General features: G+C 31.5%; 89 protein-coding genes, 3 pseudogenes, 1 riboswitch and 1 other annotated feature. Of the genes and pseudogenes, 69 read left to right on the forward strand and 23 right to left on the reverse strand.

Annotated elements, in window-relative coordinates; all coding sequences use genetic code 11:
* The first annotated feature begins 354 nt into the window (after nucleotides 1-354).
* From B8978_RS13330 to B8978_RS13355, 6 genes and pseudogenes are all read left to right on the forward strand, one after another.
* Nucleotides 355-1602 carry a competence/damage-inducible protein A gene (locus B8978_RS13330; protein ID WP_084116540.1) on the forward strand — a complete coding sequence of 416 codons (1248 nt, stop codon included), beginning with the start codon at nucleotides 355-357 and terminating at the stop codon, nucleotides 1600-1602.
* 535 nt (nucleotides 1603-2137) lie between these two features.
* Nucleotides 2138-2623, forward strand: a complete 486-nt coding sequence (locus B8978_RS13335; protein WP_084116541.1) for a MarR family transcriptional regulator — start codon at nucleotides 2138-2140, stop codon at nucleotides 2621-2623.
* Nucleotides 2624-2803: 180 nt separating this feature from the next.
* Nucleotides 2804-3448 (forward strand): flavodoxin family protein, encoded by a 645-nt coding sequence (locus B8978_RS13340; protein WP_084116542.1) that lies wholly within the window; start codon nucleotides 2804-2806, stop codon nucleotides 3446-3448.
* Nucleotides 3449-3727: 279 nt separating this feature from the next.
* The gene (locus tag B8978_RS13345) at nucleotides 3728-4282 is read left to right on the forward strand and encodes a recombinase family protein (protein ID WP_084116543.1); all 555 of its coding nucleotides are present in this window, start codon (nucleotides 3728-3730) and stop codon (nucleotides 4280-4282) included.
* A gap of 32 nt (nucleotides 4283-4314) precedes the next feature.
* Nucleotides 4315-7280, forward strand: a pseudogene (locus tag B8978_RS20560) (Tn3 family transposase).
* Nucleotides 7281-7710: 430 nt separating this feature from the next.
* Nucleotides 7711-7911, forward strand: coding sequence for a hypothetical protein (locus B8978_RS13355; RefSeq protein WP_084116544.1), 201 nt, complete (start codon nucleotides 7711-7713; stop codon nucleotides 7909-7911).
* 36 nt (nucleotides 7912-7947) lie between these two features.
* Here the strand turns inward: B8978_RS13355 and B8978_RS13360 are convergent, their stop codons facing one another.
* The 3 genes from B8978_RS13360 to B8978_RS13370 are packed head-to-tail and all read right to left on the reverse strand — an operon-like array spanning nucleotide 7948 to nucleotide 11235.
* Nucleotides 7948-9144, reverse strand: coding sequence for an ABC transporter permease (locus B8978_RS13360; RefSeq protein WP_084116545.1), 1197 nt, complete (start codon nucleotides 9142-9144; stop codon nucleotides 7948-7950).
* Nucleotides 9110-9823: an ABC transporter ATP-binding protein gene (locus B8978_RS13365; RefSeq protein WP_084116546.1), complete on the reverse strand. Its 714-nt coding sequence runs from the start codon at nucleotides 9821-9823 to the stop codon at nucleotides 9110-9112. The genes B8978_RS13360 and B8978_RS13365 overlap by 35 nt, the downstream gene beginning before the upstream one ends.
* A 41-nt stretch (nucleotides 9824-9864) precedes the next feature.
* Nucleotides 9865-11235 (reverse strand): efflux RND transporter periplasmic adaptor subunit, encoded by a 1371-nt coding sequence (locus tag B8978_RS13370; protein ID WP_084116547.1) that lies wholly within the window; start codon nucleotides 11233-11235, stop codon nucleotides 9865-9867.
* 227 nt (nucleotides 11236-11462) lie between these two features.
* On the opposite strand from B8978_RS13370, the gene B8978_RS13375 reads away from it, so the two are divergent.
* The 14 genes from B8978_RS13375 (at nucleotide 11463) to B8978_RS13440 (ending at nucleotide 22957) form a co-directional block, all read left to right on the forward strand.
* A complete protein-coding gene (locus tag B8978_RS13375) occupies nucleotides 11463-11924 on the forward strand; it encodes a methylated-DNA--[protein]-cysteine S-methyltransferase (protein WP_084116548.1) in 462 nt (153 codons plus the stop codon).
* Nucleotides 11925-12040: 116 nt separating this feature from the next.
* Nucleotides 12041-13114, forward strand: a complete 1074-nt coding sequence (locus B8978_RS13380; RefSeq protein WP_084116549.1) for an NAD(P)H-dependent flavin oxidoreductase — start codon at nucleotides 12041-12043, stop codon at nucleotides 13112-13114.
* A gap of 44 nt (nucleotides 13115-13158) precedes the next feature.
* Nucleotides 13159-13626 carry a MarR family winged helix-turn-helix transcriptional regulator gene (locus tag B8978_RS13385; protein WP_139796054.1) on the forward strand — a complete coding sequence of 156 codons (468 nt, stop codon included), beginning with the start codon at nucleotides 13159-13161 and terminating at the stop codon, nucleotides 13624-13626.
* A gap of 4 nt (nucleotides 13627-13630) precedes the next feature.
* Nucleotides 13631-14602, forward strand: a complete 972-nt coding sequence (locus B8978_RS13390; protein ID WP_084116550.1) for a beta-ketoacyl-ACP synthase III — start codon at nucleotides 13631-13633, stop codon at nucleotides 14600-14602.
* 29 nt (nucleotides 14603-14631) lie between these two features.
* Nucleotides 14632-14862, forward strand: a complete 231-nt coding sequence (gene acpP / locus B8978_RS13395; protein ID WP_084116551.1) for an acyl carrier protein — start codon at nucleotides 14632-14634, stop codon at nucleotides 14860-14862.
* Between the two features lie 104 nt (nucleotides 14863-14966).
* Nucleotides 14967-15905, forward strand: coding sequence for an enoyl-[acyl-carrier-protein] reductase FabK (gene fabK / locus B8978_RS13400; RefSeq protein ID WP_084116552.1), 939 nt, complete (start codon nucleotides 14967-14969; stop codon nucleotides 15903-15905).
* 27 nt (nucleotides 15906-15932) lie between these two features.
* Nucleotides 15933-16865, forward strand: coding sequence for an ACP S-malonyltransferase (gene fabD, locus B8978_RS13405; protein ID WP_084116553.1), 933 nt, complete (start codon nucleotides 15933-15935; stop codon nucleotides 16863-16865).
* Between the two features lie 23 nt (nucleotides 16866-16888).
* Entirely contained in the window at nucleotides 16889-17638 is a 750-nt protein-coding gene (gene fabG / locus B8978_RS13410; protein WP_084116554.1) for a 3-oxoacyl-[acyl-carrier-protein] reductase, read from the forward strand.
* A gap of 35 nt (nucleotides 17639-17673) precedes the next feature.
* Nucleotides 17674-18915 carry a beta-ketoacyl-ACP synthase II gene (fabF, locus tag B8978_RS13415; RefSeq protein WP_084116555.1) on the forward strand — a complete coding sequence of 414 codons (1242 nt, stop codon included), beginning with the start codon at nucleotides 17674-17676 and terminating at the stop codon, nucleotides 18913-18915.
* A gap of 4 nt (nucleotides 18916-18919) precedes the next feature.
* Nucleotides 18920-19390: an acetyl-CoA carboxylase biotin carboxyl carrier protein gene (gene accB, locus B8978_RS13420; RefSeq protein ID WP_084116623.1), complete on the forward strand. Its 471-nt coding sequence runs from the start codon at nucleotides 18920-18922 to the stop codon at nucleotides 19388-19390.
* Between the two features lie 30 nt (nucleotides 19391-19420).
* Complete coding sequence (gene fabZ / locus B8978_RS13425) at nucleotides 19421-19852, forward strand: 3-hydroxyacyl-ACP dehydratase FabZ (protein WP_084116556.1); 432 nt, start codon at nucleotides 19421-19423, stop codon at nucleotides 19850-19852.
* A 34-nt stretch (nucleotides 19853-19886) separates the two neighbouring features.
* Nucleotides 19887-21230: an acetyl-CoA carboxylase biotin carboxylase subunit gene (locus B8978_RS13430; RefSeq protein ID WP_084116557.1), complete on the forward strand. Its 1344-nt coding sequence runs from the start codon at nucleotides 19887-19889 to the stop codon at nucleotides 21228-21230.
* Nucleotides 21231-21266: 36 nt separating this feature from the next.
* Nucleotides 21267-22121: an acetyl-CoA carboxylase, carboxyltransferase subunit beta gene (gene accD / locus B8978_RS13435; protein ID WP_084116558.1), complete on the forward strand. Its 855-nt coding sequence runs from the start codon at nucleotides 21267-21269 to the stop codon at nucleotides 22119-22121.
* Between the two features lie 23 nt (nucleotides 22122-22144).
* On the forward strand, nucleotides 22145-22957 hold the full coding sequence (locus B8978_RS13440; RefSeq protein WP_176212699.1) for an acetyl-CoA carboxylase carboxyltransferase subunit alpha: 813 nt from the start codon (nucleotides 22145-22147) through the stop codon (nucleotides 22955-22957).
* Nucleotides 22958-23057: 100 nt separating this feature from the next.
* On the opposite strand, the gene B8978_RS13445 is transcribed toward B8978_RS13440, so the two are convergent.
* A complete protein-coding gene (locus B8978_RS13445; RefSeq protein WP_084116560.1) occupies nucleotides 23058-24020 on the reverse strand; it encodes an L-lactate dehydrogenase in 963 nt (320 codons plus the stop codon).
* A gap of 185 nt (nucleotides 24021-24205) precedes the next feature.
* Between B8978_RS13445 and B8978_RS13450 the strand changes: the two genes are divergently transcribed.
* Nucleotides 24206-24463: an HPr family phosphocarrier protein gene (locus B8978_RS13450; protein ID WP_084116561.1), complete on the forward strand. Its 258-nt coding sequence runs from the start codon at nucleotides 24206-24208 to the stop codon at nucleotides 24461-24463.
* Nucleotides 24464-24625: 162 nt separating this feature from the next.
* Entirely contained in the window at nucleotides 24626-26788 is a 2163-nt protein-coding gene (locus tag B8978_RS13455; protein ID WP_084116562.1) for a type IA DNA topoisomerase, read from the forward strand.
* Between the two features lie 236 nt (nucleotides 26789-27024).
* Here the strand turns inward: B8978_RS13455 and B8978_RS13460 are convergent, their stop codons facing one another.
* Nucleotides 27025-27909, reverse strand: coding sequence for a metal ABC transporter solute-binding protein, Zn/Mn family (locus B8978_RS13460; RefSeq protein ID WP_084116563.1), 885 nt, complete (start codon nucleotides 27907-27909; stop codon nucleotides 27025-27027).
* A gap of 176 nt (nucleotides 27910-28085) precedes the next feature.
* Between B8978_RS13460 and B8978_RS13465 the strand changes: the two genes are divergently transcribed.
* From B8978_RS13465 to phnE (B8978_RS13495), 7 genes are all read left to right on the forward strand, one after another.
* Nucleotides 28086-29828, forward strand: a complete 1743-nt coding sequence (locus B8978_RS13465) for a MutS-related protein (protein WP_084116564.1) — start codon at nucleotides 28086-28088, stop codon at nucleotides 29826-29828.
* Nucleotides 29829-30095: 267 nt separating this feature from the next.
* A complete protein-coding gene (locus B8978_RS13470) occupies nucleotides 30096-32588 on the forward strand; it encodes an ABC transporter permease (RefSeq protein WP_084116565.1) in 2493 nt (830 codons plus the stop codon).
* A 17-nt stretch (nucleotides 32589-32605) separates the two neighbouring features.
* Entirely contained in the window at nucleotides 32606-33313 is a 708-nt protein-coding gene (locus tag B8978_RS13475; protein WP_084116566.1) for an ABC transporter ATP-binding protein, read from the forward strand.
* Nucleotides 33313-34122: an efflux RND transporter periplasmic adaptor subunit gene (locus B8978_RS13480; protein ID WP_084116567.1), complete on the forward strand. Its 810-nt coding sequence runs from the start codon at nucleotides 33313-33315 to the stop codon at nucleotides 34120-34122. The genes B8978_RS13475 and B8978_RS13480 overlap by 1 nt, the downstream gene beginning before the upstream one ends.
* Before the next feature lie 162 nt (nucleotides 34123-34284).
* A complete protein-coding gene (gene phnC, locus B8978_RS13485) occupies nucleotides 34285-35052 on the forward strand; it encodes a phosphonate ABC transporter ATP-binding protein (RefSeq protein WP_084116568.1) in 768 nt (255 codons plus the stop codon).
* A gap of 1 nt (nucleotide 35053) precedes the next feature.
* Nucleotides 35054-35839, forward strand: coding sequence for a phosphonate ABC transporter, permease protein PhnE (phnE, locus tag B8978_RS13490; RefSeq protein WP_084116569.1), 786 nt, complete (start codon nucleotides 35054-35056; stop codon nucleotides 35837-35839).
* Nucleotides 35836-36612, forward strand: a complete 777-nt coding sequence (gene phnE, locus B8978_RS13495) for a phosphonate ABC transporter, permease protein PhnE (RefSeq protein WP_084116570.1) — start codon at nucleotides 35836-35838, stop codon at nucleotides 36610-36612. The genes phnE (B8978_RS13490) and phnE (B8978_RS13495) overlap by 4 nt, the downstream gene beginning before the upstream one ends.
* Nucleotides 36613-36703: 91 nt before the next feature.
* Here phnE (B8978_RS13495) and B8978_RS13500 read toward each other — a convergent pair whose 3' ends face one another.
* Nucleotides 36704-37645: a phosphate/phosphite/phosphonate ABC transporter substrate-binding protein gene (locus tag B8978_RS13500; protein ID WP_084116571.1), complete on the reverse strand. Its 942-nt coding sequence runs from the start codon at nucleotides 37643-37645 to the stop codon at nucleotides 36704-36706.
* A 189-nt stretch (nucleotides 37646-37834) separates the two neighbouring features.
* Here B8978_RS13500 and B8978_RS13505 point away from each other — a divergent pair, with 189 nt between their 5' ends.
* A complete protein-coding gene (locus B8978_RS13505; protein ID WP_084116572.1) occupies nucleotides 37835-39418 on the forward strand; it encodes a bifunctional metallophosphatase/5'-nucleotidase in 1584 nt (527 codons plus the stop codon).
* A 130-nt stretch (nucleotides 39419-39548) separates the two neighbouring features.
* Here B8978_RS13505 and B8978_RS13510 read toward each other — a convergent pair whose 3' ends face one another.
* The gene (locus tag B8978_RS13510) at nucleotides 39549-40058 is read right to left on the reverse strand and encodes a ferritin (RefSeq protein ID WP_084116573.1); all 510 of its coding nucleotides are present in this window, start codon (nucleotides 40056-40058) and stop codon (nucleotides 39549-39551) included.
* Nucleotides 40059-40184: 126 nt separating this feature from the next.
* On the opposite strand from B8978_RS13510, the gene B8978_RS13515 reads away from it, so the two are divergent.
* The 5 genes from B8978_RS13515 (at nucleotide 40185) to B8978_RS13535 (ending at nucleotide 44533) form a co-directional block, all read left to right on the forward strand.
* A complete protein-coding gene (locus B8978_RS13515; RefSeq protein WP_084116574.1) occupies nucleotides 40185-41102 on the forward strand; it encodes a ribonuclease Z in 918 nt (305 codons plus the stop codon).
* Between the two features lie 193 nt (nucleotides 41103-41295).
* Nucleotides 41296-42132 carry a sulfite exporter TauE/SafE family protein gene (locus tag B8978_RS13520; RefSeq protein ID WP_084116575.1) on the forward strand — a complete coding sequence of 279 codons (837 nt, stop codon included), beginning with the start codon at nucleotides 41296-41298 and terminating at the stop codon, nucleotides 42130-42132.
* Complete coding sequence (locus B8978_RS13525; protein ID WP_084116576.1) at nucleotides 42129-42503, forward strand: DUF1634 domain-containing protein; 375 nt, start codon at nucleotides 42129-42131, stop codon at nucleotides 42501-42503. Before B8978_RS13520 ends, B8978_RS13525 begins: the two co-directional genes overlap by 4 nt.
* 25 nt (nucleotides 42504-42528) lie before the next feature.
* On the forward strand, nucleotides 42529-43362 hold the full coding sequence (locus B8978_RS13530) for a polysaccharide deacetylase family protein (RefSeq protein ID WP_084116577.1): 834 nt from the start codon (nucleotides 42529-42531) through the stop codon (nucleotides 43360-43362).
* 31 nt (nucleotides 43363-43393) lie between these two features.
* Nucleotides 43394-44533, forward strand: a complete 1140-nt coding sequence (locus B8978_RS13535) for a YibE/F family protein (protein ID WP_084116578.1) — start codon at nucleotides 43394-43396, stop codon at nucleotides 44531-44533.
* Nucleotides 44534-44594: 61 nt separating this feature from the next.
* Here B8978_RS13535 and B8978_RS13540 read toward each other — a convergent pair whose 3' ends face one another.
* The 6 genes from B8978_RS13540 to B8978_RS13565 all read right to left on the reverse strand — a co-directional run bounded on the left by B8978_RS13540 (nucleotide 44595) and on the right by B8978_RS13565 (nucleotide 50344).
* Nucleotides 44595-45797 carry a S8 family serine peptidase gene (locus B8978_RS13540; protein WP_084116579.1) on the reverse strand — a complete coding sequence of 401 codons (1203 nt, stop codon included), beginning with the start codon at nucleotides 45795-45797 and terminating at the stop codon, nucleotides 44595-44597.
* A gap of 78 nt (nucleotides 45798-45875) precedes the next feature.
* A complete protein-coding gene (locus B8978_RS13545; RefSeq protein ID WP_084116580.1) occupies nucleotides 45876-46307 on the reverse strand; it encodes a DMT family transporter in 432 nt (143 codons plus the stop codon).
* A 141-nt stretch (nucleotides 46308-46448) separates the two neighbouring features.
* Nucleotides 46449-46934 carry a dUTP diphosphatase gene (locus tag B8978_RS13550; protein ID WP_084116581.1) on the reverse strand — a complete coding sequence of 162 codons (486 nt, stop codon included), beginning with the start codon at nucleotides 46932-46934 and terminating at the stop codon, nucleotides 46449-46451.
* A gap of 280 nt (nucleotides 46935-47214) precedes the next feature.
* Nucleotides 47215-48510, reverse strand: coding sequence for a lactate racemase domain-containing protein (locus B8978_RS13555; protein ID WP_084116582.1), 1296 nt, complete (start codon nucleotides 48508-48510; stop codon nucleotides 47215-47217).
* A gap of 33 nt (nucleotides 48511-48543) precedes the next feature.
* Nucleotides 48544-49458: a branched-chain amino acid transaminase gene (locus B8978_RS13560; RefSeq protein WP_084116583.1), complete on the reverse strand. Its 915-nt coding sequence runs from the start codon at nucleotides 49456-49458 to the stop codon at nucleotides 48544-48546.
* A 73-nt stretch (nucleotides 49459-49531) separates the two neighbouring features.
* Nucleotides 49532-49727, reverse strand: a binding site (T-box leader).
* 68 nt (nucleotides 49728-49795) lie between these two features.
* Nucleotides 49796-50344, reverse strand: a complete 549-nt coding sequence (locus B8978_RS13565; protein ID WP_084116584.1) for a 2'-5' RNA ligase family protein — start codon at nucleotides 50342-50344, stop codon at nucleotides 49796-49798.
* Nucleotides 50345-50639: 295 nt separating this feature from the next.
* Between B8978_RS13565 and B8978_RS13570 the strand changes: the two genes are divergently transcribed.
* The 8 genes from B8978_RS13570 (at nucleotide 50640) to rlmH (ending at nucleotide 57477) form a co-directional block, all read left to right on the forward strand.
* A complete protein-coding gene (locus B8978_RS13570; RefSeq protein ID WP_084116585.1) occupies nucleotides 50640-51896 on the forward strand; it encodes a UDP-N-acetylglucosamine 1-carboxyvinyltransferase in 1257 nt (418 codons plus the stop codon).
* Nucleotides 51897-51926: 30 nt separating this feature from the next.
* Nucleotides 51927-52712: an MBL fold metallo-hydrolase gene (locus B8978_RS13575; protein ID WP_084116586.1), complete on the forward strand. Its 786-nt coding sequence runs from the start codon at nucleotides 51927-51929 to the stop codon at nucleotides 52710-52712.
* Nucleotides 52713-52736: 24 nt separating this feature from the next.
* Nucleotides 52737-53303, forward strand: coding sequence for a GerMN domain-containing protein (locus tag B8978_RS13580; RefSeq protein WP_084116587.1), 567 nt, complete (start codon nucleotides 52737-52739; stop codon nucleotides 53301-53303).
* Between the two features lie 28 nt (nucleotides 53304-53331).
* Entirely contained in the window at nucleotides 53332-53832 is a 501-nt protein-coding gene (locus tag B8978_RS13585) for an SEC-C metal-binding domain-containing protein (protein WP_084116588.1), read from the forward strand.
* 30 nt (nucleotides 53833-53862) lie between these two features.
* A riboswitch (SAM riboswitch) is annotated at nucleotides 53863-53967 on the forward strand.
* 62 nt (nucleotides 53968-54029) lie between these two features.
* Nucleotides 54030-55064: a methionine ABC transporter ATP-binding protein gene (locus B8978_RS13590; protein WP_084116589.1), complete on the forward strand. Its 1035-nt coding sequence runs from the start codon at nucleotides 54030-54032 to the stop codon at nucleotides 55062-55064.
* Entirely contained in the window at nucleotides 55057-55737 is a 681-nt protein-coding gene (locus B8978_RS13595; RefSeq protein ID WP_084116590.1) for a methionine ABC transporter permease, read from the forward strand. Before B8978_RS13590 ends, B8978_RS13595 begins: the two co-directional genes overlap by 8 nt.
* A 74-nt stretch (nucleotides 55738-55811) precedes the next feature.
* Nucleotides 55812-56996 carry a pyridoxal phosphate-dependent aminotransferase gene (locus B8978_RS13600; protein WP_084116591.1) on the forward strand — a complete coding sequence of 395 codons (1185 nt, stop codon included), beginning with the start codon at nucleotides 55812-55814 and terminating at the stop codon, nucleotides 56994-56996.
* Nucleotide 56997: 1 nt separating this feature from the next.
* A complete protein-coding gene (gene rlmH, locus B8978_RS13605; RefSeq protein WP_084116592.1) occupies nucleotides 56998-57477 on the forward strand; it encodes a 23S rRNA (pseudouridine(1915)-N(3))-methyltransferase RlmH in 480 nt (159 codons plus the stop codon).
* A 109-nt stretch (nucleotides 57478-57586) separates the two neighbouring features.
* Here the strand turns inward: rlmH and B8978_RS13610 are convergent, their stop codons facing one another.
* The 3 genes from B8978_RS13610 to B8978_RS13620 all read right to left on the reverse strand — a co-directional run bounded on the left by B8978_RS13610 (nucleotide 57587) and on the right by B8978_RS13620 (nucleotide 60946).
* The gene (locus B8978_RS13610) at nucleotides 57587-58750 is read right to left on the reverse strand and encodes a hypothetical protein (protein WP_084116593.1); all 1164 of its coding nucleotides are present in this window, start codon (nucleotides 58748-58750) and stop codon (nucleotides 57587-57589) included.
* 170 nt (nucleotides 58751-58920) lie between these two features.
* Nucleotides 58921-59190 (reverse strand): CD3324 family protein, encoded by a 270-nt coding sequence (locus B8978_RS13615; RefSeq protein WP_084116594.1) that lies wholly within the window; start codon nucleotides 59188-59190, stop codon nucleotides 58921-58923.
* Nucleotides 59191-59779: 589 nt separating this feature from the next.
* Entirely contained in the window at nucleotides 59780-60946 is a 1167-nt protein-coding gene (locus B8978_RS13620) for an alpha/beta hydrolase (protein ID WP_084116595.1), read from the reverse strand.
* Nucleotides 60947-61223: 277 nt separating this feature from the next.
* On the opposite strand from B8978_RS13620, the gene B8978_RS13625 reads away from it, so the two are divergent.
* On the forward strand, nucleotides 61224-61799 hold the full coding sequence (locus B8978_RS13625) for a TetR/AcrR family transcriptional regulator (protein WP_084116596.1): 576 nt from the start codon (nucleotides 61224-61226) through the stop codon (nucleotides 61797-61799).
* Between the two features lie 13 nt (nucleotides 61800-61812).
* Here B8978_RS13625 and B8978_RS13630 read toward each other — a convergent pair.
* Nucleotides 61813-61917, reverse strand: a pseudogene (locus tag B8978_RS13630) (winged helix-turn-helix transcriptional regulator); the annotation flags it as partial.
* Nucleotides 61918-62173: 256 nt separating this feature from the next.
* Here B8978_RS13630 and B8978_RS13635 point away from each other — a divergent pair.
* The 6 genes and pseudogenes from B8978_RS13635 to B8978_RS13660 form a co-directional block, all read left to right on the forward strand.
* Nucleotides 62174-62482, forward strand: a pseudogene (locus B8978_RS13635) (flavodoxin family protein); the annotation flags it as partial.
* A 50-nt stretch (nucleotides 62483-62532) separates the two neighbouring features.
* Nucleotides 62533-63372, forward strand: a complete 840-nt coding sequence (locus B8978_RS13640; protein WP_278326945.1) for an aldo/keto reductase — start codon at nucleotides 62533-62535, stop codon at nucleotides 63370-63372.
* Nucleotides 63373-63738: 366 nt separating this feature from the next.
* Nucleotides 63739-64077 (forward strand): ArsR/SmtB family transcription factor, encoded by a 339-nt coding sequence (locus B8978_RS13645; RefSeq protein ID WP_084116598.1) that lies wholly within the window; start codon nucleotides 63739-63741, stop codon nucleotides 64075-64077.
* Between the two features lie 89 nt (nucleotides 64078-64166).
* Entirely contained in the window at nucleotides 64167-64952 is a 786-nt protein-coding gene (locus B8978_RS13650; protein ID WP_084116599.1) for an EFR1 family ferrodoxin, read from the forward strand.
* A gap of 326 nt (nucleotides 64953-65278) precedes the next feature.
* Nucleotides 65279-65542 (forward strand): hypothetical protein, encoded by a 264-nt coding sequence (locus B8978_RS13655; protein WP_242950561.1) that lies wholly within the window; start codon nucleotides 65279-65281, stop codon nucleotides 65540-65542.
* Between the two features lie 94 nt (nucleotides 65543-65636).
* Complete coding sequence (locus B8978_RS13660; protein ID WP_242950562.1) at nucleotides 65637-66347, forward strand: helix-turn-helix domain-containing protein; 711 nt, start codon at nucleotides 65637-65639, stop codon at nucleotides 66345-66347.
* Between the two features lie 214 nt (nucleotides 66348-66561).
* Here B8978_RS13660 and B8978_RS13665 read toward each other — a convergent pair whose 3' ends face one another.
* A complete protein-coding gene (locus tag B8978_RS13665) occupies nucleotides 66562-67305 on the reverse strand; it encodes a DUF4304 domain-containing protein (RefSeq protein ID WP_084116601.1) in 744 nt (247 codons plus the stop codon).
* A 196-nt stretch (nucleotides 67306-67501) separates the two neighbouring features.
* Here B8978_RS13665 and B8978_RS13670 point away from each other — a divergent pair, with 196 nt between their 5' ends.
* Nucleotides 67502-68407 carry a hypothetical protein gene (locus B8978_RS13670; RefSeq protein WP_084116602.1) on the forward strand — a complete coding sequence of 302 codons (906 nt, stop codon included), beginning with the start codon at nucleotides 67502-67504 and terminating at the stop codon, nucleotides 68405-68407.
* Between the two features lie 259 nt (nucleotides 68408-68666).
* Here the strand turns inward: B8978_RS13670 and B8978_RS13675 are convergent, their stop codons facing one another.
* Nucleotides 68667-69200, reverse strand: coding sequence for an HXXEE domain-containing protein (locus tag B8978_RS13675; protein ID WP_084116603.1), 534 nt, complete (start codon nucleotides 69198-69200; stop codon nucleotides 68667-68669).
* Nucleotides 69201-69447: 247 nt separating this feature from the next.
* On the opposite strand from B8978_RS13675, the gene B8978_RS13680 reads away from it, so the two are divergent.
* The 6 genes from B8978_RS13680 (at nucleotide 69448) to B8978_RS13705 (ending at nucleotide 72940) form a co-directional block, all read left to right on the forward strand.
* On the forward strand, nucleotides 69448-70020 hold the full coding sequence (locus B8978_RS13680) for a TetR/AcrR family transcriptional regulator (protein ID WP_242950563.1): 573 nt from the start codon (nucleotides 69448-69450) through the stop codon (nucleotides 70018-70020).
* Nucleotides 70021-70110: 90 nt separating this feature from the next.
* A complete protein-coding gene (locus B8978_RS13685; RefSeq protein WP_084116604.1) occupies nucleotides 70111-70419 on the forward strand; it encodes an MGMT family protein in 309 nt (102 codons plus the stop codon).
* Nucleotides 70420-70568: 149 nt separating this feature from the next.
* Nucleotides 70569-71156 carry a TetR/AcrR family transcriptional regulator gene (locus B8978_RS13690; protein WP_242950565.1) on the forward strand — a complete coding sequence of 196 codons (588 nt, stop codon included), beginning with the start codon at nucleotides 70569-70571 and terminating at the stop codon, nucleotides 71154-71156.
* Between the two features lie 268 nt (nucleotides 71157-71424).
* On the forward strand, nucleotides 71425-72255 hold the full coding sequence (locus tag B8978_RS13695; RefSeq protein WP_084116605.1) for an SDR family oxidoreductase: 831 nt from the start codon (nucleotides 71425-71427) through the stop codon (nucleotides 72253-72255).
* 97 nt (nucleotides 72256-72352) lie between these two features.
* A complete protein-coding gene (locus B8978_RS13700; protein WP_084116606.1) occupies nucleotides 72353-72682 on the forward strand; it encodes a winged helix-turn-helix transcriptional regulator in 330 nt (109 codons plus the stop codon).
* 6 nt (nucleotides 72683-72688) lie between these two features.
* Complete coding sequence (locus B8978_RS13705; protein ID WP_084116607.1) at nucleotides 72689-72940, forward strand: kinase to dihydroxyacetone kinase; 252 nt, start codon at nucleotides 72689-72691, stop codon at nucleotides 72938-72940.
* 98 nt (nucleotides 72941-73038) lie between these two features.
* On the opposite strand, the gene B8978_RS13710 is transcribed toward B8978_RS13705, so the two are convergent.
* The gene (locus B8978_RS13710) at nucleotides 73039-73593 is read right to left on the reverse strand and encodes a helix-turn-helix domain-containing protein (RefSeq protein ID WP_084116608.1); all 555 of its coding nucleotides are present in this window, start codon (nucleotides 73591-73593) and stop codon (nucleotides 73039-73041) included.
* 168 nt (nucleotides 73594-73761) lie between these two features.
* On the opposite strand from B8978_RS13710, the gene B8978_RS13715 reads away from it, so the two are divergent.
* From B8978_RS13715 to B8978_RS13735, 5 genes are all read left to right on the forward strand, one after another.
* Entirely contained in the window at nucleotides 73762-74694 is a 933-nt protein-coding gene (locus B8978_RS13715; RefSeq protein ID WP_084116609.1) for a DMT family transporter, read from the forward strand.
* Between the two features lie 117 nt (nucleotides 74695-74811).
* Complete coding sequence (gene polC / locus B8978_RS13720; protein WP_084116610.1) at nucleotides 74812-79146, forward strand: DNA polymerase III subunit alpha; 4335 nt, start codon at nucleotides 74812-74814, stop codon at nucleotides 79144-79146.
* A gap of 132 nt (nucleotides 79147-79278) precedes the next feature.
* Nucleotides 79279-79842 (forward strand): DUF6143 family protein, encoded by a 564-nt coding sequence (locus B8978_RS13725; protein WP_084116611.1) that lies wholly within the window; start codon nucleotides 79279-79281, stop codon nucleotides 79840-79842.
* Between the two features lie 346 nt (nucleotides 79843-80188).
* Complete coding sequence (locus B8978_RS13730; RefSeq protein ID WP_084116612.1) at nucleotides 80189-80530, forward strand: cupin domain-containing protein; 342 nt, start codon at nucleotides 80189-80191, stop codon at nucleotides 80528-80530.
* 14 nt (nucleotides 80531-80544) lie between these two features.
* A complete protein-coding gene (locus B8978_RS13735; protein ID WP_242950564.1) occupies nucleotides 80545-80967 on the forward strand; it encodes a hemerythrin domain-containing protein in 423 nt (140 codons plus the stop codon).
* 75 nt (nucleotides 80968-81042) lie between these two features.
* On the opposite strand, the gene B8978_RS13740 is transcribed toward B8978_RS13735, so the two are convergent.
* Entirely contained in the window at nucleotides 81043-81384 is a 342-nt protein-coding gene (locus B8978_RS13740) for a winged helix-turn-helix transcriptional regulator (protein WP_084116613.1), read from the reverse strand.
* 27 nt (nucleotides 81385-81411) lie between these two features.
* The gene (locus B8978_RS13745; RefSeq protein WP_084116614.1) at nucleotides 81412-82101 is read right to left on the reverse strand and encodes a YjjG family noncanonical pyrimidine nucleotidase; all 690 of its coding nucleotides are present in this window, start codon (nucleotides 82099-82101) and stop codon (nucleotides 81412-81414) included.
* 155 nt (nucleotides 82102-82256) lie between these two features.
* Between B8978_RS13745 and B8978_RS13750 the strand changes: the two genes are divergently transcribed.
* The 4 genes from B8978_RS13750 to B8978_RS13765 all read left to right on the forward strand — a co-directional run bounded on the left by B8978_RS13750 (nucleotide 82257) and on the right by B8978_RS13765 (nucleotide 87446).
* Nucleotides 82257-82946 carry a Crp/Fnr family transcriptional regulator gene (locus tag B8978_RS13750; RefSeq protein ID WP_084116615.1) on the forward strand — a complete coding sequence of 230 codons (690 nt, stop codon included), beginning with the start codon at nucleotides 82257-82259 and terminating at the stop codon, nucleotides 82944-82946.
* Between the two features lie 32 nt (nucleotides 82947-82978).
* Entirely contained in the window at nucleotides 82979-83815 is an 837-nt protein-coding gene (gene nudC / locus B8978_RS13755) for an NAD(+) diphosphatase (protein WP_084116616.1), read from the forward strand.
* Between the two features lie 62 nt (nucleotides 83816-83877).
* Complete coding sequence (locus B8978_RS13760; protein WP_084116617.1) at nucleotides 83878-84477, forward strand: hypothetical protein; 600 nt, start codon at nucleotides 83878-83880, stop codon at nucleotides 84475-84477.
* Nucleotides 84478-84503: 26 nt separating this feature from the next.
* Nucleotides 84504-87446, forward strand: a complete 2943-nt coding sequence (locus B8978_RS13765) for an ATP-dependent DNA helicase (RefSeq protein ID WP_084116618.1) — start codon at nucleotides 84504-84506, stop codon at nucleotides 87444-87446.
* A 76-nt stretch (nucleotides 87447-87522) separates the two neighbouring features.
* On the opposite strand, the gene B8978_RS13770 is transcribed toward B8978_RS13765, so the two are convergent.
* Nucleotides 87523-88254, reverse strand: a complete 732-nt coding sequence (locus B8978_RS13770; RefSeq protein WP_084116619.1) for a YoaK family protein — start codon at nucleotides 88252-88254, stop codon at nucleotides 87523-87525.
* A gap of 102 nt (nucleotides 88255-88356) precedes the next feature.
* On the opposite strand from B8978_RS13770, the gene B8978_RS13775 reads away from it, so the two are divergent.
* The 3 genes from B8978_RS13775 (at nucleotide 88357) to B8978_RS13785 (ending at nucleotide 91985) form a co-directional block, all read left to right on the forward strand.
* A complete protein-coding gene (locus B8978_RS13775) occupies nucleotides 88357-89310 on the forward strand; it encodes a LysR family transcriptional regulator (protein ID WP_084116620.1) in 954 nt (317 codons plus the stop codon).
* A 24-nt stretch (nucleotides 89311-89334) separates the two neighbouring features.
* Nucleotides 89335-90477, forward strand: coding sequence for a glycerate kinase family protein (locus tag B8978_RS13780; RefSeq protein WP_084116621.1), 1143 nt, complete (start codon nucleotides 89335-89337; stop codon nucleotides 90475-90477).
* Nucleotides 90478-90564: 87 nt separating this feature from the next.
* Nucleotides 90565-91985 (forward strand): IS3 family transposase gene (locus B8978_RS13785; RefSeq protein ID WP_242950543.1). Its coding sequence is split into 2 segments (ribosomal slippage): nucleotides 90565-91051 and nucleotides 91051-91985, totalling 1422 coding nucleotides; the frame shifts between segments, so codons are not numbered across the junction.
* The last annotated feature ends 63 nt before the right edge of the window (nucleotides 91986-92048 follow it).

Here is a 92048-nt window from a genome sequence, read left to right on the forward strand (position 1 = left end):
AAACTATCATATTAACACCAAAGGCTACGCCTAAAAGTAAAACCTATGGTTAAAATACATATTATTGTTGTCTCTAAATATTAAGACACATAAATTCATTATTTTTCCGACCTAAGGAGCAAAAATTTCCTTAGACTTTATGGATCTATCCATAAACACTTCACCTTTTATCCGCGCTTAGCAGGGATAAAACCCTTCACCTTACGTCGCAATTTCTTTATATTTCGAACTAAAGAATATACAAGTATATCTTTTCCATTAGTTATAAAAAATACTCCTGTTTAGCAGTAATATGCATTATGGTATAATTTATTTAATAATGACACTAACAAATATAAAAATGGGGTGGAATAAATGAGAGCTGAAATTTTATCAGTAGGTACAGAACTGTTATTAGGAGATATACTTAATACTAATGCTCAATATATTGCTAGGGAACTTGCCAATATTGGAGTAAACGTATTTTATCAAACTGTGGTCGGAGACAATCCAGAAAGATTAAAAAATGCATATAATATCGCTGTTAACAGATCTGATATTGTTATAACAACTGGAGGACTAGGACCTACAAAAGATGATTTAACAAAAGAAATAGCAGCAGAATACTTTAATAAAAAATTACTATTAGATGAAAAATCATTAGAAGAGATGATGGGTTTTTTCAAAAAAATAAACAGAGTTCCTACTGAAAACAACAAAAAACAAGCATATTTTCCAGAAGGCTGCATTATTATTGAAAATCATAATGGAACTGCTCCGGGTTGTATTATAGAAGATGGAGGGAAGATTGCAGCTTTACTTCCTGGACCTCCAAAAGAAATGAAACCCATGTTTCAGGAAAGTATAATACCATATCTTAAAAAGTTTCAAGATGGAACACTTGTATCAAAGGTATTAAGGGTTAGTGGAATTGGAGAAAGCAGTGTGGATAAGGAAATTGGACATATAATAGATAGACAAAAGAATCCAACGGTTGCACCTTATGCTAAAGATAATGAGGTACATTTAAGAGTAACTGCAAAGGGTAAAAATGAAGAAGAAGCACGCAAGCTTATTATTCCAGTAGAAAAGGAGATAAGAGAAGTCCTTGGGGATATAAACGTGTATGGAGTAGATGAAGAGTCAATTGAGGAAGTAATAGCGAAAATGCTTATTGAAAACAATCTTACAATCGGAACTGCAGAATCTTGTACAGGTGGTTTTGTAGCAGGAAAACTTATAGATTATCCTGGTATTTCAAAGGTGTTTTTAGAAGGTGCTGTAACATATAGTAATGAGGCTAAAATGAAAAGGCTAGGTGTAAAAGAAAGCACATTAAATAAGTTTGGAGCAGTTAGTGGTGAGTGCGCAGCAGAGATGGCCCAAGGTATAGCAAGGACTGCTGGAACTAGCATTGGTATTTCTACAACAGGAATAGCAGGACCAGGTGGTGGAAGTGAAGAGAAACCTGTTGGACTTGTGTATGTGGGAATATACATGTTTGGAAAGGTGATTACAAGAAAATTAAACTTTGCAGGTAGCAGACAAAAAGTTAGAGATAGAGCTACATTTACAATATTAGATTTACTTAGAAGAGAACTTGTAAAATATTTAGAAAAATAGGTTTTGGGTTAACTTGGGGTCGCGCCAACATTTCTGACAAAAACCACGCTAAGGAATTAAATGGTAAAATATTGTACTTTTATCCAAGTTAAGGTGGTAATACGGAGTAGTGTATGTATCCAGTCGTGTACCAAGAAGTAACAATCATCTTGTATGATATTATCTTTAAGCTCTCTGGTGCACTTGACTTTATGTGAGCAAAGATAAATGTTAACATTACTTTGATACTGGAGCATTCCTGTAAAGAAAATGAATGAACTTTGAAAAAAATAGATGCCACACTGTAAAATTTGAAATTTGAGTTGCCTGGCTGTAACCACAAATCAAATAACACAGGAGGTTTCATCTTTATTTGTAACATCTTTTAAATTTTGTACAAATGATAAAGGGTATTGCTTATTGAATGGTTAGACTTTTTGGTTTCTATTTTTTTCAGATATAGCCCTTTCCTTAAAATAATTATTCTAATTTTGTTGAAATGACAACAAAAAGATATTATAATATTGTCAAAGTACCATAAAATTGGAGGACGGTCATGAACAAAGAAGAACAAGTCATAATGAGTTTAAGAAACATGTTGAGTAAGATGGATTTGCTAAATAATTTTAAAATGAAAGACAGTCTTAAAAGTTATAAGGCTTTTGAAGTACATTGCATTGAATATATTGGAAAAAACGCGGATTCTAACGTGACAAAACTTGCAGAATCTTTTTATGTCACTAGGGGTGCCATAAGCAGAATGGCTAAGAAGCTCATAAAAAAAGGTATCGTTGAAAGCTATCAGAAGCCGAATAATAAGAAAGAAATCTATTTTAGGCTTACTGAGCAAGGGAAAGCAATTAATAAAATTCATGAGGAAATACACAAAGAGTTTCATGAGCGGGATAAAGCCATATTTGAGCAGATGACTAAGGAACAATTTGACAGCATGCTTAGCTTTGCTGAGAAATATAGTAAGCATTTGGATGGAGAAATACAAGAAGTTGGGTTAGATATAGGAAATTGCAATAAATTTGAATAATGACAATAAAAAATGCAACCTGTTTTAATAGAATCGGCTGCATTTTTTATTGTCATGTTTTTGTTGACAGAACAACAAAATTACGATAAAATAAATTTGTTGACAGAACAACAAAAGAATAGAGGCAAAAATTTAATTAGTTATGTTTAATTTAAAATGATATAAAGAAGGAGATAATTTATGAAACTTATAGCTGTATGTGGTAGTGCAAGAAAACAAGGTAATACCTCAAAAATGTTACATCAAGTAATTGAAGGCGCAAAATCAATAGGAGCTGAAACTGAATTTGTAAATCTTTTTGATCTTAACTACAAAGGCTGTACCAGTTGTTATGCTTGTAAATTGAAAAACAGTAAATCTTATGGACATTGTATGCAAAATGATGAACTTAAGCCCTTATTGGAACGTATTGAACAATCAGATGTAATTGTTATTGGCTCGCCTATTTATTATGGCAATCTATCTGGTCAAATGCGTTCATTTACAGATAGATTGCTTTTCCAATATCTTGATTATGGGGCTAGAGGCACAGGTCCTAAACCCAAAAACTTTAAAACAGCCCTGATAACAACAATGAATGGGAGTGATGAAGATTGTATTGAAAGAGGGGTTAAGGATACTTTAAATATTTTAACAGAAATATTTAGTCATACATTGGGTAGTTGTGAATTACTAAATTTGACTAATACCGTTATGTTTGACGATTATTCAAAGTACGTTTATGAAATGCCGGATATAGAAGAAAAATCAAATCGCATGGAAAAAATTTCAACTGAAAATATGAAGAAGGCATTTGATCTGGGAGTCAGACTTATTAAATCTTAGTTGGACTTGTCAAGAAACGTTCAGTTTATATACTAGAGTACCAAAACGGTATATTTATTCAATAGAGAGGCTTAGTTTTGGAACGACAATAAAGAAAATTTTTATGATATTTTTTATTCATAATATATTCCCATTAACAGTCGTTTTAGGGACTAAAAGAGTTATATACTTTTTAGTCCTTATTTTTATACTTTTCGGCACCAAAACTATTACCAAAAACAAAGTTTCAAAATTGACTACCGCCCACCATTTTTGGTACTATTAAAGTGAGGTGATAGCTTGAATATAGGTTATGCTAGGGTAAGTACTGAAGAACAAAACTTAGATAGGCAAATAGATATACTAAACCGGGCTGGTTGCAATAGAATTTATGAAGAAAAAGTGGCTGGTATAAAAAAGGATCGGCCTGAGCTTAATAAAATGTTAGATCAAATTCGTAATGGAGATGTAATCATAATAGCAGACCTTACAAGATTGAGTAGAAGTGTTAAAGACCTTTTTAGTCTTGTGGAGCAGATTGAAGAAAAAGGAGCTAACATTAAATCAATTAAGGAATCTTGGGTTGATACTACAACAGCACAAGGAAAACTGATGTTTACTATATTTGCAGGTATTAGTCAGTTTGAACGAGATCTAATATCGCAAAGAACAATAGAAGGACTTAATGCAGCACGTGCAAGAGGAAAAAAGGGTGGGCGTCCAAAGACAAATGATAAAGATATTAAATTAGCAGTTAAGATGTATGCTAGCAAAAATCACAGCATTTCTGAAATTACGAAAGCAACTGGCGTCAGCAAAACTACTCTTTATCGATATATTAACAACAATAAATAGTTCTAGTAATTTAACCAAGGAGTTGATATGTAATGGCAGCACCAGAAATTTTACTGACAGAGGATCAAAGACTTGAATTTACTCAAATATCACAGAATATTAGTGAATATGAAATTGCAAAATATTATACTTTTTCTCCATATGATATTGGTATTATTAACAAACATAGAAGAGATTATAACCGTATTGGATTTGCTGTTCAATTAGCTTTACTACGTAATCCAGGGTGGTCTTTTATCAGTATAAATAATATTTCTGAAAGTGTTTTAAATTACATCTCAGAACAAATACAAGTTAGCTCAAAAGAGCTTGCATTATATGCTCAAAGAGAGAATACAAGACTAGAACATTTACAAGAGATTAGAGAAATATATGGATTCACAAATTATACTGACCAACACACTAAATCCCTAACACAAACTTTGTTACCTTATGCCATTGAAAATGATAATGTCATAAATCTGATGAAATTAGCAATCAACGAAATTAAAACACAAAAGATAATACTACCAGGTATCACTACCATTGAGAAGGTTGTGAGCGAAGTGATAGCAAAGGCTGATGAAGAGTTTATTGAAATTGTAAATAATAGCATTACAAGTGATCAAAAGTTTAAACTAGATATGCTTATAAATGCTCAAACTGAGGATACAAATACAAAACTTGGTTGGTTGAAAGAAGATCAAGGACATTCATCACCAAAAGCATTTGCAGAAGTAATAGAAAGACTAGAATTGATAAGAAGCTTAAAGCTTGAACTAAATATTGCAGGGCTGTATCCAAATAGAATTCGTCAATTATCCAGGTTAGGATCTAAATATGAACCATTTTCATTAAGAAGATTTGAAGAAAAAAAGAGATATGCAATATTAGCTTTATACCTATATGAATTAAGCCAAAACCTTATAGATAAAGCAATTGAAATACACGACAGACAGATAAATGTTCTATTGTCTAAAGGTCGTAAGAAACAAGAGGAATTACAAAAACAAAATGGTAAGTCATTGAATGAAAAGATTGTTCACTATATAGATATTGTGGCTGCTTTGATAAAGGCAAGGGATGAAAAATTAGACCCATTTAAAACATTAGAGTCTGTAATGACATGGAGTAAGTTTGTAGAATCTGTTGAGGAAGCTAAAAATTTAGCAAGGCCAGTAAGCTATGATTATCTTGACTTGTTGGACAGTCGATATAATCAACTCCCTAGATATACACCTGTTTTAGTTAAGTATCTGAAGTTTAATTCAACAAATAATGCTTCAAAACCATTAATTGATGCTATAAATATATTAAATGATATGAATGAGAATGGAAATCGAAAAGTTTCTGAAGATGCTCCAACGGATTTTATAGCTAACCGTTGGAACAAATGTTTATATTAAAAAGATGGTTCAATAAACCGCCACTATTATGAAATAGCAACACTTACTGAACTTAAAAATAGAATACGCTCTGGAGATGTTTCTGTTGAAGGAAGTAAGAATTTCAAAGACTTTGAAGAATATCTTATACCACGTGATGAATGGAACAATGTTAGAAAAACAGGTACAAGGCTTGCAGTTAATCTAGATGTGAGAGAATACCTACAAGAAAGAATTGAATCGTTAAATAGTAGATTAAAGTGGTTTTCAAAAAATATTGATACGTTAGATGGTGTAGTGGTTGAAAATTCTAAGATACATATTGATAAATTAGAAAAGGATACCCATCCTGAAGCTGTTTTATTAAGTCAAAAGTTATATAAAATGATGCCTAGAATTAAACTTCCTGATCTGCTTTTGGAAGTATCAAAGTGGACAGACTTTGATAGAAATTTTACTCATGCTTCAAGCGGACACGTTACTAAAAGTGAAGAAAAAACAATACTAATGGCAGCTCTTATGGCTATGGGAACTAATATAGGGTTGTCAAAAATGGCTGATTCAACTCCTGGCATATCTTATAGACAAATGGCTAATATAGCACAATGGAGATTATATGATGATGCCATGAAAAAAGCACAATCTACACTTGTTAATTATCATCATAAATTATTTTTAGCAGCCTTTTGGGGTGATGGCAGCACTTCATCCAGTGATGGTATGCGTGTTCAAATTGGGGTGTCTTCCTTACATGGTGACGTTAATCCACATTACGGAACTGGTAAAGGTGCTACCATGTATAGATTTGTAAGTGATCAATTTTCAACTTTTTACACTAAGGTTATAAATACTAATGCCAGGGATGCAGTGCATGTAATTGACGGACTTCTTTATCATGAGACGGACTTAAATATTGAAGAACATTATACAGATACAGCAGGTTACACTGATCAGGTATTTGGATTAAGCCATTTACTAGGATTTCGCTTTGCACCAAGGATTAGGGATATATCAGAGATTAAACTATATTGTACTGGAAAGGCTAGTGAGTATCCTAAAATTGAGAGTATTAAGAATGGCAGAATTAATACTAAAACAATTGAGGAAAACTTTGATGATGTATTAAGAATGGCACACTCTATAAGAGAAGGTAATGTAACAGGTTCACTTATAATGGGTAAAATAGGTTCTTGTGCAAGGCAAAACGCCTTAGCTACTGCCTTACGAGAAATTGGAAGAATTGAAAAAACTATTTTTATATTAGACTATATAACTAATGAATCACTTAGAAGGCTATCCAAAGAGGCCTTAATAAAGGAGAAGCTATGAACGCACTTGCTAGAGCTATATTTTTTGGTAGGCATGGAGAATTTAGAGAAAGAGAGTTGCAAGATCAGCTTCAAAGAGCCAGTGCTCTTAATATTATAATTAATGCTATGAGCATTTGGAATACTACTTACTTACAAAAGGCTATAGATCATTTAAAACAGACTTGTGATTTTGATGAAAGTTTACTTAAACATATATCCCCATTAGGATGGGAACATATCAATTTACTTGGTGAATATAATTTTGATGTTAAAAATGTTCTTGAATCCGATGAATTAAGACCCTTGAATATTAATAATCCATAAAATGGCTTAGAGTGGGTAAAAAGTCAACTTTTTATCAATTTAATTCCTTAGCGTGGATTTTGTCGGAAATGTTGGCGCGACCCCTTTTAGGCGTAGCCTTTGCTGCTCATACTGTGGTTAATATTGTAATAAATACTTATACATTGAATACCATGACCTTAGGTCAAAAAATCAGTATCAATATACTTTAGATCATAAACCTTTTGCTGAAAGCAAATTCTATCACCATTAATGGTATTACCGTTAATTCTTTAATCTTGCCACTCTGGCAATCTTTCACCTTTTTACTTACGTAGTAGAGTAAAATTCTTTAACCAGGTACTTCATAATTTCTTAATGTTACGTAAAAATCGTATTTATTAAAAAATAGTAATAAGTAATTTAAGACTATTCATATACTTATATAAAAATTTTATATAGGGAGAATTGTATGCAATGTCCTAATATTGAAGCATGTCCATATATTAATAGCAGAGATGGTGAAGATATTATTCAATATAAAAAACAATTTTGTTATGGAGGTTATTTAAGCTGCGCTAGATATAATGTGGGAAACATTGTAGGAAGTGTACCAGATGATTTGCGTCCAGATGATTATGAAGAACAGGCAAAACTAATTAATTCAAAGTAAAAAACTAGACATAAAGTCTAGTTTTTTAGATATATATCACTCTTGAGCTAAGGCGTCAATTGGACTAAGTTTTGAAGCTTTATTTGCAGGATATAGTCCAAATACAACTCCAACTGTTACGGAGAAGGCAAAAGAAGCTAATATTACGGAACCTGATAATGAAATTGCCGTATGGTTAAAGGTTTGTAATAACTCACTTCCACCAACACCAATAATTACACCTAAAATACCCCCAATACCACTTACAAAAATTGCTTCTATTAAGAATTGCATAAGTATGGCCTTCCTTTTAGCACCTAAGGCTTTTCTTATACCAATTTCTCTAGTACGCTCCATTACTGATACAAGCATTATATTCATTATGCCAATACCACCAACTAAAAGAGAAATACAAGCTATTCCAGCAAGTTCGTTTGTCATGGTTTGAGTTGTAGATGTTGCTGTTTGAAGCAAACTTGTTTGGTTAAATACTCTATAGTACTGATTTGTTACAGTACTTGAAGAACTTGTAGAAAGACCATATTTAGTATCTAAAAATAATTCTAGATATTCCATTGCAGTGTTTACCTTATCGGAACTAGACGCTTGAACATAGAAGGTCTTTATTTGTGTTGTCTTTAAAAGTCTTTGAGCGGTTGTAAGTGGAAGCATTATAGTATCATCTGCAGAACCATTAGAACTAGTTCCTTGTGATTTTAATACACCAACGATATCAAAGGACACACCAGATATAGTGATTTTCTGTCCAACAACATCTGTACTGTTAAAGAGCTCAGTTGCTACATCGGTACCTATTACTGCAGAATAGTATCTATTATCCAAATCATCTTGATTAATAAATCTACCACTTTCTACAGGTGTATTTTTAATTGTTTCATAGTTAGGTTCTACAGCCTGCACAGTTGTTGTTGCTGTTTGATCACCACTAGAGATATTAACGTTATTTGAACTAATAGTTGGTGATATATCTTTAATACCTGGCTTTGTTTTAAGTTCATTTAATTCTTGAGTTGAAACTTCCTTTGCCTGTCCAGCTGTAATACTTACGGTTATGAGATTAGTACCCATACTTTGTATTGAATTTTGAACTGATTTTGTACTTCCCTGTCCCATAGCAATTAAGATTATGACAGAGGCAATACCAATGATTATTCCAAGCATTGTGAGAAAAGACCGTATTTTATTAGTTATAATTGATTTAATGGCCATTTTGAGCAATTGATAAGTTTTCACTAGTGTCACCTCCATCATCAGAAATTATATGACCATCCTTAATTTGAATTCTTCTTTCAGCTTCTGCAGCGATTGATAAATCATGTGTTATTAGAACGATGGTCCTTCCTGATTTATGAAGTTTTTGCAAAAGAGCAAGGACTTCTTTTCCTGTTTTACTGTCCAAAGCTCCAGTAGGCTCATCTGCCATAATAACAGATGGGTTAGTTGCAAGTGCACGGGCTATGGCAACCCTTTGCTGCTGACCACCAGAGAGTTCTGTTGGTTTGTGATGAATATGGGAAGCTAAACCAACTTGTTCTAATGCTGTTTGAATTCTTTCTTTTCTTTCAGCATTTCCAAGTCCTAAATAAATCAAAGGAATTTCTACATTTTCATATACATTTAATTTTGTAAGTAGATTATATCTTTGAAATATAAAACCAATTTTTTCATTTCGTATTGATGCTAATTGATCGTCATTTAAACTTTCAACAGGTTTTCCATCGAGAAGATAACTACCTTCAGTAGGCGTATCAAGGCAACCTAAGATATTCATTAATGTGGATTTACCAGAACCTGAGGGACCAACAATAGCAGCAAATTCACCTTCTTCGATTCTCAGAGAAACCTTATCTAAAGCATAAAGTTTCTCTTTGCCTATTTCATATATTTTACTTAGATTTTTTATCTCTATCATGATTATATTCCTCCATAATTAATTTTTATGAGGCAAATAAATTAATTTCCACCTTTGGAACTTTTACCACTACCGTCGCCGAAGCTGCTGCCACCTCCAAAACCACTACCGCCGCCGAAGCCACTACCGCCACCGAAGCCGCCTCTTCCACTGCCAGAAGATGTGGAGGAAGAAACACTAGGTAATTTAACAAGTACCTTTTGACCGTCATCTAAACCGCTTGTAACTTCAACATAATTTTGATTTGAAATACCAGTTTGTATTTCTACAAGTTTTCCAGCTGATTGGGCATTCTTTCCGCCACCAGAATATGAGGAGCTTCTTTTACTGCTACCAGAATATGAACTGTTTGAACTTCCAGATCCATTTGATGAAGCTTCTAATACATATTTATTACCGTTTATAGTTTGAATTGCAGCAGAAGGTACCATTACAATGTTGTCCTTAGTTTGTACATTTATAGTAACATTTCCATTCATTCCAAGTTTTAAACCAGTGGAATCATCAATTGTAACAACTACATTATAAGTGGTTACATTATTTGAAGTAGTACCACTATCCGGTATACTTGCTACAGTTCCTGTATATGTTTTGCCGGCAACATCAGCAAATGTTATGTTAGCTTTTTGTCCAACTTTAACCTTACTAATATCAAGTTCATCTACAGCAACTTGAACTTGCAATTTTGTAAGATCTACAATTGTTCCAAGGGTTTTACCCGATTGAACTGTATCTCCATTTGCATTAGCTACATTTTCAAAAGTTCCACTTATTGGGGCAATTATATTATCTTTACTTAACGATGTATTATCATTGTTAAGTGTAGTTTGAGCCTGTTGAATTGTTAAATTTTGATTTGCTATATTATTGTTGTCTGTATTTGTGTCATTGGTCAATGCATTTTGAGCTGTTGTAATATCATTATTATCTTTAGCAATTGTTGCTTGGTCGATTCTTGGATTAGCTTGATCTTCAGCAAGTTGCTGATTAGCTTGGTTTATTTTAGCTTGATCAAGACTAGCATCATTAGCTTGTTTTTGCTGAAGTTGAGTGAGCTGCTGCTTAGCTTGACTAAGTTTTAATTGATCAGTTGCTACTTGACTGTTAAGGTTTGAGTCTACAACAGAACCTAAAGAGGTACCTTGCGTTATGATACTTCCTGTAGTAACTTTAAAATTGCTTAAAGTACCGTTACCTGGAATTATTACATCACTTGTTGCTTGAGAGGATACAGCCCCGGTTCCTGTAACTGTAACATTTATAGTGCCTGTTGTAGCCTGCTCTGTAATATATCTGCTTTGTGCAGTTGAGCTAGCTTTGAATTTTGTAGCATATAAGTAGTAACCTCCACCTGCAATTACTACTAAAATTAATGCAGAAATAATTAATTTTTTTAGTGAAGCTCTATTCATTTTAAATTCCTCCTAAGATTTAGTTTCTATTTTAAAAGCTAATTGATGATTTCCAATGTGTTAAGGTTTAGTTACATAATATAGGGACTTTGTTACAGTTTCATGGCAAGATTGTAAATAATAAAGTTAAGAGGTTAGAAAGTGTAACGATTTAATGTAATATGTTTAATTACAGTAAATTAAGTTATAATATTTATATATAATAATTTAAAAGGGGACTGGTGAATATGTATAGTGCATATTATAATTCTCCCATTGGGGTAATACAGATTAAAGGTTCAGATAAAGGAATTGAGGAATTAAACTTTTTAAATGAAAATGACAAAGTATATGAAACTGATAAGCTAGATGACAATATGCTTTTGTGTATAAAAGAACTTAATGAATATTTTACAAATAGAAGAAAGAATTTTACAGTTAAATTAAATATTAAAGGCACGGAATTCCAGAAAAAGGTTTGGAATGAGCTTCTAAAAATACCTTATGGTGAATGTAGATCGTACAAAGATATTGCAACTCAAGTTGGAAATTCAAAAGCAGCAAGGGCTGTAGGACTAGCAAATAATAAAAATAAGATAGCTATAATAATTCCATGCCATAGAGTAATAGGGGCATCAGGAAAACTTATAGGATATGCTGGTGGAGTTGATAAAAAAGAATATTTAATAAACCTTGAAAAATTAACATAAATGTAAATAAATAAGAAATTTCTTGACTAAAATAATAAATTTATATATACTTTGATTATCAAAATATTTGATTATGAATATAAAATTTAATATAAATAGAAAAGGAAGAGATAATTATGAGAATACCTCCGTTGGTAATAGGAGATTTAAAAGCAGAAATTCCCATAGTTCAAGGAGGTATGGGTGTAGGTATATCCCGCTCACGTCTTGCAGGTGCTGTTGCAAATTGTAAGGGAGTAGGGATTATTTCATCTGTACAAATTGGTTTTGATGAGCCTGATTTCGATACGAATACAGAAGAAGCAAATGAAAGGGCCCTAAGAAAACATATACGAAAAGCAAAAGAGATAAGTCCAAATGGAATAATTGGCTTAAACATTATGGTTGCAGTAAATAATTATAATACCACAGCTAAAATTGCGGTAGAAGAGGGCATAGATATTATAATTTCAGGCGCAGGTCTGCCAATGACATTGCCAGGACTTGTAGAAGGTTCTAAAACTAAGATTGCACCTATAGTATCATCAGGGAAAGCAGCAAAGGTTATATGTAAGATGTGGGATAAAAAGCATAATCGTATACCTGATTTAGTTGTGGTTGAGGGACCAGAGGCAGGGGGACATCTTGGATATTCACTTGACGAACTAAAGGATGGAAAATTGAAGTTACTTCAAATAGTTAAGGATGTTATTGAGGCAGTAAAACCTTTTGAAGAAAAACATAATAAAAAAATACCTGTTATTGCAGCAGGTGGAATATATACAGGTGAAGAAATTGCAGAATGTTTAAAAGTTGGTGCAGCAGGTGTTCAAATGGCAACTAGATTTATTGCCACTGAGGAATGTGATGCAAGCTTAGAATATAAAATGGAATACTTAAAGTGCAAAAAAGAAGATATAGAGATTGTTGTAAGTCCAGTAGGAATGCCAGGAAGAGCTATTAAAAACACATTTATCAATAGAATAAAGCAGAATAATGAAAAAATAGATAAATGTTACAACTGTTTGAAGCCATGTAATCCTAAGGATACTCCATATTGTATATCCAAAGCATTGATAAATTCAGTCAAAGGAAATGTTAATGATGGACTTCTTTTTACGGGTGCTAATGGATATAGGTTAGATAAAATTGTAAAAGTAAAAGAGCTTATTGATGAACTTGTAAGCGATTGTGAAAAGGCACTTGAATAGTTCAAGTAAATACAAGTATATCTTGTTTAAGAGCGGTGATATAAGTGGATAGGGCTTTAGCTGTAATGAATGAATTAATGGTAGATATCTTTAATGATATTTTGACAATAGAACAGTCTGCATTAAGAGCGGGTTCCTTTAATGACTTATCTGTAACTGAAATACATACTATTGAAGCTATCGGAATGTATGTTCCTAGAAATATGTCTGAAGTAGCTGGAGATCTTAATATTACAGTAGGAACACTCACAATAGCTATTGGAAATTTGGTTAAAAAAGGTTATGTCGAGAGAAAGAGATCAGATGAAGATAGAAGAGTTGTTAAGATTGCTTTAACTAAGAGAGGAAAGCTTGCATATAGGATTCATGCGAAATTTCATAGAGATATGATTAAAGAGACTACAAATGGTTTAAATGAAGAAGAAAAAAATATCTTAGTAAATTCTTTGGAAAAACTTAACATATTTCTCAAAGAAAAATATAAGCTTAAAACAAGGGCTAATAGGGAGTGATTATGTGAATAATGTTAAGATAATAGGGGTTGGAAGTTATGCACCAGAAAGAGTAGTGACTAATTTTGAACTTTCAGAAATAGTGGATACTAGTGATGAGTGGATTTCTTCAAGAACTGGTATAAAGGAAAGACGAATAACAGAAGGAGAGAACACCTCAAGTTTAGCAGCTAAGGCAGCATTAGGAGCCATAAAAGATGCAAAAATAGATCCTTTAGAATTAGACCTAATAATTCTTGCTACAACATCACCAGATTCATTTACACCATCTACTGCATGTTTAGTTCAAGCAATTATAGGTGCAGATAATGCTACATGTTTTGATATTGGAGCAGCCTGTTCAGGATTTATATATGGACTAAACGTAGCTACACAATTTATAAAAACTGGAGCAGCAAAAACAGTACTTGTTATTGGAGCAGAAGTTCTTTCAAAGATACTTGATTGGGAGGATAGATCAACTTGTGTGCTTTTTGGAGATGGTGCAGGTGCTGCCATATTAAAAAGAAGTGAAACTAACGGAATATTATCAATATTTACTGGATCAGACGGTAAAGGTGCAGAGTTTTTGGAGTGTCCTGCAGTAAGTGTTAAAAATCCATTTGTCACCAAAAATCATGAAAAAACAGAAGTAATATCTATGAATGGAAAAGAAGTATTTAGATTTGCGGTTAAAGCAATGCCTACAGGTATTGAAGAAGTATTAAAAGATAGTCCATATACCATAGATGATATTAAATATATTGTTCCACACCAAGCAAATATGAGAATTATAGAGCACGTGGCTAAAAAACTTAATATTGACAGTAGTAAGTTTTTTATAAACTTAGATAGATATGGCAATACATCTGCTGCAACCATACCCATTGCACTAGATGAAATGTCAAAGGCAGGCTTGCTAGAAAGCGGCGATAAAATTATAATTATTGGCTTTGGTGGAGGATTAACTTTTGGATCCGCACTTATTGAATGGTAATATATATAAAATTATAGGAGTATGTTGGTATGATATTTGAAACAGTAAAGCGCATTACAGCGGAACAGTTAAATGTTGATGAAAATACTATAAAAATGTACACAGCTTTTAACAGAGATTTGGAGGCAGATTCTTTAGATCTTTTTCAGATAATAATGGAAATTGAAGATGAGTTCAATATTCAAATTGAAGACACTGATGATATAATTACTGTTGAAGATGCAGTTAAATTTATAAAAGACAGAATTAAACAGGAATAATTAACTAGGGTCAGATTAAAGGAGTAAATGGATTTAAAATATACATTACTGATTGATCTGGCCTGTAGATATTTTAAGGATAAGAAAACTATTAGGAGGTTATTATGATTAAATCCATAATTTGCGAAATGACAGGAATAAAATACCCCATTATACAAGGTGGAATGGCTTGGATAGCTGATAGCTCACTTGCAGCAGCAGTGTCTAATGCAGGAGGTCTAGGAATAATAGCAGCTGCTAATGCACCTGTGGACTATATAAGAGATGAAATAAGAAAAACCCAAAAATTAACAGATAAACCTTTTGGAGTTAATATAATGTTATTAAGCGATAATGCTGAAGAGGTAGCAAAAATGGTCTGTGAAGAAGGCGTTAAAGTTGTTACAACAGGTGCCGGCAATCCAGGAAAATACATAGAAATGTGGAAAGAACATGATATTAAGGTTATTCCAGTAGTTGCATCAGTTGCCCTTGCAAAAAGAATGGAGAGAAGTGGTGTAGATGCAGTTATAGCAGAAGGCTGTGAATCAGGTGGCCATGTTGGGGAACTTACTACAATGACACTGGTACCTCAAGTTGTTGATGCAGTAAATATTCCAGTAATTGCAGCTGGTGGTGTAGGTGATGGAAGAGGAATAGCAGCGGCACTTATGCTTGGAGCAGTAGGAGTTCAAGTAGGAACTAGATTTTTAGTAGCAAATGAATGTACGGTTCATGAAAAATATAAAGAAAAAGTAATAAAAGCTAAAGATATTGATTCTGTGGTAACAGGAAGACCTACAGGCCATCCTGTTAGAGTGTTAAGAAATAAACTTACAAGAAAATTTCAGATTTTAGAAAAAGAGGGAGCAGCTGCTGAAAAGTTTGAGGAATTAGGCAGGGGGGCTCTTCCAAAAGCAGTAAAAGAAGGCGATACAGATAATGGATCAGTTATGGCCGGACAAATTGCAGGTCTTGTATGTAAAACTCAAAGTTGTGAAGAAATTATAAAGGAAATGTTCAGTGAAGCAGAAAACTTATTAAGTACTAAAATATTAGTATAATTTAAAGACTATGGAGTGAGAAACAGTATGGGAAAGATAGCATTTTTATTTTCTGGTCAAGGTGCCCAGTACGTTGGTATGGGAAAAGAATTATTTGAAAATTGTAAAGTGAGTAGAGAAACTTTTGAAGAGGCAGATGATGTACTAGGGTTTAAGATAAGTAAGCTTTGTTTTGAAGGAAGTAAAGAGGAACTAGATAAGACAGAGAACACTCAGCCTGCTATTTTGGCTACAAGTATAGCTGCACTTAAGGCTTTAGAAGAGAATGGAATTAAAGCTGATTTAGCGGCGGGATTAAGTCTTGGAGAATATACAGCTCTTGTTTATAGTGGGATTTTTAAGTTTAGTGATGCAGTTAAACTAGTTAAAAAAAGAGGAAAGTTTATGCAAGAAGCTGTACCTATGGGAGAAGGTGCCATGGCAGCAGTTATAGGGTTAGATGGTGATAAGGTTAAAGATGTATGTAAAAAAGCAAGTGAATTTGGAATTATAGAACCATCAAACTTTAATTGCCCAGGACAGATAGCTGTGGCAGGAGAGGTTTTAGCTGTAGAGAAGGCAATAGACATAGCAAAAGAAGCAGGAGCTAGAAAAGTAGTAATGCTTCAAGTAAGCGGACCATTTCATACTTCAATGTTAAAACCAGCTTCAGATAAATTAAAAACAGAACTTGAACAAGTGGAAATAAATGATTTTAATGTTCCAGTCATAACAAATGTTACTGGAGATTATATTAAATCTAAAGATGATGTAAAACAACTATTACAAAAACAAGTTATGAGTTCAGTGCTTTGGGAAGATACTATAAAAAGAATGATAGCTGATGGAGTAGATACTTTTGTAGAAATAGGACCAGGCAAAACTTTGAGTGGTTTTGTAAAAAAAGTAGATAGAAGTTTAAGGATATTTAATGTAGAAGATTTAAACAGTTTAAATAAATGTGTAGAAGGATTAAAATAGTATAAATAAGGAGATGAGAATACATGTCAGGAATTAGTCTTCAGGGTAAAACCGCAGTTATAACAGGTGCAAGTAGAGGTATTGGTAAGGCAATAGCATTATCACTAGCAGAACTTGGTGCAAATATAGTTGTTAACTATAGAAGTACACCTGTAGATGAACTTGTTAAAGAGATTGAAGCAAAAGGTGTTAAGGCTATAGCTGTAAAAGCGGATGTAAGTAAATTTGATGAAGCAGAAGAACTTATAAAGGAAGCTGTTAGGGTATTTGGAACATTGGATATACTAATAAATAACGCAGGAATTACAAAGGATGGACTTGTAATTAGAATGAAAGAAGAGGACTTTGATAAGGTTATTGAAGTAAATTTAAAAGGTGCATTTAATACGATAAGGCATGCAAGTGGTATAATGTTAAAGAAGAGATCTGGAAGAATAATAAATATAACTTCAGTTGTAGGAATAACAGGAAATGCAGGTCAATTAAATTATTCCTCTGCTAAAGCTGGGCTTATAGGAATGACTAAATCTTTGGCAAGAGAACTTGGAAGCAGAGGGGTCACAGTTAATGCAGTAGCACCTGGATTTATTCAATCAGATATGACTGATAAATTGTCTGATAAACAGAAAGAAGCTATAATGTCAGGAATTCCACTTAAAAAGGCGGGAAATACAGAAGATGTAGCAAATGCAGTAGCATTTTTAGTATCAGACATGGCTTCATATATAACTGGTCAGGTTGTAAATGTTGATGGCGGAATGGTAATGCAATAAAAGATAATTAAAAGATGGAGGCAGGCGAAAAATATATGAGTAGAAGAGTAGTAATTACAGGAATGGGAGCAATAACACCAGTTGGAAATGATGTAGATACTTTTTGGAATTCGATTTCAAATGGTAAAGTTGGTATTGATACGATAACAGCTTTTGATGTAACAGATTTTAAGGCAAAGCTTGCAGCAGAAGTCAAGGATTTTAATCCAGAGGATTACATAGAAAGAAGAGAAGCTAGGAGAATGGACAGATTTTGTCAATTTGCATTAGCAGCTTCAAAGCAGGCAGTTGAAGATTCAAAATTAAATTTTGAAGATGAGAATATGGATAAAATAGGAGTAATAGTAGGCTGTGGTATAGGTGGAATCGGAACAATAGAAGAGCAGGAAATAAAACTTAATGAAAAAGGACCTAATAGAGTTTCACCAATGTTAATACCAATGATAATTAGTAACATGGCAGCTGGAAACATAGCAATAAAATATGGAGCAAAGGGTATATGTACTACCATTGTAACTGCATGTGCATCTGCAAATAATGCCATTGGTGAAGCATTTCACAAAATAAAGGAAAATCATGCAGATATAATTTTTGCAGGTGGAACAGAGGCAGCTATTACTCCAATATCAATTGCAGGATTTATATCACTAACAGCATTAAGCAAGAGTACAGATCCTAAAAGAGCTTCAATTCCATTTGACGCAGAGAGAAATGGATTTGTTATGGGAGAAGGATCAGCAATGTTAATACTTGAAGAATATGAGCATGCAGTAAAAAGAAATGCAAAAATATATGCAGAGGTTGTTGGATATGGAGCAACTTGTGATGCATATCACATAACCGCACCATCACCAGATGGAGAAGGCGGCGCAAGGTCAATGCTTATGGCAATTGAAGATGCAGGAATTAAACCAGAAGAGGTTTCATATATAAATGCACATGGAACAAGTACACAAGCAAATGAGAAAACAGAAACAGCATCATTTAAAAAGGTATTTGGTGAAAATGCATATAAGATTCCTATTAGTTCAACAAAATCTATGACAGGACATTTATTAGGAGCAGCGGGTGCTATTGAAGCTGTTGTTTGCGTTAAGGCTCTTCAAGATGATTTTGTGCCACCAACAGTAGGCCTTCAGGTTAGTGATCCAGATTGTGATTTGGATTACGTACCAAATGTGGGAAGAAAGACAGAACTGCAATTTGCACTATCTAACTCTTTAGGATTTGGTGGACATAACGCAGCACTTGTATTTAAGAAATGGAGAGGTAGGTAATAAGATGGATTATAAAGCTATAGAACAGCTTATTAAAACAGCAGGAGAAACAGGATTAACATATCTAGACATAGAAACTGAAGGTATTCATATAACAATGAAAAAAGGATCCCTAAAGGGAGAAAATGAGGTAATATTAGCTGAAAGCGAAAAAGAAAATTTATTATCTAAAGTTGAAATAAATGAACCTAAGGAAGCAATAAAAACTGAAGAAAAAATTGTAGATGATGAGAATGTTAAAACAATAACTTCACCAATAGTTGGAACTTATTATGCTTCAGCGGATCCTAAAAATGATGCTTTTGTTAAAATTGGAAGTAAAGTTAAAAAGGGAGACACACTTTGTATAATTGAAGCTATGAAACTCATGAATGAGATAGATTCAGAATTTGATGGTGAAATTGTAGAAGTTCTTGTGGAAAATGAACAAATGGTTGAATACGGTCAGGGTTTATTCAAAATCAGATGTAATTAGTTTCCTGACTTAATGAATGGAGAGAAAATTATGAGTTTAGATATAAATCAGATAATGGAAATAATACCACATAGATTTCCAATGCTTCTAATTGATAGAGTAGAAGAAGTAGAACCAGGGAAAAGAGTTCTAGGGTATAAGAATGTTACTATTAATGAAAACTTTTTTCAAGGACATTATCCAGGTTATCCAGTTATGCCAGGAGTGCTCATTGTTGAAGCAATGGCACAACTTGGAGGAACAGCTATACTATCCATGGATGAGTATAAAGGAAAAACCCCACTATTTGGTGGCATAAAATCAGCTAAATTTAGAAAGCCAGTAGTCCCAGGAGATACTTTAAAATTAGAAGTGGAAATAGTGAAAATCAAAGGACCAGTAATAGTAGGTAAAGGCACAGCTACAGTGGAAGGTAAAAAAGCTGCAGAAGCTGAACTTACTTTTATGTTAGTAGATAAATAATAAGCAGTAAGCTTTAGAAATGGAGAGTATAGGTATGCTTAAAAAGATATTGATTGCTAACCGAGGTGAGATAGCAGTTAGAATAATAAGAGCTTGTCAAGAACTAGGAATTGCTACGGTTGCTGTCTATTCAGAGATTGACAGGGATGCGATGCATACGCAAATTGCAGATGAGGCAGTATGCATTGGACCAGCAAAATCACAAGATAGCTATTTAAATATGCAAAATATAATAAGTGCAACAGTACTTACAGGAGCACAAGCTATTCATCCTGGATTTGGGTTTTTATCTGAGAATAGCAAGTTTGCAAAGATGTGTGAAGAATGTAACATAGTATTTATAGGACCTGATGCTGAAACCATAGACAATATGGGTAATAAATCAAAGGCTAGAGAAATAATGATTAATGCTGGAGTACCAGTTATACCAGGTACTGAAGGTGCAGTTAAAGGCTTAGAGGATGCACTTTTAGAAGCGGAAAAAATAGGGTTCCCTGTAATGATAAAAGCATCTGCCGGCGGTGGTGGAAGAGGAATTAGAGTAGTAAAAGAAAAAAGTGAATTTAAAAAGGCTTTTGAAACAGCACAAACAGAAGCTAAGGTAGCTTTTGGTGATGATACTATGTATATTGAGAAATTTATAGAAGATCCTAGGCACGTAGAGTTTCAAATATTAGGAGATAATTTTGGCAATATATTATATTTAGGTGAAAGAGATTGTTCCATACAAAGAAGAAACCAGAAAGTTCTTGAAGAGTCACCATCACCAGTTATGACTGAAGAATTAAGAAAAAAAATGGGTGAAACTGCTGTTAAGGCTGCAAAAGCTGTAAACTACAGAAATGCAGGCACAATAGAGTTTCTTTTAGATAAACATGGAGATTTTTATTTCATGGAAATGAATACTCGTATACAGGTAGAACATCCAATTACAGAAATGGTAACTGGAACAGACTTGTTAAAAGAACAGATAAAAATTTCATCAGGACACGAAATTGCATTTAAACAAGAGGACGTTAAAATTTCAGGTCATGCAATAGAATGTCGTATAAATGCAGAAAATCCTGAAAAGGGATTTAGACCTTCTCCTGGTCAAATAAAAGCACTTAATTTTCCAGGTGGAATTGGTGTTAGAATAGACAGTGCAGTTTTCCAAGGATATATAATTCCACCAACCTATGACTCTATGATAGCTAAACTAATTGTTTATGGAAGAGACAGGGAGGAAGCCTTAAATAAAATGAAAAGAGCATTAGGTGAGTTTGTAATAGAAGGTGTTGATACTAATATAGATTTTCAATACAAAATACTTAATAATCGTTCATTTATTGAGGGTAAATATAATACAGGTTTCATAAATAAGGAATTTAATCTATAATTAAGTAATAAGGTACTATAAAGGTTAGGTGATTGTATGGGATTGTTCAGAAAAAGAAAATATATTACTGTTAGTAACACTGAAATAAATAGAGATGATATATTAGGTGAACAACAGCCTATAATACCAGATGGTATGTGGGTTAAATGTCCTAAGTGTGGAAGAATATTATACAACAAGGACTTAGAGGAGAAGCTTAAGGTTTGTGGAAATTGTAACGCTCATATAAGACTTACAGCTAGAGAAAGAATAGATATTACAATAGATAAAGGTAGTTTTGTTGAATTTGATGCAGATATGAAATCAGATAATCCTTTAGATTTTCCTGAATATGATGTAAAAACAGCAGCTATGGCTAAAAAAACCGGAATAAATGAAGCTGTTATTACAGGAATGGGGACAATAGGAGGAAAAAAGACAGTAATAGCTGTTATGGATAGTCATTTTATGATGGCCAGCATGGGATCAGTTGTTGGTGAAAAGATAACAAGGGCAATAGAAACAGCAACAGGAAAAGAGTTACCCATAATAATATTTACTGCATCTGGTGGTGCTAGAATGCAGGAAGGAATGTTCTCTTTAATGCAAATGGCAAAGACTAGTAGTGCACTTGCAAAACATGATGAAAAGGGACTTCTGTACATAACTGTCCTTACAGATCCAACCACAGGCGGAGTAACAGCAAGTTTTGCAATGCTTGGTGATATAATATTATCAGAACCAGGAGCACTTGTTGGTTTTGCGGGAAGAAGAGTTATACAACAGACACTTAAGGAACAGTTACCTGAAGAATTCCAAAGTGCTGAGTTTTTATTAGAGCATGGATTTATAGATAAAGTGGTAGATAGATCAAAATTAAAAGATTTACTAACGCAGTTATTATCAAATTAGATTTGAGGTGATATAAAATGGATATGGAAGAAAGCAAAAATTTATCTGCATGGGAGAGACTTGCAATTGCCAGAAGGATAGATAGACCTACAACATTAGACTACATAAAAAGTGTGTTTGATTCATTTATAGAACTTCATGGTGATAGACAGTTTGGTGATGACCCAAGTATTGTTGGTGGTATTGGAAAGCTAGAAGGTATATCTGTTACTATTATTGGAATACAAAAGGGCAGAGATACAAAAGAAAATATTAAAAGAAACTTTGGAATGCCAAATCCTGAAGGATATAGAAAAGCATTAAGACTTATGAAGCAGGCTGAAAAATTTAAAAGACCTGTTATTTGTTTTGTAGATACACCAGGTGCATATTGCGGTATTGGTGCAGAAGAAAGAGGTCAAGGAGAAGCTATAGCTAGAAACATTATGACAATGTCAGCGCTTAAAACACCTATAATTTCAATACTTATTGGAGAAGGTGGAAGTGGTGGTGCCCTTGCACTAGCTGTTGCAGATAAAGTTTGGATGTTAAAAAATTCTATATATTCAGTACTGAGTCCAGAAGGTTTTGCAAGTATACTTTGGAGAGATTCAAAGAGATCTGAAGAAGCTGCAAATATTATGAAAATAACCGCAGATGATTTATTAGGTTACGGAATTATTGATAAAATTATAGAAGAACCTGAAGAAGGTGCTCATGCTGATGTAAATATAGTATCACAAAACATAAAAAATGCTTTACTTGAAGCTTTGCCACAACTTAAGGTTAAGGATACAGAAAAGCTTCTTGAAGAGAGATATAATAAATTCAGAAACATAGGTGAATTTCAAGAGTAGAAATTTATGATAAGAAGAGGATAAGAAAGATTCTTATGGCTTTGCCAGGAGAATTTTTCTTATCCTCTTTATGTTATGTAAAATCATTGATGTAGATTGTTTATTTTCTTATATTTAAATCATCTAGTATTTTCCCAAGGTTATTTGCACTAACATTTAGCTTTGCAATCTCATTTTCAGAAAGTGGCACTTCAAGTTTTTGACTTATACCATCACTTGAAATCACACAAGGAATACTTAGAGCAACATTTGTTATACCATATTCCCCATCAAGAGTTGTTGACACAGGGAGTACACTTAGCTCATTTAGTAGCACTGCTTTAACAATTCTGCTTACACTCATTGCTATTCCTGAACTAGTATAACCCTTTAATTCAAGTATTTTTAATCCGGTATCTTTTGCTTCAGCTAAGGTTGCATCAGTATCTACTGGTTCCTTGCTACCTAAGAGTTTATGAAATTCTTTATAAGGAATTCCAGCGGCATTAACAAGGCTCCAAGTTGCAAAAGCACTTCCACCGTGTTCACCTAGTACATAACCGTGAACATTTTTAGTATCAATTGAATATTTCATGGCAAGAATTCTTCTTAGTCTTGCGGTATCAAGAAGAGTTCCTGTTCCTATAATCTTTTCTTTTGGATAATCAAAATGATTTTGAGCTAAGTAGGTTACAATGTCAACTGGATTTGTAACAACAATAATAACCGCATCTTTTGTATATTTTGTTATAGAGGACATTACAGATTTCATTACGGATACATTTTTTTCTGCTAATAATAATCTATCTAAAGTTTCTCCAGGTTTAAGACTTGGGCCAGCTGTCATAATGATAATTTGAGCATCTGTGCAGTCTTCATAATCTCCAACTCTAAGAAGAACATTAGGACTATAAGCAAAAGAGGTTGTATGACTAGCATCAAGAGTCTCTCCTTTTGCTTTATTAATATTGTTATCAATAACAACAATTTCTGCTGCAAGGCCTAGAGTTAAAACTGAGTTCATAACAGCTGAACCAACCATACCGGCACCAATTATAACTACTTTGTTTTTTACAGGTTTCATAATTTTTAACCCTCCCAATAATTAATTACATTTAGTAATTTTAGTTTATTATCTTAAACATGTCAACAGGGGCAAAATGTTTTTGTAAGAATATGACAACATAGGAATTAAATCGACATTCTAATAGGGGTATGCTATAATTAATTGGTAAAACAAGATTACTTTTATTATGGGAGGGTTTAATAATGGTAACTAGAGAAGTAAACGTAAGAAGCACTGCGGGCTTACATGCAAGGCCAGCTACATTATTAGTTAAGACTGCATCAACTTTTAAAAGCAGCGTAGAGATAGAATATAAGGGGAAAAAAGTTGATGGTAAAAAGTTGATAGGAATTTTATCATTAGGTGCTGGAAATGGTGATAAAGTTAAACTAACTGTCACTGGTGATGACGAAGAGAAAGCTATTAATGAGCTTATAAAGGTTATAGAAAATGTAGAATAATGTTATAAATTATTTTAAATTGCTGATAGGTTTCCTATTAGCTTTTTTTAGTTGAAATTTTAAAATTTGAATTATAAAATGAAATCAGATAAAATTAAAGAGCTGAAAAACTTAAGCACATTAAAGAAAATAACAATATTATTTAAAAGTGAGTAGATGTTAATGAAAAAAGTTATAATTGCTGAAAAACCCTCTGTTGCAAAAAACATTGCAGATGCCTTTGGAGTGAAAAAAAGAAATGATGGTTACTATGAGGGAAATGAATATTTAATTACATGGGCATTTGGACATTTGCTTCAGCTATATGATGCTAAAGATTATGATGAAAATATGAGAGGCTGGAGGATGGAAAAATTTCCGTTTATTCCAGAGAAATTTGAGTATAAAATTAAATGCGATAGTGTAAATAGATTAGCGGTAGATAAGGGGGCAGAGAAACAGCTTAATACAATAAAACATTTAATAGATAGAGATGATGTAGATGGTGTTATATCTGCAACAGATTTCGATAGAGAAGGTCAGGTTATTGGGGATGAGATATTTTTATATTTTAACGAAAAAAAGCCTGTGTTTAGAATATTACTCAACGAGTGGACTGCAGAAGAAGTAAAAAAAGGAATGGAGAATTTAAAAGTAAATACAGAAATGCAATCTCTTCAAGATGCTGGAATTGGAAGACAATGGGCGGATTGGATAATAGGTATAAATCTAACGTCTGTAGCTACACTAAGATATAAACCTAATGGTGGGAAAAAGATATTAAATATAGGTAGAGTTTTATTACCAACTTTAAAGATTATTTATGATAGAGATAAAGAAATAGAGAATTTTAAAGCCTCAACTTATTACAAATTAGTAGCAACCTTTAAGACAAAAAACAATGATGAATTTGAAGGAACTTATTATGAAAACGACAGCGAAAAATTTGAGGATAAACAAATTCCAGAGAAAATAATTGAATCATTAAAAGAAAAAAATGCGGAAATAATAGAAAAACAGGTAGAGAAGAAAAAAGACTATGCACCGCTTTTATTTAATTTATCAAATTTACAAGGGCATGTTACAAGTAAATACAAAGGGTGGACTTCCGATAAAGTATTAAAAGTTGCCCAATCACTTTATGAAAAAAAATTTATAACATATCCAAGAACAGGCAGTATTGCATTAGAGGAAAGTTTAAAGGATAGAACAAAAAAAGTTCTGGATGTAATTAAAAAAGGATTAAAGTATGAAAATGAAATTAAATTCGTTACTAATAAAAGAATATTTGATAATTCAAAGGTAGAGAGTCACAGTGCTATAGTTCCAACTTACATGAAACCAACAGGAATTAATAAGGACGAAGAAATTGTATACAATGCAATTAAAAATAGATTTATAATGCAGTTTTTACCAATAGCTGAGTATGAAGAAACAAAGCTTATTTCCAAAGTTAATGACAATGAAGTTAAAGGAATCTTTGTGTCAAGAGGAAAGGTTCAGATAGTTGAAGGTTGGCGTGTTGTAGAAAAAATAGAGAGTAAAGACACAGTGTTACCAATGGTATCAGAGAAAGAAAATGTAGATATAGTTAATACCCAAATAAATGCAGTTACTAAAAAACCACCAAAGCTTCATACAGAAAAAACACTTTTAAGGGTTATGGAAACCTGTGGGAAAAGTTTTAAAGATGAAGAGGATACAGATGAGATGATGGCTTCAATACTAAGTGGCTTTAGTATAGGAACTCCAGCAACCAGAGCTGAGACCATAAAAAAACTAAAGGATGCGGAATACATTAAGGCTAAAGGGAAGAGTCTTACGTGTACAGAGTTAGGAAAAACTTTAGTGGACATATTTCCTGCAAAGGAGCTCCTGGATTTAGAATATACGGGTAAATTAGAAAAAACATTATCAGATATAGAAAAAGGTAAATTTAAAAAAGATGATTTCATAAACATAATTAAAGAATTCACAATAAATGCTGTTGATTCAATAAAAAAAGATATATCAATGTTAAAAAACTTTAAAGCTGAGATACCTGAAGGAGCAGAGATTGTAGGATATTGCCCGATTTGCAAAAATCCTGTATTGGAAAGTGAAAAAGCTTTTGGATGTAGTAACTGGAAAAATGGTTGTAACTTTACAATATGGAAAAGTGATAAATTCATAAATTCCTTAGGTAAAAAAGTTACAAGACAAATGGTTGAGTTACTTTTAAAAAATGGCAAGGTTGGTTTCAGAAACATAAGGAGCAAAAAAGGAACAACTTATTCTGCATATTTAAGATATGTTAGAGATGAAAAAACTGGATATTATAAATGGGAAATGGAATTTATTGATTAAGGCAGAAGGATATTTAATTCGTAGTAGTTAGAGATTGAAAAACAAAGACTAAAGAATTTTATCATAGCTAAAGCTAGATAAAAAGATTAAAGAAAGCCTTCGGCTAGATGGAAGAATTGACGAGACTAAAGCCGTCAAAAGTGAGAGATGTTACTTACGTAGTAAAGTAAAAAACTTTAACCAGTTACTTCGCAATCTCATTATATTATGCTGTAATACAATGAGATTGCAAAATGTTATTGTAAACTATTATAAATATTGTCTAAATTCTTCTTCATACTTTGTATATAATCAAGGTTATCTTCTTTACTTTCTATAGTATATATTTTTTTTACTTTAGCGTGAACCTCAGTAGCTAAGGTGTTCGAAAGCTTAGGACTAACCATATCTTCAACAAAAATTGTAGTAACCTTATTTTTTTTACAATAGTCTATTAGTTCCTGAAGTTTTTTGCTACTTGGCTCTCCATCAGCAAAAACATCCTCCACACTATTTTGTGTTAGATTAAAATCTCTAGACAAATAACTAAATGCAGCATGACCAGTTACAAAACTTTTTTTCGGAGAATTTGCAAATTTAGTTTTATATTCAGCATATAAAGCGTCAATTTGATTTTTAAAGGTTAAATAATTTTTTTCAAAATAAGACTTATCCTTTGGGTCTATTTTTACAAGGGCATTTTTTATATTATTGGCCTGATATTCAGCACCCTTTAAACTTATCCAAACGTGAGGATCATAAGCGCCATTTGAAGTTTTTATAGGATTAAAGCCTTTAGAAGCATCTATAGATATTAAATCAGAATTGTTTACTGAGTCTATAGCTGTTGATGACCATTTTTCTAAATTCATACCACTATATACAAATAACTTGGCATCAGTTAAACTAGCAAGATCTTTAATCTTAGGTTCATATTCATGGGGCTCTTGACCTTCTGGTATGATAGTATGAATATCAACTTTATCTTTTCCTACAGCATATGTAAGTTCTTTCATAGCATTAAATGAAACTACAACCTTTATTTTGTTCGTTTGTGCTTTTTTATCATCACTATTGTTACAGGCCGACAATAAAAGAATTAATGATAATATCAAAACAATGAACGAAAATTTTTTTAGCAAAAATTTCACCTCTCTTTAATGTAAATGCAAATTGATTGCATTTACATTAAATTTACACCACAAACACCTATTTGTCAAGGTAAGCTTCATATGGAATAAATGATATTGACATATAATTTTTTTGAGTGTACTATTCTAATATGACACAACAAAATGTTAAAAAAAGGAGTGGAATTATGGGCGAGCAAGGTGTTGATTTTATAATGAATATATTTTTTATATTTCTTATTTTTATAGCTGTAATACTTATAAATTTCTCAATAAATACAAGTTATGTATATTTAATTGGCTTTATTCCTCTTGTATTAATATTATTTTTAGGGTTTTACATAAGAAAAAAAACAATTCTAGATGGACTGAACAAAACGTTTAAAAAAGAGTGGGGTAAAAGTTTAGATAGAAAAAGAAATTTTAATAATATAAGATCACTTTTTGATTATATAAGCGGTGAAAATTCCAATGAATTTCATATAGATGATCAGACATGGTCTGATTTAACTATGAATGAAATCTATACCAAAATAGATAGGACAATAACTTCTATAGGCGAAGAAATGCTTTATAATTTGCTTAGAACACCTTTGTTTAACAAGGATAAACTAGAAAAAAGAAATAAGTTTATCAATTTATTAGGAAAAAATGAGGAGTTTAGAAATAGTATAGGTACAAATCTTTTAAAGCTTGGTAGGGTGAAAAAAAATTATTTATCAGATCTTCTTTGGAATGATATAAATGTGGATACGAAATATAAATCCATATGTATGCTTTTAGGAGTACTTCCAATAGCATTAGGTGGGGTTGCCTTTTTAACAAAAAATGTGTACTTTGTATTATTAATTTTTGTTGTACTTTTTATGAATTTTAAATTTCATGGGAAAATTAAAAAGGAAATATATCAATATGTATCTTGCATTGGATACTTGAACTCAATGGTAGCAACTTCTTTAGAAATATCAAAAATCAAAAATATTGATGGGTTTGAAAAATATAAAACCATGTTAGGCGAAGTTGGTAAAAAAACAGAGGCAATATCAAAGAAATCAACTGGACTTGGAAGAGTTGAAGGAATGGATCAAACAGGAATCCTAGATATATTATACATAGTATTTCTAATAGAAGAAAATCAATTTTTTTCTTGTATAGGATTAATAAAAAAATATCAAGAAGATTTAAAAAAACTTTATATATGTATAGGAGAAATAGATGCATTACTTTCTGTAGCTTCTTATAGAGAAGGCTTAGATAATTATGTGTATCCAGAGTTTACAGCTGAAAACAAGTATTTTGAAGCAAATGATATGATCCACCCCTTACTAAAAAAACCAGTGGGAAATTCTATTGTTATGAAAGAAAGAGGAATAATATTAACAGGTTCAAATATGTCTGGTAAATCAACTTTTCTTAGAACTGTAGGCGTAAACATAGTATTAGCTCAGACAATATACATGACAACAAGTAGATTTTATAGGGCAAGCTTTTTTAAGATAATGACATCCATAAGTCCTGAAGATAATATAATGGGAGGTAAAAGTTATTATTTTAGAGAAGCAGAAGCACTTTTAAGAATCATACATGAAGGTGGAGAAGATTATCCACTACTATGTATAATAGATGAAATATTTAGAGGGACAAATCCTGTTGAAAGGATTAATGCTTCTATAGAGATATTAAATTATTTGGAAAGGCATAACGCAATGCCAATTGTAGCTACTCATGATCTTGAAATTACAGATATATTAAAGGATAGTTATAATTTATTTTATTTCACAGAGGATATAGATAAGGAGGGCATGGTTTTTGATTACAAGCTTAAAAATGGGGTATGTAGGACAAGAAATGCTGTTAAACTTCTAAAATATCTTAACTATCCAGAGGAAATTGTTAATAATACAAATAAGAGAATAGAAAATAATATGTAGCTTCGTAGAATGAAGAAATTGTGAAGCAAAGTGAAGAGTTTTAACGATTGCTTTGCAATATCTCAATATTATGAATTAACCTACTCATCTATAAAACAAAAAAGTTACTCTAGTCACTAAAAAGTGTGCCTAAAGTAACTTTTTTATACTTATAATTTGATATAATTCATATTAGTGGACGTATTGACATAATGTAGAAATGAGTGTACTATTAATGCGTAACACGAATGGCTTTTGATAATACATTTTAAAGTAAGGAGGGGAAACATGAGTATAATATTAAAATTTATATTAAAGAACATAAAGGAGAAAAAGCTAAGAACTTTCCTTATTGTTATATCCATTGCAGCCTCAACTGCACTCTTTTTTGCAGCCAATGGTATTGCATCCACTATAAAACAAACAGAAGTTAATCTTATGAAAAGTTATTATGGCAGTGCTGAAATTCAAATCGCGGCAGGACCCAAATCTCCATCGCCATATGTATCAACAACTAGGGCAGATTTTTATAGTGATAAATTAGATTACGTAATTGGAGAAATTGATGCAGGGGCAACCTATGAGCATACTAAAGATGATATAGTTCAATCACAACTTCAAGGTATTGACTACGATGACGTAATGAAAATGAATCCATTAACACTTTCAAGTGAGCAAAATATAAAGCCATTTCAAGGAAATAAGATAATAATAAGTGAAAAAACTGCTGAAAAGTACAATTTACAAATTGGATCTAAAATGAATCTTAAGGTTACAGATGGGAAAGAAGCATTCACAGTAGTGGGGATTGCCAAAGCTGAAAGCATATTTAAAATGGAAGGACAAGGACAAAATATACTTGCAATAATTCCTAAAGCTACAGCGGAAAATTTAAATGACGTAAAAGGGAAGGTTTCAACAATATATATAAAGACTAAAAATCCTAATGATAAGGATTCTATGATAGAAACTTTATCAAAAGAATACAAAAAATACGTTGTAAATGAAACAATAAATATGAAGCAAATTGATGAAGAAACTAAATCTATAAGCAATATATTTATGGTTTTGCTTATAATTGTTCTAGGTATGAGTATATTTATTATTTACACTGTATTTAAAGTTATTACAGTTGAGAGATTACCTATTATAGGTACTTTTAGGAGTATAGGGGCAACTAAGCTCACCACAGATTTAGTACTTCTTTTGGAAAGTGCTGTGTATGGAGTAATAGGTGGAATAATAGGAGTACTTGGAGGAATTGGAATAGTTAAATTAGCGGCAATAGGTCTATCAAGTGCATCTGGAGGAATTGGAGTTTCAATTGATTATTCTTTAACGCAAATTCTTCAAGCGTTTATTTTTGCAGTAATAGTCTCCATTTTGAGCGCATTAATACCTATCATTAGCGTATCCAAACTTTCAGTTAAAGATGTTGTATTAAATACTGTAGATATAGTTGAACGTAAAAGGATATGGAAGCTTATACTAGCTTGTATTTTTATTATATTTGCATTTGTGGCACCCAAGGTTAGTCCTAAGGAAAATGTAATGGTAATAGGATTAATTGGAATGATACTTGGAATAATAGGCGTAGTAATGCTGGTACCATATTTTACAGATATATTTGCAATCATACTTCAATGGATTTATGCATTAATCTTTAGAAATGAAGGTATTTTAGCTGCTAAGAACATTAGAAATAATAAAAATATAATAAATAACATTTCGCTTTTAACAATAGGAATATCAACATTATTTATGCTTAATGTTGTAAGTACAAGTCTTGGGAAAGAACTTGTAAAAGCCTATGAGATATTTAAAACAGATATAATGATATCTGGAAATATACAAAATGGAACATTGCCTAAAATTAAAAACACAAATGGGGTTTCAGATGCTGGTGGAATGTACACAACTTATTCTGTAAATATAGTAGGTCAAAAAACTAAGATTTTAGAGATTTATGGATATAATCCAAACAATTTTAATAAATATCTTAAGGTAAATTTTGATCAGGATAAAAATTCTATATTGAAGAATGTATATGATGACAGGGAAATTGTTTTAACAGATAGCATTGCAAATGCAATTAATGCAAAAGTAGGGGATGTAATTACGTTAGACACACTTAAGGGAAACAAAAATTATAGAATATCAGGAACTTTTAGTACCCTTATGGATAACGGAAATATGGCAATGATATCAGAAAAATATCTAAAGCAGGATTTCAAAGTGAGTAACTATACAATGGCATTTGTAAACACAAATATAAGTCCAGATACAGTTGTAAAAACTTTGAAGGATGAATTTAAAGGTCAGCCAATAAATGCGATAACTTTCGCTAATATGGAAGCAGAAAATGAGCTATCTATAGATATGGAGTTAATGTTAATAAGAATGTTCCCAATTATATCACTAATTATTGGTGCATTTGGAGTTCTAAATAACTTCTTAATAAGTTATATGGAAAGAAAAAGACAACTTGCAGTGATGGCATCAGTTGGAATGAGCAGACGTCAAACTAGAAAAATGCTTTTTGTAGAAGCATTGTCAGTTGGAATTATAGGAGCGGTAATGGGAATGTTAGGGGGAATTGTATTAACCAATGTAATTCCATCGCTATTAGCGGCTTGGAACTTCCCAATGGAAATGAGCTATGATGTGGTTACATTCATAACATGTTTTGTTCTAGGTATTGTAATAACTATGCTTTCCTCATTAGCACCGTCATTTAAATCTTCAAAATTAAACATTATAGATGCAATAAAATATGAATAAACAAAGAGGTGAAATTTATGGAAGGATTAAATAAAAAACTCCAAGTTAATGATGCAATAATTCAAACTGAAAATTTAAACAAAACATATAAACTTGGAGCCGAAAGCGTGGAAGTACTACAAAATATAAATGTCACGATTAAAAAAGGTGAATTTGTTTCCATAATGGGACCTTCTGGTTCTGGGAAAAGTACTCTTTTATATCTTTTAGGTGGATTAGATAAGCCTACTAGTGGAAGCGTTAAAATTGCTGGAAGGGAGCTTTCGGTTATGAAGGACAAGGCAAAAAGCATTATGAGAAGAAGAGATGTAGGTTTTGTATTTCAGTTTTATAATCTTATACCAAATCTAGATGTTGAAGAAAACATAATGCTTCCAATACTTTTAGATGGTAAAAAGATTAAAGATTATAAAAAGAAACTTGAAGATATCTTAGATATAGTAGGCTTAACTGATAGGAGAAAGCACACTCCCAGGGAATTATCTGGTGGACAGCAGCAAAGAGTAGCAATAGCAAGAGCTTTAATAAATGAACCTGATGTAATCCTTGCAGACGAGCCTATAGGAAATCTAGATAGTAAAACAGGTCAAGAAGTAATGGAACTTTTAAAGAGAATAAATCTAGAAAATGGTAAAACCATAGTTCAGGTTACCCACTCTTCGGATGCAGCCAGCTATGGTCAGAGAATTATTTATGTAAAAGATGGAAAGGTGGTAGAACAATAATGAAAAAAAGAAAAATTTCTATAATAATACTTGCTTTAGGAATAACGTTAGCATTAAGTGCATGTGGAAGTTCTACAGTGTCGAATACTACTAAAAAGGCTGTAACAAAGAAAACTTCAAATGCTATAGATGCATCTGGTACAGTTCAAGCTTCTAATGTAGAGACAATAACACTAAATTTTTCGGCAGAAGTTGTACCGACTGTTACAAAAATTAATGTTCAAGAAGGTCAGGTGGTAAAAAAGGGAGACAAGATAGCTACCATTGACATGACGGCATATAATGATACCATTACAAGCAAGCAGAAACTTATAGATGCTGATATAGATACTAAAAAAACGCTACAAACAGATGATCAAAAGAAAATACAACAAGATAAAATAGATTCTGAAAAGGCTGATCTCAATGCATTGGAGGCAGCTCCTAGCAAAAACCATGTGAATGGCGATGCTATTACAAGTGATATAGACAATGCAGTTGTTACTGATGTTAGTGGAAGTTCTCCTTCTTCTTCGCAAGGGGTGAGTACTGGGGCAGGGTCAATTGCAACCTTAAGTGATTTAAATAGCTTATATATAAAAGCTAATGTAAGTGAAGAATTTATTAATAGTGTATCTGTTGGAAAAGCAGTTACAATAACACCAACCTCTGATCCAGGGACAAGGTTAACAGGTAAAGTCACAAGTATTGCTAGTGCCGCTGTTTTAGATAAAAATGGAGACACATATATACCAGTAAATATTTCTATAGATCAAAATAATGGAAAATTATTTCCGAATTACAATGTGGATGTAGAGATAAGTAAATAAAGATAATGGCAAAAACCATAAATAGTTTTTGCCATTATTTTTATTTTATAAGGATATAAGGTTAAATTTCATTAACATATATTTTTTATAAATAAAGAGGGTATATAATGACTTTTGTTGAATAATAAGATAATTACATATATTTTGGAAAGTTGGTGCATCATGATTGAGTTTAAACACGTTACAAAAGTTTATCGAAATGGAACAATAGGATTAAAAGATGTAAATGTAAAAATCAACGGGGGTGAATTTGTTGTTATTGTAGGTTTATCTGGAGCTGGAAAATCCACGTTTTTAAGATCCATTAATAGACTTCATGAGATAAGTGAAGGGGAAATATTAATTGATGGTAAATCAATCACAAACGCTAAAGGTAAAGAACTTAGAAATTTCAGAAGAAATATAGGAATGATATTCCAAAGCTTTAATTTGGTTACTAGATCCACAGTTTTAAAAAATGTTTTATCTGGAAGAGTTGGATATCATTCTACCATGGCAACATTATTGGGGCTCTTTCCTAAAGAAGATATAGAACTATCTTTAAAAGCACTGGAAAGAGTGAATATAAAGGAGAAAGCATATTCGCGTGCAGATGAATTATCGGGGGGGCAGCAACAACGTGTTTCAATTGCTAGAGCTCTAGCTCAGGAGGCAAAAATAATTTTAGCTGATGAACCAGTAGCATCACTTGATCCATTAACTACAGTACAGGTAATGGAGGATTTAAAAAAAATAAACAAAGAATTAGGAATTACTACAATAGTAAATCTACATAACGTTGAATTAACAAGAAAATATGCAGATAGAATTTTAGGCTTTCGTGCAGGAGAGCTAGTTTTTGATGGTAAAATAGAAGAAGCTACAGATGACATATTTAATGAAATATATGGCAAAGAAATGGACAAGGATGAAATAATGGTGGAGGAGTAATATGAATAATAGTGAACAAGCATTGGAAAAGCCAGTTAAAACGAAAAAAATTGTAACAATAGTTCTTATTATAATGATTATTTTAGCAAGTGGATATCGAACAGAAGCTGACTTTTCAAAGCTAATATCAGGAATTCCACAGATGGGAATCCTTCTAGTCCAAATGTTTCCACCAGACTGGAGTTACATATCTGTAATTGCAGATCCGTTAAAAGAAACAATAAGGATGGCAATATTAGGAACGACCATTGGAGGTATAATAGCAATTCCATTAGCGATTCTTTCAGCTAGTAATATAACAAAAAGTAGTGTGTTACGATATCCAGCAAGATTTATTTTAAATTTAATAAGGACAATACCGGATTTGTTATTTGCATCTATATTTGTAGCAATATTTGGAATAGGACCTGTTTCAGGAGTTATGGCACTTGCAGGATTTTCAATTGGGATTATAGCTAAACTTGCATATGAAGCTTTAGAGACAATAGATGACGGTCCCTTAGAAGCAATGACGGCGGTTGGCGCAAATAAAATTCAATGGATATATTATGCAGTATTGCCGCAGATTTTACCTCAGTTTGTATCTTACTTTCTTTATACTCTAGAAATCAATGTAAGGGCAGCAGCGGTACTTGGACTTGTAGGAGCAGGAGGAATAGGTCTTTATTTAAATAGAACACTTGGACTATTCAAATATGATCAAACGTCAGTAATAATTATAGCTACATTATTAGCAGTAATAATTATTGATGGATTGAGTACAGTATTAAGGGAGAAGCTACTATGAAGAAGAAAAACAAAATTTTTAATATAATTGTAATTATATTGATAATAGTCTTGTACATATGGGTAATATCGGGTATTCATTTTGACGGAATTAAACCTACAGCTAAAGAGATAACAAAGGCAATATTTAAAGGACTTATTCATCCAGATTGGTCATATGTGTATAGTCCAGATGGTGAAGATTTAATATCAGGGCTTTTAGATACGCTTGCCATTGCTGCACTTGGAACAGTTATATCAGCAGTACTGAGTATTCCATTTGCATTCCTTGCAACTAAGAAGATAGTAAATTTAAAACCTGTTACGGGGTTAGGAAGATTTTTATTAGAATTTATAAGAACTTTTCCAGAATTAGTACTAGCTATTTTGTTTATAAAGGCTGTAGGACCAGGTTCATTTGCTGGCGTACTGGCGCTAGGAGTCAGCTCCATAGGAATGGTTGGAAAACTATTTAGCGAATCCATTGATAGTATGGACCTAAATGCAATTGAAGCACTAACAGCATGTGGAGCAAATGGAGCTCAAAAAATATGGTTTGCAATTATACCTCAAGTTTTACCGGAATTTGCATCACTCACACTTTATAGATTTGAAATAAATGTTCGTTCTGCCACAATACTTGGTATTATTGGTGCTGGAGGAATTGGTACCCCTTTAATCTATGCACTTCAGGCGAGAGGGTGGAGCAGAGTTGGAATAATACTTTTAGGAATAATAGTAATGGTAACTATTATAGATTTGATATCAGGCTTTATCAGAAAAAGATTAGTATAAATAAGAGGTGCTCTCGAAAATTGAGAGCACCTCTTATTTATTTATATTCAGGTGTGGTCAAAACATTAACCTGAGCACAAGTTTTGTTTTATTATTTAGCACCTTCTACAGCTTTTTCATAGTCACGAACTACATCAAAATCTTTGTCATTACCAATCTTATAACCAATATGTGAATATACATCATATATAATTTTTTTACCTTGTGAATCTTTTGAAATAGCAATAAAGGCATTTTGAATTTTCTTTTTCCAAGCAGAATCCATATCTGGGCGTACACATATAGTATCATTAGGAATTGGTTGAGTATAATATAGCACTCTTGTGTCACTAAATACATTAGGATTATCTTTTTTAACAACGTTACGAGCATCTTCAAATACTGCAGCAGCATCAACGTCGCCATTTAAAACTGCAAGAACACCTTTGTCATGACCTTGTACAGTAACACCAGTTACATCCTTTTGAGGATCAATGCCAGCTTTTTTTAGTTCAGCAGCAGGGTATATGTATCCAGCAGTTGACGTTACGTCCTGCCATGCAATCTTTTTACCTTTTAAATCTTTTAAAGTTTTTATTGGTGAATCTTTTTTTACAACAATTTCAGATCTATAATTAGTAACTAATTTATCAGTGTTGGATCCATCTGTTGGATTTATTCCATATCTTTCTGCTTGCAATAAAAGGTCAGCAGAATTTTTTTGTTTTGCTAATACGTATGCAGTTGGTGGCAAAAAGCCTACATCAACTTGCTTTGAAGCCATTGCTTCAATTATTGTGTTATAGTCAGTTGAAACACTAACCTTTACTGGAATACCTAATCTAGCGCTTAGTAATTTCTCAAGTGGCTTTGCCTTAGCTTCAAGTGTTTCAGCATTTTGAGATGGTACGAATTCAACTGTAAGTTGTTTAGGAACATATGCAGATGATTTATCACCACTTGTAGTAGAATTACTATTTCCACAACCAGCTAATACTGCAATTGAAAGTGACATGGCTAGGCCTAATGTGACTAGTCTTTTGATTTTTATCATTATGAATTTCCTCCATTCAAATATAAACTATTACTAGTAAATTATAACATATGAATTAAATATGTACAAAGTTATTTAAGTTAAAATAATGTAATAGAAATTAATATGTTTTTTACAAATATGTATCATTGTATACTATTAATAAGGTTGGTATAATGGTATAAACTGATGAAATGGGGATGTGCAACTGTGAATGATGATTTAACAAAAATAGTTATACTAGAAACAAGTGATGTGCATGGAAGTATCTTACCAATAAACTATGCAAATAATGAAGTCTCTGATAGCGGAGTCTCCAAAATTTCTAAGATAATAGAGAGAGAACGTGAAAATAATAATAACGTTATTTTGATTGATAATGGAGATATACTTCAAGGCACACCCCTTACATATTATTATGCCAAGATAGATAGTACAAAACCTAATCCTATTATTAATACATTAAACTATTTGAAGTATGATGCTGGTGTAATTGGAAATCATGAATTTAATTACGGTAGAAAAATACTTAATGATGCAATAGATAATTCTAATTTTCCTTGGCTTTCAGCTAATATAACAGATAAAAATTCTAACGAACCTGTCTTTGGTAAGCCATATATAATAAAAGAATTTGATGTTGGAATTAGAGTTGGAGTGCTGGGCCTCACGACAAAATACATACCTAATTGGGAAAATCCAGACATAATAAGAGATTTAAATTTTTTAGATGTAAAGGACGTAGCAAGAAAATGGGTGAAAGTCTTAAGGGAAAAGGAAAAAGTAGATATAATAATTCTTTCATATCATGGTGGATTTGAAAGAGATCTAGATACAGGTGAACAAACTGAAACTCTAACAGGAGAAAATCAGGCCTATGAATTATGTATGGAAGTAGAAGGCATAGACGTTTTACTTACGGGGCATCAACATAGATTTATAGAGAATAAAACCATAAACAATGTAATTGTAATTCAGCCTGGAAACGCAGCTAAGGCAATTGGAAAAGTAGAACTCATGTTAAAAAAACAAAAAGATAAATGGGAAATATGCGATAAAAAATCTGAACTAGTGTATTGTAACAATGAAGAATCTGATAAAGAAATTGAGAATATAGTAAAAGATGCTGAGAGATATACACAGGCCTGGCTAGATACGAGTATTGGTGAAATCAATGGAGATATGACAATAAAGGATTACTTTGAAATAAGAATAAAGGATAGCGCTATTATTGAGTTCATAAACAAAGTACAGATGGAAAATGCAGGAGTGGATATATCTAACACAGCTCTTTTTGACAATAATTCTAAAGGATTTAGTAGTAAGGTTACTATGAGAGATATTGTTTCGAATTACATATATCCAAATACCTTAAAGGTAATAAGAATAAGTGGATGTGATATAAAAGAGGCACTTGAAAAATCGGCTTCATATTTTGAGAATTATGATGGAATAAGCATTAAAATCAACCCCAAATTTGCAGATCCTAAACCACAGCATTACAATTACGATATGTGGGAAGGAATAGAGTATGAAATAAATATTTCTAAACCATTTGGATCTCGTATAACAAAACTGAACTATAAGGGAAAACCATTGGATATGGATAAGGAATACGATGTAGTAATGAATAACTATCGAGCTGGAGGTGGCGGGAATTTTGATATGTTTAAGGGCAAAACTGTGATAAAAGATATACCAACAGATATGTCAGAGCTTATAGCAAATTATATATTAAAAAGAGGAAGTATAGACGTCACAGTAAACGATAATTGGAAAGTAATACACGACTAAAGAAATTATACAAAAAAGTTGAGAATTGAGAGTTAAAGATGAGTTTCTTCACTATAAATAAGATCACCTTTAAAAATTTCTCTACCAATTCTCAACTTTCTATTATATATAGCTTAATAAAAATTTTGATTTATACTGTAGCAGGTGGAGTAAATACTCTTTGCATTAGCTCACTATCAAGTATGTAAAGAGCAGCTTTATCATCACCAATTCTTTCTAATCTCTTTAGTATAGCAGTAATAGTTTTTTCTTCCTCGATTTGTTCATCTATAAACCATTTCAAAAAGCTTATTGTGGCATGTTCTCTTTCATTAGTAGCTATATCCATAAGCTTGTATATTCTTTCGGTAACATGTTTTTCATGCTCTAAGGTGGATCTGAATACATCAATCATTGAATCAAATTTCGTAGTTGGGTTGTCAAAACCAGTTATCTCAACATTAAAATTCATATCAATTATATAATCAAAAAATTTTGAAGCATGAAATCTTTCCTCATCAACTTGAACTTTAAAAAAATTTGCGAAACCATCTAAGTCTTCAGAAGCACAATACGCTTGCATAGCTAAATATATATGTGCCGAGTAATATTCATAATTAAGTTGGTCGTTAAGCGCAGAAAGTAGTTGTTCACTTATCATTACAATCATCCTTTCAAATTATATTTAAGAATATTAGTTAAAATATTCTTAGTATTCAGAATTATTTTAGCATATTTGTGTAATAACTACAACTAATGACAAGTTTATAAAAGGAGTGATAAAAAAGTGATTGATATTTGTTTATTAGGCTGTGGTGGTAGTATGCCGGTACCAGGTAGGTCCCTAACTTCACTGCTCATAAGCTTTAACGGTAGAAAAATTTTGATAGATTGTGGTGAAGGAACGCAGGTGTCTATGAAAATTTTAGGAAAAGGATTTAAAAAAATCGACACGATTTGTCTTACACATTATCATGCAGATCATGTACTTGGACTACCAGGTTTACTTTTAACTATAGCAAATTCAGGTAGGTGTGAACCTTTAAATATAATTGGACCTAAAGGATTAGCAAAAATTATTAAGGGGCTTTTAGTAGTAGCACCAAATTTACCATATGATTTAAAGTTAATTGAAGTGGAAGAGGAAAATTTTAAAATTAAATATGGCGACATTATAATAAATACAACATATGAAGAGCATACAGTGCCATGTCTTGGTTATAGCTTAAAAGCAGTTAGAAAGAGAGCTTTTGATATAAGCAAGGCTAAAAGAAATAAGGTACCACAAAATATTTGGAGTAAACTTCAAAGTGGAGAAGCAGAAGAAATAGATGGAATGTGTTTTACACCTGAAATGGTCTTAGGAGATAAAAGGAACGGAATAAAAATTTCATATGTTACAGATACTAGACCAACGGGAAAATTGGTGGATTTTATTAAAGGTTCAGATCTTTTTATATGTGAAGGAATGTATGGAGCAGAGGAAGAACTTGAAAAAGCAGTACGGAATAAGCATATGATTTTTAAAGAGGCTGCAGAACTTGCTAATTCAGGTAAAGTTAAAGAATTGTGGCTTACTCATTTTAGTCCTTCTTTAACAGATCCCCATGCTTATATTAAAAATGCTGAAGATATTTTTAATAATGTAAAAATTGGAGAAGATAGGCTTTGCAAAAGCATAAATTTCGAAAGAAACTATAACTAAAAAGTCAACCTGGAATCTAAGTTCTAGGTTGACTTTTTAGTTATGTATAATATTCACACTATAATGTTAAATAATTCTTTATATATGAATAACATATATGTACTATACCTATTATATATTTTTAATATATGTAATCTTCTTATATAATAGTCAGTGAGGAGATTCATAGAAATTATAGATTGGAGGGATATTTATGATAATAATCGTAATAAAAATACTAATAATATCCATTTTTGCTGGTATTTTTGGTGCAGTGTTAGGACTTGGAGGTGGAATGATAGTAACACCAGCACTAACTTTATTATTTGGAATTGATATTAAATATGCGATAGGAGCCAGTTTGATTTCAGTAATTGCAACCTCAAGCGGTTCTGCAATAGGTTATATACAAGATAAAATAACAAACCTTAGGGTAGGTATGTTTCTTGAAATAGCCACAACTCTGGGTGCCATATCAGGTGCATTTTTAGCTGGTCTAATAAATCCCAATTATCTTTATACCATATTTGGATTACTTCTTCTTTATTCTGGGATTACAATGATTAAAAAGCATGTAAGTAAAACTAAAGAAATCATAGTTCCTGATCGTTTTGCAACAAAACTATGTCTTAATGGCGAATATTTTGATAAGTCAATAAATGAAAACATAGTTTATAATGTTTCAAATGTACCTGGAGGTTTCGTAGTTATGTATTGTGCTGGTATAGCTTCTGGACTTTTAGGAATAGGCAGTGGAAGCTTTAAAGTTATGGCAATGGATGTTTTTATGAAGCTACCATTAAAAGTATCGAGTGCAACAAGTAACTTTATGATGGGTGTTACAGCTGCTGCAAGTGCTGGTGTATACTTATCACGTGGTGATATAGATCCTAAAATTGCAGCACCTGTTGCAATAGGAGTACTTATTGGTGCATCTATTGGCGGAAAAATTATGCAAAGGCTAAAAAGTAAGACAATAAGAAAAATCTTTATTCCAGTTATAATATATGTTGCATTGCAAATGATTTACAAAGGAGTGATTAGTAGATGATTAATGGAAAAGGTACATCTGAAGAAATTGCAAAAGTTGAAATCATTATAAGCAAAGCATTAAGAGTTGGAGTAATTGCTAGTGCGATTATTATAATAGTTGGACTTGCAGCGTTTATTAAAACTGGTAATAGTGGATATGCTGGTGATTATTTTCCTACAACACTTAGTGAAATATTTAAAGGATTGCTTAATTGCAAACCATACGCAATTATGTTAACAGGTTTATACTTACTAATATTAACACCAGTATTACGTGTTGCTGTATCAATAATAGTATTTTTAAAGGAAAAAGATTATTTATATACTAAAATAACTCTTTTTGTATTAGTAATCTTGATATTTAGTCTTTGTATGGGAAAAAGCCTTTGAAGATAATTAAGGAAAGAAGATATTTATGATTAATTTAAATAAAAAGCCAAATACAATAAATAAAAAAATATTATTAGGGATTTTTTTAATAATAATATGTATATGTTTCATCTTTACTTTACTAGTTATTAAGCACAATAAAAAAACTACAAGTAATAATTTAAAACATAAGCACGTTAGTGGCTCTATATCAAAAAAAAGTAAGACTACTTTAGTTATAAACATTAGTTTAAGACAAGTACCTGGCGAATACACTCCGTGGACAATTAAAAGAGCTGATGGTACAAAAATTGCATATTTAACATTCGATGATGGGCCTTCTATTAACACTGAAAAAATACTTAGTATATTGAATCAAAATAATATAAAGGCATCATTTTTTTTAATTGGGAAAAATGCTGAAAACAACCCCAACTTAGTTAAGGAAGAAGTTGCTAATGGAGAAGTTATTGGTAATCATACCTATAGTCATCAGATAAACTATAAAGAAAGTTCAACAGATTTTGTAAATGATTTAAATCGATGTAACTTAGTTTTAAAAACTATAATTGGTAAAAATTACACATCAAATATTATTAGATTTCCAGGAGGCTCTTTTGGACATAGATTAGCGCCTTTTAGAGACGCTGCTACTAAAGCAGGTTATGCATTTATAAATTGGAATGATGAAACGGGAGATTCAGATGGGTATGACTTACCTGTACCAGTATTACTAAACAATTTGCATAAGTACACTATTGGGAATACAGTAGTAATTTTAATGCATGATGCTAGTGCAAAGAAAACAACAGTACAAGCCCTGCCACAGGTAATTCAATACTTGAAAGCTAAAGGGTATATTTTTAAAACTCTTCAATAACATACAACTAATTTTGTTGGGGTGAAGTATTATGAATAATAAAAATAGAGAAATTAAGATTACAGCAGTAATTTTAATGTTAATAATAGTAGTTTTTTGTGGTAGCAGTTTTTTAAGCAGTAGAGATGAAAACCAGCCAATTCATGGGAAAATAGTATCTGAAGAAGCTAACTCAAATTCTGATAAGAATGGGATAAGTCATGGATTAGTTAAAGTTAAAATTACATCTGGAGATCATAAGGGGGAGATTCTGACTCTAGATAATCTTATTAATGACAAAACATATCGTGAAACAACTGCACATAAAGGCGATACTGTTCTTGTCAATATAACTGAAAATCCAAATGGAACCGTTAAATCTGCATATATATATGAACTTGACAGATATGAATATTTATATTTGTTAATATTATTTTTTGTACTACTTTTAGGAATTGTTGGTGGCATAAAGGGCTTAAAATCTATATTAGCATTGTTTTTAACAGGAGTTGTTATTATTAAAATATTAATTCCGTTAATAATAGCCGGATTTAATCCTACTCTTACAACTATAATATTATGTATAGGAATTAGTATTATAAATTTGATTATAATTGGAGGCAAAAGTAAAAAAACATTAGCTGCCATAATAGGAACAGTTGGTGGGGTACTAATTGCAGCACTCATAGGCATGTATGTAAGCACTAGACTTAACCTTACAGGACTAACTGATGAGGAAATACAAATGACTATATACATAGCTCAAAATGCAACTTTTAATTTCAGAGCACTTTTGTTTTCCGGAATTTTAATGGGAGCCTTAGGAGCCGTAATGGATGTAAGTATTTCGATTGCTTCATCTATAAATGAGGTAAATGAAAACAATCCAGATAAGACTGTAGGTGAGCTTATTAAATCTGGAATGAATATAGGCAGAGATATAATGGGAACAATGGCTAATACTTTAATATTAGCGTATGCTGGTGAATCTATGTATCTTATAATGTTAGTATACTCATATAATCTCCCTATGTACAGGGTTTTAGATCAAGATGCTATTGCTTCAGCTGTATTAAATTCAATTGCTGGAAGCATTGGACTCATATTTACAATACCTATAACTGCAGTTGTAGCAGCAATACTTTTAAAAAGAAATGCTAAAAAAGATCATAATAAGGATAATGAAAAATGAAGGGGTTTCACCGCGAAGCATAGGTGAAATCCCTTCACCTATGCCTCGCAAAGGACATATACTAAGAGCTAAAAAGTTTATCTATATCTAGAACCCCTTCTCCTTGCTGCCATTTTGGAAATTTTAATAAGGTACAAGAGGACTTTAAGAGGGAACTTATATCCTTAAAAGATAGTTTATTGTCTTTTTCAAATAAGAGAGCGCAAACTCCACTTACATAGGCAGCAGCACAGGATGTACCCGTATATGTTGTATAATAGTCATCTAACTTATTTGGATAAAGTTTGGCACCGTTTCTTTCAGAAATATATTTTGTATCTGAATTAAGAGAATATATGTTAACACAAGGAGCAGAAAAATCTGGTTTTACAAGTTTTCCACAGGGACCAGAAGATGAATATGTGTAAGAATCTATTTCACCAGCTGTATTTAACCCACCAACAGTTATACAAGTGTCTAATGCAGCAAAACCCCTAATAGAACTTTGAATGTTTTTATTGGTTCCACTAGGTACAATTACAACAATTCCGCGAGAAATAGCTTTGTTAAATAAGGTATTAAATGTGGATAAAATAAAATTATTTTCTGTGGATATTTCAAATGGAAGACATATAATTTTAATATTAAATTCTGTGCTTTCATTTATTAAAGTATCAATTGCAAAGAATATATCTGAAATATATGCTTTGCCTAAAGAATTGAAAGCTTTTACTGAATAAATTCTGCTTTCAGGAGCAACACCTATATGCATTGGTTTTGAGCCGTGGGCATTTCCTCGTATTAAGCCACTCATAAAAGTACCATGTCCATTATCATCATAAGGATAATTTAAACTAGATATAATATCTAAAAACTTAATTATACCCTTTTTAGGAGTCAATAAATCTGGATGTGGAAAAACACCTGTGTCTACAATTCCAACACATACGCCTTTACCCGTATACTTAAAAGAATTACTTAAACCTAAACATACTTTATGCTTTGATGCCATATTAAAGGAGCATAGGTATGCAAAGTCATCAAATGTAATAAATTTTATTTCTGGTTTTTCAATTAATTTTAGAATTAATCGTGCAGATAAATTTGCACATAAACAATTGGCATCTTTTATTTTAAACACAAAGGAGCTTTTATTTTGTTTTAATTTATGTTCCATGTTATCTATTAAAGCAGTGCAATGTATAATAACTCTGTAGCTTTTAAATCTATCTTCTTCTATAGCATGTTTTAGAGAACTGTCTAACTTTTTTTTCAATGAGAACATATAATTCACCTTAGGAGAGCTTTCGTTATATTATATTCTCAAAAGACCAAGGGGTTACAAATAAGGTATTAGTACGTTTTAAGCTTTCCATTTAAATATAATTATTCCTGCAAGCATTACTATAACTCCAATTATTTCATTTGATCCAAATTGCAATTTTTCTGTTCCAAATAGACCAAAGGCATCTATAACAGCGGCAGTTATAAGCTGAGAAATAAGTATGGTTGAAATAGCGTAAGTTGTTCCTAGGGTGGAAATGCCTTTTATAACTGTATATGTGATAATTACAGCCAAAACTCCACCTAGAAGATATAATTTACTCACGTTTTTTATGTCTTTAAAATTATTTTTTTTAGAAGTTATTAGAAATGCAGTACTTAATAAAAAAGCTGTTCCTTGAACAAAAACATTGGTTTCTAAAATACCTATTTTTTCTCCAAGTCTAGAATTAAAAACTCCTTGAATACTCATACACATACCAGACAATATTGAAACTATAAATCCTAGCATATTATCACCATCCTAGGATTATTTTAACCAAATTTAGCAATAATATTAAAAGCAATATAAAAAAGCATAGGGCAAAATTTTACCTTATGCAAAAATAACTTGAATATTAACTAAAGTATGTACAAAATTTATATATTAAAATTAATAACCAGTCGCTTGTCTTTGGTGATTTATAGCATTTTTATTTAAATAAGCATCTTCGATTTCTTTATCTGTAAAACCTAAATTTATGCCAAGACTTAAGAAATCTTCAAAAAGAGTTATGTAATGGTCAATAGATGAACAAATTAAAAAATCATTCATGTCTATAAATAAATCCAAAAACTGATCTGTGGTTTTATTTAAGGAGCAAGACTGTGAAAGCTCAATATTCTCGAAATCTTTATCAATACCAATGCTAAGTATAAAATGGAGACAATCAACATATTCTTCTATAATAATATTCTTAGGAGATGGTTTTTTATTGCTCCAATATTTAAAACATCGAGTTTCATTTGCAAGTTCTCCAAATTCAACTTGAAGAGCTAGGGCTTTCTTTGAAAATAACGTTTCCTCTTCTAAATGGTGTTCTTTTGATATTGTACTATCTAATTCTCGTTGCAAATCGAATAGTTTTTTCAGATCCATTAATAAGCCGCCTTTCTTTTACTCTAGTTTAATATATAGTATATATTTTATATTAAAGTTAAGAATATTAAAAGTTTGTGAAACGATTACACTAAAATTTTATATAAATTCTTAATATTTTAATAGTCAGAATTGACATAAAATAGACCAAATACCATAAAATCCTATTATATAACAAGGAAATACTATTATATAATACGAAAAAGGAAGTTAATGGGAAACGCATACAAACCATTAACTTCCTTTTTGTGTAAATCAAGTTAAATAAATTTTATCAATGTTAAATATTATCTATAATAGGTAAAGTGTTAGCAGATTGAGGCATTAAGATTGTTTTTAAGTTTTTGCCTTTTTTTGCATAAGTCAAATTAAGGGCTTCTTCTAAAGTTTTAACAACCTTAATATTTGCTTTTGCCACTAAAGCTTGATCTAAATCAGACACCATTATAAAATCATATTTTTCACCACATTCGCAAAAGTAATAACCAACAAATTTTGAAATACTATAGTCTTCTCTGAGAGCTTTTTCTCTATCTAAAAGCGAGTCATAATTTAAAACTATATCTTGAAGACCCTTATCTTCACCAAGTCCCTCGCTACACTCTGCAATGAAGATTAATGTGGCATTTTCATTGGCTGCTTCTCTCATGTTTATCACAGACTTTATTGACTGATATAAATTAATGTCTTTTGGGTATCCACCAGCAGAGCCTATTATTAAATCAGCTTTTTTACTAATAGAAACTCCATCTATTCTACTAACAAGATCTCTTCCAGCTTTGTGTGCTTTAATATAGTCCCCAGCTACTGCACCAGCAAGAGTACCATCTGGTTTCATGACAACATTAAACATGAAAGATGGTTTTACTAAAGCAGCAGCTTCCATCATATCGTTATGAATAGGATTATCAACAATGCTACCAGATCTAACTAATGGATTTGACCCGCTACCAAGTCCGTTAGACAAAGATAGGTGATGATTAGCCATAATTGTTTCGTAACTTGAAATTCCTGGTAAAATAGATTTTTTTCCACCTGAGAAACCAACTAGAAAGTGATATATAATTGCACCTGTAATAACAATATGGTCACTGTCCATAGCAATCTTATTTATCCACACAGGTGTTTTATAACTTGTTTCGCCTAAGTAAACTAAGTTGTTTTTATCATGACAATCATGATCAATAACTTTAAAGCGTTTATATAAATCAGAACCTAGAAGCATTTCATGTTCCTCTGGAGTTTGTTCTCTATGAGTTCCAAGGGCGGAAAGAAAAGTTATGTTTTCATCTTTTATACCGCCACGATTTAATTCTTCAACAATCTTGGGCAAGAATTTATGAGGTCTTTGCCAAGCTCTAGTAGCATCTGAAATTACTATACAAATTGTGTCTGTTGGGTTTACAATGTCTTTTAATCTAGGACTACCTGTTGGATTATAAAGTGCATCTGTAATGATTTCATCTTCTGTTTTACCAGGCTCAAACGGATTGCTTCTTATTACATCAAGTAAGTTTTCTTCATCAACGGAAACCTCAAAACTAGAGTTTCCAAATTTAAATTTTTCTTTTCTCATTTGTATAACCCCCAAATAGTAGTATTATAGATCCTAATATACAGGTCTACAATAATCAGCATATTTAGGATTTTTACCTGTAGTAATATCAAAGAATAAATCTTTAATTTTGTTAGAAACTTCGCCAGCTTTTCCATCTCCAATTACTCTGTCATCTACTGAAATTACAGGCGTAACTTCCATAGCTGTTCCGCTGAAGAAAACTTCGTCAGAAGCATATAATTCATTTCTTGATATACTTCTTTCAACTACGGTTAAACCTAATTCTTTTTCAGCAAGTTCCATAACAGTTTCTCTAGTAATTCCCTCAAGTATGTTATCACTAGGTGGAGGTGTTATTAACTTTCCTTTTTTGAAGATGAATAGATTTTCTCCAGGACCTTCACAAATATGGCCATTATTAGTTAAGAATATAGCTTCATCATAACCTTTGCTCTTTACTTCAAGAGAAGCAAGTGCTGAATTAAGATATGCTGCAGTTGCTTTAGTTCTAGGAGGAAGCATATTATCTTCAAGTCTTTGCCAAGAAGTTACAGCAACGCTAAGTTCGGTTTTTCCTGTGTAACTTCCTAATGGCTGAGTATAAATTACTAGTCTATTGTCATCATCAAGTAAAGTAGGTCCAATACCTTCTCCGCCTTTGTAAGCTACAGGTCTAATGTAAGTGGTTGTCTTACAATTATTTTTCTTTAAAAGTTCCAAGGTAAGTGAAGAAAGTTCTTCAACTGTGTAAGGTATATTTATATTAAGAGCCTTACAAGATTGTAAAAGTCTTTTGTAATGATCATCTATTCTAAAAGCATAAAGTTGATCTTCCCTTTCGCTATAATAAGCTCTAATGCCCTCAAAGCAACCTAGACCATAATTAAAAACTTTACTTCTAATGCTTATGCTAACCTCACTTTCTGGAACGATTTTGCCATTGTAAATTACGTAAGAATTGTTCATTTTAAAAAGCCCCCTTGTAAAATAAATATTATAAAAATAAATTTTTATAAAAAAATAACAGACTAATCCCCTAGCTTGGGGCGAAGTCTGTTCGCGGTACCACCCAAAAATATGTACTCATGAATTTAACGGCTTTCCGGCTCAGCTTACTAAAATTCAGCCTGCAACTCCAGGGTGATCTTCAGTAGTTCGCATCTGTAAGCTTTCAGCAAATACTTACTCTCTTTAAGAATTAGGAACTACTTACTTTTCCCTTTCATAGTTTTTATAAAAATCTAACTTTATGCATTAATATACTATTCATAAAAACATATGTCAATATGTAGAATAAAAGAAGTCAGTATTCTTTTAACACATAACTTTTCACAGTCATTGTCTTTTTGTTATTAATTGGTTTCCAAAGTTCAATTCTATCAATTTTTGCCATCCTTTGAGGATCAAGTTGTTTTGTATTTTCACAGGCAATCTTATATTCCTCTGAAGACCATTTCCTAGTTGCATAGTTTGTATTTGCTAGAGAAACGTGTAAATCCCAATTATCTATATTTTGTCTAACATTAAAGTTCGTTAATTTAAGTTTGTCATTTATGTTCCTCGCAATTCTCATTATGTAACCCTTGTGTTCTACTTTTAGATTTACAGATTTAAATGGAGGTTCAAAACATATAACACCATTTAATTCTACCTTGAATTTCTTGTAAGGTTTAATAAAGTTAGTCACAATTTTATCTAATTCATCTAAATCAGGGTCATCAATAACTTCAAGTGTTATATGTAAAACTGGTAATTTTCTGTATAATTTATATTTTCTACAAATTGATTTTTGTATGTTTTCTACAAATGAATAGGAATCTTTATCAAATAGTGCAACTAAATAATATTTCATTATAATCCCCCACGCTAATATATTGATAAACTAATTATAACACATAAACAGATTTATTATACAAATAAATTTGGATAATATGTTATGATATACCTTAGAATATAGCAAGTTTAGGAAGATAAATATGAGCACTTTTAGGGGGATAATAAAAATTCCTGTAAAGGGGCATAAAATAGCCTTTATATTTGAAATTTAATTTTAAAAAAACTATAATTATGCTATAATATAAATCGTGGCTATTTAAAATGAAATTATGTGAAATTTATATATAAATATAGTGAGGATGGATAAGGGAATGGACAAGTTAATTATAAATGGTGGTAAAGAGCTTTTTGGAAGCGTTGACATAGGTGGAGCAAAGAATGCAGCTGTAGCAATTTTACCTGCTGCTATTATGGCCAGTGAAAATGTATGTGTGATTGATAATATACCTGAGATAGAAGATATTCAATGCGAAGAAAGAATTATGGAAAGCCTCGGCTGTAAAATTACTAGAGTCAAGGATTCTGTAACTATTGATAGTACTACACTAGTTAACTTAAATGCCAATACTGAAGACGTTAGAAATATGAGAGCCTCCTACTATTTAATCGGTGCTTTACTAGGCCGATTTAAAAAAGCAAGGGTAGATTTACCTGGTGGTTGTCCTATTGGAGTTAGACCTATTGATCAACATATTAAAGGCTTTGAAGCTTTAGGAGCCAATGTAAAAATAGAACATGGAACTGTTATAGTAGAGACGGATAGACTTATCGGAACCAATATATATTTTGATGTTGTTAGTGTTGGAGCAACAATAAATGTTATGCTTGCAGCAACTTTAGCAGAGGGAACAACTGTACTTGAAAATGCGGCAAAGGAACCTCATGTAGTTGATGTTGCCAATTTTTTAAATACAATGGGAGCAAATATAAAAGGTGCCGGAACAGATGTTATAAGAATAACAGGAGTTGAAAAACTTACTGGATGTAATTATAGTGTAATTCCAGACCAAATAGAAGCTGGTACATATATGATAGCAGCAGCAGCCTGTGGCGGATGTGTAACTGTAAACAATGTAATACCGAAGCATTTGGAATCAATATCTGCAAAGTTAGTGGAAATGGGAGCAGAGGTAATAGAACAAGATGATTCTGTAACCGTAAAATCCAATAAAACCGTAAAGGGTGTAAATATAAAAACTCTCCCATACCCAGGGTTTCCAACGGATGTTCAGCAGCCAATGAGTACTATACTCTGTACTGCTAAGGGCAGAAGTATAATTAATGAAAGCATATGGGAAAGTAGATTTAAACACATAGACGAATTAAAGAAAATGGGTGCATGTGTTAAGGTTGAAGGAAGAGTTGCTATAATTGATGGAGTTTCCAAACTAACAGGAGCTATAGTGAAAGCTACTGATCTAAGAGCAGGTGCGGCTATGGTTATTGCAGGACTTATTGCAGAAGGTACAACGGAGGTAACTTCTATTGAACATATAGATAGAGGATATCCACACATAGAAAACAAATTCAAGGCTCTTGGAGCAGATATAAGAAGAGAGTCTATGTAAGGGTAAGATAGAAGTTTAGAGGAGAAAAACATGAGATTTTGTTCACTTTATAGTGGAAGCAGTGGTAATAGTATATTTGTAGCCTCAGAAAATTCAAGAGTGCTTATAGATGCAGGTCTTCCAGGGAAACATATAGAAAAGGCTTTATCAGATATAGGTGAAAATCCAAATGATATAGATGGAATATTTGTTACCCATGAGCATATAGACCATATAAAAGGCGTTGGAGTTCTATCAAGGAAATACGACATACCTATATATGCCAATGATTTAACTTGGAATAGTATGATGACGAATATAGGAAAAATAAAAGAGCATAATATTAAGGTTATTGATGAAAAAGCTGTAAACATAAAGGATCTTGATGTAGTAGGATATAGAATACCACATGATGCAGTTATGCCTTCAGGTTATTCTATAATGTGTAAAAATAAGAAGGTTTGTGTTGCAACAGATCTTGGATATTTTTCAGAAGAAGTTAAGCAGGAATTGAAGGATGCAGATGTAATACTTCTAGAAAGTAATCATGATGTAGAAATGTTGAAATTTGGACCTTATCCATATAGCTTAAAGAGAAGAATACTTAGTAATGTAGGACATTTATCTAATGAAGATTGTGGTAAAGCAATTGTAGATATAATGGGTAATAAAAAAAAGACGATTGCATTAGGACATCTAAGTAAAACAAATAATTATCCGGAATTAGCCTTTAAGACAGTAGTTAACGTATTAAATTCCAATGGAATAAATATAGAAAAAGATATAGTAGTTACTATGGCGAAGAGAGATATGCCAAGTGTTTATCTTGATTTTTAGCCTTCTTACAAGGGGAGTAAGCTTATGAAAAAAACTATGGTTTCTGGTGCTATTATTTTACTAATATGTTGTAGTGGTTTGTTAAGTGCATGCAAAAGTAGCAATTTAAGCAGTTCAAATTCTGATCAGCAAGTTGAAAATGTAAAATTGTACAAAGAAAAAGGGCAGGCAATTGATTTAAATTTGTATTTTGATAATTCACAAGATGAAAAAAATGTGAAGATTGGTGAAGAGGACAGACTAATACAAAAGCAAGAGCTTATAGGAGAATTAATTGTTAATGAGTTAATTAAGGGACCTTCGCTTCAAAGTGGATATAAACCAATTTTACCTAAAAACACAAAATTACTTAGCTTTTCCATTAACAATGGAATTGCATATGTAAATTTAAGTAGCGATGCAGAAGTTACTATGACACCGGTAAAGGAACAAGCAACATTAGAAAGTATTTCAAGTTCTCTAACTCAACTGTCTTCAATAAAAAAAGTCAAAATTCAAATTGAAAACAAGGATATCGAAACATTAGGTGGAAATTATGATGTATCGCAGCCTTTTGGTAAAAACGATATACTTCAAAAAATAAAAAAATAAATAACACAAGAATGAAGGAGAAATAAGTATGGGCTTATATAAAGAATGGACTGACATGGTGGTTGACTATGTGAAAACTAAAGGAGAAGCAGCTTTTTGGGAAGAATACGGAAGTATAGAAACTAGAATATATACAAAATTATTAGGAAATCACAAAAAAAATATAAAAGGTAAAGTTGAAGACTTAGCAGCAGAATATGAAACTTCAGTAATATTCTTTGTAGGATTCTTAGATGGTATAAATGAAAGTCTTATTGAATCAATGGATTTAGAAAAACTTACTAAAGATGATGAAATAGAACTTAAAGTTGACCTTGAAAAATTGTACTTTAATATGCTTGATGCAAAAGCTGATTATCTATATGAACTTCCACAATGGGAAGGTGTTTTCTCAAAGGAAAAAAGAAAAGAAATACATACAGAGTGGAAAAATTCAAAAACTGTAGTCAATAAAAGCAAAATAGGAAGAAATGATCCATGTCCTTGTGGAAGTGGTAAGAAATACAAACATTGTTGTGGAAAAAACTAAGTCTATTAAGTAAAGTGAAAATTTAATAAAGCCTTATCAAGAGAAACTGAGGGACTGGCCTAATGACGTTTCAGCAACCATACTTAAAAAGTGAAGGTGCTAATTCCAGCAGAACTGAGTTCTGGAAGATAGGGGGATTAAAAAAACCCCTATTTATTAGGAGTTTTTTTTATTTTATAATAGGAGGCATTAGATATATGATAATATTAGAAAATATTAATAAAACATACAAAACCAAGAAAACAACTGTGAATGCTCTGAAAAATGTAAACTTAAAGATTGAAAGTGGAGATATATTTGGAATAATTGGATATAGTGGTGCAGGTAAAAGTACACTAGTAAGATGTATAAATTTACTTGAAAAACCGGATACGGGTAAAGTAATAGTAAATGATGTGGACTTAAATACACTTTCCACTAAGGATTTAAGGCATAGTAGAGAAAAGATAGGGATGATTTTTCAGCATTTTAATCTTATGAATAGTAGAAATGTGTTTAAAAATATTGAATATCCTTTAAGAGGTAAAGGACTATCCAAGGAAGAGATGAAAGAAAAGGTGTCTAAGCTCTTAAGGCTAGTTGGAATAGAGGATAAAGCATATGTGTATCCTTCACAACTTAGTGGTGGACAAAAGCAGAGAGTTGGAATTGCAAGAGCTCTTGCAAATGATCCAGAAGTACTTCTTTGTGATGAAGCTACATCAGCATTGGACCCACAAAATACACAATCAATATTAAAACTTTTAAAAACCATAAACAAAGAGCTAAATCTTACAATAGTAATAATAACTCATCAAATGGAAGTAATAAAAGATATATGCAATAAAGTTGCTGTAATGGAAAATGGTGAGGTTGTGGAACAAGGAAGTGCTATAGATATATTCTCAAATCCAAAGGCTAACATAACAAAGGAATTTATATCTCATACAATGAATTTTGATAAAATATATGACGTATTGGATTCGAAGGAATTTACAAAGGGCGATAAGAATTCTGAACTTACTGTAAAAATATCTTATGTTGGAGAGAATACTGCAGAAGCTTTTATATCTAAAATATCAATTGAATATGGTGTACTTGCAAGCATTTTATTTGGAAATATTGAATTTATACAAGGAACTTCTTTTGGTAACTTGGTTGTAAAACTAAATGGAAGTAAGGAGAGTATAGATAAATCTATAGAATTTTTAAGAAGTAACAACATTACTGTGGAGGTGATTGCAAATGATTAGTTTTTTAAATCAATTAATGCCAAATGTTTTTCAATATTATAAAGAGCTAGGGCAAGCCTTAGTAGATACGCTTTATATGGTTTCAGTATCAGGGATTATTGGAGCAATTATTGGAATACCAGCAGGAGTAGCATTAGTTGTTACTAGAAAAGGAAACATCTTAGAAAATAAAATGGTTTATTCGATACTAGGGACAGTGGTAAACATTTTAAGAGCTATACCATTTGTTATACTCTTAACTGCAATTACTCCGGTTACTAGATTTATAGTTGGTACAACTATTGGAACAATTGGAGCAATAGTACCACTTATATTTGCAGTAGCGCCTTTCATTGCTAGGCAAATTGAATCAACACTTTTAGAAGTAGACAGTGGAGTTATAGAAGCTGCAAAATCTATGGGATCTAGTCCAATGGAAATAATTTTTAGGGTTTTAATTTTAGAAGGCCTCCCAGGCGTAGTTTATGCACTTACAATTGCAATTATTAATTTAATAAGTTATTCCGCAGTAGCAGGTACTGTTGGTGGTGGTGGACTTGGAGATTTTGCAATTCGTTACGGATATCAATACTTTAAAACAGATATAATGGTAGTTACAATAATCATACTTCTTATAATTGTTAATATTGTTCAGTTTATAGGAGAATTCCTAATGAAGAAACTAAGTCACTAAAAGCAGCTTATACGAACTTAATTATTTGTTTTTAAACAGAGGTATTAAAATATTTTAGAAGGGGAGTATTAATTATGCCAGAAATAAGCAGTAGATTAAGTAATTTCACAGAGTCGGTAATTAGAAAGATGACTAGAATTTCAAACAAGTATGGAGCAATAAACTTGTCACAGGGTTTTCCTGATTTTGACCCGCCAAAGGAAATAACTGAAGCATTAAAAAAAATTGCAGATGACGGACCACATCAATATGAAGTTACTTGGGGATCACAAAAATTAAGAGAAGCGTTAGCAAAAAAGCAAAGAAAATATATGGGTATAGATATTGATCCAGATAAAGAAATTGTTATAACTTGTGGAAGTACAGAAGCAATGATGGTTTCTATGATGACAGTTTGCAATCCAAAGGATAAGGTAATAGTCTTTTCACCTTTTTATGAAAACTATGGAGCAGATGCTATACTTTCTGGAGCAGAGCCAATATATGTTCCATTAAAACCACCAACCTTTGAATTTGATAAGGAGGAACTAATTAATGCTTTTAAACAAAAACCAAAAGCAATTATATTGTGCAATCCATCAAATCCTACAGGTAAGGTTTTTTCACTAGAAGAACTTCAATTTATATCCGAGCTTGCAAAAGAATATGATACATTTGTAATTACAGATGAGGTTTATGAACATATTGTAATGAAACCTTATGAGCATATTTATATGTCATCACTTCCTGGAATGTTTGAAAGAACTATTGCTTGTAGTTCGCTTTCAAAAACTTATGCTATAACTGGTTGGAGAATTGGGTATATTATTGCACCAGAGCATATAATCCAAAATGCCAAAAAGGTTCATGATTTTTTGACTGTTGGAGCAGCTGCACCACTTCAAGCAGCAGTATTAGAAGGTCTCTCACTTCCAGATTCGTATTATGAAGAGCTTAGAGAACTTTATACAAGGAAAAGAGACTTGTTTTTAAAAGGTCTTGATGAAGCAGGACTAAAATATACAAAACCAGAAGGGGCCTATTATGTTATGGTAGATATATCCGAATTCACAAATAGAAGTGATAATGAATTTTGTGAATGGCTAATAAAAGAAGTTGGGGTAGCTGCAGTACCAGGCTCAAGCTTTTTCAAAGAAGATGTAAATAATTTAATAAGATTTCATTTCGCAAAAAAAGATGAAACCCTTATTGAGGCTATAAAAAGGCTTAAAACATTAAAAGAAAAAGCTAGTAAAAGTCAGTGGCTTAAGGAGAAATAAAGTGAATATAACCGTAATCACAGTGGGAAAAATAAAAGAAAAATTTCTAAGAGATGCAATAGATGAATATTCTAAAAGATTATCTAGGTATTGCAAACTTAATATAATAGAAGTCCAAGATGAAAAAACTCCTGACAATGCATCAGAAAAAGATGAGCAAATCATAAAAGAAAAAGAAGGTCTTGGAATCTTAAAGTATGTAAAAGATAATATGTATGTGGTTGCATTAGATTTAAAGGGTAAAATGTTATCATCTGAAGAATTATCTAGCTTTATAAAAGATTTAGAAGTAAGGGGCGATAGCAACTTATGCTTTATAATAGGTGGTTCAATAGGAATTTCATCGCCGGTTTTAAATCGTGCAAACTACAAACTTTGTTTTTCAAAGATGACGTTCCCACATCAGCTTATGAGAGTAATTCTTTTGGAGCAGGTTTATAGAGGTTATAGGATAATGAAGGGTGAACCGTACCATAAATAACATAGACTAGACAAGGTTACAAAGAAAGAGAGAATACACAAAATTATTTACATACTCTCATATCATCAAAAAAACCTAGATAAGTAGTTGTATTATCTAGGTTTTTTACTTAATCTTCAAGTCTAGCTGGTGTATTATCAACACAATCTGAGAAATGCATATGGTTAAATTTCCACTTTCCTTCTCTCTTTACTAATACTCCAACAAATCTCATAGAAAGAGTACTTTTATTATTTTCAATTAGAAGCGTATGTAATGCATTATTGATAGATACTAGCATTAAATTTAGTAATTCTGTATTTGTTTTATTTTCTTTAAAATAGTATTCCAGAGCACCTTTAGGCCATGAGCAAACCCTTTTTTCAGGCCAAGTAAATTTTATTAATGATTTTGAACAAACTACTGCTATATTATTTAAAATAGAGATAAAAGAATTTTCTCTGTTTAAATTAAAATCGCCCCAATACTTCCAATCAGATTCTAATAATTCTTTTGCTTCATTAAAGCCGTAGAAAACTTCTCCTGAATCTGTTCCAATTATAGAGGTAAGCTCATTATTATCAAGCAATTCTTCTCCATAACTATCTACTAAGCTGGCATCACGTTTATCATAAGCTTCTTGTAAAGTTTTTAGAACCTCTTGAACTTCTCTTACTTCTATACTATCTTTATTATCTATAGGAATGGTTTTATATTTATCATCAATATTTTCATTGTTTAACATATTTAAATCACCTGCACAGTAAGAAAGATTCATATGCTTTATCATCCATTTTAAGCCATCGTTAACCATAACTATGGTAATTCTAAAAGGAAATACATATTCTTCTCCCATTTTTATATGATTTAAAGTTTCTGTAATTTTAACTGAAAGATTAATTAAATCTGATTTTGATAAATCTTCATTATTTAGTGTTTTCGATAATTGCGCAATCATAGCTTCACATACTTTTTCTTCTTTGATGTTTCTTGTGTTTTTACCATGAAGAGCTATTATAGCTGCTGAATTCTCTACATTAATTACAGCTTTATCAATATCTAGTTCTATCTTTTCTAGATAGTTACTTTCATCTTCCCAATAGGTCTCTATCATATTAGTTATCTTTTCTAGTCCAAAACACCAGCTGTCTAGTCCAGCACCTATAAAGCTTGTATCTTCTTCATCTACAAAAAACTCTTTAACATAGCTTTGTATATTATCAAAGTTTCTTTGATTGTACTTTTCTTGAAAATTTATCAATGTTGCTTTTATATCCTGAATGATTTGTTCCATATGTTTATCCCCCTTAATTAGAACATTTGAGAATAATTATTTTCACTTATGCTTTTATTTTAATAGTTAATATTGTGGAATTATACACCGAGAATATTTCTATAGAGTTTTTTATACAACACAGTAAAAAGCTCCTACTCATCATAAAGTGTAGGAGCTTCTCTATAAAATTATGTACTTTTAGAATAAATAATCTTCCTAATGCTGTATACTGATAGAAAAAATTCTTCTGCTAAAGCATCAATTGAATATCCTTGGTCATATTTCCTACGTATTTCTTTATTTCTGTTTTGTATATAGTCTCTATGACCTGAATTTTCTCCCCACTTTTTTTTCTTTTGCGGTTCTGATGGAATATATACATATTGTCCTTGAATATATTTTTGAATTTCTTTAATTAAATTATCCGGTAATATTGTTTCTGCTTTTGCATAATTCATAAAGCTCAGCTCCTTAAATATATATTTAAATTTAAGAAAGCAAAGCCTGCATTATGAATAATTAATGGCGATAAGACCTTATCTCTGCGCAACCATCGCCAAGTCCATATTTACAGACTTTGCACAGAGTTTTTCATTAAAAATATAATCTTGAGTTAAAACAAAAATCATAGTATTCACCCCCAGCTAGATTCATAATTACATAATGATATTATTACAAAGCTATAATATCATTCTTATTGATTATTCTCAATATCTTGTAAATATTAATGAGTTTGTGTATATGGATAATAGTTTATAAGACATACATCAAAATAGTCTACGTTATACCCGTTACGGTGAACCGTACCATAAATGACACTCCAAATTTTCAATTTGGTCAGTGGAATTTACTCAGGGAGCGCAGCGAGTCGAGTTTCCTTTAAAAAAGCACTTAGAATATGTGAGTATTACTTTATGATTCAGCTTGTTTCTTGAATGTTATATTTATTATTTTTCGTATAAACAAAGAAACTGCAGAAAACTTAAATATTCCTGCAGTTTTTTATTACATTTACTTGCAATGAATTCAATGCAATGACAGCATATTTTATTTTTGTATTTGTTCTATCCAATTTGCTATAACCTCAAAAGCAAGTCCTAAGTTTCCTGATTGACAATGGTTTTGAGCATTCTCTTTTCTAGTGAACATACGAGTAGTTAAAGAACGCACATTGGTAAGAGATTTACTTTGTTCGAAAAATTGATTTAGTGGGATATAGTGATCTTCTTTTGCTGCCATCAGAAGAACATCCTGCTCTAATTTTTCTGATATTTTAGATGTATTGTAGAGCAGAATTTTACTCAAAAATTCATATGGAGTCTTACTTCCTGTGATACGCATACCTTGATTTATTGCCCATTCTACCATAAGACTTTTCTTCATCAAGTCTTCAAATAAAATATTCACTTTTTCCTCATTTCCATCGGACATAAGAGAATTTACTTTATCTCTTAATTGTAAAGGGAGTGTGTTCAATACTACTTCATAAAAATTTGAAAGAATATCATCTGCAACAACACGATGTACACGTTTTTCAAATGCAGCAGCTCTTATTGTCAAATAACCGCCTAAAGATATTCCTAATAATGTTACATCATCAAGCTTAAAGTAATCTAATATTGCTTTTACAGGCTTTTCCCATTCATGAGTCATTGGTATTTTATAATCTTCAAGAGCTGAACCTTGTCCAGGTCCATCGAAAAATACCACATCATATCCAGTTTCGTTAAGGAACAAAGCCATTTTAAGCATTTCTTCTACGTAGCTGTCAAAACCTCCAAACATTACAATTATTCCCTTTGGGTTTTCTGGAGTAAAGCGATAAGTAGGAAGAAATCCGTTCTCATAAGGAACTTTATATGTCTGTTTATCAGTTATATGAAAATATTCCTGCATTAGTGAGATAAACTGTTTACGGTAGCTTTGCTTTTGAGGATGAGCTGCTGTCATATAAAATTCCGCTGTCCTTAGATAATAGGCAGCCCTTAATTTATGACCTTCATTTAATGCTTTGGTATATAGCTCTATGAATTTCTGAATAAATTCTTCATAATTATGAATGCTTGGGCTTACTTCCCTCATTTCTTTAAGCATAACATCATCATTTGTCATAGTATAGCAACGGTTCATCTGAAAATTAACACTAAAATCTGGATGTATATCATCATAAAATCCAACTGGGAATATGTCTCTTCTTACTTTTATATTTTTCATAAAATTCATCGCCCTTCTTTATTTTTAAATTTGTTGACAAGCATTCTCGTTTGTATGTTCTTATTTTATTTTTTTTTTGAATAATTAACAACCAATAAAGTATGAAGAATCATTTGATAATATACAAATCTCCTGATTTTTGTTGCTTAACAATATAAAATAGATTTTTTTAATGATAGTTGCCTTTTATTTTGTTAAAATTAATATGTATAATTAAAGATAAGCCATACCCAAATTTGGAATTAAAGTAATTGATTATAGAATGGAGAAGTAAATTATGCAATCTAAGGTAGATTTAAGAATAGTTAAAACACGCGCTAATATTAAAAATACATTTATTGAGTTACTTTCTGAAAAAGAATTCAACGAAATTACCATACAAAACATATTAGATAAGGCTTTAATTAATCGTTCCACTTTTTATAAATACTATTCAGACAAATATGAATTAGCAGAACAACTTGTTGATGAAGTTTTGAAAAATGCTGCTTTATTTATTAATGAACGCTTTAATGATAAGAAAGAGAATGATCTTTTTTCTACTATTTACAAAGCCTATGTGCATTTATATGACCAAAGAAAGACCATCCTTGCTTTATGGAAAATTAGAACAAATACGCTCAACCTGTATGATAATATTGAAGATTTATTAAAGAAGAATTTCATGCAGTACTTAATACTTCATAATAACTTTGAAGGCAGTTCTTTATTGGACTACTATTCAACCCTTTACTCCTCTTTAGTACTAACCACACTAAAATGGATTTTGACTTCTGGAAATGAATCAGATATTAAAAAAATTCTTGAACAAGTTCGAGCTACCTTAGGTAGCAAAGTATTTTTGGGAAATTAAAAATATAGCTACCTTATTTTTTAATATGCTCATTACCCCATTTGCTCATAAGTTCAAGAATTGGTATTAATGTTATTCCTTCTTCTGTTAAACAGTATTTAACTTTAGGTGGAACTTCTTAATAATGTATCTAAATAATGAAGGAGAACTAGAGGCCCAGATAATGATGGAGGAGGTTCTCCATATCGTATTTTGTGGCAAGAAAAGTTATGATTATAAATACGGTAATGATTTTAGTAAGGTCTCTTCCCTTTTCAGTAAGGTAATATTCTAATATCTGTCTGTAGATATTACAGTAAATCTTACTTAAAGGTAAGTAATCTAACGAAAAAGTACGTACTTGTTACTTGTATTATTGAGCCATATAATAAACACATAATAGAATGCTTAGACATAAGTTAGGGGCTAGTGTGGTGGCAGTAAGAAGATCCGGTGGTGTTCCAACATTTGAACAGCTGAATAACTATATCGATTATTCAGAGATGGTAATGGCATCATCAAATTATTGGAATGTAATTCATGGTACAACACCTGGAGAGGCTATGCAAGATGAAGAAGGAATGCAAATTATGAGTGTTTTAGGAAAGAATATGGCATGGATATTGAAATTTATTGATTCTGGTAAAAATAATGTAAAGGAAAATGAAAGAGAAGATAAAATATTTATGAGCTTTATAAGATAAGCTTTAAAGGTAAAGGTATTAAAATAAATTATAAGGAGAGAAATAATATGATAAACAATTTAAAAAACACAGTAACTTTAAACAATGGTGTAAAGATGCCATGGCTAGGGCTTGGCGTTTTTAGAGTAGAGGATAGCCCCAATTTAGTTGATTCAGTAAAGACTGCAATAAAAAATGGTTATAGAAGTATAGATGGAGCAGCTATTTATGGTAATGAAGTAAGCATGGGAAAGGGTATAGCTGAAGGAATGAAGGCAGCAGGCATTTCAAGGGAAAATCTATTTATAACATCTAAGGTTTGGAATGCTGATTTGGGATACGAATCAACAATAAAGGCTTATGAAACAAGTTTGAAGAAACTTGGACTTGATTATTTAGATTTATATCTTATACATTGGCCTGTAGAGGGTAAGTATAAAGATGCGTGGAGAGCATTGGAGTATTTATATAAACAAGGTCGTGTAAAAGCAATAGGAGTAAGTAACTTTCAAGTACATCATCTTGAAAATTTAATGAAGGATGCAGAGATTAAGCCAATGATAAACCAAGTAGAATTTCATCCACGTTTAACGCAGGAGAAGGTTAGAGCCTTCTGTAAAGAAAATGATATTCAAGTTGAAGCATGGTCACCACTTATGGTTGGTAAATTACTTGATAATGAAATACTGAAGGAAATTGCTCATAATCATAATAAATCTATTGCTCAAATTATATTACGTTGGGATATACAAAATGGAGTGATAACTATTCCTAAGTCCACAAAGGTCGGCAGAATAATAGAAAATTCACAGATATTTGATTTTGAATTAACTAATGAAGAAGTAGAGAAGATAAATTTTTTAAACCAAGATTTGAGAGTAGGACCTGATCCAGATAATTTCGATTTTTAATTAATTTAAGAAGTCTACGTTATAGGTGTTATGGAGAACCGGACCATAAGTAAATGATAAAGTGAGTACTGCATTGATATTAAAGGGATTATAAGATGTTTAAATATTAGGTAATTGTATCATAAACTAAACAAAATATAGAATCAATAGAGCTTAATATAAATGATAACTTAATAATGTATCTAAGTAATAGAGGAGAACCAAGTCTAGATGATAATGGAGGAGGTTCTCCTTCTTATTTTGTTTATAGAAGAAAGCTGATGATAAATCCTGTGAATATAAAAATTTGCATATAATAATGAAGAAAAATACAAAAAATTCTTGACATGTGCATTAGTGTGCACATATAATAAAGGTGGTGATAAAATGGGAAACGAACATAACGCATTAGCATGTGGTAATTTTATTGAAGATAGCATTGATTTTGATTTTTATAAGGCTTTGTTTGACCCAGTAAGAAGCAAAATACTGGTGTATATTGCTAGTAGTGGAAAAAAAAGCGTTAATGAAATTGCTGAAAATTTTACACAAGACAGGTCAGTAATTTCAAGACACTTGGATTTAATGAGCCGTTATGGAATTATTAGTAAAACCAAAATAAACAGGTATGTATTTTATGAAGTGAATAGTACATTTATCCTTGATAAATTTGAAGAAACAACAGAAAACTTAAAAAGGCTTTTGGAAATTACAAAATCTAAGTAGGCAATAAAAACGGCAGAAATACCTTTTTGTTAATCATATATGTGCATTTGTGTGCACATAAACAAAATAAAAAAATGAGGTGCTAAACTATGAGTAAAAACATTGTATTTTATTTTTCAGGTACTGGAAACAGTTTAAAAGTGGCAAAAGATATTGCAAAGGAAATGGAAAATTGCGAAATTATTTCAATGGGTAACAGTAAGCATTATGACTTACAATCAGGATACGAAACAATAGGATTTGTTTACCCAACTTATTTTAGAGGAGAACCACAAAAAGTTCGTGAATTTATATTAAACCTCAATCTAAAAAACAATCCTAATACATATTATTACGCAGTTACAACCTGCGGTAAGTATGAAGGTAACGCACTTATTCATATAAAGCATTTGTTAAAAAGAAAAAATATAACCCTACATTATGCCAAAATGCTTGATATGTTTTCTAATTATGTTGTAGCATATGATATGCGTGATACTCTTGAAGAAGAAACTAAACAATCACAAAAAGATTTGGTTCAGATTATTCAATCAATAAAGAACAAAGAAACTAATAAATTGTCTATCACAGAGCCGTTTCAAGAAATAGTTTACAGGATTTTAATTAAATTCACTCCTAATATGGATAAAAATTATAATGTTTCTCAAGACTGCATTGGCTGTGGTATCTGTAAAAAAGTATGCCCTGTAGGCAATATTGATTTAGATGATAATAATAGACCATATTTTAAACATCATTGCGAGCAATGTGTTGCATGTATTCAATATTGTCCCAATAAGGCAATAAACTACAAAAACAAGACACAAAGTAGAAGAAGATATACTCATCCAGGTATAAAATATACAGAATTAGCGGAAATGAACAAGAATGATTAGTATTTTTATGAATAAACAATGTCCATACATAGTTGAGTATAAGAATTTAGAACAGGCTGTAATTAAAGATATCTAATTCTAAATCAAAGAAATACTATAAGTTTATTTTATCCCTAGTAAGTAATTTTCTTCTCATATGGTGTAACAGTTAAAAGTGTTATCACTTACTACTGATACGGTGACCGTACCATAAGTAATCCTGCGCGGGGCTTGGGCGGAGCCCATTTCCCTTCTTCAATAAGGAACTCAGCAGACGATAATATTAGTATGGTTTATTTTCATTCTTGACTTTGGATGATAGCGTACAGGAGGGATCCTATAAATTTGTGAAGGGTATACTTTCCAGATTTGATAAAATGCTTTCAGAGCGAATTACAAGAGAGCAGCAGAAAAGATTACTGCATATGTTAATCTCAAAAATAATCATAAATAAAGATAGAGATATTGAATCAATTAATATAAATAACAACCTAATAATATATCTAAATAACGGAGGAGAACCAAGTCCAGATGGAAGCGGTGCTCCTTTTTCTGTTGTTCCAAGAAGAATATTGATGATAAATCCTGTGAATATAAAAATTTGTATATGATATAATGATTTAAATTTATTGTTATGATAGCAAAAATGGAACAGCAATAAATGAAAAATAGATTTATAGTATAATTACCACGTGGAATTAAGGAGTGAGAGCATTGAAATATGAGGATGTCATACTTCTATGTATTCAATATATTGAAAATAATATCACAGAAAAATTAACAGTAGAATGCATCTCTAAAAAAATGGGATATTCCATATATCATTTTTCAAGGATATTTAAAGAACAGATGGGTGTATCTCTTATGGAGTATGTAAAGGAAAGAAGACTTCTTAGGGCTACTGAAGATACCTTGTTAGGAAAAAGAATACTTGATGTAGCAGTTGAGTACGGATATCAAACCCACAGTGGATTTACAAAAGCTTTTCGAAAAAAATATGGCTTTTCTCCTGCATTTATTCATGCTATTTATATCCAAAGATTGTTTGAAGGAGGTAATTGTTATATGAATGAAGATAAAGTATATGAAAATGCTAATATGTTTTTAAAAGGAACTGAAAATTACAAAGAACCAAAAGAATTATATAGGTGCCTAATTGAAAGTATTCAAGATAATAAAATATTTGATGATTTTAAAGTGTTAGAAAAGGCATATAACTTGGCTTGCTTGGCTCATAAAGGTCAAAAGAGAAAATCAGGTGAAGATTATGTGACACATTCTATTAATGTTGCCATTATATTAGCTGAAATGGAGGCTGACAAAGAAACAATAGAGATATTTTCTCCAATTGCAGCTAAATTTAATAATTCAAAATTGAAAGCAGAATTGGATAATTTAGCATTAAAATATGTTTAAAATATAGTGTGGAGTTTCCTTTAAAAAAGATAATGGTTAAGTATATAAATAATTTAAATATGGAGGTATTATATATGATATTTTTATTAATTATTCATATAGTCAATTAAAAAATCTATTTAGAAATGCAAAGATAAAAGAAGAACAAGATTTTTATTTATAATGAAAACTTTAAGAATAGCGTGAATTAAGGATAGCAACTAATTAAAATAGTCTATAAAACAATTCCTGCATGATTAACATATTCTAGAATCCAATCTTTTAAAAAACCGTTTTGTATTCTTTTTAATATTTTCTTTGCTTTTTCCTGCTCCCCATACCTGTGATAAAGGTGTGATATCTGATACATCATTTTTTCATCAATATATCCATTAGGTATGTCATTGTCAATATGATTTAATAATTGTTCAGCGCTAGGAATTGTATTGAAAAATTTGATTATGACATTTTCAATATCAGAAGCAACAACCTCATTGAACCCTTTACCAGTCTGCTTATTATACCTGTTATCAAGTTTTTCTTTTAAATAATCCTTCTTCTCATCTTTACAGCTTTCAGTTAGGGAAATGGGAAGTAGCGGACTATTCCATAAATCTAACATATATAGAGGATATGTAAAATTAGCCAAATCATTATTCCAACCAATAATTGTACCTGGTTCTGTAAGAAATATAGTTGACTTACATTTGTTTTCATACTTAATACCCAATGAATCATAAAATGAAGGTATAGCAATCTCTATACTTAAAGAAAACCTTGCATGAACGTTACTATTATCTCTTGAAAATTTAACATTACATACTTCTATAAGTCCATCTCGTTGACGATAGATAGTTTTTCCTTTTCCTTTAAAACTTGGAACAATGATATTATCAAAGGTTTCATGGAGCATTTGTGCACAATTATATTTTTTTGAAAGGTTGTCAAGATAAGGATTGCCATAAGAAAAAACATCCATATTTAATCACTCTCCATCTAAAGTATATACATTGACTTTGTTGAATAATAAATTACAAGGATGAACATATTCCATAAATTTATTATAACATATTAATTGAAAGATTAGGTAAATAGTAAAGTAAGTAAAATTGTAAAATAATGTTTAAATATATGCTATAATTAATTTATTATATAAGATTAAAGGAGATTTGATTATGGAATATGAACAGGCTAGGAGTTTTATTTACAAGAATGCTAGACCACTTGATATAGCAAGATGGAAATATCTATTTGAAAACGGAAGCAAAGAAGATATACTGACAGCATTAATTGCATACCAAAATGAAGATGGTGGATTTGGGAATGCACTTGAGCCAGATTGTTGGAATCCTAATTCATCTCCAGTGCAAACATGGGTTGCTACAAAAATAATTAAAGAGATAGATCTGAAGGATAAAAATCACCAAGTTATACAAGGAATTTTGAATTACTTGTCTTCAGGAAAGGATTTTGATGGACATACATGGTCAAATACAGTAGTTACTAACAATGATTATCCTCATGCATCTTGGTGGAATTTTGAGCCTAATGAGCAAATATCATATAATCCAACAGCATGTTTTATTGGTTTTATATTAAAATTTGCAGATAAAAATAGTAAACTTTTTGAATTGGCTTGTGTACTTGCTAAAGAAGCATACAGTTATTTTAAAGTACATTTTCCTATGGAATCTATGCACTCTGTTTCTTGCTTTGTTGAATTATATGAATATATAAAAGAAATTTCAATGAATGATTTTTTAGATATGGAGGAATTCAGTAGCCTACTACATAAACAGATTCAAAAGGTTGTAACGTATGACAAATCAAAGTGGGCAGTTGATTATGTATGCAAACCATCTTTATTTATAAGTGCTAAAACAAGTGATTTTTATTTGGAGAATAAAGAGATATGTGATTATGAATGTGAATTTATTTTAAATACTCAAGAATCAGATGGTACATGGGGGATAACATGGTCATGGACAGATTATCCTGAACAATGGAGCATTAGCAAGAATTGGTGGAAATCAGATTTGATTATAAAAAATATACGATATATTAAGGCAATGTACAGATAAATTTCCAATTTTGTAAAATGAAAACTTAATAATTTACATAAATAATGGAGGAGAACTAGGGGCCCAGAAAAAGGCGGCGGTTCTCCTCCTTATTTTGTTTCAAGAAGAAGGTTCATAGGTAATGAAGTGCAATGATAGATTTAAGGAAATGATTATTGAGGCTAACAAAGGAAAAAATTTTAGAACCTTCAAGAATATTGCAGAAGCCGAAAGTTGGATTTCGAAATTATGATATTAGGAGACACAGTATTCCAATGCCTTAATTCTGGCCATTGGAATACTTAATTAAAAAGCTTTCAAAATGCTTTTCTGACTTCTTTAAGATACCAAAAATTATAAATGTGAATACAGCACCTCCAGCGCAAGACAGGAGTATTTCAATTGCTGTAAAGTTCAATAGTATTGTTGCAGTATACATAATATATATTGTTATAGGCAAAAATAATATCGCTGTTACAATACCTGGAACATAGTGTTTAAAATCTAAACAAATCTTACAATGAAGTATAACAAAGTGTGCTATAACTGTGAATAAAAATCCATACCAAACATAATAATTATTAAAAAAAACAGAAAACAAACTTATAATTGAAAGAATAACAAACAATATTTCTACTCCAATTGAGAACTCATCTGGACTTCGAAAATCTGCATAGGGCTTTTTTTTCATTGTACAATTGTCAAGATAATGTTCATATCTTTTCCTCCAAACTTTAATAAATATAATTTCTTCAAAATCATGTATCATGAAAATTATTGGTAATAACCATGCAATAGCATTCATATTATTCATATAAACCAACTCCTCTTTATTTTTAATGGAAGGCTGTCGTTAATGCTAGTATAAATGATATCTATTATCATTTATACAACTAAGTTGCATACCTTTTGCAGCTTAGCTTACACAAACACACATAAATGTAAGTTATTTTACACCTTTCACTTAAATTAATTGTTATATTTTATATTTCATGTTAAATACATTAGCCATATGTAGTAAAATTAATTATGTTGAATTACATAGTCATGGAGGTTTTGGAGTGAGTGATAAAATTGATTTAAGAGTGTTAAAAACTCGTGAAAATATAAAAAATACTTTTTCTAGCTTGTTATTGGAAAAGGATTTTAAAAATATAACGGTTCAGAATATTTGCGATAGGGCATTAATTGGTCGCTCAACTTTTTATGACCATTACTGTGATAAATATGATTTGCTTAATAAAATGGTTGAAGAAATTATAAGTAAATTTAAACCTTACCTTAAGAGTAGATTTGATTTAAATAATTTAGATGATTTTACTAAAGTAGGTGTTGATGTACTTAAGCTTTTTTCAAAGAAAAAAAATACTATAAAAGCATTGATTAATGTACATACTGAAGCTGTTGATTTATATGATGAATTAAAAAAACTATTAATAGAAGGCTGTTCTTGCTATTTAAATAAAAGCAACTTTGTAAGTAAATATAATGTTTCAAACGAATACATATGTGGTCATTATGCATCATTTGTATTAACATCCTTTCAATTGTGGCTTGAGCTTGGAGAAAATGAAAATAACTTACAATTAGCTAATAAAATGCATTCGATCTTGTTTGAAGGTGTTGATATTTAAGGCATCTTTGAATAAAATAATATACTATTAGAGTACGGTACAAAGATATCACAATATTTTCAAGTATGGATTCATGTGGCAGGTGAATATATGAAAAAGATTATGAATGAACAACTAATTTATGAAATACTTTCTGTTGTAGAAGAAATCCCTGAAGGTAAAGTATCTACATATGGACAAATTGCCAGACTTATTGGCAGAGATAAAAATGCACGGCTTGTTGGTAAGGTTCTTAGCAGGGCAGAGTTTTATGGGAAATATCCATGCCATCGTGTGGTAAATCATGCTGGAAGGTTGGTACCTGGTTGGCCGGAACAACGATTTCTGCTACTAGATGAAGGTGTATCATTTAAAGATGAGAATCATGTTGATATGAAGGAAAATCAATGGAACTGCTAGGATGGAGATGCAAAATGAATAGAAACCTTTCGGATTTCTTTTCAGTAAGTTAAATTATTATTTTGGTTACAATTAACGTAATTTGAAACCTAAAACTAACAGTGATATAATTAAAAAATCAAATAAGGAGGAACATTTTATGAGAGGTGATGACTTTGAATAAGATTTCATTAGATAAAGAAATAATACTCAATGCAGCAGAAGAAGTTATTCGACGTTTCGGGCCAGAAAAAGCGAATATTTCTGACGTAGCAAAATCATTAAAAGTTAGCCATGCTGCACTTTATAGATATTATAATGGAAAGACTGATCTTTGGAATGCTGTTACAGAACGCTGGCTTTCAAACTTGCATGTTTCTTCAAAGGATATTTTAAAAGAAGATAATCCTGCTGATATTAAACTTTTTCGTTTACTTGAGGATTTCGCGGAAGTAAAACGGCGCAGTGCCGTTAATGATCCGGAGATGTTTGCTAATTATCTTAAACTCGCCCAAGGCTCAATGGATGTAATAGAAAAAAGTATAGAAGGCGGGATAAATAGTATTAAAGAAATTATAGTACAAGGTATTACAGAGGGGATATTTTTTGAAGAATTTCCTCAGCAAGCGGCAATAGCTGTATATCTTGCAACTAGCACTTTTATCCATCCAAATTCATTTGAAGATGCTAATAGAAAGCAAAACATAGAATCTGTTGTAAATCTTCTAATAAGAGGACTTAAGAATCCTAATAAATAAATACAGTGTGACAGATAACACTAGAATTTTCATGAGATTTACAAAACTTTAATATTGTGAGCTGAAATTTTAGCCCTTGACTTTCCGAGTAGGATTGTTAAGGGCTTTAGCTATTTACATTTATACTCACTAATTACTCGAAATGACAAGTTACGAAAAATATATATTGTAATTTTAAAAATTATATGATATTATCAATGTTACAAATTACAATATTGCTAAAGTGTAAATTGTAATATTAGTTTTGAAGTTTAAGGGAGGATTTTTTATGCGTGTTTTTGTAACGGGAGCAACAGGTTATATCGGTTCTGAGGTTGTAAGGGAACTCATAAGTGCTGGACACAAAGTCATTGGTTTAACACGTTCAGACAAGGGTGCATTAAAATTAAGGGAAGCTGGAGCTGAAGTGCATCAAGGTTCACTTGATGATCTAGATAGCCTTCGTAGTGGTGCTGCTGTTGCGGATGGCACTATTCATTTGGCTTTTAAACACGATTTTTCGGATTTTGCCGGTTCTCTTGACACAGATTTACGAGCAATTCAAGCCATAGGGGAAGTGCTTGAGGGCACTGGCAAGCCATTTTTGACAACAGCTCATGCAAATGGAACTGCATCAGATAACGCCACTTTGGGGCTTGCAAAGCGTGGTGTGAGGGCATCGGTTGTATCGCTTTCACCGTCTGTGCATGGGGATGGCGATAAAGGTTTTATTCCACGATTGATCAACATTGCACGTGCAAAAGGTTTATCTGCATATATTGGAGATGGATCCAACCGCTGGACGGCGGTGCATCGTCTTGATGCAGCACGACTTTTTCGTTTGGCATTGGAAGCTGCCCCAGCAGGATCAAAGCTGGACGGGGTTGGAGATGAAGCCATACCATTCAGAGATATCGCAAATGTAATCGGTGGACATCTAAATTTACCCGTAGTCAGTATTACAAGCGAAGAGGCAACTGCTCACTTTGGTTTTCTAGGGCCAATTGCAGCTATAGACATCCCAAGATCCAGTGTACAGACTCAAAAACTCTTAGGTTGGAAGCCAATGCATCCTACCCTTATCGCAGATCTGGAACATGGGCACTACTTTGAAAAATGATTATGGACAAATTTGATATGTAATATGAAAAATGATATTATTAAGACAATTAGATACAAGATGTATTGTTATAAAAATGTATTAGGAGAAGAATTTAATGTCAAAATCAATTAATTTGGAATCAGATTGTCCCATGAATTTAACTATAAACATACTTAGTGGAAAGTGGAAATTAGCAATTCTTTGGCATCTATCAAGGGGAACTATTAGATTTAATGAATTGCAAAGAACATTAAATAATATTACTCAAAAAACATTGACAATGCAATTAAGGGAGCTAGAAAGAGATGAAATAATCTGCAGGAAAGTTTATCCAGAATCGCCGCCAAGAGTAGAATATGGATTAACTAAGATTGGAGAAAGTATGCAGCCTATACTAAGTGCTATGTGTGAATGGGGAAAAGATTATAAAAATTTGAAAGGATGAAATATTATGTTGGAATATAGATATGATACGCAGTTACTGATTGAAGGAAAGAATCTTGATGAAGATGTAATCAATGATTTTTTTACTAATAATTTTAAAGGAGATTGCTTACTTGTTGTAGGTGATGAAGACCTTATTAAAATTCACTATCATACTAATGAACCTTGGGAAATATTGAAATATTGTGCTTCATTAGGAGAAATATATGATATTGTAGTGGAAGACATGGATCGTCAATCAAGAGGACTTAATGGTTAATAAACTACAAATTATAGTAGCAACCAACTGCCAGTGGGGGCTACTATTTTTTTTAGATTTTTTTCTGTAAATTACTCAGTTTAGCATTGATGTGAATATTATTTAAAATAAAGTATTATATTTTGAAATACTGATATGTATTGACTTGTGTTCTTATATGTATGTGGTTTATTGGCCATAAATTTCATAGAATTTCCTTTTTGTAATATAAATTTTTTGTCATTTATATTTATCTCAATTTGTCCTTCTGTAACTATAATGTATTCTTCAACACCATCATTATGAGGAACAGATATATGGTCACAGCCCGGTTCTAACTCTATAGTAAATATCTCAAAACCTTTATTGGCATCGAAGGGAAATATTGGATACAATCTCATTTTACCGTTATCTTCCAATATTGGGGTGATATTGTTTTGGTATATTGTTTTTAAATCATCTTGATTTTCATCAATAAATAGTGAAAAAGACACTTTTAAGCCAGTTGCAATTTTCCATAGTGTAGAAACTGTTGGGTTTGACTGACCTCTTTCTATTTGACCCAACATTGCTTTACTAACGCCGGTTAATTTAGCCATTTCGTCTAAACTTAAATTTCTTTTATTCCGTATATCCTTCAACTTGTTGCCTATAATTAAATTTAAATTTTTCATAACTTAACTCCTTATAGTTATATGATTTTATATGTTATAACAGATATTATTTTATAACATCTTAGTGAATATGTAAATTTATATTGTACAATATAACGCATATAAGTATAATATAACATATACAAATTACACGATTTGTAAATATAATTTAAAATAGGGAGTTATAAAATGACAAAGGCATTTATATTAGGAATAACAGCATCATTCTTTTTTGCATTTACTTTTGTTCTAAATCAGCAAATGAATGTTTCAGGGGGTAGTTGGCTTTGGAGTTCATCACTGAGATATATTTTTATGTTACCAATTTTATTTATTATTATGATTATAAAAAATCAATTATTTGACGTATTAGAGGATATAATAAAAAAACCTATACAATGGATTACTTGGAGTACAGTGGGATTTGGCTTGTTTTATGCACCTTTGACGCTTGCTTCAATATATGGAACATCATGGCTAGTTGCTGGAACCTGGCAACTAACTATAATTGCTGGGGCACTTCTAACTCCACTATTTTTTAAGAGCATAGAAACTGAAAATGGAATACTGAAGATAAGAAGTAAAATTCCTAAAAAATCTTTGCTAATGTGTTCCATAATTTTATTAGGTATATTTTTAATGCAGCTGCAACAAGCAAAAAATATTTCTGCCCTAAATGCATTTTTAGGAACTATACCTGTTGTTTTAGCAGCAGTTGCTTATCCACTTGGTAATCGTAAAATGATAGAAGTTTGTGGCAATAAATTTAGTACCTTTCAAAGAGTGTTTGGTATGACCCTTTGTAGTATGCCCTTTTGGATAATCATAGCAACATTTGGAATGTTAACTGTTGGTATGCCAAATAAAGGACAGGTAACTCAATCCTTAATAGTTGCTGTTTTCTCAGGAATTATTGCTACAATACTATTTTTTAAAGCAACGGATATAGTTAGCAGTGATACATATAAGTTAGCTGTTGTAGAATCAACACAGTCTGGTGAAGTAGTATTTACCCTTCTAGGAGGAGTGTTTATATTTAATGATAAAACTCCAACATTTATTAGCCTAATAGGAATACTGCTCGTAGTTATTGGAATGGTTTTAAATAGTCTTATTGAATAATAGAAGGATAACATTTTAAAATAGGAAATATATTTTTAAAATATGTATTTTTATAAAAGTTCTGATAAAATATAATAATAAAGTACTAAAAATTTTGGAGAGAGGTTAAAGAATACCATGAAAAGAATAAATGAAATTTTTAGTGATTATGAAGCAAATGGTAACATAAATGCTGCCATTGTAGAATCGGTAGTCCTAAGGAAAAAAAGTAAACGGCTAGATATGGAAATCAGTTCAGATAAATATATTGAAATAAGAGAATTTGAAAGCTTTAATAGGTTTATAAGGAAAAGATTTGCTTTAGAAGATTCCATAATTGCTGTAAAGTATGCTGATGGAACGGATAAAAAGCCAATAGAGGAGGAACTCAAAAATATTGTGCTTTTAGTAGCAGATAAATACCCTGCTTTAAAATCAGTGCTAAATAAGAGTGAATATAAAGTAGATGAAAACACCATAAATTTTAACTTTAAAATTGCGGTATCCGGTTTTCTTAAAACTATGAATTATGATAAACAGCTTCATAAAGCAATAAAAAACCTGTATGGAACTACATATAATATAAATTTTGTTGATAAGGTAAGCAGTGAAGAATTAATTCTTCAAGAGGAAGCACGTGATAAGGAAATGCTTGCAATTTCAAAGGAAATTAAGGCTGCTATGAGTAATAATATTCCTAAGGAAGTTTTCACTAAAAAAGAGGAAGTTAAAGCAGATACCGATGGTAAGAAAGCTAATTCATCCTTGATATTAGGAAGAAATGCTAAGATTAAGGAACCTGTGATAAAGATTACGGACCTTACACCAGACGAGGGAAGAATATGTTTACAGGGTGAAATATCGAATATTGAAGCAAAGGAATTAAAAAGTGGCAAGACATTAGTTTCCTTTGATTTATACGATGGCTCAAGTTCTATGACATGCAAGTCATTCCTGAAGCCTGGTGACGATACAGAGGTGTTACCTAAGCTTAAAAAGGCTAAGTGTATTAGACTTGTAGGAAGTGCAGGGTATAGCAAATTTTCCGGAGAAGTTGAGATGATTGCGAATACTATAATAGAAACAGAAGGTGTAAAAAGAGCCAAGAGGCAGGACAACGCAGAGGTGAAGAGGGTGGAACTTCACATGCATACACAGATGAGCCAGATGGATGCTATGACTAGTGCCACTGATTTGATTAAAAGAGCCATGAGCTGGGGAATGAAGTCAATTGCAATAACAGATCATGGAGTAGTGCAGGCTTTTCCAGAAGCCCATAAACTTTTAGGAAGAGATAATCCTGACATGAAGGTAATATATGGAGTTGAGGCCTATTTGGCGCCGGATAAAGAACCATCCGTAACAAATTCCAAGGGGCAGAGTATTGACACCACATATTGTGTTCTGGATTTGGAAACCACGGGCTTTTCACCAATAACCGAAAAAATAACTGAAATAGGAATCATGAAATACAAAGATGGAAAGGTGATTGATCAGTTCAGTTGCTTTGTAAATCCTGAAAAACCTATTCCTTCAAGGGTTGTTGAGATTACAAATATAACAGATGATATGGTAAGAAAGGCAGAAACCATAGAGCAGGTTTTCCCTAAAATGCTGGAATTTATTAGGAGAAGTGTATTGGTTGCCCATAATGCCAGATTTGATGTTGGCTTCTTAAAGCATAATGCAAAGAAATTAGGTTATGATTTTGATTTTACGTATGTTGATACCCTATCATTAGCACAGGCGGTTTTTCCTAAGTATAAAAGCTATAAATTAGGCAGAATTGCTAAGAACCTTGGCATAAAAGTTGAAGTTGCGCATAGAGCTTTAGATGATGTTGACACCACAGTTAAAGTGTTTAAGGTAATGCTTGAGGAATTAAAGGAAAGAGGGGCTAAGACCTTAGAGGAGATAGATTTCTATGGTTCTGATGAAGAGGCTAAAAAAGAAGAATATAAAAAACTTAGAACCTATCATGCGATAATATTTGCAAAGGATTATGTGGGCTTAAAGAATTTATATAAGTTAGTATCTTATTCACATTTAGACTATTTTTACAAAAAACCACGTATATTAAAAAGTCTTTATAAAAAATATTCAGAGGGATTGATTCTTGGAAGTGCTTGCAGTGAAGGTGAACTTTTTCAAGCCATTTTGCTTGGAAAATCCGATGAGGAAATTGAAGCTATTGCTAAGGAATATGACTATCTAGAAATTCAGCCTCTAGGGAATGATGATTATTTAATAAGGTTGGGGCAGGTACCTAATGGGGAATATCTAAAGGAGATTAACAGAAAAATTGTAGCACTGGGAGAAAAATTAAACAAACCTGTAGTTGCTACTGGAGATGTTCATTTCATGGATCCTGAAGATGAAATATACAGGCGTATACTGGAAGCTGGGCAAGGGTTTAAGGATGCAGACAATCAAGCTCCCTTATATTTAAGAACTACAGAGGAGATGCTTCAAGAATTTTCTTATTTAGGAAAAGAAAAAGCCTATGAAGTGGTAGTTACTAATACCAACTTAATATCGGATATGTGTCAGCAGATTAGTCCTATTTCGCCAGAAAAATGTCCGCCGCATATAGATGGCTGTGAAGAGACAATTAAGAATATTGCCTATGAAAAGGCGCATGAGTTGTATGGAGATCCACTTCCAGAAATTGTTCAAAGCAGACTTGATAAGGAACTGGAATCTATTATAAAAAACGGTTTCTCTGTAATGTACATCATCGCTCAAAAGCTAGTGTGGAAATCTAATGAAGATGGCTATCTGGTTGGTTCTAGAGGATCTGTAGGTTCCTCTTTTGTGGCAAATATGACAGGTATAACAGAAGTAAATTCCTTACCACCTCATTACAGATGCCCTAAATGTAAGCATTCGGATTTTGGGGATTATGGAGTTAAAAACGGCTTTGATTTACCAGATAAGTTGTGCCCGGTTTGTGGAGAAAATTTAACTAAGGATGGTATAGATATACCTTTTGAAACCTTTCTAGGGTTTAATGGTGACAAGGAGCCAGATATAGATTTAAACTTTTCAGGGGAATATCAGGCAAAGGCTCATAGATATACAGAGGTCATCTTTGGAAAGGGCACAACATTTAAGGCCGGAACAATAGGCACTATAGCAGAAAAAACAGCTTTTGGTTATGTTAGAAAGTATTATGAGGAGAAAAACATTCCAGTAAATAAGGCTGAAATAACGAGAATTGCATTAGGCTGTACAGGAATAAAAAGAACAACTGGACAGCATCCAGGAGGAATTATAGTTGTGCCAAAGGGCAGAGAAATCTTTGAATTTTGTCCTGTTCAGCACCCTGCCAATGATTCTGAGTCAGATATTATAACAACACATTTTGACTATCATTCTATAGATCAAAATTTGTTGAAACTTGATATACTTGGACACGACGATCCAACTGTTATAAGAATGCTGCAGGATATAACAGGAGTAAATCCTCATAAGATACCACTAGATGATAAGGAGACAATGTCTTTATTTTCATCTACACAAGCTCTCGGAGTAACACCACAGCAGATAAATTCCAAGGTGGGAACCTTTGGTATTCCTGAGTTTGGAACTAAGTTCGTAAGGGGAATGCTTCTAGATACAATGCCAAAGACCTTCTCAGATTTAATATGTATATCTGGACTTTCCCACGGTACGGATGTATGGCTTGGAAATGCTAAGGATTTGATTGATCAGGGCATAGTTACATTAAGTGAAGCGGTATGTACTAGAGATGATATTATGATTTACCTTATCAAAAAAGGCTTGCCACCCAACACTGCCTTTAAGATAATGGAACTAGTTCGTAAGGGAAAAGCACTAAAGGATCCTCAAAAATGGGCGGAATATGAGGCTTTAATGAGGGAACATGAAGTGCCAGAATGGTACATAGATTCCTGTAGAAAGATAAAATACATGTTTCCAAAGGCCCATGCTGCAGCATATGTAATGATGGCCTTCAGAATAGCTTGGTTTAAGGTACACATACCTAAGGCATATTATGCAGCTTACTTTAGCATTAGGGCAAAGGCATTTGACAGTGAATTTATGATATTTGGAAAAGAGAAAGTTAAAGAAAAAATGAAGGAAATTCAGACAATGGGTAATGAAGCCCCTCCTAAGGATAAAGATATGTATGATGATTTAGAATTAGTTTTAGAAATGTATGAGAGAGGGATTAAATTTCTTCCAATTGATTTATATAAATCCCATGCTTCAAAATTTTTGGTGGAGGAAGATGGTATAAGACCACCTATAAACAGCATATCGGGTATGGGAAACGTGGCAGCAGAAGGCATATACAATGTAGTACAGGAAGAAAAGTCCATAAGCTCTATAGAAGATTTAAAGAAACGTGCTAAAATAGGAAATTCATCTATAGATTCACTTAGAAAGTTTGGGTGTTTACAAGGGCTTCCTGAAAGTGACCAATTGAGTTTTTTTGATGCAATTTAACTGTTAAGTAAATTAGTCCAGGGAACTTCTTTCTGGGCTTTATTTTGCTTGAAGAACTATAAAAATTCATAGTTTCTATTTTCATTAATAAATCATACTATATACTGAGGAAATTTAAAGGAGGTATTTTTTATGTCACCAAATGATCCTTATGGGCATAATGTTAAATGGCAAAGTTATAATCACAAACCAAACAAGGTTGTTACTATTGCAAATTCATTAGATAAGTCTCTTGAGGGCACATATTTTGTTGGACAAACACCAACGCTAACTTTAAATAATAATATGGCTTATGGTGCGTTATTTAACCCTCCAAACTCAAGAGTTGATTTATTTGTAAATGTTTTTACCATTACCAATTTTTCGGATATACCTTTGAAGGCTAAGATATGGATTAATTCAACTCCAATTCCACCTTGGAGTGAATCCCAATTAGTTACCACAACTAATACTGCTATTTGTCCTACTCCTATTTCAAAAATCAAAATAATATACAGTATGGATTCTTTTCCTATAACTACTGGAGTTAATGCCTTTGACAGAATAATTCCAGGTAAAACTACCATTGTTGCTGAAGAAGATGGAAAATATATTATTCCATCTAATAAGTTTTTTATTATTTCCTTAATACCAACTACTCCAGGTGTAATAAATGCAGCTATTGCTTTTGGATTTTGGACAGCTTCATCCTTTTAGCTTTTAAGTTAGTGGCAAAAACATTTGTAATGTTAAAAAAATAGATTAGATTTAAAATATTAGCGCTGTACTGTTTTAACAGTATAGCGTTTTTATTTTTAAAAATTTTTAACTAAAGGTATATTAAAACGTGATTCAAATCACAGCTTATTAAAATTAATAAAGTTATAATAAAGTGAAACTTGCATTCAGATGGTGTTTTGGTTTTGACACCGTCTGAGTGTTAGTTGAACTAGAGTCCAGCGCGTAGCATCCGTTAACTCAATGCTTGCATAAGTGGGAGTCTTACGGATGGTAGCGAATGGGTGAATTCATGAGTTAAATAAAATTTAGGGGGATAAATATAATGAACGGAAAATTTTTTAAGAATATAGAATTTGCAAAGGCATTAGCACTTAAGGAAGATGTAAAATATGCTCAAGGACAAGTAGTTAGTAAGACATTAGTTCAAACAGAAAATGTAAATATAACTTTATTTTCATTTGATAAGGGCGAGGAAATAAGCTCACATTCAGCACCAGGAGATGCATTAGTTTATGTGTCAGAAGGTGAAGTTATTATAACAATTGGAGATAATAGTCCAGTGATTGTTACAGAGGGAAACTTTATAGTTATGCCAGCTAACATTCCACATGCACTAGAGGCAAAGGACAAGTTTAAAATGATGCTAATAGTAGTAAAAGGTTAATGGGAAGTGAGAATATGATAAATATAGATAATTTTACAAGGCAACATAAAGATATCGTAGAAGAATTAAATCATATTGAGGAAATAGTAAGTAAGGAAGATTATCAAAATAATCTAAATGAGTTTGTTTCGCATATAAATGTTTTAGCTGGAAAGTTAAAAATTCATTTAAATTTTGAAGATAAATTTTTATACCCAAACTTAGTTAACGGAGAAGACATTAAGATAAAAGATATGGCAAATTCTTATATTACCGATATGGGTAACATTGCTGATGCGTTTACAAATTACAAAAATGAATTTAATACCAAAACCAAAATTAACCAAGGGCTTGATACATTTTTGTCGCAAACAAAAACTATAGTAAACAAAATAAAAAAGAGAATATCGAAAGAAGAAACTGAACTGTACAGACTAATTGTTGAAAAAGGAATATAAGAAAATAAACGATATATTTACAGAGAAATTAGCACAGTTAATTATAAAGCTGTTTTGATAATATGTTATCCTGAATTAGTCACATCCACCGTCTAACTCAGGATAATATTTAGCAGACCAAGCTTCAATTTCTTTAATGATTTTAGTGAGTTCTTCACCTCTATCAGTAAGGTAATACTCAACCTTAGGTGGGATTTCAGGATAAACCACTTTATTTATTAAACCATCGTTTTTTAATTCAGTAAGTTTTTCGTTTAGCACTTTTTGGCTTATACCATTGGTTATCCTTTGAAGTTCTAAAAATCTTGTAGGCTCATCATACAAATGACATAATATAACAGCTTTCCATTTACCTCTAATAAAATCCATTGCAAAGTCTAATAAACATATATATTTTTTCCCATTATAATTAATCATTGGATCAACTACCTTCTTTATTTATAGCTATTTTTCAAGCATAATTTTAAGCTCCATCAAATTAGAAATTTCATAAGTAGCTTTTAGCTTAGTTTTATTCTGAGAATTATTTTGGTTAAACCAACAGGTATCTATACCAAAATTTATGCCACCTCGTATATCGGAAGTTAAGCTATCTCCTACCATCAATACCTTGCTTTTGTCTGTATGGTTCATGTTTTTTAAAGCAAGTTCAAATATTTTAGGATTTGGTTTTGATACATTTACTTCCTCTGATATTATTATATCCTCGAAGTATTTTCCTATAATAGATTTTTTTACTCTCTTATTCTGAACATCTTTAAGTCCATTAGTTATTATAACAAGTCTATACTCCTTTTGTAAACTTTCTATGAGCTGTACACTATCCGCATATAAAAAGGATGCATTAGATAAATGCCTCATATAGGCCTGTGCAAATTTGGTTTCGTCTAGGCTAAGGTTTAGTGCAGCTAAAAATCTTTTAAATCTTTCAATCTTTAATTTTTCTTGAGTAATAAGTCCTTCCTCAAGTTCCTTCCATATAACATCATTTATATGCTTGTACACTTCTAAATGATAAGTTTCATCATAATCTATATTAAATTCAAGCATAGTATTTTGAAGAGCAACCCTTTCTGATTTTTCAAAATCAAATAAAGTCTCATCTGCATCAAACATTATAATCTCGTATTTCACAATAATCACCCTTTACTTAACTTTACATTCTCTAATAGATAAGTTACCATATTTATATGAATTTTCATAGGACATATGTCGTATTTAGCATATGAAATGAAATAAGATCAGCATATCAACTTGTTATTTATTTTAAGGAGTATTAAGGAGAAGTTATGAAAAAAGTTACTAATATCAAGCTCTTAAATAGGTATTTTGTTAAATATAATGTGGAAAATATATTTGATAAAGAAATAATAAAATATGCAGAAATTGATTTTTATGAAAAAGGAGAACTTATACTAGAAGCAGAGTCTGAACTTAAATATTATTATCTGCTTGTAGATGGGAAAATCAAAATATCTTATCTTTTTGAAAATGGTAAATCTATGTTTTTAAAGTTTTATAAAGATTTTAAAACCATAGGGGATTTAGAACTTTTAAAAAATATTCCTATACGATGCAATGCTCAGGCCATAGAAGACACTTATTTGATTGCTATACCTTCGGATATACTTAGAGAAAAGTATATAAACAATGTAAATTTCTTACATCATTTGGTTAACTCTCTAAGTGAAAAGCTTGATGTAACGATTAATAATACGTCTTACAATTATATATATCCATTGATTAATAGATTGGCAAGCTACCTAATTGAACGGATAACGGATGAAAATTGTGTTTTCTTAAATTTATCATTTAAAGAAATTGCCCAGCTTTTAGGAACAACGTATAGGCACCTAAGTAGAACTTTTAAGGAACTTGAGTCAAAGTCAATTATAAGATGTGATGACAAAATAACTCATATATTAGATGAAGATAAGCTTCGAGAATTGTGTAAGAATACATATATACAAGACATATAATGATAGGATAATAGGTAAAGGAATGATTAAATATGAAAAACGATTTTAAAATATTAACTGATACATTTAGAAAAAGTAAATCTGATGATTTATATTTCACATTTTTTAAGGGAAGTTTATTAGTGAAGAGAACAAAAGGGGCTTTAAGTATTCCTGTGTTTGATGAAGTAAGAAAATTAAAGGTAAAGTATGAAAATGAATTCTTTTTAGGAGAATTAGCGCATCAGGCTTGTTTTTGCATTGAAGCATCTTCTGAAATTAATTTGTTAAGGGATTTTGAACTAATACCTTTATATGAAATTGGAAAATCAATAGGTGAGGAATTGTTTTTAGTAGCAGGAAGAGCCAGCCAGATATTAAATTGGAACAATACTCATAAATTTTGTGGCAAGTGTGGTTCAAAAACAGAAAACAAAAAAGATGAAATAGCAAAAGTTTGTCCTAATTGTAATCATGTTATGTACCCTGTAATTTGCCCAGCTATAATAGTTGCAGTTACAAAAGGAGATAAGATATTGCTTGCACATAATGGTGGTTTTAGAAACAATATGTACAGTTTAATTGCAGGTTTTGTAGAAGCTGGAGAGGATCTAAAGAGTACAGTAAAAAGAGAAGTATTTGAAGAGGTTGGAATAAAAATAAAAAATATTAGATATTACAAGAGTGCACCATGGTCATTTCCCAATTCATTAATGATTGGATTTTTTGCAGAATATGAGTCTGGCAAAATAAAGGTTGATGGTAAAGAAATATTAAAGGCTGATTGGTTTACTAAGGATACATTTCCTAATTTACCGCAGAATTTTAGCCTTGCAAGAAAAATTATTGATGAGTTTATTGATAGAAATGTATCTCAGCGGGTGCTCTAAAGTAAATATAAAACTTATGATACAATATAGTATAGGAAATTAAAAGGAGATAGGCATTTTATATGGATAAGAAATTTAAGCGATTAACTGCAACTGAGATTTGGGAAAAACTTTATAATAAGGAACTTAACTCTAAGAAAAATATTTTAGAATACATTGAGTTAACAAGAGTAATTAGAGAAAATGTAGAAGAGGAGCAAATCCAAGATACATATAATTACATTTATGATAGCATAGAAAAACTAAAAAGTTCTATAAAACCAAATACAATGATGTATTTAAAGAATAGTTTAAAAGCAAAGCTTGGAAAATATGTTAAAGAAAAAGATCCAAAGCCAGTGAATTATTTTATAGAGTTTTTTAAAAAGGCATACCCTGAAAACAGTAGGAGAAAAGATTTCACCTGGGTTCTAATGGATATAAACAATATATCTGAAGAGCAGATATGGACTACGTTAACATATGTTAATAGAGAATGTTTAAATAATAAGCTAATTTTAAGTGCGGATGAAAAAAAAGATATAGTGGCGGTAATTGAAATTTTACTTAGCAAAAATAATATTAAGTACATAAATGACATTAGAAATCTTAAACAACTAACGGATAGACTAAATATATCTATTATAAATGCGGGCAAAGTGTTTAAGGTAAAACAAAATTAATACTTCCACAGAGTCAAGGAGAAGTTATGAAGCCGTATAGTATATTAAATAATGTAGTGTTTTTAGTTTCAAAAAATATAAGCGTTGATAAAAGTATAAGCATAAGGGCCATTAAGATAAAAAATAAAGTAGTTACTAAATTTAGTACTTTAATTAATGCAAAAAAATCGAACAATATGCAAGAATGTAAGGAGGATATGAAGAAACTACAAGATTTCTTTGAAAACCTCCCTTTAATTTGTCATGATTCAATTGTTAAAAAAGGACTTCTTAATATAAATAATGAGTTTTTAGATTCGTTAGAGCTTATTGCTATACTTTTCCCAGAACTCCAAGAGTTTAATCTTAAGTATTTAATAAATAAATTTATGCCTAATTATAAGGATAAGGAGCACAGCACGGAAGATAGTCATATAGAAGAAATCATAGAGATAGTTAATTATGCTATAAGCCATTTTTATTATGAAAATGGATACACGCTTTCTATGAATTTTATAGATCTTGAACATTGGAACTGGTATAAGCATGTTTCAAATGTAAACATGGATGATGTGAAGTTTTTTCTAGATAAAGATGAATTTATTGCATTAGATAATAATAAAGCTCAGAGTCCTTATCCAGTTTTTGCACTTAAAGATTATGAAAAACTCTTCGACCGTAAAGATATTTGGCAAAGAAATGGGAAAAGTTACACTTCAAGACCTAAGCAAAGAGAGGCATCAACATTTGTACGCCAAGGGCTAGAAAACGGAAAAATTACAATTATGGAGGCGCCAACGGGTTTAGGGAAAAGTATGGCTTATTTACTGCCAGTTGCTATATATACACATCTTAAACAAGAAAAAGTTATTATATCTACTAACACTAAGGGATTGCAAAATCAACTTGTAGAAAAAGATATTCCAAACCTTTTAGAAGCACTAAATTTAAGTGGCGATGTGAATTATACATTAATAAAAGGAAAAAGTAATTATCTTTGCTTTGATAGGTTTCAGGATATAGAATATCCAAAGGACATGAAGACGCTTCTTGGTTACGTATATTTAAAAAGACTTATAACAGAAAAGGGAATTGGAGATATCGAAAGAATAAGTGATGATATAAAAGAAAAATTTAATTTAAAAGAATTACTAGATAAGTGTTGCTGCGATTCAGAACTTTGTGATGTAGACAGTTGCAAATACAAGGAGCAATGTTATTATGCCTTAAATGTTGAAAATTTAAAAGAAGCACAGCTTATTGTAGTAAATCACGCTTTGTTATTAAAGTGGCCGTATCAAAGTATAGCTCCACTTGAAAATATTGTGGTGGATGAAGCCCATAATCTTACTAAAGAGGCTTACGATACCTTTGAATCAAATCTTATTTCTTATGAATTTCAGAAATTGTTAAAGGATATATATGATAGCACTGAGAAGAGTGGATACTTGTATTATTTGTCCAAGAGAACTAAAAAGGAAACTTTGCCAATAAGAGAAGTGGAGATTGGCATAGAAAATTGCAGCAATCAAATTAACAATATTAAACTTGCGTTTGAAAACTATATTATGACTAGTAAAGTGAGTATGGAATACAACATTAAAGAGCATTTAAATAAGGATAATCCTCATATAGAAAATATAATAAAATATTTAGAATACCTTAAGGATGACATGTCTAATTTAAATATTGAATTAGACAAAGCTGTTTCAACTTTGAAAAACATAGCCAATTTAGAAAAAGATAAAAGGCTTAAGATATTAGTAGAGAAAATAGAAACTATAAATAAATACATTATGCTTTTAGAGGCTGTTTGTGTTCAAAGTGAAGAAGATTATTGCTTCTATTTTGAGTTGGATAGAAATTTTCAGTGGTGGAAGATAAGTAGTATACCTTTAGATGTATCAGGAGCATTCTATGAAAAAGTTTTAAATGGAGTTAAAAGTTGTTTGTTTTTATCTGCTACTTTAAGTGCTAATAACAGTTATGACAATTTAAAAAACACATTGGGCATTAATATTGCGAGTTCACAAAACAAAGAAATAGTAGAGGTACAACCTATAAAACCAATTTTTAAATACAAAGATAAAAGTGCAATTTACGCTATAAAAGATATGGATCCCAATAATGTAGAAAACTTTTCAAAAGAAATGAAAGAATTTGTTTTAGAACTTTTACATAAAGTTGAAGGTAACATCATTATGCTTTTTACAAGTAGAAAAAGACTTGATGCATTTAAAAAAGAAGCTTTAGAAGACATTAACGCTTTAGGGGTAAGGATTATAGGCGGAAAAAAGGATATAGAAAACCTGAAATCAAGAGATGAGAGGTGTATCCTCCTAGGCTCAAAAGGATTTTTTGAGGGCATAGACATTCCAGGAGATAGTATGAACACAGTGGTTTTGGATAAAGTTCCTAATGTAAATAGCAAGGAACCTTTTTACAAGTCGTTAATAGATAAGCGTAGTCAGGAATGTGGAGAGTATTGGAGTGCTTATGCACAGATAAATTTACCAATTGTATCTATAGATTTAAAACAGATTTATGGGAGACTTATAAGAACAGAATATGATTATGGTTCTCTGTTTATTATGAGCAAGTTTGATAGCACCAATTCCACAGTAAAAAAACTTGAAAATCAACTCTATGGTGTTCCTATTATAAGAAGAGATAGATATGAAATTTTTAAGGATTTAAGTTTAAGGCAAATAAGATGGAAACAAATAAATCTTTATAAAATAATGAAGGAGATTAAAAATCTTCTGCAAAAATCTATTTCAGAAAAAAAGCATGCTAATAAAATCAAATCCCTTAAAGATGCTGAGAGTTTTATAAATAAATTTATGGCTTTAGAGTACAACAAAAGAAATTTAAAATACGATGTAAATATTTTATTAGAGGAAAAATTAAAGATTTATATTAGTGGCGAGGAAATAAACTTAGGCAAAAACAGGGGGAATATAGAACAATATTTTAAAGATATCTTATAATATTTTATAGAATTACATGTGTGAGAAATAAAAAAATAAGGAAGGGACATATGTTATTATATGACCTTCCTTATTTTTAAGATAAAGTAGCTTCTACCCTAGTATTTTCAGTCACTTCTAATAAAACAAGAGAAAATATAAGTAAAATTACAACAAACCATACCGACTTATCACCAATAAAAAATGTTAGAAAACCACCCAAAAAAGTTCCAAGAAAAAAAGCAAAAATTACTGTAAAATAGTGGAGAGCTTTTATAGCAGCATCATAATCTTTTTGTGTAAAGGCAAGGTACGCAGCTTGCGAAGCGGAACGGAGGTTTCCAGTACACATAGTTGTAGCATATGGATAGCCGGATAGATTTTTAAATGCGCAATATTGAAGGGAAGCTGCAAAGGATATTGTAATGTTAACACAGTTGTTTGAGAAATTTTTTGGCATAAAACCTATGATAAAAAATATTATGATTTCAAAAACTAAAACTGCATGTTCCCATTTTGATAAAAATGAAACAGAAAAATTCTTTTTTGTAAATTCTGCAGCTATTACACCAAATATAAATGCAACAATTGGAAATATATGAATTATTGTTTCATGCCAATTTCCCTCAAAAGCATTTATCCCAACTAAAACAATGTTACCTGTTTGAGCATTTGAAAAAACGCCACCTCTGCCGATAAAGGTATATGCATCTAAAAAGCCACCAACAATTGCTAGAAGTATTCCTAACATAATGGATTCAGAGGTAATGTTAGGTAAAAACATTCTTGATCTAATCTTTTGTATTTTATTTATGCTTTCGTTAACCAAAGTCTTTAGGACTCCTTTCAATGAACCTTGTTATAAAAATAACTTTATTTATATTATACTATATATAAATGTTAAGATGTGTTGAAAAAAGGATGGATTAAAATGGATTTTAATCAATTAGAATATGTGATGGCTATAATAGAAGAAAAAAGTATATCCAAAGCAGCAAAAAAACTATATATATCACAGCCTTCTTTAAGTCAGTATATCATTAGGTTAGAAGAACGATTAGGGGTAAAGTTATTTGATAGGACGGGGAAATCTCTTTCTTTAACGTTTGCAGGTAAGAAATACGTGGAGACGGCAAAAATAATGCTAGATTTAAATAAAAAATTACAGCGAGAACTTAGGGATATAGCAGATTCAAAAAAGGGAAGAATAATAATAGGAATTCCAAATCAAACTAGTAGATATATATTGCCACTTATATTGCCAGAATTTCACAAGCAATTTCCTGAAATAGAGCTTGTAATTGAGGAGGAGGTTACAATGCAATTAGAAGAGATGTTGATAGAAGGGAAAATAGATATTGCAATATTGAATCTGCCAATAAAACATGACAAAATTTTATATGAGCCTATATCTGTTGAAAGAATATTTCTTGTGTCACCTGAAAATTATGATTTTGGTTCAAAGATGCAATTGAACAATGGACAAAAACTTTATTTCAGCTATTTACGTGATGAGGAGTTTATTTTATTAAAACAAGGTCAAAACATGAGAATTACTGCAGATAAAATATTTCAGCGAGCACAAATGGAACCTCGTATTATTCTTGAAGTTACTAATCTTGACACTGCAAAGCGAATTGCTGCAGCAGGAATGGGATTTACCTTTGTGCCAGAAAATGTTGTTTGGCTTTCAAATGCAGAAAAATATAAAAATTATTTTTTAGTAGATGATATAACATTTACTATTGTAGTGGCATATAGACCCAATGAATATCTTACAGAAGCAACGCGGAAGTTTATTACAATGACAAAAAGCATTGTGGCATTAAATAATAAAATTAGAACAAATAATAGTAGGAATTATCCCAAGATTTACATTAAATAGATTGTTCATAGGAGTGAAGGTAGAATGAAAAAATTTAAATTTGTAGTGGCACCAGATTCATTTAAAGAAAGCCTAAGTGCCTTTGAGGCGGCTAAGGCAATGAAAGATGGAATAAAAAAAGTATTTAAAGATTCTAACATTGAACTTATACCAATGGCGGATGGAGGAGAAGGAACTTTAGAAGTGATAATAAATTCACAAAAGGGAGAAATGAAAAATTTAAACGTAACTGGGCCTATGGGTGAAAAAGTACAAGCTAAATACGGATATATAGAAAAGGATAAAAAAGCAGTTATAGAAGTAGCAAAGGCTTGTGGCTTAGAATTAATTGATATAGAAAAAAGAAACCCACTAATCACAACGACTTATGGGGTTGGAGAAATGATTTTAGATGCTTTAGACAATGGAGCAAAACATTTAATAGTAGGACTTGGGGGTTCGGCTACAAATGATGGCGGATTTGGAATGTTAAATGCCTTAGGAGCAAAGGCTTATGATATAGATGGAAAAGAAATAGGCTATGGTGGAAAAGAACTTAGTAAAATGGATAGAATAGATTTGTCAAATGTAGATAAACGTCTCAGAGAGGTATCAATAGAGGTTGCCTGTGATGTTGAGAATCCATTAATAGGCAACAATGGCGCTACATATGTTTTTGGACCTCAAAAAGGAGCAGACAATGAAAGCTTAAAACTTTTAGAAGACGGCATGACTAACTATTCAAAAGTCGTTAAAGAAAATTATGACCTAGATATTGCAAATATGCCTAAAGCTGGAGCAGCAGGTGGACTTGGTGGAGCCTTTTTAATATTAGGAGCTGAGCTGGTTAAGGGAATAGAAATGATTCTAAGACATACAAAGTTTGAAGATAAGATAAAAGATGCGGACTATATATTTACAGGTGAAGGAAGCATTGATTCTCAAACAAAATATGGTAAAACAATTGCAGGAATATCAGAAATAGCCAAAGTGTATAATGTGCCTGTAATAGTACTTGCAGGTAAAGTCAATGATGATGTAAATGAACTATATTCTATAGGTATTACAGCTGTATTTGGAATTATTGATAGACCTAAAAGCCTTAATGAAGCACTTAAAGATGGATATAATAGCATAAAAAAAACTTCCGAAAATATAGCTAGAATTTTGGCAATAAGCAAGGTATGATAGAAAAGTAGCAAGTCAATATTCTATAATGAACTGACCCCCATAAGTTAGACCTAAAAATCTAATGTATGGGAGGTCAGTTTTTTTATGGCAAAATATAGTTTTGAATTCAAGAAAAAGATTGTTCAAGAATATCTATCAGGTGAAGAAGGAGCACACTATCTTTCAACTAAATATGGCGTTCCTGCACATCGAAATATACAACAGTGGATAAAAGCATACAAAAAGTATGGCGATAAAGGATTAATGCGTTCGAGAAAAAATGAAAAATATACTTTTGAATTTAAGACCCATGTGGTAGAGTTATACTTATCTAAAGAAGTTTCTTATCAGGAACTGGCTTTATCGGTTGGAATCGGTAATCCGCCATTAATAGCGAAGTGGGTTAATGATTTCAGAATTTCAGGTCCTGATGCTTTGAGACCAAAGCGGAAAGGGAGGAAGAAATCATTGGAATCTCCAAAGACCTCACAATCAAAAGAACAGTTTGATACAAAACCAGTGGATACAAGTGTTGAGCATGTTAAACAGCTTGAAGATGAGTTACTTAAGTTAAAAATAGAGAATGCCTATTTAAAAGAACTGAGGAGGTTGCGTTTAGAAGAGGAAACTCTTCTGAAAAAACAGCGGGAATCATTCACAGCCTCCGAGGATACTTCAAACTAAAAGATATTCTCGCATTCACAGGTTTTCCTAAATCAACATATATGTACTGGCAAAAACGCTTTGATAGAGAAAATCCAAACAAGGATCTTGAACAAAGAATCCTTGAAATCAGAAAAGAGAATAAAGATTTCGGCTATCGTCGGTTATATGGAGAATTAAGAAAACAAGGACTAGTTGTAAACAAGAAACGTGTTCAACGAATTGTTCAGAAGCTAGGTCTTCAAGTTACTTCGTTTACCAGAAGAAGCCGTAAATACAGTTCTTATAAAGGCAAGGTGGGTAGAGTTGCTCCTAATAGAATTCACAGGAGGTTTGAAACTCATATTCCACACCAAAAGATTACAACAGACACTACAGAATTTAAGTATTATGTTATAGATGATAAAGGAAGAATGATCATCAAGAAACTTTACCTAGATCCATTTATGGATATGTGTAATAGAGAAATAATTAGTTATTCTATTTCTCAACGTCCGTCTGCTGAGAATATAATGAATGCATTAAATGAAGCTGTAAAAATTACAAGCGATTGTAAATATAGGCGTACATTTCATTCGGATCAAGGATGGGCTTACCAGATGAAAGCTTATTGTTATAAGCTAAAAGAAAATAAAATCTTCCAAAGTATGTCCCGGAAAGGAAACTGCCATGATAATTCAGTAATGGAAAACTTCTTTGGAATTATGAAACAAGAAATGTATTATGGTTTGGTTTACTATAGCTATGAGCAACTGAAAGAGACAATAGATAAATATATAAAGTATTATAACGAGAAAAGAATTAAAGAGAAACTAGGATGGATGAGTCCTGTAGAATACAGGCTCAGCCTCTTGGCTGCTTAAAATAATTGCGTAGCAGTTAAAAACTACTACGCAATAAAGTCTAACTTATTGGGGTCGCATCAT

This window comes from Clostridium acidisoli DSM 12555 (assembly GCF_900176305.1).
GTDB classification, from domain to species: domain Bacteria; phylum Bacillota; class Clostridia; order Clostridiales; family Clostridiaceae; genus Clostridium_I; species Clostridium_I acidisoli.

What these genes read in the sequence shown, in the direction of transcription:
- B8978_RS13445 (WP_084116560.1), bottom strand. Translation starts at nt 24,020, where the DNA reads ATGAAACCTGTAAAAAACAAAGTAGTTATAATTGGTGCCGGTATGGTT.
- B8978_RS13620 (WP_084116595.1), bottom strand. Translation starts at nt 60,946, where the DNA reads ATGAAAAATATAAAAGTAAGAAGAGACATATTCCCAGTTGGATTTTAT.
- B8978_RS13430 (WP_084116557.1), top strand. Translation starts at nt 19,887, where the DNA reads ATGCTTAAAAAGATATTGATTGCTAACCGAGGTGAGATAGCAGTTAGA.
- fabK (WP_084116552.1), top strand. Translation starts at nt 14,967, where the DNA reads ATGATTAAATCCATAATTTGCGAAATGACAGGAATAAAATACCCCATT.
- B8978_RS13530 (WP_084116577.1), top strand. Translation starts at nt 42,529, where the DNA reads ATGATTAATTTAAATAAAAAGCCAAATACAATAAATAAAAAAATATTA.
- B8978_RS13510 (WP_084116573.1), bottom strand. Translation starts at nt 40,058, where the DNA reads ATGATAAGTGAACAACTACTTTCTGCGCTTAACGACCAACTTAATTAT.
- B8978_RS13730 (WP_084116612.1), top strand. Translation starts at nt 80,189, where the DNA reads ATGAACGGAAAATTTTTTAAGAATATAGAATTTGCAAAGGCATTAGCA.
- B8978_RS13465 (WP_084116564.1), top strand. Translation starts at nt 28,086, where the DNA reads ATGGGCGAGCAAGGTGTTGATTTTATAATGAATATATTTTTTATATTT.
- B8978_RS13355 (WP_084116544.1), top strand. Translation starts at nt 7,711, where the DNA reads ATGCAATGTCCTAATATTGAAGCATGTCCATATATTAATAGCAGAGAT.
- B8978_RS13685 (WP_084116604.1), top strand. Translation starts at nt 70,111, where the DNA reads ATGAAAAAGATTATGAATGAACAACTAATTTATGAAATACTTTCTGTT.
- B8978_RS13370 (WP_084116547.1), bottom strand. Translation starts at nt 11,235, where the DNA reads ATGAATAGAGCTTCACTAAAAAAATTAATTATTTCTGCATTAATTTTA.
- B8978_RS13715 (WP_084116609.1), top strand. Translation starts at nt 73,762, where the DNA reads ATGACAAAGGCATTTATATTAGGAATAACAGCATCATTCTTTTTTGCA.
- B8978_RS13540 (WP_084116579.1), bottom strand. Translation starts at nt 45,797, where the DNA reads ATGTTCTCATTGAAAAAAAAGTTAGACAGTTCTCTAAAACATGCTATA.
- B8978_RS13470 (WP_084116565.1), top strand. Translation starts at nt 30,096, where the DNA reads ATGAGTATAATATTAAAATTTATATTAAAGAACATAAAGGAGAAAAAG.
- B8978_RS13670 (WP_084116602.1), top strand. Translation starts at nt 67,502, where the DNA reads ATGGAATATGAACAGGCTAGGAGTTTTATTTACAAGAATGCTAGACCA.
- B8978_RS13520 (WP_084116575.1), top strand. Translation starts at nt 41,296, where the DNA reads ATGATAATAATCGTAATAAAAATACTAATAATATCCATTTTTGCTGGT.
- B8978_RS13780 (WP_084116621.1), top strand. Translation starts at nt 89,335, where the DNA reads ATGAAAAAATTTAAATTTGTAGTGGCACCAGATTCATTTAAAGAAAGC.
- B8978_RS13705 (WP_084116607.1), top strand. Translation starts at nt 72,689, where the DNA reads ATGTTGGAATATAGATATGATACGCAGTTACTGATTGAAGGAAAGAAT.
- B8978_RS13575 (WP_084116586.1), top strand. Translation starts at nt 51,927, where the DNA reads ATGAGATTTTGTTCACTTTATAGTGGAAGCAGTGGTAATAGTATATTT.
- phnE (WP_084116569.1), top strand. Translation starts at nt 35,054, where the DNA reads ATGAATAATAGTGAACAAGCATTGGAAAAGCCAGTTAAAACGAAAAAA.
- B8978_RS13595 (WP_084116590.1), top strand. Translation starts at nt 55,057, where the DNA reads ATGATTAGTTTTTTAAATCAATTAATGCCAAATGTTTTTCAATATTAT.
- B8978_RS13525 (WP_084116576.1), top strand. Translation starts at nt 42,129, where the DNA reads ATGATTAATGGAAAAGGTACATCTGAAGAAATTGCAAAAGTTGAAATC.
- B8978_RS13480 (WP_084116567.1), top strand. Translation starts at nt 33,313, where the DNA reads ATGAAAAAAAGAAAAATTTCTATAATAATACTTGCTTTAGGAATAACG.
- fabD (WP_084116553.1), top strand. Translation starts at nt 15,933, where the DNA reads ATGGGAAAGATAGCATTTTTATTTTCTGGTCAAGGTGCCCAGTACGTT.
- B8978_RS13700 (WP_084116606.1), top strand. Translation starts at nt 72,353, where the DNA reads ATGTCAAAATCAATTAATTTGGAATCAGATTGTCCCATGAATTTAACT.
- B8978_RS13555 (WP_084116582.1), bottom strand. Translation starts at nt 48,510, where the DNA reads ATGAGAAAAGAAAAATTTAAATTTGGAAACTCTAGTTTTGAGGTTTCC.
- B8978_RS13380 (WP_084116549.1), top strand. Translation starts at nt 12,041, where the DNA reads ATGAGAATACCTCCGTTGGTAATAGGAGATTTAAAAGCAGAAATTCCC.
- B8978_RS13330 (WP_084116540.1), top strand. Translation starts at nt 355, where the DNA reads ATGAGAGCTGAAATTTTATCAGTAGGTACAGAACTGTTATTAGGAGAT.
- B8978_RS13580 (WP_084116587.1), top strand. Translation starts at nt 52,737, where the DNA reads ATGAAAAAAACTATGGTTTCTGGTGCTATTATTTTACTAATATGTTGT.
- B8978_RS13615 (WP_084116594.1), bottom strand. Translation starts at nt 59,190, where the DNA reads ATGAATTATGCAAAAGCAGAAACAATATTACCGGATAATTTAATTAAA.
- B8978_RS13740 (WP_084116613.1), bottom strand. Translation starts at nt 81,384, where the DNA reads ATGATTAATTATAATGGGAAAAAATATATATGTTTATTAGACTTTGCA.
- B8978_RS13545 (WP_084116580.1), bottom strand. Translation starts at nt 46,307, where the DNA reads ATGCTAGGATTTATAGTTTCAATATTGTCTGGTATGTGTATGAGTATT.
- accB (WP_084116623.1), top strand. Translation starts at nt 18,920, where the DNA reads ATGGATTATAAAGCTATAGAACAGCTTATTAAAACAGCAGGAGAAACA.
- nudC (WP_084116616.1), top strand. Translation starts at nt 82,979, where the DNA reads ATGAAAAACGATTTTAAAATATTAACTGATACATTTAGAAAAAGTAAA.
- B8978_RS13645 (WP_084116598.1), top strand. Translation starts at nt 63,739, where the DNA reads ATGGGAAACGAACATAACGCATTAGCATGTGGTAATTTTATTGAAGAT.
- B8978_RS13725 (WP_084116611.1), top strand. Translation starts at nt 79,279, where the DNA reads ATGTCACCAAATGATCCTTATGGGCATAATGTTAAATGGCAAAGTTAT.
- B8978_RS13560 (WP_084116583.1), bottom strand. Translation starts at nt 49,458, where the DNA reads ATGAACAATTCTTACGTAATTTACAATGGCAAAATCGTTCCAGAAAGT.
- phnE (WP_084116570.1), top strand. Translation starts at nt 35,836, where the DNA reads ATGAAGAAGAAAAACAAAATTTTTAATATAATTGTAATTATATTGATA.
- B8978_RS13335 (WP_084116541.1), top strand. Translation starts at nt 2,138, where the DNA reads ATGAACAAAGAAGAACAAGTCATAATGAGTTTAAGAAACATGTTGAGT.
- B8978_RS13665 (WP_084116601.1), bottom strand. Translation starts at nt 67,305, where the DNA reads ATGGATGTTTTTTCTTATGGCAATCCTTATCTTGACAACCTTTCAAAA.
- B8978_RS13500 (WP_084116571.1), bottom strand. Translation starts at nt 37,645, where the DNA reads ATGATAAAAATCAAAAGACTAGTCACATTAGGCCTAGCCATGTCACTT.
- B8978_RS13690 (WP_242950565.1), top strand. Translation starts at nt 70,569, where the DNA reads ATGACTTTGAATAAGATTTCATTAGATAAAGAAATAATACTCAATGCA.
- accD (WP_084116558.1), top strand. Translation starts at nt 21,267, where the DNA reads ATGGGATTGTTCAGAAAAAGAAAATATATTACTGTTAGTAACACTGAA.
- B8978_RS13440 (WP_176212699.1), top strand. Translation starts at nt 22,145, where the DNA reads ATGGAAGAAAGCAAAAATTTATCTGCATGGGAGAGACTTGCAATTGCC.
- B8978_RS13600 (WP_084116591.1), top strand. Translation starts at nt 55,812, where the DNA reads ATGCCAGAAATAAGCAGTAGATTAAGTAATTTCACAGAGTCGGTAATT.
- B8978_RS13565 (WP_084116584.1), bottom strand. Translation starts at nt 50,344, where the DNA reads ATGAAATATTATTTAGTTGCACTATTTGATAAAGATTCCTATTCATTT.
- B8978_RS13475 (WP_084116566.1), top strand. Translation starts at nt 32,606, where the DNA reads ATGGAAGGATTAAATAAAAAACTCCAAGTTAATGATGCAATAATTCAA.
- acpP (WP_084116551.1), top strand. Translation starts at nt 14,632, where the DNA reads ATGATATTTGAAACAGTAAAGCGCATTACAGCGGAACAGTTAAATGTT.
- B8978_RS13535 (WP_084116578.1), top strand. Translation starts at nt 43,394, where the DNA reads ATGAATAATAAAAATAGAGAAATTAAGATTACAGCAGTAATTTTAATG.
- B8978_RS13550 (WP_084116581.1), bottom strand. Translation starts at nt 46,934, where the DNA reads ATGGATCTGAAAAAACTATTCGATTTGCAACGAGAATTAGATAGTACA.
- B8978_RS13570 (WP_084116585.1), top strand. Translation starts at nt 50,640, where the DNA reads ATGGACAAGTTAATTATAAATGGTGGTAAAGAGCTTTTTGGAAGCGTT.
- B8978_RS13775 (WP_084116620.1), top strand. Translation starts at nt 88,357, where the DNA reads ATGGATTTTAATCAATTAGAATATGTGATGGCTATAATAGAAGAAAAA.
- B8978_RS13610 (WP_084116593.1), bottom strand. Translation starts at nt 58,750, where the DNA reads ATGGAACAAATCATTCAGGATATAAAAGCAACATTGATAAATTTTCAA.
- fabG (WP_084116554.1), top strand. Translation starts at nt 16,889, where the DNA reads ATGTCAGGAATTAGTCTTCAGGGTAAAACCGCAGTTATAACAGGTGCA.
- B8978_RS13735 (WP_242950564.1), top strand. Translation starts at nt 80,545, where the DNA reads ATGATAAATATAGATAATTTTACAAGGCAACATAAAGATATCGTAGAA.
- B8978_RS13695 (WP_084116605.1), top strand. Translation starts at nt 71,425, where the DNA reads ATGCGTGTTTTTGTAACGGGAGCAACAGGTTATATCGGTTCTGAGGTT.
- fabZ (WP_084116556.1), top strand. Translation starts at nt 19,421, where the DNA reads ATGAGTTTAGATATAAATCAGATAATGGAAATAATACCACATAGATTT.
- fabF (WP_084116555.1), top strand. Translation starts at nt 17,674, where the DNA reads ATGAGTAGAAGAGTAGTAATTACAGGAATGGGAGCAATAACACCAGTT.
- B8978_RS13710 (WP_084116608.1), bottom strand. Translation starts at nt 73,593, where the DNA reads ATGAAAAATTTAAATTTAATTATAGGCAACAAGTTGAAGGATATACGG.
- B8978_RS13375 (WP_084116548.1), top strand. Translation starts at nt 11,463, where the DNA reads ATGTATAGTGCATATTATAATTCTCCCATTGGGGTAATACAGATTAAA.
- B8978_RS13585 (WP_084116588.1), top strand. Translation starts at nt 53,332, where the DNA reads ATGGGCTTATATAAAGAATGGACTGACATGGTGGTTGACTATGTGAAA.
- B8978_RS13455 (WP_084116562.1), top strand. Translation starts at nt 24,626, where the DNA reads ATGAAAAAAGTTATAATTGCTGAAAAACCCTCTGTTGCAAAAAACATT.
- phnC (WP_084116568.1), top strand. Translation starts at nt 34,285, where the DNA reads ATGATTGAGTTTAAACACGTTACAAAAGTTTATCGAAATGGAACAATA.
- B8978_RS13365 (WP_084116546.1), bottom strand. Translation starts at nt 9,823, where the DNA reads ATGATAGAGATAAAAAATCTAAGTAAAATATATGAAATAGGCAAAGAG.
- B8978_RS13625 (WP_084116596.1), top strand. Translation starts at nt 61,224, where the DNA reads ATGCAATCTAAGGTAGATTTAAGAATAGTTAAAACACGCGCTAATATT.
- B8978_RS13340 (WP_084116542.1), top strand. Translation starts at nt 2,804, where the DNA reads ATGAAACTTATAGCTGTATGTGGTAGTGCAAGAAAACAAGGTAATACC.
- B8978_RS13675 (WP_084116603.1), bottom strand. Translation starts at nt 69,200, where the DNA reads ATGAATAATATGAATGCTATTGCATGGTTATTACCAATAATTTTCATG.
- B8978_RS13650 (WP_084116599.1), top strand. Translation starts at nt 64,167, where the DNA reads ATGAGTAAAAACATTGTATTTTATTTTTCAGGTACTGGAAACAGTTTA.
- B8978_RS13750 (WP_084116615.1), top strand. Translation starts at nt 82,257, where the DNA reads ATGAAAAAAGTTACTAATATCAAGCTCTTAAATAGGTATTTTGTTAAA.
- B8978_RS13590 (WP_084116589.1), top strand. Translation starts at nt 54,030, where the DNA reads ATGATAATATTAGAAAATATTAATAAAACATACAAAACCAAGAAAACA.
- B8978_RS13450 (WP_084116561.1), top strand. Translation starts at nt 24,206, where the DNA reads ATGGTAACTAGAGAAGTAAACGTAAGAAGCACTGCGGGCTTACATGCA.
- B8978_RS13760 (WP_084116617.1), top strand. Translation starts at nt 83,878, where the DNA reads ATGGATAAGAAATTTAAGCGATTAACTGCAACTGAGATTTGGGAAAAA.
- polC (WP_084116610.1), top strand. Translation starts at nt 74,812, where the DNA reads ATGAAAAGAATAAATGAAATTTTTAGTGATTATGAAGCAAATGGTAAC.
- B8978_RS13765 (WP_084116618.1), top strand. Translation starts at nt 84,504, where the DNA reads ATGAAGCCGTATAGTATATTAAATAATGTAGTGTTTTTAGTTTCAAAA.